The sequence below is a fragment of the Pseudomonas sp. LAP_36 genome, from assembly GCF_019456785.1.
GTDB lineage: Bacteria > Pseudomonadota > Gammaproteobacteria > Pseudomonadales > Pseudomonadaceae > Aquipseudomonas > Aquipseudomonas tritici.
In genome coordinates this window covers 484958-600300 of sequence record NZ_JAHZMS010000003.1, presented here as the reverse complement: position 1 = coordinate 600300, position 115343 = coordinate 484958, and the positions used below count along the sequence as shown (strand labels likewise).

The window sequence follows — 115343 nt, the reverse complement described above, 5'->3', positions numbered from 1 at the left end:
TGTTCGATCACGGTCTGAGTCATCAGGTGCAGCGGCATTTCCGCGCATTTGGCCGACAGGTTCTCGATCAGCTCGACGAACACGCCCAGTGCGCCCGCCGCGCGGCCGGTCAGGCCTTTATTGGCGATCAGCAAGCGCATGGCTTCCCACATCGACACATCTGCATGGCGAGCGTGCTCGCGAATCGCCTCGACGGTTTTCTCGCCGATGCCCCGCGCCGGGATATTGATGACGCGCTCCAGCGCCGCATCGTTGCCACGGCCTTCCAGCAAACGCAGGTAGGCCATGGCGTTCTTGATTTCGGCGCGCTCGAAGAAGCGCTGGCCGCCATAGATGCGGTACGGGATGCGCTCGCGCAGCAAGGCTTCTTCCAATACCCGCGATTGGGCGTTGGAACGGTAAAGAATCGCGATGTCGCTGCGCGCCAGCCCAGTTTTCAGCGCGCTTTCGATGGTTTCCACCACATAGCGCGCTTCATCGTGCTCGTTGAACGCGGCGTAGAGGTTGATCGCTTCGCCTTCGCCGCCGTCGGTCCACAGCTCCTTGCCCAGCCGCCCGGTATTGTTGGCGATCAGGGCGTTGGCGGCCTTGAGAATCCCGGCGGTGGAGCGGTAGTTCTGCTCCAGGCGGATAGTGACCGCGTCCGGGAAGTCTTCGGAGTACTGGTAGATGTTTTCGATTTTCGCGCCACGCCAGCCGTAGATCGACTGGTCGTCGTCACCCACCACCATCAGGCTGTCGCCGCCTTTGGCCAGCAGGTGCAACCAGGCGTACTGAACGGCGTTGGTGTCCTGGAACTCGTCCACCAGAATGTGTCGGAAGCGTTTCTGGTAATGGGCCAGCAAGCCTGGGTTGTCGCGCCACAGGTCGAGGGCGCGCAGCAGCAGCTCGGAGAAGTCGATGACCCCGGCGCGCGCGCAGGCGGCCTCGTAGGCTTCATAAATGCTGCGCATGGTGGCCAGGAACAAGTCGCCGCTGGCCTGGATATGTTGCGGGCGCAGGCCTTCGTCTTTCTGGCCGTTGATAAACCATTGCGCCTGGCGCGCCGGCCAACGCTGTTCGTCCAGGCCCAGTTCGCGAATCACCCGTTTGACCAAGCGTTGCTGGTCATCGCTGTCGAGGATCTGGAAGGTCTGGGCCAGGCCCGCTTCCTGCCAGTGCGCGCGCAACAGGCGGTGCGCCAGGCCGTGGAAGGTGCCTACCCACATGCCGGCCGGGCTGATGCCCATCAACTGCTCGATGCGGTGGCGCATCTCGGCAGCGGCCTTGTTGGTGAAGGTCACCGACAGGATGGAATGCGGGGACGCGTTCTCGACCTGGATCAACCAGGCGATACGGTGCACCAGCACTCGGGTTTTACCGGAGCCAGCACCGGCCAGGACCAACTGACGGCCAACGGGGGCTGCTACGGCCTGGCGTTGGGCATCGTTGAGGGAGTTAAGCAAAAGAGAGAGATCATCGCGCATCGGCGCATTCTATGGCCCACGGGGAAGTGGGGCAAATACCAATGCCGGGTGGTCGACGGAAAACAATCAGGGTGATGACCGGTTGGTCAATGGCCACAGCCCGCGCAGCGTCTCGCTCAAGCCGTCTGGCCCCGAAGTTTGCGGCGCATGACCGTGCCGTTTTTATGACGTAGAGCAGTTTGGCCCAAGCGTTTGCTTGTGTATGCTCCGTCGACGTTTCGGGCTCACCATTATAAGAACACTGCCTATGACCCTCAGCACCGACCTGTTTGGCCCCTCGGCGGCGCCTGCGCAGGTTCTTCGCAAACACTACGCCACGGAGATGGCGGTCGAGCGCACACGCCTGCTGTATCAGGGCTCGCTGCTGCCGACCCTGTTGATGTTGGTCAATGGCCTGGTCTGCGCCTGGCTGCTCTGGAACCCCAAGCAATACCTGTTGGACAGCATCTGGCTGGTCTGGCTGCTGGCCCTGGTGGCCATGCGCGTGATCCAGGTGGCGGCGTTTGATTCAGCCATGCCCAGCCGCCAGGCCCAGCCGGTATGGCGGCGCATGTTCATGCTCGGTTCGGCGGTCAGCGGCCTGACCCTGGCCACCGCCGCCATCGCGCTGGTGCCGGCGGACAGCTTTATGCAGCAGGCCTGGGTGTTCGGCCTGATCGGTGCCGCGACGCTGTCGGCCAGCGTGGCCTATGCCGTGAGCCTGCCGGCGTTTTTGTCATTCGCCTTGCCGTGCCTGGTGCCGGCGATCATCTACCTGTTCTGGAGCGGCGACCCGCGGCAGCGCGGTTGGGGTGTACTGGGCCTGATCCTGCTGGCGTCCTTGAGCCTGGTGGCGTGGCAGGTCAATCGCCTGATCCAGCGCGGGCTGCTGCGACGCTTTCAGAACCAGGCGCTGATCGAGCACCTGCAACAGGCGCAGCAGCGCAGCGAACAACTCAATCAGGACTTGGTGCGCGAAGTCGAACAGCGCCGCCAGGTCGAGCAGGAGCTGCGTGACGCGCAAATCGGCCTGCAGGACCGCGTGGCGCAACGTAGCCAGGAGCTGGACGCCGCCAGCCTGGCCCTGAATAAAAGCGAAGCGCGCCTGGCCATGGCCCTGCAAGCCAGTGAACTTGGCCTGTGGGACTGGAACCTGCAAACCGACGAAGTCCACCACACCCAGCTCAAGGAATTGTTCGGTCTGGAGCCGGAGTACGTCACGGCGATGCTCGGCCATCTCAAGCCGCGCCTGCATCCCGAAGACCTGCCGCTGCTCAAGCGCGCCCTGGTGGAACACCTTAAGGGTCGCAGCGAGGACTACCAGGTGGAATACCGCGTGCGCCACGGCGATGGGCACTGGGTATGGATCGAAGACCGTGGCCGTGCCGTGGAGCGCACGGCCAGCGGGCGGGTCACGCGCATGCTTGGCACGCGCCGCGATATCAGCGCCGGCAAGGCCCTGGAGGAGCAACAGCGCTTGGCGTCGACCGTGTTCGAGGCGGCCAGCGAAGGGATCGTGATTCTTGACCCAGACTACAAGCTGGTCGCCGTCAACCAGGCATTCAGTCGTGTGACCGGTTTTGAAACCGACGACATGATCGGTCGCAATGTCGTGGAGCTGCCCAGCAGCCGCGATGCCCGCCGCCACTTCCCGGTGATCCGCCAGGCGCTGCTCAGCCACGGCACCTGGCAGGGCGAGCTGGTGGAAACGCGCAAGAACGGCGAGCTGTACCCGCAGTGGCTGCAATTGAACGTGGTGCGCGATGTCCGGGGGAAAGTCAGCCATATCGTGGGCTTCTTCGCCGATCTCTCGGCCAGGCGTGAGTCCGAAGAGCGCATGCGCTACCTCACCCACTATGACGAATTGACCGGCCTGGCCAACCGCTCGCTGTTCCGCGAACGGCTGCGCGAGGCTCATCAGCGCGTGCGTCAGGGCGGGCGCAGCCTGGCGCTGCTGCATATCAACCTGGACCGCTTCAAACTGCTCAATGACAGTTTGGGCCATGAAGTCGCCGACCAATTGCTGCAGAAAATGGCGCGCCGCCTGATCAACGCCTTGCCCGAGGCCGACACCATCGCACGCCTGTCCGGGGACGAGTTCGCCGTGTTGTTCGACGCTTATGGCAACCTGTCGAGCCTGGCGCGAGTCGCCACACGACTGCTGGCCAAGCTGCGCGTGCCGGTGACGGTGGACGGGCATGAGCTGGTAGTGAGTGCTTCGATGGGTGTCAGCCTGTTGCCGGACAATGCGCGTGAAATTTCCGCGCTGGTCAGCCAATCGAACATGGCGATGCAGCACGCCAAGCATCTGGGCGGTAATAATTTCCAGTTCTACACCGACAGCCTGCAAGCCAGCACCCTGGAGCGCTTACAGCTGGAAAACCACCTGCGCAAGGCCATCGAGGAGCGCCAGCTCACGGTGTTCTACCAACCGAAACTGTGCCTGGCCACCGGTAAGCTGAATGCTGCCGAAGCGTTGATCCGCTGGGAGCATCCGCAGTGGGGCATGGTGCCGCCGGGGGACTTTATCGGCCTGGCCGAAGAAACCGGCCTGATCGTGCCACTGGGTGAATTCGTGCTGCGCGAGGCCTGCTGGCAAGCCTGTGAATGGCAGCGTCAGGGTCTGGCGCCGATCCGCGTGTCGGTGAACCTGTCGGTGCATCAGTTGCGCCAGGGCAAGGTGGTCAGCCTGGTGCGCCAGGTGCTTGAAGAAACCGGGCTGGACCCGCAATACCTCGAGCTGGAGCTGACCGAAAGCCAGTTGCTCGACAGCGTTGAACACATCATCGCGACCTTCCAGCAACTGCGCGACCTGGGCGTGAAGTTGGCCATTGATGATTTCGGCACCGGTTATTCGTCCCTCAGCTACCTCAAGCGCATCCCGGTGGACTACGTGAAGATCGACCAGAGCTTTATCCGTGGGCTTGGCCAGGGGCGTGAGGACGCGGCCATCACCCGGGCAATCATTGCGATGGCCCACGGGTTGGCGCTCAAAGTGGTGGCCGAAGGTGTGGAAGATCAACAGCAGCTGGATTTTCTGCGCGGGGAGCGTTGTGACGAAGTGCAGGGCTATTTGATCAGCCGGCCGATGCAGGCCGAAGGGTTGGCAGATTTGTTACGGAAAAATGCAGATTTTCCTGAGTGACGCCAAGGCCGCCCCTGTGGCTACAACTTGGCCGCCCTTAGATTCAAAGGGGAGCAGGGCGATTTAGTGATGCTTCGGACGGGCAAAACGACAATTCTTGTAGTATAACTACAAGCTTGCTACATCCTTGGCCCTGCCCATAACAAGAGTCCTGCCCTTTGAACCTGTTGCAACATATCGCTCAGTCGCGCCACCTGTTACGCAAATCGGAACTCAAGGTTGCCGATCACGTGCTGCTTGACCCTGCGGCTGTGATGCACAGTTCCATGGCTGACCTGGCCCACAGCGTGGGCATCAGCGAGCCGACCATCGTGCGCTTCTGCCGCGCCATCGGTTGCTCCGGGTTCCAGGACTTGAAACTCAAGCTGGCCCAAAGTTTGGCCGCCGGTGCCAGCTTCGGGCAATTTGCGATTCACGAAGACGATTCCGTCGCCGACTACAGCCTGAAAATCTTCGACACCACCCTGCACACCCTGATGGAAGTGCGCGAGAAGCTTGACCCGGTGGAGTTGCAAAAGGCCGTGACCGCTATGTCCCAGGCCCAGCGTGTCGAGTTCTACGGTTTTGGTGCTTCGGGCGCAGTGGCCGCTGACGCCCAACACAAATTCTTCCGCCTGCTGCTCACCGCCGCCGCCTACAGTGACCCGCATATGCAGGCGATGTCGGCGGTGACCTTGAAGCCTACCGACGTCGCCATCTGTATTTCCCAGTCAGGCCGCTCCAAAGACCTGCTGATCACCGCCAACCTGGTGCGTGAAAGCGGTGCGACCCTGATCACCCTGTGCCCGAGCCAGACGCCGTTGGCGGAACTGTCTACGGTCAACCTGGCAATCGACGTGCATGAAGACACTGAGATTTATACGCCGCTGACCTCACGTATCGCCCACTTGGTGGTGATTGATGTGTTGGCAATGGGCGTGGCCATGGCGCGTGGGCCGAGCCTGGTCAACCACCTCAAGAGTGTTAAGCGCAGCTTGCGTAGCCTTCGCCTGTCGCCTAAGTCGGTCAAAGCCCTCGACGATTGATTCAAAGTCACACTCGGTCAAATGTGGGAGCTGGCTTGCCTGCTCCCACAGTGGATTTGCGTCAGCTTTAGAAGATTCATCGTCCTGTAACCCCCGCGCCGCCAAACCGTCATCCCCTGCGCCCATCCTGTACTCCCCGCACTCGCATTGGGAGACTCCAAATGGCCCGGCCCTACGAAGACAGCAACAGCACCGTAAAGACCCGTCGTCAGCAGGAAGACCAACGCCGCATGGCGTTCCGTCGCGCAATCGAAGACCGTTGCGAGGAGCGCCAATTGCTCCAGAGCATCAGTGACTACCCGGAACTCCACTGGCAGGCACCCGCGGCTGCCCAGCGAAGCGCTCAGCCAGCGCGCTGATCTGCACCCGTTCGCTGCGGATAAAGCCCAGGAACGCATGGGCCACCGGTGACAGGCGCTTGGCTTTGGCTTGCACCAGGCACCAACTGCGGTACAGCGGCAGCTCTTCCACCGGCAGCTCCTTGAGCCCGCCGGTGGCCAGTTCCATGTTGACCGCGTGGCGCGTCAGCAAGGCCACGCCCAATCCCGCGCATACACACTCGCGCTGCGCCTCGGCCGAGGCTACTTCCACCGTCTGGGTGAAGTGCACGCGTTTCTCCTTGAAGTACTCTTCGCAAGCCATCCGCGTGCCGGAACCCGGTTCACGCAGCAGCAGCGTGTAAGGTTCCAGATCTTGCAGGCGCAATGGGCCTTGCAGGCTCAATGGATGGTCGAGGGGTGCCACGGCGACAATCGGGTTGTTGAGGAAGGGCAGGAATTCCAGGCCCATGTCCTGGGGCACCATGGACATGATCACCAGATCGTCGCGGTTGTCCGACAGCCGGCGGATCACCTGGGCACGGTTGACCACCGTCAGGTGCAACTGCACCTCAGGGTGCTGGCGCTTAAAGGCAGCAAACAAATGCGGCACAAAGTATTTGGCGCTGGATTCCACGGCCAGCTTCAGTTGGCCCTGCAGCGAGCCCTGCATGTCCGACAGCTGCATATCGAGGTTCTCCAGCCGTCCGAAGATATCGCGACTGGCCCGTTGCAGCGCTTCAGCGGCCTCGGTCATGTAGAGTTTTTTGCCGACATAATCGAACAGCGGCTGGCCGATCAGCTCTTCCAGCTGACGAATTTGTAGGCTCACGGCGGGCTGTGTGAGGGACATTTCCTCGGCGGCGCGGCTGTAAGAGCGCAAATCACACACTTCATGAAAGATCTGCAGCTGACGCAATGTCAGTCGCATCAATGACTTACGCATGTTTCGCTCTCCTCATCCCAAGCCGGCGGCACAACTATAAGTCTTTACTTATGCGTGACCCAATAATTATTGATTTTTGTTAATCCCTCCACGGGCTTAGTGTGTGTCTCGCGACTGTCATGAAACATTTGGTCACGCGCCGACCCAGCTTCAGTGGGTCGAAGAACGCAGCAATCGGCTCAAGGGAATTTCCAAGTGATAAAAAAGATCCTGATCGCCAACCGTGGTGAAATTGCCGTACGAATCGTGCGTGCCTGCGCCGAGATGGGCATTCGCTCGGTCGCGGTCTACTCCGACGCCGACCGCCATGCGTTGCACGTCAAGCGTGCCGACGAAGCCCACAGCATTGGTGCCGAGCCACTGGCCGGTTACCTGAACCCGCGCAAGCTGGTGAACCTGGCGGTGGAAACCGGTTGTGATGCGCTGCATCCCGGCTATGGCTTCCTGTCGGAGAACGCCGAACTGGCGGATATCTGTGCCGAACGCGGGATCAAATTCATCGGCCCGTCCGCTGAAGTGATCCGCCGCATGGGCGACAAGACCGAAGCGCGCCGCAGCATGATCAAGGCTGGCGTACCGGTCACGCCCGGCACCGAAGGCAACGTCGCCGACATCGCCGAAGCCCTGACTGAAGGCGACCGTATTGGTTACCCGGTGATGCTCAAGGCCACCTCCGGTGGTGGCGGTCGTGGTATCCGTCGTTGCAACAGCCGCGAAGAACTTGAACAGGCCTTCCCCCGTGTCATCTCCGAAGCCACCAAGGCGTTCGGCTCGGCGGAAGTGTTCCTGGAAAAATGCATCGTCAATCCCAAGCACATCGAAGCGCAGATCCTCGGTGACAGCTTTGGCAACGTGGTGCACCTGTTCGAGCGCGATTGCTCGATCCAGCGTCGCAACCAGAAGCTCATCGAAATCGCCCCAAGCCCTCAGTTGACCCCGGAACAGCGCGCCTACATCGGCGACCTGTCGGTGCGCGCGGCCAAGGCCGTGGGTTACGAGAACGCCGGCACCGTGGAGTTCCTGCTCGCCGAGGGCGAGGTGTACTTCATGGAGATGAACACCCGGGTGCAGGTGGAACACACCATCACCGAAGAAATCACCGGGATCGACATCGTCCGCGAACAAATCCGTATCGCCTCGGGCCTGCCGCTGTCGGTGAAACAGGAAGACATCCAGCACCGGGGTTTCGCGTTGCAGTTCCGCATCAACGCCGAAGACCCGAAGAACAACTTCCTCCCAAGCTTCGGCAAGATCACCCGTTACTACGCCCCCGGCGGTCCTGGCGTGCGCACCGACACGGCGATCTACACCGGCTACACCATCCCACCGTTCTACGACTCCATGTGCCTGAAACTGGTGGTGTGGGCGTTGACCTGGGAAGAAGCCATGGACCGCGGCCTGCGTGCCCTGGACGACATGCGCCTGCAAGGCGTGAAGACCACCGCCGCCTACTACCAGGAAATCCTGCGCAACCCGGAATTCCGCAGCGGCCAGTTCAATACCAGCTTCGTTGAAGCCCACCCTGAACTGACCAACTACTCGATCAAGCGCAAACCCGAAGAGCTGGCCCTGGCCATCGCTGCCGCCATCGCCGCCCACGCAGGCCTGTGAGGAATATAAGAATGAGCAAGAAAATCTTTGTCACCGACACCATCCTGCGCGACGCCCACCAATCGTTGCTGGCGACCCGCATGCGCACCGATGACATGCTGCCGATCTGCGACAAGCTCGACAAAGTCGGCTACTGGTCCCTGGAAGTCTGGGGCGGCGCGACCTTCGACGCTTGCGTACGTTTCCTCAAAGAAGACCCGTGGGAGCGCCTGCGCAAACTGCGTGCCGCGTTGCCCAACACACGCCTGCAAATGCTGCTGCGTGGCCAGAACCTACTGGGCTATCGCCATTACAGCGATGACGTTGTAAGAGCGTTCGTGGCCAAGGCCGCCGTAAATGGCATCGACGTGTTCCGTATTTTCGACGCCATGAACGACGTGCGTAACCTGCGCGTGGCCATCGAAGCGGTGAAGGCCGCCGGCAAACATGCCCAGGGCACTATCGCCTACACCACCAGCCCGGTGCACACTGTCGAAGCGTTTGTGGCCCAGGCCAAACAGCTCGAATCCATGGGCTGCGACTCGATTGCGATCAAGGACATGGCCGGCCTGTTGACCCCGTACGCCACCGGCGAACTGGTCAAGGCGCTGAAAGCCGAACAGAACCTGCCGATCTTTATCCACTCCCACGACACGGCTGGTTTGGCCGCGATGTGCCAACTCAAGGCCATCGAGAACGGTGCCGACCACATCGACACCGCCATTTCCAGCTTTGCCTGGGGCACCAGCCATCCGGGCACTGAGTCGATGGTCGCCGCCCTTAAAGGCAGTGAGTTCGACACCGGCTTGAGCCTGGAACTGCTGCAAGAGATCGGCCTGTACTTCTACGCCGTGCGCAAGAAATACCACCAGTTCGAAAGCGAATTCACCGCCGTCGACACCCGTGTGCAAGTCAACCAAGTGCCAGGCGGTATGATTTCCAACCTGGCCAACCAGTTGAAAGAGCAGGGCGCCCTCAACCGCATGAGCGAAGTGCTGGCCGAAATCCCGCGTGTGCGTGAAGACCTTGGCTTCCCGCCGCTGGTGACCCCGACTTCGCAGATCGTCGGCACCCAGGCGTTCTTCAACGTGTTGGCCGGCGAGCGCTACAAGACCATCACCAACGAAGTGAAGCTCTACCTGCAAGGCGGCTACGGCAAGGCGCCGGGCACCGTGAATGAGAAACTGCGCCGCCAGGCCATCGGCAGCGAAGAGGTGATCGACGTACGCCCGGCCGATTTGCTCAAGCCGGAAATGACCAAGCTGCGTGGCGAAATCGGCGCGCTGGCCAAGTCCGAAGAAGACGTGCTGACCTACGCCATGTTCCCGGACATCGGCCGCAAGTTCCTCGAAGAGCGCGACGCCGGCACCCTGGCGCCGGAAGTACTGTTGCCGATTCCTGAAGCGGGCGGCGTGGCCCGTGCCGGTGGCGAAGGCGTACCGACCGAGTTCGTCATCGACGTGCACGGCGAGAGCTACCGCGTCGACATCACCGGTGTCGGCGTGAAGGCCGAAGGCAAGCGCCACTTCTACCTGTCCATCGACGGCATGCCCGAAGAAGTGGTGTTCGAACCGCTCAACGAGTTTGTCAGCGGAGGCAGCAGCAAGCGCAAGCAGGCCACCGAGCCAGGCCATGTCAGCACCGCGATGCCGGGCAATATCGTCGACGTGCTGGTCAAGGAAGGCGACGTGGTCAAGGCCGGCCAGGCTGTACTGATTACCGAAGCCATGAAGATGGAAACCGAAGTGCAGGCAGCGATTGCCGGCAAGGTGACCGCCGTTCATGTCGCCAAGGGCGACCGGGTCAACCCTGGCGAAATCCTGATTGAAATCGAAGGCTGACACAGCCTTCGACACGACCGTTTAATCCTCGGGGGGGGCAGGTGCTCCCCTTTTTTTTCGCCTGTAGTTTGCTTAGAAACGTATCCGCCACTGGCCTATCAAGCCTTGGCTGCTGCTTTGAGTGCCGTTTTCCGCGCTGTAGGCCAGGCCGACGGTGTGGTTGGCTGAGAGTGCCAGATCGAGCCCAGCCTGCAGGTTCAGGCTGTTGCGGTCGAGGGACGTGCCCTGAAGGGTGAAACCGTCAATGCCGCCGTGGCGAAAGGACTGGCGCACCTGGCTGTCGACGTCGCCATAGAGGTGTTTCCAGTGCGTACTCAGATGGGGTGTGAGGGTCATCTGGTTGTCGAACCGGAACAGTTTGGCCAGGCGCAGACCAAAGGTGCTGCTCAGGTTCTGTTGGGTTTGCGCATCGACGTTCAGCGCGGCCGGACCGCCGTGTTCCTTGAAACTGTCACGGCTGTAGCGCTGGTAGCCAAGGCCAGCAAACGGCTCGATGCTGATGTCGCCACTGCCCAGTTGGTAGCCCATTTCGCCGAAGACATTCTGGCTGTTGGCGGTGTAGCTGCCCTTGAGCGTGTCCTTGTAACCCAGGATATCCACGCCACGTTTGTTCTGCCCCGCATGGCTGCTGTAGATCGCCCCCAAGCGTAACGCCAACGGGCCGTCCTGGCGCACGGCGTAACCGCCCAGATGCCAGCTGTCCAGGTCTGCGTTAAAGCGCTGCGTATCGAAATGGCTGCTGGACTTTGCCCCTAGCACACCGACGCGCCACGCAGGGTCGACCGACCAATCTGCGCCCATTAAAACGCCTTGGTTGGCCGTATTCAGACCGGCAGTACCGCGCTGGCTGTCGAGACTGCCTTCGCTGCCAAGGTTTTTTACCCAGAAGTGGCCGTCAGAGTCGGTGGGCAATTCGCGCAGGGTCGAGAGCACTCGGCTGCTGAGTTGCTGGGTGGTGTTCTGGGTTGCTGCCGCCAGGTTCGCGTTTTGACTGCCGGCCAGTTGCTCAAGCGCCGCGCCGAACGCACCGGGTTTCTGCGCGAGTTCGGCGTTGAGTTTTTCCAGGGCCTTGATTTGCTCGGAGCTCAGCTCGCCGGACTCCAGCAGGCGAGTCAGTGCAGGCTCGAGCACCTTCGCCACCTGCCGGCCATTGTGGGTGGTCGCTTGTCCAGTTAGATAGCCGTCGATGGGCGCCGCTTCAACTTCGGGAAGGCCGAACGACTCAAAAGCCGGTGCGTCGTAGGGTTGATACCAGTACGGCATGTATTCGATATCGCCGCGCGCCTGTGCATGCTGAAGGTTGGCCGTAGCGATAAGGCTGAAGGCAAGTACGATTCTGCGGAGTGTAGTGGGCATGAATTCCCAACCTCTTGGTGAATGAGGCGGGGAATTTAGCGACGTGAAGGAGGGATAACTGTCAGGCCACGGAGTCGCGGTGCGCGGGAGTTGTCGCTATCGGTCGGCGATAAGAGACGTCTGCATTTTATTGCGTAATCACGCTCCTAAAAGCACACCAATATGCATGTTAATGCAGCTTTTGGAGCTTAACTACGGCGCACATACCCCTTGCCATAATGCCGTTCCATCCGCGCCTGGATCAGCTCCAGGCCCAGCGACAGCACCCAGTAAATAATCGCCGCCGTGGTCAGCATCTCGATATAGCGATAGCTCGAGCGGCCATAGGACTGCGCCAGGAACATGACCTCCCACACGCCCATCACCGAGATCAGGGACGAGTCCTTGAGCATCGAGATGAACTGGTTGGTGGTCGGCGGAATGATGGTGCGCATGGCCTGGGGCAGGGTGACGTGCCAGAAGATCACGCTGTCACGCATGCCCAGGGCGAGTGCCGCTTCACGCTGACCGTGGGCGACACCGAGGATGCCGGCGCGGAAGATTTCGCTCAAGTAAGCGCCGTAGTTCAGCGACAACGCGATGATCCCGGCGACGATGGCGCCCGGCACCAGGCCCAGTTGCGGCAGGCCGAGGTAGATCAGCAGGATCTGGATCAGCAGCGGCGTGCCGCGAAAGAACGATGCATAAAAACTGGCGATGCCAAAGGCCACGGCGCTTTTCGACAAGCGTCCCAGTGCGGTGACAAACCCCAGCACCGACGATATCCCGATCGAGCACAGGCACAAGAACAGCGTCAGCGCCGCGCCTTGCAGGAAGCCGTTGGGCGCCAGGTGCACGCCCACCAGGTTGGGCAGCTTGTCGAGGATGATCGAGAACTTCAGGTCAAAGCTCAGGAAGAAACTGGCGAACAGGCAGAACAGCGCGGCCCAGGTCAGGTAAAGCCGCGTGCGAAAGCCGAAGAGCCGCTGCAGCCGCGACTCCTTGAGCTTGGGAGGTGTGGGAAACGCAGTCATTGGCTGATGTCGGCGCCGATCCATTTTTGCGACAGCTTGCTCAGGGTGCCGTCCTGTTTCAACTGGGCAAAGACTTCACGCACCTTGGCGTCCCATTCAGCGTCGCCTTTTTCGATGGCGACCGAGTTGGGCTCGGAGTACAGCGGCTCGCCGGCCAGCTTGAAGCGCTTGTCCTCGGTCAGGCGCGGTTGAGCGGTGACCAGGTTGGTGAGGATTGCATCCAGGCGCACGCCGGCGCCCAGGCCGAGGTCTTGGAAGGCTACGTTGTCGGTGTCGTAGGGCGCGATCTGTACGTTGTCGAATGGATACTGCAACTGTGTGTCTTCGGCGCCTTCAATCACCAGGTTTTTGTTCAGGTAGCTTTCATAGCTGGAGGCGCTGGTCAGGCCGACTTTCTTGCCGCTCAGGTCCTTGGCGCTGTGGATGCGATCATCCTTGGCGTTGACCACGATCACCGCCGGCGAGGCGTAGTACTCCACCGGGAAGTCGAACACTTCGGCGCGGGCCTTGCTCGGGGTCATGGAGCAGATGCAGATGTCGTAGCGGCCACTCCAGCGGCCGGCCGCGATCACGTCCCAGGAGGGCGTCTCCAGGCGCAGCTTCACACCGAGTTTTTGCGCCACGGCCTTGGCCACGTCGACGTCGAAGCCATCGAGTTGGTTTTGCTCATTCAGGAACGAGAACGGCGGGTAGCTTTCCATCAGCACGCCCACCAGTTCTTTTTTCTTCTCAATACGGTCCAGCGTGGCACCGCCAAAGGCTTGCGTTGAAGCGGCCAGCATCGTCAGGCCCAAGGCCAGCAGCGGTTTCAATTTCATGGATCGGTACCTGAATGAAAAAAGAGTTGTTATGAAACGGATTGGACGTATTAAATAGTTATAAGAACGACTCTCATAGTGAGTTATTTTCATAAGCTTATGAGTAAAAAGCATATGGCCACAGCAACAGTAATTCTTGATGGCGGCATGGGCCGTGAACTGCAACGCCGTGGCGCGCCGTTCCGGCAGCCGGAGTGGTCAGCGTTGGCCTTGAGCGAAGCGCCCCAAGCGGTGGAGGCGGTGCATGCGGCGTACATTCAGAGTGGTGCCAACGTGATCACCAGCAACAGCTACGCGGTGGTGCCGTTCCATATCGGCGAGGCGCGGTTTGCCGAGGAGGGCGAAGCCCTGGCGGCGCTTGCCGGTGAGCTGGCAAGGCGAGCCGTAGACGCATCCGGCAAGGCCGTGCGCGTGGCAGGTTCGCTGCCGCCGCTGTTTGGTTCGTATCGCCCCGACCTGTTCGAGCCCCAGCGCGTATCCGAATTGCTGACACCGTTGGTGCGAGGTCTCGCGCCTTTTGTTGACGTGTGGCTGGCGGAAACCCAGAGCTCGATCGTTGAAGCCCGTGCGATCCACGCCGGTTTACCCGAGGACGGCAAACCGTTCTGGCTGTCGTTTACCCTCAAGGACGAAGACACCGACGACGTACCGCGCCTGCGCTCCGGCGAACCGGTGGCGGATGCGGCCGAAGCCGCGGCGCAGTTGGGTGTGCAAGTGCTGTTGTTCAACTGCAGCCAGCCGGAAGTGATCGGTGATGCCATTGACGCAGCGCGCCAGACGTTCGAGCGCCTGGGCGTGCAGATTGAGGTGGGCGCCTACGCCAATGCCTTCCCGCCGCAGCCCAAGGAAGCTACGGCCAACGATGGTCTTGACCCATTGCGTGAGGACCTGGACCCGCCGGGTTACCTGCATTGGGCAGCGGACTGGCAGGCTCGCGGTGCCAGCCATTTGGGCGGATGCTGCGGGATCGGGCCTGAGCACATTGCGGTGTTGGCCCAGAAGCTGGGGTAGTTAAGACAACACAGATCAAAAGTGTGGGAGCTGGCTTGCCTGCGATAGCCATAGGTATCTACATATCTTTAGTCATACCCTGGCGTAGCAGCTGTCGAGCCCCGGCGAGGCTGCGTCCGCGGTGTGTCAGACAGGCCGCAAACGCAGCCTCGCTGGGGCTCGACAGCTGCTACGCACTATCACAGTGAAAATGTGTAGACACTTATGCTGCGATAGCGGTGTTTCAGCAATGGATGTGTCCATTGATCCACCGCCATCGCAGGCAAGCCAGCTCCCACCTTTATCTTGTAGTGCCTGTAGGTATTAAGCCCGGCACTGCGCCAGGCTTTTCACCTGGCCTGAATCTGTCTGGTTAGTCTCGGACAACCAGGCCTCAAACCCCGCCCCAATCGCCGGCCATTCGGTATCGATGATCGAATACCATGCGGTATCCCGGTTCTGCCCCTTGACCACCATGTGCTGGCGGAACACCCCTTCAAAACTGAACCCCAAGCGCTCTGCGGCGTACTTGGAGCGGGCGTTGCCGTTATTGCACTTCCATTCCAGCCGACGATAGCCCTGCTCGAACGCATACTTGGCCAGCAGGTATACCGCTTCGGTGCTTCTCGGTGAGCGCTGCATCGGCGCGCCAAAGGTGACGTGGCCGATTTCGATACGGCCCTGGGCCGGGACGATGGACATCAGGCTGAGGATGCCTTGCACCTGACCCGTCTTGAGGTCGACCACGCTGAAGAAGTACGGCTCGTTGTGTTGAGCGTGGTTGTTCAACCAGTCATTGAACGCACTGCGCTCAGGAAAAGGCCCGTAGGGTAAATAGTCCCACAGCTTGGGATCGGCACCGGGGCCTTCAAGGGCTTGCCACACGTCATCGCCATGGCGCGCCGGGTCGAGTTTTTCCAGGCGGATAAAACGCCCTTCAAGCAGTTGCACGGTAGGCGCCGGGACGCCTTTCCAGTCGGCGAGGGAAGTGGACATGCTGCGCTCCTTAAAGACCTTTGCGAAATTGGATGAAACCAGGGCGTTCGGCGATGCGTTCGTACAGCTGGATCGCGGTGGCGTTGGTCTCGTGGGTGAGCCAGTGAACCTTACAGCAGCCGTCAGCCTTGGCGGTGGCGTAGACAAACTCGATCAGCTTGCGGCCCACGCCGGTGCCCCGTTGAGCGGGGTCTACGAGCAGGTCTTGCAGGTAGCAGGCGTTTTCGATGCTCCAATTGGAGCGGTGGTAGATGAAGTTGACCATGCCCACCGCCTTGCCGTCCTGCCAGGCCAGTGCGGAATAGGTCGGCTCGTTGGCGTCGATCAGGCGCTGCCAGGTGCTTTGGCTGACGGCGTCCGGCAGTTCGGTGTTGTAGAACTTCAGGTACGCCTGCCACAGTGGCAGCCAGGCGCCATGGTCAGCGGCGGTGACCTGGCGGATGTCGATCTGACTCATTCTGGGACTCCTTGGGGGATAAAGCGGGCGAGGGTCTGGTCGCGTACGTCGACGCTGGCGGCCAGACCCTCGCGCACGCCGGCGATGTCGGCGGCGCTGCGGTTCTGGCTGAGTTTGCGTTTACCGATCAGGCGCTCGATCGGCAACGCAAAGCCGACAATGGCCTTGAGCATGCCTTCAATGTAGTCGGCCGGGGCGTCGCTGACTTTCCACGGCTGAGCGCGGCTGCCTTCATGGCGATCGGTCAATGCACTGACCACCCCAAGCAAACGCTCGGCATCGGTAAACACCTCGGCCCTGCCGTAGGCATGCACGGCGATGTAATTCCAGGTGGGCACGACTTTGCCGTGCTCGGCCTTGGCCGGGTAAAACGACGGGCTGATATACGCCTCGGCGCCGGCGAAGATCACCAGGGCTTCGCTGCCGTTTTGCAGGTCCTTCCATTGCGGGTTGGCCTTAGCCAGGTGCCCGTAGAGTGTGCCATCAGGGCCTTCATCGGGGTTGAGCAGCAGCGGCAAATGGCTGGCTTGCAGGCCTTGCTCGCCTACGGTCACCAACTGCGCCAAGCGGGTGTGCTGGATCAATTGCTGCAATTCGGACAAGTCTTCGAGGGCAAAGGCACGGGGCGTATACATAGAAATTTTCCTTGGCGAATGCCTGCATCCTAGGCAGGCTAATGGTTCGTTGTAAGAGCCATCTAGCGCTAATTTCATAGGTCCAATATGCCGCCCATTACGCCGCCGTTGTCGTTCAACCCTGCCGGTATCGAGCTGGATCGCCGTCAAGGGCTGACGCGCCAGCTGTATGAAGCGCTGCGTCAACGCGTGCTGGACGGGCGATTGGTCAGCGGCACGCGCCTTCCCGCCAGTCGTGACTTGGCGGCTGCACTGTCGATCTCGCGCAATAGCGTGGTGCGCGCCTACGATCAGCTGTACGCAGAAGGGTTTATTGAAAGCCGAGTAGGCGATGGCACTTACGTCGCTCAATTGCCTACGGCAAAAAAACTATCCACAAAAGTATCCACAGGGTTTTCAACAGGCTTATCCCCAGCCTTATCCACAAATTGGTTGGATTTGCCGGTTAATTCCGCCAGTGAAGTTATCCACAGGCCCGCTTTGGGGCGTGTGCAAACTCACCATTTACCGGCGCCGCCTCCCGGGCCGCCACGGGCGTTTCGGGTCGGTGTTCCAGCATTCGATCTGTTTCCATTTGAGGTATGGGCCAAGCTGAATGGGGCTTTCTGGCGCAAGCCCGACTTGGCAAAACTCTGTTATGGCGATCCGGCGGGAGACGACCGCTTGCGTGGCCTGATCGCCGCGTACCTGCGCAGTTCACGGGGCATGCAGTGTTCAGCTGAACAAATTGTGATCACCAGTGGCGCGCAGCAGGCAATCAGCCTTTGTGCACAGCTGCTGGTGGAGCCCGGCGATGGCGTGGCGGTGGAAAACCCCGGCTACCGCGCCGCAGGGCATGCGTTCGCCCTGGCCGGCGGGAAGCTGCACGGTGTGCCCGTGGACGGCGAGGGCATCGATTGCCAGGTGCTCAACCGCTTGCAGGATTGCCGTGTGGCCTATGTCACGCCTTCACATCAGTATCCGTTGGGCGTGGTAATGAGCCTGGCGCGGCGCCTGGAATTGCTGGCCTGGGCCGAACGCACGGATGGCTGGATCATCGAAGACGATTACGACGGAGAGTATCGCTACAGTGGCGCGCCGCTCTCGCCGTTGGCCGCCTTGGACCGCAACGGGCGGGTGCTCTACGTCGGCACCTTTGGCAAAGTGGCCTTTCCGGCGTTGCGCCTCGGTTACCTCGTATTGCCACCGGCGTTGGTAGACGCCTTCGCCCGGCGCCGCGCCGTCGACATGCGCCACTCCGAGGTCAGCACCAGGCGGTGATGGCTGAATTCATGGCGGCCGGGCATTTCCAGCGGCACATTCGCCGCATGCGCCGGGCCGCGTTGAGCCGGCGCAATGTGTTGTTGGCGGGTTGGCCCAGCGGCCTGCCCGGTGTGGGAGAACTGCCCAGCGTTGCGGCGGGGCTGCATATGACGGTGCGTGTCGACAGCTTGGCCCGCGAGCAGCAATTGCTGGCGCAGGCACACGCGGTGGATGTCGAGGTCAACGGCTTGAGCAGCTACTGGCTGGCGCAGTCGACCACGCCTGCGGACCAACGCGCTGGTCTGGTGTTGGGGTTTGCCGCGGTGTCCGAAGCCGATATCGCCGCGGCACTGGCGCGGTTGCGCCAGGCCTGGCGATGCTGATCAGGTGCCCGATTTGATCTTGGTCCAGGCCCGCGTCCGCGCGCGTTCGGCATCACGCCCCAGCGGTTTGAGGGTGTACAGCGTGGCCATCGCCGCCTCGGTGGGGTACAGGTTTGCGTTGTTGCGAATCGCCGGGTCGACCAACTCGGTCGCATCCTTGTTCGGGTTGGGGTAGCCCACGAAATCGCTCACCGGCGCGATCACCTGGGGTTGCAGCAGGTAGTTGATAAAGGTGTAGGCGTCCTGCGGGTTTTGCGCGCCCTTGGGGATAGCGAGCATGTCGAACCAGATCGGCGCGCCTTCTTTAGGCAGGCGCATGTCCACCGTCACACCATTCTTGGCTTCCTTGGCGCGGTTGGCGGCCTGGGAGAAGCTGCCCGAGTAACCCACGGCCACGCAGATGTCGCCGTTGGCGATATCGGCCATGTACTTGGAGGAGTGGAAGTAGGTGATGTAGGGGCGGATCTTCATCAGCAGCGCTTCAGCCTTGACGTAGTCCTTGGGGTTGCTGCTGTTGGGGTCCAGGCCCAGGTGCTGCAAGGCCAGTGGCAGGATCTCCGAGGGCGAATCGAGAAAGGCTACGCCGCATTGCTTGAGCTTGCTGAGGTTTTCTTCCTTGAAGATCAGGTCCCAACTGTCTACCGGTGCGTTCGGCCCCAATGCGGCCTTGACCTTGTCGGGGTTGAAGCCGATCAGGATGGTGCCGTACATATAGGGCACGGCGAATTTGTTGCCGGGGTCGTTGGCTTCGATCAGCTTCATCAGCTTGGGGTCGAGGTGGTTCCAGTTGGGTAACTGGCTGCGGTCGAGGGGCTGGAACACACCGGCTTCGATCTGCTTGGCCAGGAACACGTTGGACGGCACTACCACGTCATAGCCGGAGTTGCCGGTGAGCAGCTTGGCTTCCAGGGCTTCGTTGGTGTCGAAGATGTCGTAGACCAGTTTGATGGTCGGGTTCTGCGCCTTGAAATCCTCAAGCGCCTTGGGGGTGATGTAGTCGAACCAGTTGTAGACCTTGAGGGTTTTTTCTTCGGCCAGGGCCGCGCCGCTCAAGAGCGTGGCGCATAAGGCGAGGGTAGTGAGCAGCTTCATCGGGTAGCTCCTTGTTCGAAACCTTCGAGCACGTTGACGGCGTTGATGCCGATTTCTTCCACCGCGTAGCCGCCTTCCATCACGAACAGCGTGGGTTTGCCAAGGCGAGCCAGGCGCCGGCCCATGGCCAAATAGTCTGGGCTGTCGAGTTTGAACTGGGAGATCGGATCGTCCTTGAACGTGTCTACGCCCAGAGACACCACGATGACGTCGGCGTCATAGCGTTCGGTTTCCTTACAGGCCTCGTCCAGCGCCGCGCTCCATTGATCCCAACCCGAACCGGCAGGCAGCGGATAGTTGAAGTTGAAGCCTTCTCCCGCGCCTTCGCCCAGCTCGTCGGCATAGCCGAGGAAGAACGGAAATTCCGCTTCCGGGTGGCCGTGGATCGAGGTGAACAGCACGTCGCTGCGCTCATAGAAAATCGATTGGGTGCCGTTGCCGTGATGGTAGTCCACGTCAATGATTGCGACCTTCTTGTGGCCCTGGTCGAGAAATGCCTGGGCCGCGATGGCGGCGTTGTTGAGGTAGCAATAACCGCCCATCAAATCGCTGGCGGCGTGATGCCCCGGCGGGCGGCACAGCGCAAAGGCACTGTGTGCGCCTTGCTGGATTGCCTGTTGCGCGGTCAGCGCCACCTGCGCCGCGCTGTACGCCGCTTGCCAGGTGCCGGCGGTGATCGGTGCGCCGCCGTCGAAGCTGTAGTAACCCAGTTGGCCGTGCAGGCTGGTCGGCAATACCCGGCGCAACGTACGGGCTGGCCAGGTATACGGCAGCAGATCGCCGTCGGTGGCGAATTCAGTCCAGCGCGCCCAGGCACCTTTGAAAAATTCCAGGTAGTCGCGGCTGTGGATACGTTGCAGCGGCGCCAGGCCGAAATCCTGCGGCGCCTGCACCGGGCCGAGTTCGCGGTCCTTGACCCGTTGTAACACGTGGTCGGCACGCGACGGCATCTCGAAACAGGGCATCAGTTGCCCATCCATCAGTTCACAGCGGCCGTGGTGCAAATGGTGATCGTCGGAATAGATCGTCAGCATTGTTGTTGTTCTCCGCAGGCTCAGTGGGATGCTGGCAGTGTTGCGGGGCGCGGGCTTCCAGAGAACGGCAGGAGCGGCCAAAAGGGGATCGAAGTGGCCAACGGGTGTGTCCGTTATTCGCCCCTTGCTTGTGCGCCCGTGCGCTGATCAAGGGCGGAAGTGACTCGGGGCCACGCCGCTCCAGCGCACGAAGGCGTGGCGAAAGCTTGCGGTCTCACTGAAACCCAGTTGCTCGGCGATGCGCCAGATCGGCAGTTGATCCTCCCCCAGCCATTGCTTGGCGCGCTCGAAGCGCAGTTCGTCGAGCAGTTCCTGGTAGCTGCACCCGAGGGCGTGCAAGTGTCGGCGCAGGGTGCGTGGTGAGCAGTTCATCTGCCCGGCCAGCCCTTCCAGGCCCGGCGCCGCATGCAGTTGCGCGCCGAGTAGGTGGCGCACGCGCCCGAGCCAGGCTTGGCGCCCGGTGAATTCGGTGTTCTGTTTACGGCAACGCTCAGCCATGGCGCGATGGGTGACGGTGTCGGCCAGGGGCAGCGGTTGATTGAGCCAGCTTCGGTTGAAGGCAAAGGCATTGGACGGCCCATTGAACTGCAGCCGGCAATCGAATGATTCGGCGTAACGGGCCTGGTAGTTCGGCGCCGCATACTCAAAACGTGCGCCCAGCAACGGCAGGGGCCTTCCTAGCAGGTCATCGCAGATCACCTTGAGCGACACCAGGCACAGTTCCACGTTGAACGCGGTCAGGGCCGGGTTTTCCCGGTAGTCGCTGGCGGTCAGCCAGATACATTCCCCATCCGCCTCCAGGCTCAGTTCGAAAAGTGTTCCCAACAGCGCCGGGTAGCGTAGCGCCAACCTCAAAGCGTCACCGAAGGTGGCACAGGTGAGCAGGGCGTAACCGAGCATGCCGTAGGCTGACACATGCATGCGCCGGCCCAGATCCAGGCCAATGTCACGTTTGCGCGCCACGGCGTTGGCGCACACCTGCATCTCCTGGAAGGTGGTGATGCGCGTGTCGGCGTGGCTCAAGTCTGCGGTGCCTATGCCGCTGCCGGCGAGCAGAGCCTCGCTGGGCAAGCCCAGGTCCTTGAAGGTCGCCAGCACCAGCGAGACGGCATTGAGGGTGGTCAGGTGTGAATGCAGCATAGGAACTCGGCGCCGGGGTATAGGGGGCAATGGAGCAAGTTGTGTGCCGCGTGCCCTGACGCGGGTTGCCGGTCAGGGTTGAGTCGCCAGCTCGGTGTTCTCGAAAAACAGCTGGCGTGCCTGTTCCAGGCTGATCTCGCTGCGGTAGAACGCGGTTTTCTGTGCATTGTTCAGGCGCGTTGGACTGTCGGCAGCGAGGCCCACGCGGTGTTCCTCCACGGTTTTGAGGCGCGCACTGAGGTATGCCTTGGCCGGAATCCAGCTGGTGCTGTAGTGAAAGTGTGCATACCAAAGCACTTGCTGGGTGCCGCGTTCGCTGATGGTGTACTCGTCCAGGTAGTCCGGACGCAGGCTTTTCACGCGGCGACGAGTCTGGGTTTTCTTGATGCTGATCGCGTTATGGCTTTTGAGCCATTGCACCGCCGCCACCGTCGGCGGGCGCTGCTTGAGCAGTTTTTCCACGTGCACGTTGCTTTGCCGGTAGAGATTTTCAGCCGCCGCATTCAGCGCTTTGTTAACCGTGCTGGCCGACAGGTTCGAGCTGCCTGTCGCATTGCTGCGGGTCAACGCCGTGTCGATGGCGGCCATGGCCTTTTCCAGTTGCAGGGCGCGGTGGTGATACAGGTGTTCGATGCCGATGGGTGTGCGGTCTGCCTGGGCGGCATGGGTTTCGGCGCGTTGCAGGAAAGCGGGCAGCGTGTCGAGCAGGTCCTGGCCGTTGACGATGCTCTGTAGCAAATCCACCACCGGTGGACTGTGGGGGGGTGTTTTCAGGCGCTCGACCCATATGCCCTGGTTTTTTTCATGGTAGGTCGCGACCACTTTATGCGTCAGCGGCGAGCGAATATCCACCAGGCCGGTTTCCTGCCCGACATCCGATAGGCGCGGTTCACCGATCAGCAAGCCACTGTAGCGGGTGCGGATGAACTTTTTCTGCGGCCGGGGCGGGGTCGGGAGCGGCGTGGGGCGGTTTTTCAGGATAGTGCGTTCGGCACTGAGCAAGGCCAGGTTGCTGATCGCACGCCGGTTGAACGCGGCAAATTGCTCGCGCAGGCCTTGGACGGGGGCCTGGATGGCGTGATCGGCGTATTGCTCGGTGAAGTCCGTCAGGCGCTCATCAAGCAACTGGAACTGTTCCACCAGGCTGCTCAAGGTGTCGATGCGTTCATCGAGGCGGCTGTCGCTGTGTTCGCGCAAGGTGTCGCGCAGGCATTGCAGGGCCACATCGGCGCTGTCGACAATCTGGTCGATGGTCTGCCAGGCTTCCGGCAGGCTGGCAAGGGTATCTTTGGGCAGGCACAGGTTGCGCGCCATGGTCACTTGCAGGGCTTTTAGATCATCGACACTGTAGGCCGGCAAAGTGCCCTGGGTCGTACTGATCAGCCGGGTGCCGTCCTTGGCCAGTTTCTGCAGTTCAGTGAAGCGGGTCTGCATGTATTCCAAGTGCGTGAGCATTTCCTGGCTCAGGGTATTCATGCGCTGGGCTTCTTCAATGTAGCGATCCTGAGGCTCGTCGGCCTGGCGTTCAATCAGGTCCAGCACCGACCGCAGCGCGGGGGTGAACTCGGTCATGGTTTCGCGGATGCCGGCGCTGGTCAGTTCGGTCTGGGCCTTGACGTAGTTGAGGGCTTTTTGCGGGTAGTCCGGTAATGGCGCATGCAGGTTCAGCTCTTTGAGGTTCTGCAAGGCACTTTCGTAGTCTTCGCTCTGGGTGTGCAGTTTTTGCAGGTATTGGCGCCGCTTGGCGGCGGTCGATGTGGAAGGGCCGGGCTCTGACATGGCCCTGTGTGCCTGCTGCAATTCATCCTGGGCCTTTTTCTTCTCGGCCTCGAAATCGCTCAACTGTTTGCGCAACATCTCGGCGCGCTTTTGCGCGAGGGTCTGGGCTTTGCTGATCAAGCGCTTGGGGCCGCCACCGCGCAGGCGCAGGCGCGTATCGACAAACCAGGCACCCAGGCGGTTGCTGATCAGCGGCGGTCCGGTGCGACCGGGGCGCTTGGGGTCGACGATAATCACGCTGTCGTTTTCATCGACGCGCACCTGGAACCAGCGCGCACCCACCAGGGCATAGTAGTCGTGACCGATCTGGCACAGATGCTGGAGGGGACCGGTGGTGCTGATGGGGTCGCCCAGGGCGGCGGGTTTTTCCACCTTGAAGCTGTCGAGTACGATGCCCAGGCGCGCAGGCGAGCGGTTCACCGCGCCGCTGGTGTGCACCGGGCGCGTATGGCTTTCGGCCAGTTGCTCGGGGGCGACAGTCGCCAGCTTGACCACCGCCGGTACGGGTTTGAGCAACGAGCGGGGTGGCGCCTGGGGCGTGCTCGCCTTACCAGTGCGGCGTGGCGCGTTACGGCTCACACAGTGCAACGCGATCGCCACGCCGAGGTTCAGCAGCAGATCGGTGAAGGCGGCCCAGGCGGCTTGTTCATCCGGTTGCTGCTGCGCATCGGCAACCGCCTGCAACTGCTCCATGATCTGCCAGATCCACGCGGCGGCGCCCACCGCACCGCCGAGAAACGGCAAGGTGCTATTGAAGATCAACCAGCCAGCGTGTTTGAAGCTGGCCCAGCGCGCCTCGACATTGGACACCGATTGCCGGTCTGCCAGCTCTACCAAGGCATTGGCGTTGGCCTTGAACAAGGCGGCGAACGGCTCGCCATTGAGCGGCGGCTCGCCTAAAACGATCGGCCCGCCCATGGTCCAGGCCTTGAGTGGGTCTACCAGGAAGTCCACCACCGCCCAAGGCGACGGCAATGCGCCGGGAAACACATAGCGGGCGTAGTCACTGCGCACGTCGTCAGGCAACCACGCCAGCACCGATTCGCGCAGGCTGGTGGATTGCTGGATGGCATACAGCAAGTTGCTGGGTGAAGGGTATTGGCTCAGGGGTTGGTCCAGCAGCGGCCGGTACAACAGGCAGGGCCCGGCTGAAGGGTCTTGCGGGGCGATCACGAACATATTCGCCACCACATCCTGCGAGTTATCCAGCCGCCGCGTGGGGGAAAACGCCAGTGGCCGTATGACGATCGGATAGCCATCCACCTGGCGGTCGGCCACCTCGTCTGCCATCACCGCGACCACGTAGCGGTAGCCACGCTCGTCGATCCCGGCTTCCCCGCGGATCTTGCATTGCAGTGCCAGCAACGGCAGTTGCACGCGCAAGTGCTGGCTGTAGAGCTGCTGGCGCTGGGCGCTGACCTGCGGGTCGTCGAGCAGTGTGGTTTTGATCAGGGCCGGGTAGGTGCGACCGATATCGACTTGGGTGATCAGGTTTTTCACATACTCAATGGTCAGCCAGTCGGGCAGGTCCTGGCCGCCTTTCGGGCGCAGTGCGCGGGAGCCCCAGGGCAGGGCGATAAGGTTTTGCAGGGCCAGGTCCACAAGGCTGAACACTGAAGTTTCAATCTGTCCAGGCACCACGAATGTGCCCCACATCACCGGGCGTTGCACCACGATGTCAAAGCGGTCGAGCATCAGGTGGGTGGCGTCGGGATGCTCCTTGAGCATCTGTGCCTGAAGCTGCTCCTGAGCGTATTGGCGGATCGGCACGATGCCATCCTGATAAGACGCCCCTGCATTGCGGTTATTGAGGGCCGCGAGGTCCTTCATATGCCGCGAATAAGCGATCAGGTCCGAGGTGGGCGCCACGCTGAGCCAAGCCGGCAAGGCCTGCTGGAACCACTGCGGACCTGGGCCCTTGCCCGCAAGCTCGGTGCTGGGCGGCGCGGCAAGCGGCGCATCGCTGGCATCGTCCAGCAGGGTGGCAAAGTCGATGGCGCCGATGGCCTTGATCTGGAGCGTCACCAGTTCGCAGGCCAGGTAGTCGAAAAAGTCCCCCTCGGGTTCGACCAGGCGCCACTGGATTTTCGTGTGGTTCTTGGACGGATCCACCCAGTCGAGGACTTGCCCGCCCAACTTGGCCAGCGAGGTGTAGCGGTGATAGCCGAGCAACGGCGAATAGGAGAGGATGATTTCCTGTTCCTGCTGTTTGCCGATCAGCACCGTGATCAAGTGATCGTCCAGGTGGTGCGCGGTGCCGTCGGGGTCCACGCCATCGATGTCCAGCACATAGGCGCGGGTGGCGTAGGAGTTTTGGCTTTTTCGATAGGCCAGGTCTGGCGCGAGGGACACCTGGCGCGCGATCAGGCAATCGTCCTTGCTCCAGCCCGGTGCCTGCTCCACGTTCCACACGCTGCGCAGCGTGTCGGCCAGCTCATACCAGTGAGCGGCGCTGCTGCCGGTGGGCTGGTTCCAGAAATCCAGTTGCCGCTGCTGATAGGCCCGCAGCATCACTGGTGCCAGCAGGTTGAGGATCCTTGCGATGTCCTGGATGCGCACCGGCAGGTGCAACGCCGGCTCGACGATGGGTTGTTGCGTGAGGAAATGTTCGCCTTCGATGTACAGGGCAGGCACCCCCGACACCGCTTGGCGCTCGAGGATATCGGTCAGTGCATGGTAGTGGGTGGGGCCGGTGAGCACCTGGTCTTCGGCGATTTTCCAGGTGGCCGTGCCGACCATGGCAATGTCGGGGTTGATGTCCAGGTGCGGGTAGCGTTCCTGCAATTGTTCGCGCAGCAGCAGGGCGGCGACTTCGCGAAAGGCGGGGCCGATGGACAGTTGGGTGAGCAGGGCGGCGGCGGCGTTGTGCCGTTGAGGGGCGGTGGAGCTGGCGGCGGGCATGGCAAGTCCTGGTGAGCGAGTGATGGCAACGCCCGAGGTCGTGCCTCGGGTGCTGCCATGCTAGAAATCGCTCGGCCAGGCTTGGCGGTGTTTATGTACGGCGGCGGGTCAGCCCAGTTCGCCGCACAGGTTGGTTTCCACCAGGCTTCGAGTCTCGTCGGACGACAAACCGCTGCCGATCAGTGCATTGAGCTTGCCGAAGGCCGCTTCGCGGGTCATGCCGCCACCGGACAGCACGCCCACGCCGCGCAAACGGCTGCCGGCTTCGTAGACATCCAGTTCCACGCCGCCTTCATGGCATTGAGTGACCGCAACCACCACCACTCCCTGGTCCTGCGCACGCTGGAGGCTGGCGAGGAACCCAGGGTTATCGCTTGGCCCGGTGCCGCTGCCGAAGCACTCCAGGATCAACGCCTGAATGCCGCTGCCGATCACTGCGTCCAGCACCGCCGCGTCGATACCCGGCACCAGCGGCAGTACGCCGACCGTGGCGAGGCCCTTGGCTTGGCGATACTCCAACGCAGCAGGCAAGGCGGTGGCGCGCGGCACACCGCCCTGGCGTTGCAAGGCGGCGAAGGGATGGCGCCCGAAGCTGCGGATCTTCGCGCAGCGCGTCGGGTCCATCAGCGCGCCATGGAAGTACAAGTGCACACCTGGCGCCAAGCCTTTGCCCAAGGCTTGCAGCGCGCCGCTGACGTTTTCCCAGGCATCACTGTCGGGCACGCCGGCGGGCAGCATCGAGCCGGTGAACACCACCGGTGCCGGCAGGCCCAGCAGTTGGAAGCTCATGGCCGCCGCACTGTAGGCCAGGGTGTCGGTACCGTGCAGGATCAATACGGCATCGTAGCCTGCGTCCACGGCCTCAACGACGGCGGTGCGCAGGCGCTGCCAGTAGGCGGGGGTCATATTGGCGCTGTCGATCAGCGGTGACATTTCCAGAAAGCGCCACGTCGGCACCTGCGCGTCGGCCAGTTGCTCGCGCATGCGCGCTTCGAAACCGGATGCCGGGGCCAGGCCGTTGGCGCTGGCCTGCATGCCGATGGTGCCGCCGGTGTAGAGCACCATCACGTTGTTGGCTGATTGCATCGAAGATTCTCCTGAACGAAAAACGCCGCCGGGCCCAGAGCATGCCCAAGGCCGGGCGGCGTGTCATCTCTCTAGGCTTAGCGTTGCGGTTGAGCGTTCAGTTCAGCCGACGCTTGAGCCGCTGGCTCGGACTTCACCGGGTTGGCCGGCCAGGCCTTGCGGTCCAGGTCCAGGTCAGGGAACTGGCTGGAATCGAACACCGGGGTCTTGATGCCCGCCGCGCGCTGGTTGTCGTAGTCATTCAAGATGCGCATGGCGATCTTGAACAGGAACGCCAGGGCGAACAGGTTAACGAACGCCAGCATCGTCATGGTGATGTCGGCGAAGGCGAACACGGTGCCGAGGTTTTCGATGGAACCCCAGAAAATCAGCACCAGCACCAGCGCGCGATAGCCCATCAACACCTTGCGGTTGTTGCCGACCAAAAAGCGCAGGTTGCTCTCGCCCAGGTAGTAGTTGTACATGATCGAGGTGAACACGAACAACGCCAGGGCCACCGAGATGAACATGCGGCCCCAATCGCCGACCACGGCGGCCAGGGAGTTCTGGGTCAGGGCAATGCCGTCGCCTTCAAAACCTGGGGTGTAGAAACCGGAAAGCAGGATCAGCAATGCCGTACAGGTGCAGATCACGAAGGTGTCGAGGAACACGCTGAACGCCTGGACCACGCCTTGGGCAATCGGGTGTTCCACGGAAGCCACCGCCGCCACGTTAGGCGCACTGCCCAAGCCGGCTTCGTTGGCGAACACGCCGCGTTTCACACCCATGATGATCGCGCTGCCTACCAGGCCACCGAAGGCTTGGTCGAGGCCGAAGGCACTCTTGACGATGGTCGCGAGCATGGCTGGCACGTGGTCGAATTGCAGCACGATCACGTACAGGGTTACCGCGATGTAGACCAAGGTCTTGACTGGCACCAGCAGGTCGGCGATCGAAGCGATGCGCTTGATCCCGCCGATGAACACCAGGCCCAGCAATACTGCCAGCGCCAGGCCGGTGTAGGTGGTGTCCAGGCCAAAGGCGTTGTTCAGCGAGTGCGTCACGGCGTGCGCTTGCAGGCCGTTGAAGGCAAAGCCGAACGTCACCAACAGCAGGAACGCCATGACCATCCCCAACCAGCGTTTTTGCAGGCCGTGCTGGATGTAGTAAGCCGGGCCGCCACGGTAGGTGCCTTCGGCGTCGGTGCGTTTGTACAGCTGGCCGAGGGAGCACTCGATGAAACTCGACGACATGCCCACCAACGCGGTGACCCACATCCAGAACACGGCGCCCGGGCCACCGAGGGTCACGGCAATGCCGACACCGGCAATGTTACCGGCACCCACACGGCCGGCCAGGCTGAGCATCAGCGCCTGGAACGAGCTGAGCTGGCCCGAGCTGCTCTTGAGGCTGTCTTTAAACACAGAAAACATGTGGAAGAAGTGACGCAATTGAACGAAACGCGAGCGAATCGTGAAATAACCGCCGAGCCCGACAATGAGCACGATCAGTACTTTCCCTGAGAGGAAGTCGTTGATGACTTCGAGCATGGAGTGTTCCTCGCTGATTTTTCTAATGGCAAACGCAGGACGGTTCAACGCCGTCGCATCGCACCAGGCAGTGCGCGACAGTTCGACCCCAATCCTTTTGCGGGTTGTTATTCATGCGGTTTCGCGCTGTTTGAGGGCCTCGTTACCGACGGCCGCAGACGCGAGAGGGGCGGCACTATACCTAGGCGAACGTGATTCGTCTGCTCGGGCTGATTAAAGGTTTCAGCCACGCAGTGGCGGTCAAGGTGGGTTTGCAGGGCGATATTGGAGTTTTTATGGGCGTCATTTCGCAACCTCAAGGCAAAAAAAAGGGCCTGAAGAACGAGCCTTCAGGCCCTCAAAAGGTGAGAGGTGTCTAGTCCCTCAACCTGGTGAGCGGTGCAACAAACGCTTAGGCCTTCAACGGGACCAAACGTGGGGCAATCATGTTTTCGGGGCGCAGGATGTCGTCGAGCATGGCGTCGTCGAGCAAGCCTTCTTCGCGCACCAGTTCCAGCACGCCACGCCCGCTTTCAAGGGCGATACGTGCGATGCGGGTAGCGTTTTCGTAGCCGATGTAAGGGTTCAGCGCGGTGACCAGGCCGATAGAATGCTCCACCAGTTCGCGACAGCGGGCTTCGTTGGCGGTGATGCCGACGATGCAGTGCTCGCGCAGCATGTCCATGGCGCGTTGCAGCAGGCGGATCGAGTCGAAGATCTTGAAGGCGATCAGCGGCTCCATCACGTTCAGTTGCAGTTGGCCGCCTTCGGCTGCCATGGTCAGCGCCAGGTCGTTGCCGATGACTTGGAACGCGACCTGGTTAACGGCTTCCGGAATGACCGGGTTGACCTTGCCGGGCATGATCGAGCTGCCTGGCTGGCGTGCCGGCAGGTTGATTTCGTTGATGCCGGTACGTGGGCCGCTGGACAGGAGGCGCAGGTCGTTGCAAATCTTCGACAGTTTTACTGCGGTACGCTTGAGCATGCCGGAGAACAGCACGAACGCGCCCATGTCGGAGGTGGCTTCGATCAGGTCGGCGGCCGGTACGACCGGCTGGCCGCTGATCACGGCCAAGCGTTGTACCGCCAGGGCCTGGTAGCGCGGGTCGGCGTTGATGCCGGTACCGATGGCGGTGCCGCCCAGGTTCACTTCGGTCAACAGCTCCGGTGCCAGGGTTTTCAGGCGTGCGAGGTCTTCACCCAGGGTGGTTGCGAAGGCGCGGAATTCCTGGCCGAGGGTCATTGGCACGGCGTCTTGCAATTGGGTGCGGCCCATTTTCAGCACGTGGCTGAACTCGACGCCCTTGGCAGCGAACGCCTGGATCAGGCTGTCGAGGCTGGCCAGCAGCGCGTCATGGCCCAGCAGCAGACCCAGGCGGATCGCGGTCGGGTAGGCGTCGTTGGTCGACTGCGCCATGTTCACGTCGTTGTTCGGGTGCAGATACTGGTATTCGCCCTTGTTGTGGCCCATGGCCTCCAACGCGATGTTGGCGATGACTTCGTTGGCATTCATGTTGGTTGAAGTGCCGGCGCCGCCTTGAATCATGTCCACCACGAACTCTTCGTGGAAATCGCCGCGGATCAGGCGGGCACAGGCTTCGCTGATGGCAGCGTGCTTGGCTTCGCTGAGCTGGCCCAACTCGCGGTTGGCGTCAGCGGCTGCTTGCTTGACCATTGCCAGGCCGACCACCAATTTCGGGTAATGCGAAATCGGAACGCCCGAGAGGCGGAAGTTATTCACCGCTCGCAGGGTCTGGATGCCGTAATACGCTTGGGCAGGTACTTCGAGTACGCCAAGCAGGTCTTTTTCTGTGCGGAATGATGCAGCGGAGGACATGACGGAAATCATCTCGATAGGGACCCGGAACAGGCCGGAACGCTGCGAATGCTAGGCGTGTAGACGTTTTTGGGCCAATGCTGTTAAACACTGGCCTATGCACAAACGGCATAATGCGCGTGTGACCCAGCTATGATGGCGGGCGTGTGTGCCAAAATGGTGCGTACCCGTGGGAGGAAGTGATGAACCTTGAGAGCAAATGGCTGGAAGACTTCAGCGCCCTGGCGGCAACGCGCAGTTTTTCCCAGGCGGCAGAACGGCGCTTCGTCACCCAGCCGGCGTTCAGCCGACGCATCCGCAGCCTGGAAGCCGCGCTGGGCCTGACCTTGGTCAACCGCTCCCGCACCCCCGTGGAGCTGACGGCGGCGGGGCAGTTGTTCCTGGTCACCGCGCGCACAGTGGTCGAGCAGCTCGGTGAAGTGCTGCGCCATTTGCATCACCTGGAAGGCGGGCAGGGAGAGGTCATGCAAGTGGCGGCCGCTCACTCCCTGGCATTGGGTTTCTTCCCACGTTGGATCGCGCAACTGCGCAACGAAGGCCTGAACATCGCCACGCGGTTAGTCGCCACTAACGTTGGTGACGCCGTGCACGCCCTTCGCGAGGGCGGCTGCGACCTGATGCTGGCGTTCTACGACCCCGATGCCGCCATGCAAATGGATGCCGAAATCTTCCCGTCGCTGCACTTGGGCAACACCGAAATGCTCCCGGTGTGCGCCGCCGATGCCGACGGCAAACCGTTGTTTGACCTGGAAGGCGAGGGCAGCGTGCCGTTGCTGGCCTACAGCGCCGGTGCGTTTCTCGGGCGTTCGGTGCACTTGCTGCTGCGCCAGCGTGCGCTGCGCTTTACCACGGTTTACGAAACCGCCATGGCGGACAGCCTCAAAAGCATGGCCTTGGAAGGGTTGGGTATCGCCTGGGTGCCGCAGCTCAGCGTGCGCGCTGAACTGGCGCGCGGGGAATTGGTGGTGTGCGGCGGGCCGCAATGGCACGTGCCGCTGGAGATTCGTTTGTATCGCTGTGCGTTGGTGCGCAAGGCGAACGTGCGGTTGTTGTGGCGCAAGTTGGAAGGTGGCGCGGCGCAAGGCACCTGAGAGCGACGAACATCAAATGTGGGAGCGGGCTTGCTCCCACATGATTCTCCAGCGCCTTGGACTGACTCATAAGTCAATAAAACCGCCACTTTGCGCCGCTAGACAGATGGTCATCCAAGGGGCTGTTTATCTTAATTATTACGGTATACTGCGCGGCCTTCGGCCGGTCCAACCGGCCCAATTTCGTACAACAAGCCACGCCGGATTTCCCGCGTGGCTTGTTGTTTTTTGACGCGCCCGCGGGCGCCCAGAGAGAAGAGGCACGACGATGAGTGCATTGGTTGGCGTGATCATGGGCTCCAAGTCCGATTGGTCCACCCTTAGCCACACCGCCGATATGCTGGAAAAACTCGGCATTCCGTACGAAGTGAAGGTGGTCTCCGCCCACCGCACCCCGGATTTGCTGTTCCAGTATGCCGATGAAGCAGAATCCCGTGGCATCGAGGTGATCATCGCCGGTGCCGGCGGTGCAGCGCACTTGCCAGGCATGTGCGCGGCCAAGACGCACCTGCCGGTACTTGGTGTGCCGGTGCAGTCGGCGATGCTCTCGGGCGTGGATTCGCTGTTGTCCATCGTGCAGATGCCAGCCGGCATTCCGGTGGCGACCCTGGCGATCGGCAAGGCCGGCGCGATCAACGCCGCTTTGCTGTCCGCCAGCATCCTGGGCGCCAAGCACCCGCAGTTCCACGCGGTGCTGAAAAAATTCCGCGCTGAGCAGACAGACAGCGTGCTGGACAATCCAGACCCACGTATCGCCTGAGGTTGTTGACGATGAAAATCGGTGTAATCGGTGGCGGCCAACTGGGCCGCATGCTGGCCTTGGCGGGCACCCCGCTGGGGATGAACTTCGCTTTCCTGGACCCGGCGCCGGACGCCTGCGCGTCCGCCTTGGGTGAACACCTGCGGGCTGACTACAGCGACCCGGACCACCTGCGTCAGCTGGCCGACGAAGTCGATCTGGTGACCTTCGAGTTCGAAAGCGTCCCGGCTGAAACCGTAGCGTTCCTGTCGCAGTTCGTGCCGGTCTATCCGAGCGCAGAAGCCTTGCGCATTGCCCGCGACCGCTGGTTCGAGAAAAGCATGTTCAAGGACCTGGGCATTCCGACCCCGGCCTTCGCCGACATCCAGTCCCAGGCAGACCTGGACGCCGCTGTCGCCAACATCGGCCTGCCGGCCGTGCTGAAAACCCGCACCCTGGGTTATGACGGCAAGGGCCAGAAAGTCCTGCGCACTGCCGCCGATGTGGTCGGTACCTTTGCCGAATTGGGCAGCGTCGCGTGCCTGTTGGAAGGCTTCGTGCCGTTCACCGGCGAAGTCTCGCTGATCGCTGTGCGTGCCCGTGATGGCGAAACCCGCTTTTACCCGTTGGTGCACAACACCCACGACAGCGGCATTCTCAAGCTGTCCGTGGCCAGCACCGATCACCCGTTGCAGGCACTGGCCGAAGATTATTCCAGCCGTGTGCTCAAGCAACTGGACTATGTGGGCGTGATGGCGTTCGAGTTCTTTGAAGTCGACGGTGGCCTGAAGGCCAACGAAATCGCCCCGCGCGTGCACAACTCCGGGCACTGGACCACCGAAGGTGCCGAGTGCAGCCAGTTCGAAAACCACCTGCGGGCGGTTGCGGGCTTGCCGCTGGGTTCCACGGCCAAGGTCGGCGAAAGCGCCATGCTCAACTTCATCGGTGTGGTACCGCCGGTTGAGCGTGTGATTGCGATCGATGACTGCCACCTGCATCACTACGGCAAAGCCTTCAAGGCCGGGCGCAAGGTCGGTCACGCCAACCTGCGCTGCAAGGACCGCGCGACGCTGCAAGCGCAGATCCTCAAGGTCGAAGCGCTGATCGCCGAGCAATAAGCCGAGGGGCGGCGGGAACCATTGGTCACCGTCGTCTCTCTGATTGCAGGATGCTAAAGCCTGGCTAGGCTTTGGCATGACTCACATTCAATCAGAGGGAAATGCCATGGGTATCATCGGAACCATCTTCATCGGCTTGATCGTCGGTCTGCTCGCGCGTTTCCTCAAGCCTGGCGACGACAGCATGGGCTGGATCATGACCATCCTGTTGGGTATCGCCGGCTCCCTGGCCGCTACCTACGGTGGTCAGGCACTGGGTATCTACCAGGCGGGTCAAGGCGCAGGCTTCCTCGGTGCCTTGGTCGGCGCCATCGTGCTGCTGGTGATCTACGGCCTGATCAAAAGAAAGTAATCAGCCGACAAAGTCCTCTGCGCTGCGCAGGCGCAGAGGGCTAGAATGCTCGGCACTTGTACTTGCCGAGCTTCTCCATGCGCCGTCTTCTATTGACTCTCCTCTTGCTGGGCCCTGGCCTGGCACACGCCGGCGAACTGCCGGAAACCGACTGGCTCGACCTGATGCCGCTGTCGGATCAAAAAGCCCTCGAAGCCATGCCCGAGATCGACCACAACTCGCCCGAAGCCCAAGGCACCTTTACCGACAAAGGCGGCTTGAAACAAAGCAAAGGCTTGCCGGCGGTGATGTATTCCACCAAGACCGTGGCGGCCATGAACGGCAAGAACATCCGCATCGGCGGTTACCCGGTGCCGTTGGAAACCGACGCCAAGGGCCGCAGCACGCTGTTCTTCCTGGTGCCGTACCCGGGCGCATGCATCCACGTGCCGCCACCGCCGCCTAACCAATTAGTGTTGGTGCGTTATCCCAAAGGGCTGAAGCTGGACGATATCTACACGCCGCTGTGGGTCACGGGCACGTTGAAGGTGGAGAAGGTCAACAACGATTTGGCCGACGCCGCCTATGCCCTGGATGCGGGGAAGGTGCGGGTGGTGAAGGAATCTGATCTCTAGGGCTCAACACCAATCAGTGTGGGAGCTGGCTTGCCTGCGATAGCATCGGCTCGGTGCCACTGACCCACCGAGTCGTCTGCATCGCAGGCAAGCCAGCTCCCACATTTTGATCGGCGTTTACAGGGCTATCCCGGCGATGCTCACGCCCAGAATATGGCTTTCACCAGGTGCCAGGCTTACCACGTCATCCAGCACATTCGCCGTCTCGATGCAGAGCATGCCTTGCCAGCCATCGTCAGCCATGTCATCAAAGGCCTTGGCGCGCTCGGTCCAGGGGTTCCAGATCACGGTCGACTTCGAACCCTGGCTGGTGAGCTGGATACGGCGCTGCCAGTCGCTATCGATGATGTTCAACTGCGCCGGCGTGTCCAGGTAGATGCGGTCGGTCTCGCCGGTGAAGTGCAGCAGCCCGGATTGCTGCTGTGTGCTCCAGCCGTCGGCGGTATCGATATACGCCGCTCCGTCCAGCCCATCGACCTGCACATTTCGCACATCACTCACGGCAAAGTAGGTGTGCAGCGCCTGGCTGAAGGTCACGGTGTCGGTGCCACGGTTGTGGCTGGTGAGGCGGATATGCAGCTGGTCGTCGAGCAGCAGGCTCAGTGTCAGGTCGACCTGATGCGGCCAGCCAGGGAAGCCGCCAGCGGGTACCGGCAGCACCAGGTCAACACGCAGTGCATCGCCTTCAAGCTCGGTGCCGGCCAATTCCCAGCGTGCCGTGCGCGCAAAACCGTGCGCGCCAGCAGGCTGATCGCTTTGACGCATCGCCTTGACGCTCTGGGGGTTGCGGTCGAATACGCCAAACCACGGCCAGCACACCGGCACTCCGGTACGAATGCCTTTGCCTTGCTTGAACACCGCATCAGGGTTCGGCCAGATCAGCGGCTGCTCGCCGTCGCGCCCGTAACTGAAGATATGCGCGCCCTGTTGGGCCACCATCAGTTCGGCGCCGTTGTGGCGGATGCGCCAGCAATCCAGCTCGTCGATTTTCACGGTCTCAACGTGGGGCGTAGGCATAGCAACACTCTTCAATGGCAGGCAATGGGGCAATTGACCGTCAAAACCGCGTGAGGTTTAACGCGCGCGTGACGGTACCGAGCGCGTACGGCCGCTGCCATCGATGGCGACGAACACGAATACGGCCTCGGTGACCTTGCGCCATTCGCTGGACAGCGGGTCGTCGCTCCACACTTCGACCATCATCTGGATCGAGCTGCGGCCGATTTCCAGGGCCTGGGTATAAAAGGAAAGCTGTGCGCCCACCGCGACCGGCACAAGGAACGCCATGCGATCAATCGCCACGGTGGCGACACGCCCGCCTGCGACCTTGCTGGCCATGGCGGTGCCGGCGAGGTCCATCTGCGCGACCAGCCAGCCGCCGAAGATATCGCCGAAACCGTTGGTTTCACGTGGAAGCGCGGTGATTTGCAGGGCGAGATCGCCTTGCGGGATTGGATCTTCTTGTTCGAGTTCGATCATGCCGAGGGCCTCTGACCCGTGACGCTTCATGGGTATTTCAAGTGGATAGCCGTCTTCTGGAAAAACGTTTCAGCACCAACATACACCGCGTGATGCGTTTCTCGTAAGGCGTACTAAAGGGAAACTCTGCCAAATCGGCTGGATGGCACCCAACGACGTTTTGGCACAGCAGCCCCTCAAGACTGCGGTTCTGGCGCTTGCAGGGGCCGAGTATATCGAGACCCTGGCGCCACGACGACCTCTGGGGGTTCATTTGGTCGGCAATTCGCGGCTGTATGGGGGCTTTTTGTGGCAACTGTGCTTCTGGTGTGCTTTTCCGGGCGATTTGCTATCTTGCCGAACCTGCTCCGGCCCTGCCAACACCTCGGGCTTGCCGTTCTGACTAATAAGAGAAGCCTTGCCATGTCCTCCGTGCCCGCAAGCAGTGCGCAACCTTCGCGCCCGCTGACCCGCAACGACTACAAAACCCTGTCGCTGTCTGCCTTGGGCGGGGCGCTGGAATTTTATGATTTCATCATTTTCGTGTTTTTCGCCACCGTGGTCGGAAAACTCTTCTTCCCCGTCGACATGCCCGAATGGCTGCGCATGATGCAGACCTTCGGCATCTTTGCCGCGGGCTACCTGGCACGCCCGTTGGGCGGCATCATCATGGCGCACTTCGGTGACCTGCTGGGCCGCAAGAAGATGTTCACCCTGAGCATCTTCATGATGGCCGTGCCGACCCTGATCATGGGCTTGCTGCCGACTTACGCGCAGATCGGCCTGTGGGCGCCGGTCCTGCTGCTGCTGATGCGCATCATCCAGGGCGCAGCCATTGGTGGCGAAGTACCAGGCGCTTGGGTGTTTGTCTCCGAGCACGTACCACCACGCCATATCGGCTATGCCTGCGGCACCCTGACCAGCGGCCTGACCGCCGGCATTTTGCTGGGTTCGCTGGTGGCCACCGCCATCAACACGCTTTATAGCCCGGAGCAGGTCTCGGATTACGCCTGGCGGATCCCGTTCCTGCTCGGCGGTGTGTTCGGCCTGCTGTCGGTGTACCTGCGCCGGTGGCTGCATGAAACACCGATTTTCGCGGAGATGCAGCAACGCAAGACCCTGGCCGCCGAGCTGCCATTGCGCGCCGTGCTGCGCGACCACCGTGGCGCCATCGTGCTGTCGATGCTGCTGACCTGGCTGCTGTCCGCCGGCGTCGTGGTGGTCATCCTGATGACCCCGACCGTGCTGCAAACCGTCTATCACTTCAGCCCGACCGTGGCCCTGCAGGCCAACAGCCTGGCCATCGTCACCCTGAGCCTGGGCTGCATCGCCTCGGGCGCCCTGGCCGACCGCTTCGGCGCTGGCCGCGTGCTGATCAGCGGATGTGCGCTGTTACTGGCGACTTCCTGGACGCTGTATCACAGCCTGATGGCCCACCCGGACTGGCTGTTCCCGCTGTACGCCTTGACCGGCCTGTTCGTAGGCACCATCGGCGTGGTGCCATACGTGATGGTCAAAGCCTTCCCGCCCGTGGTGCGCTTCAGCGGGTTGTCGTTCTCCTATAACGTGGCCTACGCCGTGTTCGGCGGGCTGACGCCGCTGGCCGTGTCGCTGTTGATGAAAGAAAGCCCGATGGGCCCTGCCTACTACGTTGCCGCGCTGTGTGTGATGGGGATGGTAGTGGGTGGGTATCTGTGGAAGCGCGCCCGCTGATTGTTTGATAACGATCGCTCCCACGGCCTGCGTGGGAGTGATGGCCGTTCCTCGCTTTATCCCCTCCCTTGCCAATAGTGGCCTTTCATCTAACTGTCACATTCCCGACATAGAGTGTTCACACGGCCTCCTGATACTTGGCCCCGATCCAATTATCCCTATCTGCTAGGAGCAAGGCATGAAACTGAAACGTTTGATGGCGGCAATGACTTTTGTCGCTGCTGGCGTTGCGACCGCCAACGCGGTGGCCGCTGGTGTTGATCCGGCAATCCCGGCTTACGTTAAGACCACTGGTGTGTCGGGCAACTTGTCCAGCGTTGGTTCCGATACCCTGGCTAACCTGATGACCCTGTGGGCCGAGGGTTACAAGAAGGAATACCCGAACGTCAACATTCAGATTCAAGCTGCCGGCTCCGCTACTGCGCCACCTGCGCTGACTGAAGGCACCTCCAACCTGGGCCCGATGAGCCGCAAGATGAAGGACACCGAACTGGCCGCCTTCGAGCAGAAGTACGGCTACAAGCCAACCGCTATCCCGGTTGCCGTGGATGCCTTGGCTGTATTCGTGCACAAGGACAACCCGATCCAGCACCTGACCATGGAACAAGTCGACGCCATCTTCTCCTCGACTCGCCTGTGCGGTGGCAAAGCCGACGTGAAAACCTGGGGTGACCTGGGCGTGACCGGCGACCTGGCCAACAAGCCAGTACAACTGTTCGGTCGTAACTCGGTGTCCGGCACCTACGGCTACTTCAAAGAAGAAGCCCTGTGCAAAGGCGACTACAAGCCAAACGTGAACGAACAACCTGGCTCGGCTTCGGTCGTGCAGTCGATCAGCTCCTCGCTGAACGGCATCGGTTACTCGGGCATCGGCTACAAGACCGCCAGCGTGAAAACAGTGGCCCTGGCCAAGAAAGGCAGCACTGAGTTCATCGAAGACAGCGAAGAAAACGCCCTGAACGGCAAATACCCGCTGTCGCGCTTCCTCTACGTTTACGTCAACAAAGCCCCGAACAAGCCTCTGGCTCCGCTGGAAGCTGAGTTCGTGAAGCTGGTGCTGTCCAAACAGGGCCAGGAAGTTGTAGTGAAAGACGGCTACATCCCACTGCCAGCCAAAGTCGCCGCCAAGGCACTGGCTGACCTGGGTCTGAAAGAAGGCAACTGATTGCCTCTGCGGGGCCGGCCTGCCGGCTCCGCATCCGAATTTTCCAATCCGCTGCCAGCTATGCTTCGCGGCGGATTTGTTGCGTCACTGCACTGTCATCTTTCTGTCATACAGGATCGCTAGGGTGTGCGCATGAATGATCTGGCCAATTCCACCATGACGACGACTTCTCCCCCCAAGCGCATTGATTTCAATACGCCTGAGCTGCAACGCAAACGCCGCATTCGCGCGCTCAAGGACCGACTGACCCGTTGGTATGTACTGGTCGGCGGCCTCGCTGTTCTCGGCGCCATCACCCTGATTTTCTTCTTTCTTGCTTATGTCGTCGCGCCCTTGTTCCAGGGCGCCTCATTGACCAAGGAAGACGCACTGACCCCGGCCTGGATCCAGGACGCCGGCAAGCCGCTGATGATCTCCCTCGAAGAACAGAACCAAGTTGCCATGCGGGTTTCCGACAAGGGCCAGGCGCTGTTCTTTGATGTGGCGACGGGCGCCGAACTCAAGCGTGTCGACCTGCCCCTGCCCGCCGGCACCAGCGTTGCGTCCATCGGTGAAGACCAACCCGGCAGCCCGCTGGTGATCCTGGGTTTGTCCAACGGCCAGTCCCTGGTGTTCCGCCACACCTATAAGGTGTCCTACCCGGACGGCAACAAAACCATTTCGCCTGCAATCGAATACCCCTACGGTGAAACCCCGATCGTGCTGGATGACGCCGGCCGTCCGTTGGAGCACGTCGCCCTCAATGCCACGGACTCCACCTTGGTAGTCGCCGGTTCGGCCGGTTCGCACTTGAACGTGCTGTCCCTGAGCCGCGAAGAAAACATGATGACCGGCGAAGTCACCAGTGAGCAGAAGCGTATCGAGCTGCCGCAAATGACTGAGCCCGTGAAGGCGATCTTCATCGACCCACGCCAGCAGTGGCTCTATGTGATTAACGGCCGTGCCCTCGCCGATGTATTCAGCCTGCGCGACAACAGCCTCAACGGTCGCTACAAGCTGCTGGAAGACGGCAACGCTGAAGTCACCGCCAGCACTCAGTTGGTGGGTGGTATCTCGCTGATCATCGGTAACTCCAAGGGCGGCCTGGCCCAGTGGTTCATGGCCCGTGACCCGGATGGCGAGCAGCACCTCAAGCAGATCCGCACCTTCCAGATGGGCACCACGCCTATCGTTGAAATTTCCGCTGAAGAGCGTCGCAAAGGCTTCACTGCCCTCGATGCCTCCGGCAAGTTTGGCGTGTTCCACAGCACCGCGCACCGCACGCTGCTGGTTGACCCGGTCGTCGACGGACAAGGCGTGTATGGCCTGTCGCCCCGCGCCAACCGCGTGATCGTGGAAGCCGGCGGTAAGTTGCAGCCGTTGATGCTGGACAACCCGCACCCGGAAGTCTCCTGGAGCGCGTTGTGGAGCAAGGTCTGGTACGAAAACTACGACGAGCCTAAATACGTCTGGCAATCGACCGCCGCCAACACCGACTTCGAACCCAAGATGAGCCTGGCCCCGCTGACCTTCGGCACCTTGAAGGCTGCGTTCTACGCCATGCTGCTGGCTGCGCCGCTCGCCGTTGCCGCGGCGATCTACACCGCTTACTTCATGGCTCCGAGCCTGCGCCGCAAGGTCAAGCCGGTGATCGAGCTGATGGAAGCCATGCCGACGGTGATCCTCGGCTTCTTCGCCGGCCTGTTCCTGGCGCCGTATGTGGAAGGGCATCTACCGGGGATTTTCAGCCTGCTGATGCTGTTGCCGATTGGCATCCTGGTCGCCGGCTTCGTGTTCAGCCGCCTGCCTGAGTCGATCCGCCTGCGCGTTCCCGATGGTTGGGAAAGTGCGATCCTGATCCCGGTGATCCTGTTTGTGGGTTGGCTCTCGCTGTACATGAGCCCCTACCTGGAGACCTGGTTCTTTGGCGGTGACATGCGTATGTGGATCTCTCACGACCTAGGCATCACCTACGACCAGCGCAACGCCCTGGTGGTCGGTTTGGCCATGGGCTTCGCGGTGATCCCGAACATTTACTCCATCGCCGAAGACGCTGTGTTCAGCGTGCCGCGCGGCCTGACCCTGGGCTCCCTGGCCCTGGGCGCCACCCCGTGGCAGACCATGACGCGCGTGGTGATTCTGACCGCCAGCCCGGGCATCTTCTCGGCGCTGATGATCGGCATGGGCCGCGCTGTCGGCGAGACCATGATCGTGTTGATGGCCACCGGTAACACCCCGGTGATGGAAATGAACCTGTTCGAAGGCCTGCGCACGCTCGCGGCCAACGTCGCGGTGGAAATGCCCGAGTCGGAAGTCGGCGGCAGTCACTACCGCGTGCTGTTCCTCTCGGCGCTGGTGCTGCTGTTGTTCACCTTCATCATGAACACCCTCGCCGAGCTGATCCGTCAGCGTCTGCGCAAGAAATACTCGTCGCTTTAAGAAAGGTAGAAGTCTGTGAAACAGAACTCCCTGAATGGATGGTTCAAGAGCGGCGCCCCGGGCGTCTGGATCAGCGGTGGCGCGGTGTCCATCGCGGTCATCATGACCATTGGTTTGCTGGCTGTGATTGCGGTGCGTGGTTTGGGCCACTTCTGGCCAGCCGACCTGATCCAGGCCAACTACACCGTACCGGGCCAGGCCAATCACATCGTCATCGGCGAAGTGGTGCAGAAAGAAGAAGTACCGCGTGAGCGCCTGAAAAGCGCTGGCCTGCCCGTGCCGGACCAAGGCCCGGAATTCATGACCCGCGAGCTGATCAAGGTCGGCAACCGCGACCTGAACGGCAACGACTTCACCTGGATCGTCGGCGAGTGGCTCAAGGACCAGACCACGCCTGCGAACCTGATGACCATCGAGCGGCGTGAGTGGGGCAACTTCTACGGCACGCTGGTCAACGTCAAACAGGATGGCAAGGTCATCGCCGAAGGCGAAGCTGCGTGGCCAGAGCTGCAGGCCCGTGTCGACCGCGTCAACAAGCTGGCTGCCCAGCTCAAGACCCTGGAGAAGTCCGACATTGGCGCGATCAACGCCGGCCTTGAACGCATCCGCCTGCACGGTCGCAAACTGGAGCTGGAAGGCAAGCTCGACGCCGCCGCCCAAGCCGACATGGACGCTGACCGCGCCGAACTGAATGCCCGTTACCAAGACATCGAAGCACGCTTGGCCGACCTGCATGCCCAGTTCAACCGCGACTCGCTGACCGCCCGTGACGGCAACGGCAAGGAAGTGGAAATCGGCATCGGCAAAGTGGTGCACGCCTACCAGCCTAACGCCATGGGCACGATGACCAAGATCGGCTTCTACTTCAGCAAGGTCTGGGAATTCCTCAGCGATGACCCGCGGGAGGCCAACACCGAAGGCGGGATCTTCCCGGCCATCTTCGGCACCGTGATGATGACCCTGATCATGGCAATGATCGTGACGCCGTTCGGCGTGCTGGCGGCGGTGTACCTGCGTGAATACGCCAAGCAGAACACGTTGACGCGCATCATCCGTATCGCCGTGAACAACCTGGCCGGCGTACCGGCCATCGTCTACGGCGTGTTCGGCCTGGGCTTCTTCGTGTATGTATTGGGTGGCTCGGTTGACCGCCTGTTCTTCGCCGAAGCCCTGCCGGCGCCGACCTTCGGTACGCCGGGCCTGCTTTGGGCTTCGTTGACCCTCGCGCTGCTGGCGGTGCCGGTGGTGATCGTGGCCACCGAAGAAGGCCTTGCGCGGATTCCTCGCACCGTACGTGAAGGTTCCTTGGCACTCGGCGCGACCAAGGCGGAAACGCTGTGGAAGATCGTGCTGCCGATGGCCAGCCCGGCGATGATGACCGGCATGATCCTCGCCGTGGCCCGCGCCGCCGGTGAAGTGGCGCCGCTGATGTTGGTCGGTGTAGTGAAGCTGGCCCCGTCGCTGCCGCTGGACGGCAACTATCCGTACCTGCACCTGGACCAGAAGATCATGCACCTGGGCTTCCATATTTATGACGTCGGCTTCCAGAGCCCTAACGTCGAGGCGGCACGGCCACTGGTGTACGCCACCGCCTTGTTGCTGGTGCTGGTGATCGCCACGCTCAACTTGTCGGCGGTGTGGATCCGTAACCACCTGCGCGAAAAATACAAGGCGTTGGACAGCTAAGCGGGCCGGACACGGTCAATGTGGGGGCTGGCTTGCCTGCGATGCAGACGACTGGGTTTAGCAGGTACACCGCGGTGATGCCATCGCAGGCAAGCCAGCTCCCACAGGGGCCAGCGCCAGACACAGATTTTTGAGTAAACCGCCCCGGCGGTTCAACGAAACGAATTGGTAGCACAGGGAGCATCCCATGCAACAAGACACCCATTCCCACGGCATCAACATGTCTGCCCTGGGTCGCGACAAGCAGAGCCTGAGCCTGGCCCAGGAAACCGTGGCCATCGAAGTGCCGGGCCTGAGCCTGTACTACGGTGAAAAGCAGGCGCTGTTCGACGTCAGCATGAACATCCCCAAGCAGCGTGTGACCGCCTTCATCGGCCCGTCGGGCTGCGGCAAGTCGACGCTGCTGCGCACCTTCAACCGCATGAACGACTTGGTCGACGGTTGCCGCGTGGAAGGTGCCATCAACCTCTACGGCACCAACATCTACCGCAAGGGCGAAGACGTGGCCGAGCTGCGTCGTCGCGTGGGCATGGTGTTCCAGAAGCCCAACCCGTTCCCCAAGACCATCTACGAAAATGTGGTCTACGGCCTGCGCATCCAGGGCATCAACAAGAAGCGCATTCTCGACGAAGCGGTTGAGTGGGCACTCAAGGGCGCGGCGCTGTGGGACGAGGTCAAAGACCGCCTGCACGAGTCGGCACTCGGCTTGTCCGGCGGCCAGCAGCAACGTTTGGTGATCGCGCGCACCATCGCGGTGGAACCGGAAGTGCTGCTGCTCGACGAACCTTGCTCGGCACTCGACCCGATTTCGACGCTGAAGGTTGAAGAGCTGATCTACGAGCTCAAGTCCAAGTTCACCATCGTCATCGTGACCCACAACATGCAACAGGCGGCGCGGGTTTCCGACTACACCGCGTTCATGTACATGGGCAAGTTGGTGGAATTCGGCGATACCGATACCCTGTTCACCAATCCGGCGAAGAAGCAGACCGAAGACTACATCACCGGTCGCTACGGCTAGGACGCTGTGGTTCTCATCGCACTGACGCTGCGGTTCTCCGCACCTTACCGGACGCTCCAAGGACGCCAACATGATTAGCAAAGAAGGCCTTACCCACCACATCTCCGCGCAGTTCAACGCCGAGCTCGAGGAAGTGCGCAGCCACCTCCTGGCGATGGGCGGGCTGGTGGAAAAGCAAGTCAACGACGCCGTCACTGCGCTGATCGAGGCCGACTCGGGCCTGGCCCAGCAAGTGCGGGAGATCGATGACCAGATCAACCAGATGGAACGCAACATCGACGAAGAATGCCTGCGCATTCTCGCCCGTCGCCAACCGGCAGCGTCCGACCTGCGTTTGATCATCAGCATCTCCAAGTCGGTGATCGACCTGGAGCGCATCGGCGACGAAGCCACCAAGATCGCCCGCCGTGCCATCCAGCTGTGCGAAGAAGGCGAAGCACCGCGTGGTTACGTGGAAGTGCGTCATATCGGCGACCAGGTGCGCAACATGGTGCGTGATGCACTCGACGCGTTTGCGCGCTTCGACGCTGACCTGGCCCTGTCGGTGGCCCAGTACGACAAGGTCATTGACCGCGAATACAAGACCGCGCTGCGCGAGCTGGCGACCTACATGATGGAAGATCCGCGCTCTATCTCGCGGGTCTTGAGCATTATCTGGGTACTGCGCTCCCTGGAGCGGATCGGCGACCACGCGCGCAATATCTCGGAATTGGTGATCTACCTGGTGCGCGGCACCGACGTACGGCACATGGGCCTCAAGCGCATGAAGGCCGAAGTTGAAGGTTCAGTCGATCAAATCCCTAATGTTCCGGGCGTAACTGACGATAAGTAAGGTTGCCCGAGAAATTAACGCCCGGCCTTTGGTCGGGCGTTTTCGTTTGCGGCAGCTGAATTTATTACGTCTCGGATGAAAGATAGTCCGAACGTGACTGCAGAGTTTTGGCAAAATGCCATCAGTCAGGCGTCTTGCGTGCCGAAGTTTTTATAGGATGAAGGGTCGATGAGTAAAGTCAGTGTATTGGTGGTGGATGACGCCTCGTTTATCCGCGACCTGGTGAAGAAGTGCCTGCGCAACTACTTCCCCGGGATCAAGCTTGAAGACGCGGTGAACGGTAAAAAGGCCCAGGCCATCCTGATGCGCGAATCCTTCGACCTGGTGCTGTGCGACTGGGAAATGCCGGAGATGTCCGGGCTTGAGCTGTTGACCTGGTGCCGTGAGCAACCTCACCTCAAGGCCATGCCATTTGTGATGGTGACCAGCCGTGGCGACAAGGAAAACGTGGTCCAGGCCATCCAGGCCGGGGTTTCCGGCTACGTCAGCAAGCCGTTCACCAACGAACAGCTGCTGAGCAAGGTCAAGCAGGCGCTGCATAAGGTTGGCCGCCTCGACGCCCTGGTCGCCAGCGCACCCACCAAGATGAACTCGGCCTTCGGCAACGACTCCCTGAGCGCCCTGACCGGCGGCAAACCCGAAGCGGTCAAGTCGGCACCAGTGGCTGCTGCTCCTGCTCCGAGCCGAGGCCTGCTCAACAGCCCAGCGGCTCAAGCGCCTGCCGCGGCATCCCCGGCCGGCGGTCGTGGTCAAGGTCAGTTGCGCCTGTCCAGTGGCACCCAACAATGCGTGATCAAGGCGTTGAGCATAAAGGAAGCGCTGTTGGTGGTCCGTCGCGGCGAAGTCCTGCCTCAGGTACTGGAAAGCGCCGTGCTCGACCTGGAACAAGGCGACAACGCTGAAGTGGCGCGCCTCAACGGCTACCTGCATGCCATCGTCGCCTTCGAACCCAAGCCTGATAGCGACTGGCTGCAACTGACCTTCCGGTTTATCGACCAGGACGCGCAGAAGCTCGACTACATCTCCCGCCTGATTGCACGCGGTACGGCGCAGAAGCATTTTGTGCCGGGTGCGTGATTTGTAGTGAGCGGGCTTGTCCCGCGCTGGGTGGCGAAGCCGCCCCAAAACCAGACGACGCGTTTCATCTGAAAAAATGCGGTGGCTGCATTAGGGCGGCTTCGCCACCCAGCGCGGGACAAGCCCGCTCACTACAGACTGTAACGATCGCTAGCTAATCTCCCGTGCAGTCATATCGGCAGGTTCACGCCATGCTCATGCGCTTACTACTGTGCTGCGGGCTGGCAGCGGTCGTCACTTCGACCCAGGCCATGACCCTCTACAAATCCACCGATGCCAATGGCGAGGTGTTTTTCAGTGACCGGCAAACCCCGGGTGCCCAGGCGTTTGTGATCCAGGAGCGTAGGGTCGAACGCGTGAAACCGCTGATGCCCCTGGCGCCCCAACCGCGTTATTCACAACAAGCCTACCGCTATCCCTTGCCCTGGCGCGGCGGCCCGTTCCGCCTGAGCCAAGGCCCCAACGGTAGCTTCAGCCACACCGACGCCAAGAGCCGCTACGCCATGGACATCGCCATGCCGGAAGGCACGCCGATCATTGCGGCGCGCAGCGGTGTGGTGGTGAAGACCGAGACTGAGCAGGAGGGGCGTGGCAGTGATGCCTCAGGCAATTTCGTGCGGGTGCGTCACGATGACGGCACCGAGGGCGTGTACCTGCACCTCAAGCAAGGTTCGGTGAGTGTCAGGGCAGGGCAGCGTGTAGCGGTGGGAAGCCCGCTGGCGTTGTCGGGCAATACCGGCAACAGCAGCGGGCCGCATCTGCATTTTGTGGTGCAGCGCGCCAGCGAGGCGGGGCTGGTGTCGATCCCGTACGAGTTCAACCAGCCAGTGGGTGCATTGCCCAACTTCGCGTTGGGCAATTGAGGGTTCAATCCAGCAGCAGCACCTTGGCCAACACGATTTTCGGCCCTTTCATCTTCTTGATGATGATGCGCAAGCCTTCCACCTCCAGCACTTCTTCCTCTTCCGGCACCCGCTTGAGGGTGTCGTAGATCAGCCCGGCCAGGGTTTCGGCTTCGATGTGGTCCAGGTCGACACCCAGCAGGCGCTCCACCTTGAACAGCGGGGTATCGCCGCGTACCAGTAGCTTGCCCGGTTGATAGGCCAGGATGCCGCGCTCGGCCTTACGGTGTTCGTCCTGGATATCGCCAACCAGTACTTCCAGCACGTCCTCCATGGTGAGGTAGCCGATGATGTTGCCATCGGCTTCCTCCACCAGGGCGAAGTGCGCGCCGCCTTTGCGGAACTGCTCCAGCAACTGCGACAACGGCATATGCCGCGACACACGCTCCAGCGGGCGGGTCAGCTCGGCCAGGTTGAAGGATTCGGGGATGTGGTCCAGGGCGGCCAGCTCCAGCAGCAAATCCTTGATGTGCAACAGGCCCACGAACTCGTTGCGCACCGCGTCATATACCGGGTAACGGCTGAATTTGTGACGACGGAACAGCGCGAGGATTTCCTTGAGCGGGGCGTTGAAGTCCAGGGTCACCAGGTCTTCCCGGGAGTTGGCCCAGTCCACCACTTCCAGCTCGCCCATTTCCACGGCGGAGGCGAGTACGCGCATGCCTTGGTCGCTCGGGTCCTGGCCACGGCTGGAGTGCAGGATCAGTTTGAGTTCTTCGCGGCTGTAATGGTGTTCGTGGTGCGGGCCAGGCTCGCCTTGGCCGGCGATGCGCAGGATGGCGTTGGCGCTGGCGTTGAGCAGGTAAATCGCCGGGTACATGGCCCAGTAGAACAGGTACAGCGGCACCGCAGTCCACAGCGACAGCAGCTCGGGCTTGCGAATTGCCCAGGACTTGGGCGCCAGCTCGCCAACCACGATGTGCAGGTAGGAAATCACGAAGAAGGCGGCAAAGAACGACACGCCTTTGATGACTTCCGGGGACTCGACGCCCATCGCGCCCAGCAGCGGCTCGAGGATGTGTGCGAAGGCCGGCTCACCGACCCAGCCCAGGCCCAGGGAGGCGAGGGTGATACCCAGCTGGCAGGCCGACAAGTAGGCGTCGAGCTGGCTGTGTACGGTGCGCAGGATCTGCCCGCGCCAGCCGTTGGTGTGGGCGATGGCCTCGACCCGAGTGGAGCGCAGTTTGACCATGGCAAATTCCGCCGCAACGAAGAAACCGTTGAGCAGTACCAGGACCAGTGCAAAAAGAATCATGCCGAAGTCGGCGAAGAGCGTAGCGAGGGTGATACCAGGGGAAGGGTCCATGATGGGGTTTTGCAGGTTCCGTGTTCAATAAAGGGTGGCAGGTGAGCCTGAAGGGCAGGCGCAAGTCGGCCAATGTAGCGGCTGACGGGGCGCTTGCCTAGTGCCCACTGCCGGGCGGGGCAAGGAAGACAATCTCCAAAACAACTCATATCCCTGTGGGAGCGGGCTTGCTCGCGAAAGCGGTGGCTCAGTCAACTCATTCGTAGCTGACCCACCGCATTTGCGAGCAAGCCCGCTCCCACAGTTAGTCCAGCGTCGTTTTCGAGTTACTCGTCTGTGCCAACCACCCGCGAACGCGTCATCTGCGCCGGCGGAAAATGGCAGGTAAACGTACTGCCATGCCCCAGCACGCTACTGATTTCCAGGCGGGCGCGGTGGCGCAAGAGCACGTGCTTGACGATCGCCAGGCCGAGCCCGGTGCCGCCGGTGTTGGAGTTGCGGCTGGAGTCGACGCGGTAGAAACGCTCAGTCAGGCGCGGCAGGTGTTTGGCGTCGATGCCGATGCCGGAGTCCTGCACGCTCAAGTGTGCACCCTGTTCGTCGGCCCACCAGCGGATGCGGATATTGCCTTTGTCCTGGGTGTACTTCACGGCGTTGAACACCAGGTTGGAAAACGCGCTGCGCAACTCGCCTTCGCTGCCTTTGAGCAGCACGGTGGGGTCGGCTTCCAGGGTGATCTGCTGCCCGCGTTGACCGGAGAGGGCCTGGGCGTCGTTCTTGATGGTCTGCAACAGGCTTTGCACCGCCACCGGATGGTTATCCGACGGGTAGTCCGTTGCCTCAAGCTTAGCCAGCAAGAGCAGGTCGTTGAGCAGCGTCTGCATGCGCGAACCTTGCTGCTGCATCTGCTGCAGGGCCCGGCTCCAGCGCGGGTTGATCTCGTCGACGTTGTCCAGCAGCGTCTCCAGGTAACCGCAGATCACGGTCAGAGGCGTGCGCAGCTCGTGGGAGACGTTGGCGACGAAGTCTTTGCGCATCTGTTCCAACTGGTGAATGCGGGTCACGTCGCGCACCAGCATCAGGTGTTCGTTGTTGCCGTAGCGCGTCAGGTATAGCTGGATGCGCACGCGGTCATTGGTGGGCGAGGGGATTTCCAGGGCTTCTTCGTAGTTCTCCTGTTCGAAGTACTCCTTGAAGCGCGGGTGGCGCACCAGGTTGGTGACCGGCTGGCCGCTGTCCTGGGGCGTCTTGAGGCCCAGCAGGGTTTCGGCCGCGCGGTTCCACCATTCCAGGTTGCCGTCGCTGTCGAGCATGATCACCGCGTCTTTGAGCGCGGCGGTGGATTCCTGCACCCGGTCGATCACCGCCTGCAGGCGCCCGCGCACCCGTTGGTCGCGGCGTTGCAGGTGGTAGATGCTGTCGAACACCTCACCCCATAGACCGTAGCCATCGGGTGGTGCTTCGTCGGGTTTGTGCTGGCGCAGCCATTCGTGCAGACGCAGCAATTGCTTGAGGGTCCAGCCCAGGTACAAGGCGATGCCGACGGCCAGGCTCCAGCCGTAATAACCACTGACCAGGCCCACCAACAGGCAGCCGGTGATCAGCAAAAGCATGTGGCGGATCAGGGTGCCATGCCAGTTTTGATTCACTTGAACATGCGTCCTTGTCAGCTGTTAAGTCGGGCTCTTAAAAAAGATGGCAGGCTCAGCCCTTGGTGGAAAACCGATAGCCAGTGCCGCGCACGGTTTGTACCAGATTCTCGTAGGCTTCGCCCAAGGCCTTGCGCAGGCGGCGGATATGCACATCCACGGTGCGCTCCTCCACATACACGTTGCCGCCCCACACTTGGTCGAGCAACTGGCCACGGGTATAGGCGCGCTCCTGGTGGGTCATGAAAAACTGCAGCAGGCGATATTCGGTAGGGCCCATCTCGGCCGGCGTACCGTCGATGGTCACGCGGTGGCTGATCGGGTCCAGCAACAGGCCGCCGACTTCAATCGGCGCTTCGCCATCGGTGGGGCCGGCGCGGCGCAATACGGCTTTCAGACGAGCGACCAGTTCGCGTGGGGAAAACGGCTTGGTGATGTAGTCATCCGCGCCGACTTCCAGGCCCTGAATCTTGTTGTCCTCTTCGCCCTTGGCGGTGAGCATGATGATCGGGATGTCTCCGGTCAGCTCGTCACGCTTGAGACGGCGGGCCAGCTCGATGCCGGAGGTGCCGGGCAGCATCCAGTCCAGCAGGATCAAGTCCGGCTTGCGGTCGACGATAATGGCATGGGCCTGCTGGGAGTTCTCCGCCTCCAGGCAGTCATAGCCGGCCATTTCCAACGCAACGGCGATCATCTCGCGGATGGGCGCTTCGTCGTCAACAATCAGAATGCTCCTGCCAACCATGCTCAAAAATCCTCTTGTCATTTAACTGTCTTGCGCCGCATTAGATAACGGAATTATTGCAGTCGTGTGACAGTAATTTAGTCGCTCGGGCAATTCTCGCCTCTGTGGACTACGCTGTGGGTCCGAATCCTGACAACCAAAATAGGAAGGTTCCGATGACTTACAGCACGATTTCCTGGAAAGCCCTGCTGGTAACGGCCGTGTTAACGCTGCCGACCCTGGCGTTCGCGGCGGAGCCGGCGATGACTAAAGATGGGATGCTGGTCGACCACAAGGGCATGACCCTCTACACCTTCGACAAGGATGCTGACGGCAAGTCAGTGTGCAAGGACCAGTGCGCGACCAACTGGCCGCCGCTGAAGGCTGAGTCCACCGATACCTCCATGGGCAAATGGACCGTGATCACCCGCGACGACCAGACCAGCCAGTGGGCTTATGACGGCAAGCCGGTCTACACCTACAAGGATGATAAAAAGGCCGGTGACAAGACCGGTGATGGCAAGGGTGGGGCATGGCATGTGATCAAGCCCTGACCACGCGGTGCTTCTGACGCCTTCGCGAGCAAGTCGAGGGCGTCAGTTCGATCACCACGAAAAACGGCGCTCAGCGAAACGCGTAGTCCGCCACAATTCCGACAAAAATCGCCAACCCCGCCCAGTGGTTGTGCAAAAACGCCTTGAAGCACTTCATCCGATCCTTGTCGCGGGTGTACCAGAACTCCCAGGCAAAACATCCAGCCGCCGCCAGCAACCCCAGGTGGAACCAGCCGCCCAGCTCAAACCGTGTACCGGCCAGCAACAGGCACACCAACGCCAGGCCCTGCAGGGTAAGGATAATCACGCGATCGGCATCACCGAACAGAATGGCGGTGGATTTCACGCCGATCTTCAAGTCGTCGTCACGGTCGGTCATCGCGTAATAAGTGTCATAGCCCACCGTCCAGAGCAGGTTCGCGATGTACAGCAGCCAGGCAGCGGCGGGCAAGCTGCCGGTCTCGGCGGTAAACGCCATCGGCATGCCCCACGAAAACGCCGCGCCCAGCACCACTTGAGGGTAATAGGTGTAACGCTTCATGAACGGGTAGCTCGCCGCCAACGCCAAACCACCGAGGGACAGCAGGATAGTGGTGGCGTTAGTCAACAGCACCAGCAGGAAACTGATGCCCATCAGCACTGCAAAAAACACCAGCGCTTCCTTGGAACTGATCTTGCCGCTCACCAGCGGGCGCTGCTCGGTGCGCTTCACATGGCCGTCGACCTTGCGGTCGGCCCAATCATTGATCACGCAGCCGCCTGCCCGGGTCAGCACCACGCCCAACACGAAAATCACGATGTTGATAAAGGACGGCGAACCCTTGCCGGCAATCCACAGCGCCCACAGCGTTGGCCACAGCAGCAGGTAGATGCCAATGGGTTTGTCCATCCGGGTCAACTGAATGAAATCCCAGGCCCTCGGGTTAAGGCGGTTCAGGGATTTGAGCAGGCGTTGATACATCAGCAGTTCTCCGGATGGGCATGCAGCGCGTGCCAGAAGCTCGGCAAAAAGATCTCCGCCACCAGCACGCTCAGCGCACCGCGATCAAAGCGTGAGCGGCGTGCCCACAGCCCGTCGGCCTGGTCCGCCGTGGGCAACCACTGCCGCGGGTAATGGCACACCTCGATCGCCTGGCGGGTGAAGGCCTGGTCGCAAAACAGCAATTCGCCCAGTGATCGGCTGCCCAACTCATCCATGTGCAAGCCGTCGCCCTGCAAGGCACTGCGCGCCGCCACACTGCGCGCGAACACCCACGGCTGGCCCTGCCCACGCAAATACACTTCACGCACCCAGCCGATACTGGCCGGCGCCAGCGCCAGGGCAGCACATTCATCATCGCGCAGTGGCTGCCAGCCTTCGAACAGTGGCGTCACGCTGAAGCCGTCGTCCGACAGCCATGTCAGCCGCCGGGTGAGCGAGTCTTCGTTGAACAGCCAGTTGAGGGTCAAGGGCGCGGGCGCAGGGATCAAACGGCTCTGGGTCAGCCACTGGCAAGCATCGGGAAGGTCGATTGAGTGCGGCACGGTGAGTCAGTATTGGCAGCAAAAGAGGCGGCGAGCTTACCATGGCACCTTGGACTTTTGCCGCGCTGAACCGGTGCCTTGCGTCGATCGTGCTTGCATCTGCCGGCCCCGATCAGTACAAAACGCCCTGAGCCGCACGGCAACGCTGGATCCATCGACCGTCGGCCAAACTGCCTGGACCCTGAGGAAGCAAGTAATGAAGAAGTGGCAATGTGTAGTCTGCGGCCTGATCTATGACGAGAAAGACGGCTGGCCGGATGACGGAATCGCTCCGGGCACCCTGTGGCAGGACGTCCCGGAAGACTGGCTGTGCCCGGACTGCGGCGTGGGCAAAATGGATTTCGAAATGATCGAAATCGGCTGATCTGCAAATTTAAGAACCGTACTACAAGGAGAAAGGAATGAACGCACCTGTCGTGATCATCGGCACAGGATTGGCCGGTTACAACGTGGCCCGGGAGTTTCGCAAGCTCGACAGCGAGACCCCATTGCTGCTGATCACCGCGGATGACGGGCGCTCCTACTCCAAACCCATGCTCTCCACCGGCTTTGGCAAGAACAAGGAAGCCGATGGCCTGAGCATGGCCGAACCGGGCGCCATGGCCGAGCAACTCAAGGCCGAAGTGCGCACCCACACCCGCGTCAGCGGCATCGACCCCGGCCACAAGCGCCTGTGGATCGGCGAGGAAGCGGTGGCCTACCGCGACCTGATCCTGGCTTGGGGCGCAGAAACCGTGCGCGTACCGGTTGAAGGCGATGCGGCTGAACTGATTTTCCCGATCAACGACCTCGAAGACTACGCACGCTTCCGCGCTGCCGCTGCCGGCAAACGCCGCGTGCTGCTGCTCGGCGCAGGCCTGATCGGCTGCGAATTCGCCAACGACCTGATCCTTGGCGGTTATGAAATCGACTTGGTGGCGCCGTGCGAACAAGTCATGCCGACCCTGCTGCACCCGGCAGCGGCCGCGGCGGTGCAAGCCGGGCTGGAAGGCCTTGGTGCACGCTTCCACCTGGGCCCGGTGCTCAATCGCCTGCTGCGTACCGCAGGCGGCCTGGAAGCGCACCTCTCGGACGGTGAAGTGATCGCCTGCGACCTGGTGGTCTCCGCCATCGGCCTGCGCCCACGTGTCGACTTGGCCGCTGCTGCCGGCTTGCAGACCAATCGCGGGATCATGGTGGACCGCCACCTCAAGACCTCCCACGCCAACATCTACGCTCTGGGCGACTGCGCCGAAGTCGACGGCTTGAACCTGCTGTACGTGATGCCGCTGATGAGTTGCGCCCGCGCCCTGGCCCAGACCTTGGCCGGCAATGCCACGGCCGTCAGCTACGGCCCGATGCCAGTGACCGTCAAGACGCCGGTCTGCCCGCTGGTGGTTTCACCCCCACCACGGGGCACCGAAGGCGTGTGGAGCGTTGACGGCGAGGGTGCCGACATCAAGGCCCTGTGCCGCGACGCCAGCGGTCGCCTGCTGGGTTACGCACTGACCGGCACCGCCGTGATGGAAAAACTTGCCCTCAACAAAGAACTTCCGCCACTGCTGGCGTAAATACCGGTCGTTCTGTCGGAATAAGCACGTTTTTCACCCTAGAAAGGTCGCCGCGAGACTGGCGGAGCGTGCGAGGGCATGCCATCCTCACTCCCGTCTGCCGCAGAGTAGAGCCTGCGGCGCTTTGGGCGTTGCTCCAACGATGAGCAGCACGGACATAACAACAAAAAACCGTCAAAGAGGCTTCACTTATGCGTAAACCAGAACTCGCAGCCGCCATCGCTGAAAAAGCGGATCTCACCAAAGAACAGGCCAACCGCGTCCTCAACGCCGTTCTCGAAGAAATCACTGGCGCCCTGCACCGCAAGGACAGCGTCACCCTGGTTGGCTTCGGCACCTTCCTGCAACGCCATCGCGGCGCCCGCACCGGCAAAAACCCGCAAACCGGTGAGCCGGTGAAAATCAAGGCGAGCAACACTGTCGCGTTCAAGCCGGGCAAATCGCTGAAAGACACTGTTAACGCGTAATGGCGTTACCGTCTCGAAGGGGGCGGGGTGGTAGGAAAAATGGGCACGCCGACTGGATCGGGTGCCCATTTTTTGTTTAGGCTAGCAATCAATGGCTCTTTTTCTTTTCATCCAAATAAAAATTCAGATATTTCTTTGGTCTTTCTTGAAAGGCCCGTGCCTGACCGAACCCATACGCCTCATCAAAGGCTTTGTAAGCCTCGGCCTTTTTTCCCAATTCGAGAAATACCATTCCGACGTTTATCAGTGGGCCGGTATCAATATCTGACTCTCGGCCATCAAGCGTCTTTTGTGCCCATGACTCAGCTGCCTGGAAATCGCCGCTGTCGAAGTGAAGGTTGAAGAAAGAACCTGTAACCCACGACGATAAGGGCGCCCACTCAAGCTTTGGCTCAGGCAGTAAATCCCATGCCTGTTGGTACAGGACCTGCGCTTCAGTTTTTTTGTTTTGCTCATCGAGATCATTGCCCATCGCCATGACAGCCATGATTTTGTCTGCCAGTGTTGGATTTTCGTCTGCCAAGTCTTTCATACATAATCCTTACTAATATTTAGGCTTTTCTGCCGGGCCGATAAAGTCGCCGGGGTCCTTGTACCGGTCCGTCAGCAGTGCGCCTTTTGATCGGTTGTGGGAATAGTATTCCAGCTCATAGTTGTCAGGATCGCGCATCCAACCTCTCACTTCCTTGGTTTTAGCTCCGTGGTAACCACCTTTGCTGTTCCAATATTTAACAGCATCGGTTTTATGAGCCATATCAGCATCTTTGATCGAGTACCACTTTTTATCAGTGCTCTGGAACCGCATGTTTTTTCCGGAGCCAACTATTTTCCCTTCGGCTCTCATCCGCGCTATCACCGCTTTCCCTGTACGGCTGGCTTTGCCTGGTGTTCTACCCACGGAGTTCAGACGGCAGGACAAGCCGAGTGGGTCGATCCAACCGAACGGATTGGACGCGTACGCATAGAAATTCAAACCTCCGTGTAAACCTATCGGATCCGGCGTTGTAAACCGCCCCACATCCGGATCATAAAACCGGAACGTGTTGAAATGCAGCCCCGTCTCCCGGTCCAGATACTGCCCCTGAAACCGCAGGTTCTGCTCTTCAATGTAATAAGGCTCGCGCACTTCCTCCAGCGTGTTGCCCCACACCCGATAAGTCGCCTGCCAGACGCTGTGCCCATCGGCCTCGGTCAGTTGTTCGGGCAACCCGTTCAGGTCGTTGTGGTAGTAGCGAATCTTCTGCAACGGACCAGTACCGTCGACGCGGGCAAGGGGTTCATAGCCGTCATTGTCGTAAACATAAAGACTGGTCTGACTGTGCTTATGCTCCTGCAATAACCGCAGTCCGTCCCAGGTGAATCGAGTTTCTCCCAGCGGATAACCATCACTGCCATGCTCAGTTTTCTCGATGCGTCGACCCAGCGGGTCATAGGTCATCCTGACCACGCTGCCTTTTTCATTACGCACTTCGATCAGTCGGCTTTCGGCATCGTAGGCAAAACGTTGCAACCCGCGCTTGGCACTGCGCTTTTCAATCATCCGTCCAAACGCATCGTAGCGATAACGCTTGTCCTGATAAGTCAGCAGCTTGTTATGCACCACCAACCCGGCACCGGCCTGGGGACCGTCTAGCAAGTTGGCTGCGGCGTCGTAGGCGAAGGTTTCACGCTGGCCGTGCAGGCTGTCCTGGCTGGCGATGATGCGGCCGGTGGCGTCGTAGTGCAGCAACTGGCGGTGTTGCGCAGCGGGTTGTTGGTCGAGTTTGCCGATCAGGTTGTCGGCGGGGTCGTATTCAAACTGTTTTTGCACCGCAGCGGGCAGCAAGGTTGACTGACTGGCGTGACGGCGCTGGCGTGAACGCAGGCGGCCGCTGCGGTCGTATTCGCTGCGGGTGCTGAGCTGGCCCTGGGTGCGCAGCACTTCGCGGTGCAGGCGGTCACGCTCGAAGTCGCTGATGACCTGGCCGTCCAGGTTGACCTGGTGCAGGTGGCCGCTGCCGTAGTACAGGCGGTTGAGCCAGCGGCCTTCCGGCAGTTGGGTTTGGATCAGGTTGCCAAGTTCGTCGTAGTGGTGTTGCAGGTTGCCTGCCGAACTCTGCTCGCAAAGCAGTTGGCCGAGGGCGTCGTAGGCAAAGCCCAGGGCTTGGGCGTTGCCCTGCGAATCGGTGAAGGTGACAGCCGTGAGCTGGTCCACCGCATCGTAGCTGTAATCGGTACGGCCATCGTCGGTGGTTTTGGCGATGAGCCGGCCAACCGCATCACGTTCCAGCCGATGAATGATGGGTGCGGGCGGCGTTTCGGGCACCAGGGCCAGCCCGTTTCCGTAAGGCGCCGGCACAGCAGTCACCGCCGTGACATTATCCAGCGGGTCATAGCTGTAGTGCTTGGCGCTGCCGTCGAGGTCTTGCTGTTCAGTCAGCCGATCCCCGGCGTCCCACGCAAAACGATAGCGTTCGCCGTTCTCGTTGATTAGCGCTTGCAGCCGTCCATAGCTGTCATAGCCGAACTGCACCTGCCGCCCATGTGCGTCGGTGCGTTGGCGCACTTGGCCACGGCGGTTGTGTTGGTAAAGCGTGGTGTGTCCGGCCGGGTCGGTGTAACCCACCAGCTGACCGCTGACATCGCGCTGATAGTGCTCGGTGCGGCCGTCCGGCAGTTGGGTACTGAGCAAGCGCCCCTGAGCGTCGTAGATAAATTGAGTGCGCTCGCCAAGGGCGTCGGTGATGACCTGCAAATACCCCCGCTCGTCGTAGCTGAAGCGCGTTGGATAACCTGAGCAGTCGATGTGCTCGGCCAGTTGCCCGAACGGATTCCAGCGCAGTTTTTTGCTTTTGCCGGTGGCGTCAATAATTTCCACGGGCTGGCCATGAGCGTCATAGCGGTAGCGCGTGACGTTGCCCAGCGGATCGGTTTCGGCAATGCAATTGCCGCGCGGGTCGTAGCGATACTGCCAACTGTTATCGGCGGCGTCGGTTTCTACCAGCGGCAGCGCCCAGTGTTCCAGCCACAAAGTCGAGTCGCTGCGGCCCAGCGGGTCGGTCTCGCCTATCAGGTTGCCGCTTTCATCGTAGCTGTACTCATAGCGCCCACCCAGGGGGTCGGTGGCGCTGAGCAATTGGCGTTCGTCGTTCCACTCGAACAGCCAGGTCTGACCGAGATTATCGCGGTACTGAATGATCTGGTGCTGAGTGTTCCAATGGCGAGTGCTGACGCGCTGCAAACCATCGGTGATGCGAGTGAGGCCAGCCTTCAAGTCATAGTCGAACTGGTAAGTGTCACCCTCATCGGTCCAGTGCCGAACCACGCGCCATTCCAAATCCTCAATCAAGGCCCATTCATAGAAGCAGCGCAACCCGGTGGGCAATTGATGCTCCACCATTCGCTGACCGATGTCGTAGGCAAAACGCCGTTGCACCTGGCCGGTTGCGTCACGCACCTCAGCCAGATTGCCGGCCGTGTCGTAGCCGTAACTAACGAGCACTTCGCGGCGTTGGTCGGGGTACAGGCGCTCAATCTGGGTCAGATGGTCTTGGTCACGTATCAGCTCAACCTGCACCAAGTCGAAAGTATCGCGCAGACGTACCAGGCGCCCTACTTCGTCATAGTCAATATGGATGCGGTTGTCGTTGCGATCGCCCAGTTGGCTCAGACGCAGCAGTGAGGGATTGGCCGGAGTGGGTTCGAACAAGCGGTAGAGGCCGTCGTCGCTTTCAATCAACAACTGCCCATTGAGGTGTCGCCGCACGGCGAGCCCTTCACCGGGGCTGAATACCGCGCCGCCCAACGGGATCGAACCCATGTCAATCGGGCGTCCCTGCTCGTCGGTATAGATCAGCGTCTCGCCGCCTTCGGGATGCGGGCGGATCTCTACGCACACTTCATAGGGCACGCTCCAGCCAGCGCCAAACAGGCTGCCCGAGCGTTCGTCGCGGCTGTTGTAGAAGCGTTGCCAGTCGATCGGCAGGATGCCGGGTAAGACGAAGTCCAGCTCTTCGACGTCGCCCAGTACCTTCGCGCCTGTCGCCGCATGTACCGGATTCGACGAACCCATCGCTGCGTTGGCCATCGCCCCCATCGCACTGCTGACCGCCATCGAAGTGGCTCCGCCGATCAGCATGCACGGCAACTTGCTGAAGAACTTGCCCTTGCCACCCTTGAGCATCAACAACGCCGTGACCGCCAACCCCACACCCGGGGTCTTGCCGCTGCGTATTTCACGCACCACCACCGAACCACCGCCAATGGTCACGTTGGAAGAAATCAGGCCCGACGACACCACGGTTGCATCGCAGGTACTGCGATCACCGCTGCGCACCGCCGGCTGGCCGTTGACCGTGACCTTGTCCGACCCTTCGGCAAGAAACTGCGGCGGCATCGGTGGGTGCTTCATGCACACCACCAGGTCGAGCGGCTTGGGCACGGCGCCGGGCGCGGGAGTCGCAACCGTAGGGCGCCACATCTGCGAGAAGAAGCTCCCGGCCATGTCCAGGTAACTGGCTTCTGGCTCGGGCGCGGGCTCTTCTAACTCGGTCCCAGCTGGCGCGACATGGGAACTGATCGCCCCGGCGGCGCGGGCGGCGGGGATGTTGTTGGTCAGGGTGTTGGTGGAGCCGGTAAGAATATTGGCCTGCACCGTGGGCGGAAACAGCGCGTTGGCGAACGTGTCGCATAAATTCGTCAGGCCTTTGTCGGCCCCGGTCTTGCTCATGGCCAGGCCGACAATCGTGCCCACCACGGCACCCAGCAGGAAACAGCCAAGCCCACCGGTCGCAACGGTAATGCCAGTGGCGGCAACCACCGCAGCGGTTGCCACGGCGGTGATCGCGATATTGGCCGCCACCTCCAGCACCCCGCCAAGGATGTCCGCCATCATCGAGGTGTGGGAGAGCGCATCGCCCATCCGGGCAGCCCAGAGTGCATCAGACAAGGACTGCACTTCCGTGCCTGATTGAATTGAACGCACAACTTTCCATAGTCGCCGTGTCCTTGAGTGTCATGGCATACGCATCAGTGCTGTCTTCAACCGTTTTATCAGCGTGGGACTTTCCAGGCATGCCAGTGGGGTGATGTTGTCCAGTGCCGGAACCTTTTGCCCGATCCACCACAACCCCTCCTCAAGGCCCCGTTTCCCGCGCAGTATCACTGCCATGTCGAGATGGCCGCCCAAGGCCTTGGCCAGTTCACGCGCATCGTCGTCAAGGTAGTCTTCTTCATACAAGGCCACTGTGCTCTGCCAGTCCGCGTCACCCGGGTATTCGTTTTCCAGTCGTTCCATGTTCAAAAACCTGCAAAGGAGATCAAGTTGCTGCCGGTCGGGTTGCGTGCCGATGGCGCCAGGATTCCATCATAGCCGTTGGCCTTGGCCCAGTTGCCGATCTGATGGGTCTCGGTGTACTTCGAGCCGGTGATGCTTTTAAGGCTGACCCCTAGCTGTTTGCGCACATCGGCGCGGGTCAGGTCCAAGACATTATTGAGCTGCACTTTCTTGCTGACCAACACCCGTTTGGACAGGTCGACCTTCCAGTGCGTGACCTCGCCCAGCGCGGTTTTCCGTGAGTTCGCGCCATACACCCCGCCGACGCCTTTGGTGGTGTAGCGGTGTGTGGACTCCACATTCCACTTGTGCGCCTGCCAAGTGGTCCCGATGCGCCCCGGTTCCTCGAACCGATACACGGTGCGACTGACCTTGCGCCCCTTGGGTGGGCTGGAGCATTTCATCAGGCCCAGCGGGTCAATCCAGCTCAGCGGGTTGGGCGCATATTGATAGAGATTCAGGCCGCCGGCCAGACCGATGGGGTCGGGTGTGGTGAAGCGCCCGATATCCGGGTCATAAAAGCGCAGAGTGTTGTAGTGCAGCCCCGTTTCCCGGTCCAGATACTGGCCCTGGAAGCGCAGGTTCTGTTCTTCGATGAAATAGGGTTCTCGGCTTTCCTCGACGGTATTGCCCCAGACTTCATAGCGCGCTTGCCACACCGTATGGCCGTCGCTCTCGGTGAGGCGTTCGGGCAAACCGTTGAGGTCGTTGTGGTAGTAGCGGATTTTTTGAAAGTCACCTGTGCCATCGATACGGGCCAGTGGTTCGTAGCCCTCGTCGGCATAGATATAGAGGCTGGTCTGCTGATTGCAGTGCTCCTGCACGAGTTGCAGCGCGTCCCAAGTGAAACGTGTCTGGCTCCGCTGCACACCGTTGCGGTCGTAGGTGGTCTTGGCGGTGCGCCGGCCCAGCGGGTCATAGGTCATGATGACCCAGGAACCGTCATCGTTGTGCACCTGTGCCAGCCGTTGCTCCGCGTCGTAGCTGAAGCGTTGGGTGCCGCGCCGAAGGCTGCGCTTTTCAACCATCCGGCCAAAACCGTCATAGCGGTAATGTTTGTCCTGGTAGGTCAGCAATCGGTTGTTGGCGACCTGTCCTGAGCCGTCCAGCAGGTTAGCCGCCGGGTCGTAGCGGAAGGCTTCCCGTTGGCCCAAGAGGTTGTCCTGGCTAGCCAGAATGCGGCCGGTAGCGTCGTAATGCAGCAATTGGCGGTGTGCCGCGCCGGGCTGGCTGTCGTAGCGTTCGACCAGTTGGTCGCTGTCGTCATAGCCCAAGCGTGTCTGCGCCGGTGGATGTAACAGCGAGTGGTCCGGTTGGCGGCGCTGGCGGGCACGCAGACGTCCACTGCGGTCATATTCGCTACGCGTACTGATACGGCCCTGGGTGCGCAGCACTTCGCGGTGCAGACGGTCCCGCTCGAAGTCACTGATGACCTGCCCATCCAGGTTGACCTGATGCAAGTGCCCGCTACCGTAGCGCAGGCGGTTGAGCCAGCGGCCGTCGGGAAGTCGGGTCTGGGTCAGGTTGCCCAATTCGTCGTAGAGATGCTCCAGGCAACCGGCGGCGCTTTGTTCGAGGGTCAGCTGACCGAGGGCGTCATAACCGAAGCCCAGGGTTTGCTGCTCGCCATCGTGCCCTGTAAAGGTGATGGCTGTGACTTGGTCGAGTTCATCGTAGCGGTACGTCGTGCAACCATCTACGGTGCGCTTGGCGATCAGCCGGCCTGCTGCATCCCGCTCCAGATCATGAATGATGGCGGGCTCGGCGTCGGACGATGCGAGGGTTTCTACCTGTGTGACATTGTCCAGCGGGTCGTACGTGTACCGTTTTCGACAGCCGTCCAGGCGCTGTTCGAGGGTCAGGCGATCACCGTCGTCCCAGTCGAATCGGTAGTGCTCACCATTTTCGTTGGTCAGGCTGTGCAGGCGGCCATAGACGTCATGGCTCAACTCCACACGGCGGCCATGGGCGTCGATGCGCTGGCGCAACTGGCCGTTCGACGAATGCTCGAAGCGCGTGGTGTGGCCGGCAGGGTCGCTGTAGCCGATCAACTGGCCGCTGGCGTCACGCTGATAGTGCTCGCTGCGCCCATCGGGCAACTGCTTGCTGATCAGTCGGCCCTGATCGTCATAATTGAAGGTGGTGCGTTCCCCGAGCGCGTCGGTACTGGCCAGCAGCAAGCCTCGCTTGCAGTAGCTCAAACGGGTGGTAAGGCCCGTACAGTCGGTGTGCTCGCTCAATTGACCCAGTGGGGACCAGCGCAAGGTCTTGCGCTTGCCGCTGGCGTCGATGATCTCCCTGACTTGGCCGTGTCCGTCATAGTGATAGACCGTGCGGTTGCCCAGTGGGTCGGTTTCGCGAATGCAGTTGCCCCGCGAGTCGTAATCGTACTGCCAGGTATTGCCAGCGGCATCGGTCTCCGCCAGTGGCAGCGCCCAGTGCTCCAGCCACAAGGTCGATTCACTGCGCCCCAGGGGGTCGAGGGTCTCAGTCAGGTTGCCGGCATCGTCGTAGCTGAACTGATAATGCCCACCGAGAGGGTCGGTTGCGCCCAGCAGTTGGCTATCATCATTCCACCGGAAGGCCCAGGTTCGCCCCAGTGCATCGGTGGACGCGATGATCTGGTGTCGCTCATCCCAGTGTCGACTGCTGACGCGCGCCAGCCCGTCGGTGATACGGGTGATGCCTGTATCCAACGCATAGTCGAATGTGTAGGTGTCCCCGGCCTCCGTCCAATGCCGGACAACACGCCATTCAAGGTCGTCAACCTTGGCCCACTGATAGAAGCAACGAAGGCCGGTGGGCAATTGATGCTCGACCATGCGCTGCCCGGCATCATAGGCAAAACGGCGCTTCACGTGCCCGTCGGACTGGCGTACAGAGGCCAGGTCGCCACGGGCGTCGTAGGCGTAATGCATCAGTACTTCACGGTGTTGGTCGGGATACAGGCGTTCGATTCGGCTGACGCGATGGGGCCAAGTGTTGTCGTACGTCAGCTCGACCCTCACCAGGCCAAAGGTGTCACGCAGGCCCTGCAGGCGACCATCGTCGTCATAGTCGAGGTGGATTCGGTTGTCGTTGCGATCTCCCAGTTGGCTCAGGCGTAGCAACGATGCGTCCTGTGGCGCCGGATCGAATAGCCGGTACAAGCCGTCTGCGCTTTCGATCAGCCACTGGCCGCTCAAGTGACGCTTGACGCTGAGGCCTTCGCCAGCGCTGAACACGGCACCCCCCAAAGGGATCGAACCCATGTCGATACGTCGACCCTGCTCGTCGATGTACAACGCGTAGTCGCCCCCTTCAAGGTGAGGCAGCAGCTGCACGCTGACTTCATAGGGCACACTCCAGCCGGCACCAAACAAGCCATCGCGGCGTTCATCCCGGCTGTTGTAGAAGCGCTGCCAGTCGATGGGCATGATCCCGGGCAAGGCGAAATCCAGCTCCTCGGGGCCGCCCAGCACTTTGGCCCCCGTGCTCGCGTGCACCGGATTGGAAGAGCCCATGGCGGCGTTGGCCAGCGCGCCCATGGCCTGACTGACCACAAACGAGTTGACGCCTGCCAGCAGCATGCAGGGAAGATTGCTGAGGAACTTGCCTTTACCCCCCTTGAGCATCATCAGCGCGGTGACGGCCAGGCCAACGCCCGGCGTCTTGCCGCTGCGGATCTCGCGCACCACCACTGAGCCCCCGCCGATCGTCACATTGGGCGAAATCAGCCCCGACGACACCACGGTGGCGTCGCAGGTGCTCCGGTCACCGCTGCGTACCGCCGGTTGACCGTTGACCGTGACCTTTTCCGAGCCTTCGGCCAGAAACTGCGGCGGCATCGGCGGGTGTTTTGTGCAGGTCACCACGTCCAGCGGTTTAGGGACTGCACCGGGCGCTGGCGTGGCGACGGTGGGGCGCCACATTTGCGCAAAGAACCCTTTGGCCATGTCCAGGTAGCCGGGCTCTTCGCTGTGTTCCAGTGCTGGCGGCGTTGTTTCGGTTTCGGTGCCCGCAGGTGCAACGTGGGAGGGCACGACGCCGGCCGCGCGCGCAGCGGGCAAGGCGTTGATCAGTGTGTCGGTGGACCCGCTGAGGATTGTGGCCATGACCGAGGGAGGGAACAGCGCGTTGCCGATTCCCTCGCACATGGCGCTCAACCCCTTGTCGGCCCCGGTCTTGCTCATGGCGATGCCGACGATGACGCCGACTACCGCCCCCAGCACGCAGGCTCCCAGTCCACCGGTCGCGACGGTAATGCCGGTAGCCGCCACTACCGCAGCGGTTGCCAGCGCGGTAATCGCCACGTTAGCCGCCACTTCCAGCACGCCGCCGAGGATGTCCGCCATGACAGAGGTGTGGGACAGCCCATCGCCCAGGCGCGCAGCCCAGAGCAGTGCGTCAGACATGCAAAGGCCGCTTCACTGGGGGACGTCGAACACGAGCGAGCTCTTGATCGTCGACCAGTGCGCCGCCTCGGCGTCCCCAAGCTTGTCAGCCTTCACATAACTCAACGCAAGCATCTTGCGCGTACCCGGCAACACCAGCGCCAGTTGGTACTGGAACACCTTGTCATTGCCCTTATTGAACTGGCTGCGCAGCTCAATGCCTTCCACTTCTTGAGCCGCGCCCAGGCGCACGTCCACACCCGGTTGATAGCGCAAATCCTGCACCTGTTTTTCCAGGCGCTGGAGTTGGTCATTGAAGTTGCTGTGCAGGGTTTCACCCTCGGCGAGCAGGCTGCGGCTGACGATCAGGGACGTGCCCAATTCAGGGAACTTGAGGATATTGATCGTCGCGTCCTGCAACTCACTGGCGGGCAGCTGAAACTGAAATTCGTTGATCCGGTACGTCATGGCAAACAGGTCTCGTCAGGAACTTTTAGGCGCGGGGAACGCGGCTTTGATGTTGGCATCGATAGCGCCTTTCTGGCCTTGGCCATCGGGCGTGGCACCGGGGCCGCCGCCGTTGTTCAGGTGCAGCACGCCGCCGGTGTTGAACTCGGCGTCGCCGCTGGCGTAGAAGCTGATTTGCACGCCGGTGAGGTTGATCTGCCCGCTCGCATTCAACTCCAGGATGCTTTCACCGCAGACCAGGCGCAGGTTCTCGCCCACTTCGATGACGTAGCTCTGGCTGATGCTGTCGGTCTTCCTCTGGCCCACCGAGAGGATGTCTTCCTGCTTGACGATGCGCAGGCGGTTGTTGCCGATGGTCACCGTCTCGTTGTGGCCGATACTTTTGTTACGGTCATGCCCCACGGAATGGCTTTCGTCGACTTCGACGACAATGTCCTGATTCCTCTCGGCATGGATATACAACTGCTCCAACCCCTTCTTGTCCTCCATGCGGATTTCATTGAAGTTGGCCGGCGTGCCGCCTTTGCTGGATCGACTCTTCATGCCGCTCTGAGTCGCGTTTTCCGGCAGGTCGTAGGGCACCGTCTGCTCGGCGTTGTACACGCGGCCGGTGATGATCGGCCGGTCGGGGTCGCCTTCGAGGAAGCTCACAATCACTTCCTGGCCGATCCGGGGAATCTGCATCGAGCCCCAGTTCTTGCCGGCCCAGGATTGCGACACACGAATCCAGCACGAGCTGTTTTCGTTGGATTGGTCGTGACGGTCCCAGTAGAAGTGCACCTTCACGCGGCCGTATTGGTCGGTCCAGATTTCTTCGCCTTTGGGGCCGACCACCAGGGCGGTCTGCGGGCCTTTGACGATAGGGCGGTGGGTGTTGGCCAGTGGGCGGAAGCTCTGCTGGGCGTCGATGCAGGTGAGGCTGCTTTCGAATTGCGCCGACCCCGAGCCGCCGCCGCTTTCCAGGCTTTCCTGGACGATGTAGTAGCGGCAGCCGACGATCAGGTATTCGCGGTTCTGGTCCTGGCGGCTGAAGCCGGTGAGGCTGAACAGATGCCCCGAACCCAGGCCCCGTGCATTGCCGCTGAACTCGATCTGTTCGTGCAGGGTTTGCAGGGCTTCGATGCGGGTGCGCGCATAGTGCTCGCCGTCTTCGCTTTGCACGTAGGTGCCGGGGTAGTCGTACAGCGGATAGTCGCCGGCGGTGTGCGGGCGCGGCATGGCCGAGCGCACGTCGATGCTGGCGCTGGGTCGCTGGAAGTCGTAGTCGTTGAGCTCCAGCGAGCCTGGCTGCACTTCCTGCGCCAGGTGCCAGTTGTGCATGTGGTCGCGTTCGCGCTGCTGCTCGTCCTTGGGGTAGTACGGGATCGACGCGTAGCCGGGCACGGTGGTGTGGGCGCCATAGGCGTCGGCCAGCACCAGCACATGGCGGTCCTGTTCGTGGCGGAAGAAGTAGTAGATGCCTTCCTGTTCCATCAAGCGGCTGACGAAATCGAAGCTGGTCTCGCGGTACTGCACGCAGTATTCCCACTCGCGGTACGGCCGGCTCAGGGCGTCTTCGAAGTCGGAAAAACCCAGGTCGCGAAACACCTGCTTGATGATCTGCGGAATGCTCAGGTTCTGGAAAATCCGGCAGTCCGACGTGCGGCTGAGCAGCCACAGCCACGGGCGCAGCGTCACCTGGTAACTGGCGAACTGGCCCTGATCGATGTTCTGGCTGCACCGCGCAACGATGCCGTGGAAATGCCGCTCGCCGCCGTCCGCCAGTTGCAGGCCCACGCTCATGGGTTTGCCGAGCAACTGGTTGAGGTCGATGTTGGCGTCCAGGGACGTCAGTTGCAGTTCGTAGTTGAACAGCCTGCCCAGCTCTTCACCGCCGCCCATTTCATTGAGCAACAGCACATCCGGCCCGAGGGGGCTGGTGATCTTGGCCAGGCGTGAGGCTTGGTTGAATAGCATTGGGCGTCCTGTAAAGGTCTTGATTACTGAAGGAACCGAATCCAATGTGGGAGCTGGCTTGCCTGCGATAGCAATTGAACATTCAACATTTATGTTGACTGATACACCGCTATCGCAGGCAAGCCAGCTCCCACATTTTGACCGTGTTCCGTCAGGTCAATCTGCGTCGCTGAAGTCGTAGTGCAATTCATTATCCCGACTGCTGATCCGCACCCCCGCCAACGCCTTGCCTTCGAGCATGCGCGTGAGGAATTCACGGCTCATGTCCGGCAGCAGGCTGTTGGTCAGGATGGTGTCGATCATGCGCCCGCCGCTTTCGGTTTCGGTGCAACGCGAGACGATCAGGTCGACCACCTCGTCGTCGTAGACGAAGGCGACTTTATGGGTGTTCTCCACGCGCTTCTTGATGCGGTCGAGTTGCAGGCGGGTGATCGCCTTGAGCATTTCGTCGCTCAGCGGGTAGTACGGAATCGTCACCAGTCGGCCGAGCAGCGCCGGCGGGAAAATCTCCAGCAGCGGCTGGCGCAGGGCCTTGGCGATTTCTTCCGGCTCCGGCACGTTCGCCGGGTCTTTGCACACCCGGGAAATCAGCTCGGTACCGGCGTTGGTGGTCAGCAGGATCAGGGTGTTCTTGAAGTCGATCACCCGGCCTTCGCCGTCTTCCATCACGCCCTTGTCGAACACTTGGAAGAAGATTTCATGCACGTCCGGGTGGGCTTTTTCCACCTCATCCAGCAGGACCACGCTGTAGGGTTTACGCCGTACCGCTTCGGTCAGCACGCCGCCTTCGCCATAGCCGATATAGCCCGGTGGCGCGCCCTTGAGGGTCGACACGGTGTGGGCTTCCTGGAATTCGCTCATGTTGATGGTGATGACGTTCTGCTCACCGCCATACATGGCTTCGGCCAGGGCCAGGGCAGTTTCGGTCTTGCCCACGCCGGAGGTACCGGCCAGCATGAACACGCCAATCGGCTTGCTCGGGTTGTCGAGGCCGGCGCGCGAAGTCTGGATCCGCTTGGCGATCATCTGCAGGGCATGGTCCTGGCCGATGATGCGTTTTTTCAGGTGCTGGTCGAGGTTGAGCACCGTTTCCAGTTCGTTGCGCGCCATGCGGCCGACCGGGATGCCAGTCCAGTCGGCGACCACCGAGGCCACGGCCTGGTAGTCCACGGTCGGCAGGATCAGCGGGGTTTCGCCTTGCAGTGCGCTGAGGCGCTGTTGCAGGTCGACCAGTTGCTCGCGCAAGGCGTCGTCGCCACTGTCTACGGCGCCGGCTTTCTCGCGCAAAGTCGCGCGGGTAGCGAGCAGTTCGTCCACCAGGGTTTTCTCTTCGGCCCAGCGGCTTTCCAGCGTGGCGAGGCGCTCACGTTCAGCGCTCAGCAGCGCTTCGCTGTTGGTCTGGCGCGCACCAATCGCAATACCGATGGCATGCTCGCGGGCGATGATTTGCAGCTCGGTTTCCAGCGCTTCGATGCGACGGCGGCTGTCGTCCACTTCCGCCGGCACCGCGTGCAGGCTGATGGCGACGCGTGCGCAGGCGGTGTCCAGCAGGCTCACGGATTTGTCCGGCAACTGACGCGCCGGGATGTAGCGGTGGGACAGCTTGACCGAGGCTTCCAGCGCCTCATCGAGGATCTGCACCTGATGGTGTTTCTCCATGGTCGAAGCCACGCCGCGCATCATCAGCAGCGCCTTGTCTTCCGACGGCTCGGCAACCTGCACTACCTGGAAGCGGCGGGTCAGGGCCGGGTCTTTCTCGATGTGCTTCTTGTACTCGGCCCAAGTTGTGGCGGCCACGGTACGCAAGGTGCCGCGCGCCAATGCAGGCTTGAGCAGATTGGCCGCATCGCCAGTGCCTGCAGCACCACCGGCACCCACCAACGTGTGGGCTTCGTCGATAAACAGGATGATCGGCTTGGGCGACGCCTGCACGTCCTCGATGACCTGGCGCAGGCGCTGTTCGAACTCGCCTTTCATGCTGGCGCCGGCTTGCAGCAGGCCCACGTCGAGGCTGCGCAGTTCCACGTCTTTGAGTGCAGGCGGCACGTCGCCGGCGACGATGCGCAGGGCGAAACCTTCGACCACGGCGGTCTTGCCCACGCCAGCTTCGCCAGTAAGGATTGGGTTGTTCTGGCGGCGGCGCATCAGGATGTCGACCAGTTGGCGGATCTCTTCGTCACGCCCCACGATAGGGTCAAGCTTGCCGCTGCGTGCCTGCTCGGTCAGGTCGACGGTGAAGCGTTTGAGCGCTTCCTGCTTGCCCATCGCACTCGGCGCCATGGCACCGCTGGCTTCGCCCGGCACGGCGCCAGCATTGAAGCCATCGCTGGCGCTCAGGGCATTTTCCGGTGAGTCACCGACGTATTCGTCAAAGCGTTCGCTCAGGGCTTCGGCCTTGATCTTGTCGAACTCCGACGACAGGCCCAGCAACGCATGGCGCAGGCTCGGCGTCTTCAAAATACCCAGCACCAGGTAACCGGTACGCACCTGGCTTTCGCCAAACATCAGGCTGCCGTAGACCCAGCCGCGCTCCACGGCTTCTTCCACATGGGACGACAAGTCAGTGATCGAAGTCGAGCCGCGCGGCAGGCGGTCCAGGGCTTCGGTCAGGTCACGGGCCAGGCGTGCCGGTTCCAGGTTGAACTGGCGGATGATGCGATGCAGGTCCGAGTCCTGCAGTTGCAGCAATTGATGAAACCAGTGAGCCAGTTCCACATACGGGTTGCCCCGCAGCTTGCAGAACACGGTGGCGGCTTCGATGGCCTTGTAGGCCACGCTGTTGAGTTTGCCGAACAGTGCGGCGCGACTGATTTCACCCATGCTCTGGATTCCTTGAGGTGGTGGCCTGATCGGCGTAATGCCGGGCCAGGATTAGGTCGTTGGCGTCGTGCGCAGGGCTACCGAGCCAGGTGTTGAAGCCCAGGCGGAACTGGCCGTTGAGTTGCAGCGCCGGGACTTCGGGTTGTTGCAAAACCAGGTTCAGGTCCCAGTCCAATTCATGGCCCAGGTACTCGGCCACCCACGCCACCAGCTCGTTGAACGGCTGATGGCCGGGCAGCATGCCCATGTAGTCATCCAGCTTGAGCGGACCCAGGCGGATACGGAATTTGTGCTGGCGGTCCCACACGAAGCTGCCCAGGCAAAAGTCCACACCCAGCCTGTTGGCGCTCACGCCCACGCGGCTGCGTTCGGGCAATTCCAGCCATTGGCCGACGTATTCTTCTATCTCCACCGGCAGGCCGAAATACTCGCCGAGGATCGCCTTCAAACCGTCCGGGTAACGGGTTTGCGCCGATAGGTGGCCGCTGTAATGCAGCTTCGCGGTATCAGGGATGAGTCCCTGATTGAGCAGGCTCGGCATCCCACGACCGCTCAAGGCCGCCAGGCGTGCAGACCAGTAATCATCGTCCGGGCGGTCGTGGCTGACCGTCGGCCGTGCCTCGGCCCAGGCCCGGTAAAACAGGCTCAGCAGGCGATGGTGGAACACATCCAAAAACTGCTTGCTGGTGCTGTCAGCGTTGTTGCGCTGGCGTTCGCGTACGTATTCGGTGATATGCAGCGGCAACGGGCCGTTGGGGCCGCCGAGGCCAAAGAAGAATTGCTCCAGTCGCGCCGGCTTGCCATCGCCACCCGGATCGACCGAGGCCAGTGTGGCCGGGGCGAAGGTGCAATCAGCCTGCTGGCCCAGGCGCAACGGGTCATCCGCCAGGCGCAGGGAATGGCCCAGGCGCGGCAGCTCGGGCGATTCACACTCGATACGCCGCAGCGCCTGGAAGAAATCGTATTCCCAGGGCGCCTGATGCATCGCATCAAGGGTACTCACAGGGTCGGACGACGTCCGGGCTTGGCTTTCCATCGCATGATCTCGCCGCGTTCGGTGGTACGGATCACCGTCTCGGTAAAACTGTTGATCGACACGTAGCGTGCCAGGAAGCGTTCCAGTACTGCACCCAGCAGGAACACGCCGGTGCCGCGAAACGCGTTTTCATCAAATTCCAGAGTGATTTCCAGGCCACGCCCAAACACAATCGGGCCGGGCATGGGCAGGCGTCGGGTCACGGCTTTGCTGCTGACTTCGCGCAGGCCTTCGATCTGCAATTGCAGGGCTGCGTCGTTGCTGTCGCCATACAGGCGCAGCAGTTCGCGCAAGGCTGCCGCGCCTTGGCCCTGTTCGCTCAGGGACAGGTAGTTGAGCGAGAGTTGGCTGATCAGGCGCCAGGCCTTGGCGTCATGGGCGTGGCTGGCGCGAGGGCGGCTTGGGCCTGCCACACACCGCACGGACAACACCGGGGCGCTGTCGGCCAGGGTGAAGTCGGTCTTGCCGTTGCCCACGCTCATGAACAACGGCAAATCGCGGTTGGTGCACAGCGCCGTCACGCCGAGTTGGCGCAGGTCATGGCGGTACGGCGACTGCCGGCTGTCCACCAGGCTGACAAAGGTTTCGCTGCCCACGTACGTGGAGCGCGGGCCGTTGCGGCGCTGGTCGCTGGACAGCACGCGCGGCTCACGGCGCACCGTGTAATAGGCCTGGTCGCGGCCGTAGCGGGATGGATCGCGTACCGCGTAGAACGGCAAAAACGGCTGTTCCGGCCCGGTGCCGTGGCCGGTGATGCCGCTCAAGGAGTGAATCTCGAAATCCATCGGACGCGTGCGGTCAGCGATCACATGGTGTTCGTTGACGCGGTCAGACAGGTGAATACGGTCCACCCGTTTCGGGAACAGGTTGATCGCCGGGGTGCAAAACGGCAGGAACTGCGCCGCGCCGACGCTGCCTTCCAGGCTCGGTTCGTGGCGGTCAAACAGTACGATCAGTTCCAGCTCCTGGCCGTCGCAGCGCTTGACCGCACGGCTCAGTTCGGCGAATTCGACGAACAGGAAGCGATGGGGCAGGGCGAAGTATTCCTGCAACAGGCGATAGCCCTGGAACGCGCGGGCAACCACCGGCATGGCCGCGTCGGCATCGTCAAAACCACGGGAACGCAGCGCGTCTGGCGGCAGGCGCTCGACCCAATCGCCACCGGGTTTGCGCGCGAACACCGCGCAGGCGTTGCCCAGCAACTGTTCGTAAAGGCGAAACGGTTGCTCATCGGCACCGCTGAGGTACAGCGGCAGGTTATCTAGGTCCAGGCTGTTGAACGGCAACTCGGCGCCGGTGCGCAGGGTCAGGCGTAAGCCCGCTTTGGCCTTCGGCTCGCTCGCAGCCAGGCGCCCGAGCACGGCGGCGGGGTTGCCGAAGTACTCGGCGTTGCTCACCTGCAACGGCCACAACGTCACCGGGTGGGCGGTGCGGTACTCGCAGCAAGTCTGGGTTTCACGGCCCAGCGCGGCACGCAATACCGTGTCGCGGGGCAGGGGGAAACCGCTGGCCAGCGAGCCTTCGTCCGGGTCGGTCTGCAATTGCACCACGGTCATCGACGGCGTCGGTGCCAGGTAGTGCGGGTAGGCGATTTCCAGCAGGTTATGCGTGAAGGTCGGGTACTCGGCGTCGAGCTTGAGCTGCACGCGGGCCGTGAGGTAGGCAAAGCCTTCGAGCAAGCGTTCGACGTACGGGTCGGCGCAGTCCATACCGGACAGGGTCAGCCGACTGGCGATCTTCGGGTATTCCTTGGCGAACTCGGCGGCGCTTTCGCGCACGTGGTGCAGTTCCTGGTTGTACAGCTCCAGCAGGCGCGGGTTCATGGGCGTCTCCGCTGGTCGGCGTTGACCACACGTACATGGCCGGACTCCAGGTCCAGGTCGGTTTGCAGCAACAGGCGCAACGGCACCGGCTGCGCCCACAGGTCGCCTTCGATCTCGAAACTCAGCGCGTTGTGGTTCATCTCGCCATGGCCGACGCGGGCTTTGACGCGCAGGGTGTGGCGCAGAATGCGTGGCTCAAAAGTGGCAATAGCCTGGTAGATCAAGGCTTCAAGCGCCTTGATGTCCACGCTGGAAACGCTGTTGCCCGCGAGCGCCGGCAGGCCGTAATTGACCACCGAGGTACCGGCCGGGGTATGCAGCGTGGCGTCGGCATCCAGCAACGACGTGGTGTTGAGCAGCCACGCCAGGTCGCGCAGCACCGAGGCTTTTAATTGGGTCAGGGACAGCACGCGTTTGTCGGCGCTTTCCTTGGGGTTGGTTGGGTCGTCGTCAGTCAGCCGGTCCAGCAGGGACGGTTGCAGACGGTCGCGGGAAGCGATTTCAGTTACCACCAAAGCAGCTCCACGGACGGGTTGTGAGGGGACGGTTTTTCAGCGGGGCGGATGCTTGTGGCCATGGCGCGAAGCCATGGCCACAAGGGCTATCAGCGCTTGGTGTTGGAACGGATGTTCCAGCCAAACTTGATCGCGCCGCCGTCTTTGGTGCCGTCGGCTTTCTGCGGCTGGTAATCAACCATCACTTGGGCGAAGTTCAGGGTGACGTTCTCGGTCAAGCGGTCATCGGTGCCCGAACCGCCGGTGCTCAGCGAGGTGACCAGCACTTCTTCCAGGTTGATCACCATGTACTCGACCTGGCTTTCGCCACCGGCCTTGCGCACGGTCAGCTTGACCTTGTCGATGTGCTTGCCGCTGGCGCAGTGCATCATCAGGTTCGGCGAAGCCTTGTCGACGTATTTGGTCAGCGACAGGTCCTGGATATTCACCTTACCCGCGCCGCCGCCACCGCCAACGTGCATGTTGCCGGACTGGGCCATGCCCCAGCTCCAGTTCAGTACGTCGATTTCGTCCTTGTGGGCTTTGTCCATGGACTCGCCCTTGATGTCGCCGATCTTGATGAAAATATCAACAGCCATGTTTTCTCCCTGTGTGGCCCAAGCCACGAAATTTGGTTAAGCCCAATGGGGCTTTGCTTTTCTGTGGGAGCTGGCTTGCCTGCGATTGCATCACCGCGGTCTGACTGGCAGACCGCGTCGCCTGCATCGCGGGCAAGCCCGGCTCCCACAGAGGAGCCGGTTCATGAGTCAGTTAGGCGCTTTTAGCGGAAGGCAGCTTCGATACCAGGCGCAGCGACACGGTCAGCCCTTCGAGCTGGTAGTGCGGGCGCAGATAGAACTTGGAGTTGTAGTACCCCGGGTTGCCTTCCACTTCTTCCACGATCACTTCGGCGGCAGCCAATGGGTGCTGGGCCTTGGTGGTTTCGGTGGAGTGCGCCGGGTCACCGTCCACGTAGTTGAGGATCCAGTCCTGCAACCAGCGTTGCATCTCGTCCTTCTCTTTGAAGGAGCCGATCTTGTCGCGCACGATGCACTTCAAGTAGTGAGCGAAACGGCAGGTGGCGAACAGGTACGGCAGGCGCGCGGCCAGGTTGGCGTTGGCGGTGGCGTCCGGATCGTCGTATTCGGCCGGTTTCTGCAACGATTGCGCGCCAATGAACGCGGCGAAGTCGGTGTTTTTCTTGTGCAGCAGCGGCATGAAGCCGTTCTTCGCCAGTTCCGCTTCACGGCGGTCGCTGATCGCGATTTCGGTTGGGCACTTCATGTCCACGCCACCGTCATCGGTCGGGAACGTGTGGGCCGGCAGGTTTTCCACTTCGCCGCCGGACTCGATGCCACGGATGCGCGAGCACCAGCCGTAATGTTTGAACGAACGGTTGATGTTCACCGCCATCGCGTACGCGGCGTTGGCCCAGGTGTACTTGGAGCTGTCGGCACCGTCGGTGTTTTCTTCGAAAGCGAAGGCTTCTACCGGGTCGGTCTTGGCGCCGTACGGCAGGCGTGCCAGGAAGCGCGGCATGGTCAGGCCGATGTAGCGCGAGTCTTCCGATTCACGCAGCGAGCGCCAGCCCGCGTATTCCGGGGTGGTGAAGATCTTGGTCAGGTCGCGCGGGTTCGACAGTTCCTGCCACGAGCCCATGCCCATCACGGTCGGCGAAGCCGCAGCGATGAAAGGGGAGTGCATGGCGGCGCAGACTTTCGACAGCTCGCCCAGCAGCTCTACGTCGGGAGGCGACTGGTCGAAGTAGTAGTCGCCCACCAGGCAACCGTACGGTTCGCCGCCGAACTGGCCGTATTCTTCTTCGTACATCTTCTTGAAGATCGGGCTCTGGTCCCACGCGGTGCCCTTGAATTTCTTCAGGGTCTTGTGCAATTCGGGCTTGGAGATGTTGAGCACGCGGATCTTGAGCTGCTCATCGCTCTCGGTGTTGTTGACCAGGTAGTGCAGGCCACGCCAGGCGCTTTCCAGCTGCTGGAAATCCTGATGGTGGATGATCTGGTTGACCTGGGCGGTCAGCTTGGCGTCGATGGCGGCGATGATCGATTCGATCGACTTGATCGCGTCATTGGACACCAGGTCGGTTTGCGCCAGGGCCTGTTCGGCCAAGGTGCGCACAGCGGTTTCGACGGCTTCGCGGGCACGCTCGGTCTTGGGCTTGAATTCCTGCAGCAGCAGGTTCGCGAACTCGCTGGCTTCTTCGGTCTGGGTACCCAGGATCTGGGAGCCTTCGCGGGCGGTATTGTCAGTCATGATTACTGGTCCCCTGCAGGCTTAGGCGCGCTGGCAAGTGCCTGAAGCAATGCCGGGTCCTTGATCGCCTTCATGATGATTTCTTCAGCGCCGGTCTTGCCGTCCATGTAGGTCAGCAGGTTGGCCAGCTGGGTGCGGGCTTCGAGCAGTTGGTTCAGCGAGTCGACCTTGCGTGCCACGGCGGCCGGGCTGAAGTCGTCCATGCTTTCGAAGGTGATGTCCAGGCTCAGGTTGCCTTCGCCGGTCAGCTCGTTCGGTACGTGGAAGGCCACGCGCGGCTGCATGGCCTTGAGGCGTGAGTCGAAGTTGTCGACGTCCACTTCAAGGAACTTGCGGTCAGCCACCGCCGCCAAAGGCTCGGCAGGCTTGCCGGCGAGGTCGGCCATCACACCCATCACGAAGGGCAGCTGGACCTTTTTCTCGGCGCCGTAAAGCTCGACGTCGTACTCGATCTGCACTCGAGGCGCGCGGTTGCGCGCGATGAATTTCTGAGAACTTTGCTTCGCCACGTTGCTGCTCCTGGTCGCTTGAGCGACGGTGTTGTTACTGGACTGCCGGGCGGCTTACTCGCCGTCCGGGCCGCGCAGGTTTTCAAATTGGGACATGCCGTCGGGAATCAGATTGCGCACGATGGCCGCGAAGTCGGCGTGCACCAGATGCTTCGCCCGGTTCAACAGCACCGGCAACGGGCTCGAAGGCTCGTGCCGGGTGTAGTACGCAAGGATCTTGTCGAGGCTGCGCAACACATCGTCGCGGTTGGCGATATCGCCAGCGGGGCGCGGTGCTGCGGGGGCGGCGGCGAAGTCGACCGAGGGGGCATTGTCGTCACTGACGGCCTCGGGTTCGCTGCTGCTGTCGGTGCCAGGCACCGCTTGATTGAGTATCTGCAACGCCTGTTTAAGCGGCTGCTTCAAGGCACTGAGGTCCACGCCCTGGGCGGAACCGACCTGATCATTGACTTGCTGTTCGATGGCTTCGCACGCCGCACGCGCTGCAATCAGGGCGTCACGGGTGGCTTGCAGTTGCTCGGGGTCGCTGTCGAGGAACGCGGCGGTGAGTTGCTGGGCGCCGAGTTGTTCATCGGGGAAACTCAGCAGGCCGCTGGCGTTGAGCGCAGCGCGCAGGCTCACGGGGCCGAAAGTGCGTGAACGCGTGAGGATGCTTTCGCGCAGCAGGCGAATGTTGGTGTCGCAGGTCAAGCCGGTGAGGGCGTTGATGCGCACAGTGGGGTCGTTATCGTCGTCGGCATCCAGACGCGGGTGCAGGTCGGCCCAGTAGTCGCGCAGCAACGCGTTGATCAGTGTCAGGGCTTCGGCTAAGCCAGCCACGCCCTGCAGGGCGAGGGAGCTTTGCAGCAGGAAATGGGTGATGCGCAGGTCTTTGCTGCGCGCCAGCAAGTCGAGGCTTTGCTGCTGGATGCTGCGCCATTCCGGCGGTTCAGCGGGCAGGGTGGAGTCGCCCATGCTGCGCTCGGGTTGGCCCTTGGCATCACGCTCCAATTGCAAAAATTGCGCGTCATATTCCATGTCTTCGCCACACGGCGAAGTCGTAGAAACGGCGGTGAGCAGCAACGGCACATCCACTGAAATCGATCTCCCTATCAGCCCGTTAGATGACGGGCAATTCATGCGTTAGTTGCGCGAGGAACTTTGCATGTTTTCTTGGTCATATAGGCGCACTGCTATTAATGTGCCATTACTGGTATTCAAGAAGTTGTGCATTTTTGGTGTAGTACTTATGCCTTGTCAAGGTAAGCTATTCGCCCTCTGTGACAGATGTGCGGTGCTTAACAACCTGGGCGACTGGTGGGTCGAACGACGCACCGGGGCAGGATTTTTGTCACAGAGCCCAGTTAAGATCAGCGATCATGCTGGCATTGGCAGGTTATAGGGTCGGTTGCTCGACCTGATGAGGATATCCCGGAGGCGCAGTTCCGGGAATCGACCGCGCGCGAAGTATCAGCAAGGAGGCAAGATGTCGCTGTGTTTGACTATCACTAGTTATCACAAGATTACCCCTGGGCAATGCTCCGAAAAGTCCATGAACCAGGGCGCGATTGCTATCGGCCGCAGCTCGGAAAATGACTGGATCCTGCCTGACCCTGAGCGCCTGGTTTCCTCGCAACACTGTGTTATTCAATACAAAGACGGCCGTTATTACCTAACCGATAACAGCACTAATGGTGTGGAGTTGGTTAAAGCGGGTGTTCGTATGCGCCGGGGTAACAGCGAGCCGCTGCAAGATGGTGAGTTGATCCGTATCGGCGATTACGAGATCCAGGCACGTATCGATTTCAACGTGCAGGCCGTCGAGAGCCAGCCGTTTGCCGGTGATTCGCCGAACAGCTTTGAAGCGCTGCTGGGCGCCGTGGTGAGCACGCCCACGCCAATCCCAGCACCGGTTATCGCGCCCCAGTTCCAGGGCGCTTCGTCGATGGACACCCTGCCGGACCTGTTTGACTTCCTCAGCCCCACCGCCGTGCCGCCGCCGACCGTGGCGGATCACGTGCCCTCTGAACAGCATGACTTCCGCCCGCCGACGCCCGTCACCGTGCCAGTGTTCGAGAAACCTGTGGTGTCAGGTTCGGTGATTCCTGAGGATTGGGACCTGCTTGGCGATGCGCCGGCGCCGGTGGTCAGCGCACCACCCACTCCACCGCCCGCGCCGGCGATCCAGCCGCCACCCCTGGTCGAGCCTGTGCGCCCAGTGGCAGACAGCCAACAACCCGATCTCCTGCAAGCCTTCCTGCGCGGTGCTGGTCTCGATCAACTGAGCCTCGATAAAACCCAGGCGCAAGCCCAGATGGAAAGCATCGGCCGCAGCTACCGCCTGATGGTCGAAGGCCTGATCGACGTGTTGCGTGCCCGTGCCAGCCTGAAGGGCGAGTTCCGCATGCAGCAGACGATGATCCAGCCTGCAGAAAACAATCCGTTGAAATTCGCCCCGAATGCCGACGAAGCGTTGCTGCTTTTGCTGCGCCACGGTAACCAGGCGTTCATGGCACCGGACCTCGCCGTACGCGACAGTTTCAACGACCTGCGTGCCCACCAACTGGCGGTGATGGCCGGCGTGGAGGCGGCGATCAAGCACCTGCTCAGCCGTTTTGAACCCGCGCAATTGGAAGAACGCATGGGCAAGCCCGGCGGGCTGTCGAGCATTTTCAACGGCTCGCGCCAGGCCCAGTACTGGCAGCAGTTCACCGAGCTCTACAGCAATATTTCCCGCGAGGCCCAGGAAGATTTCCAGGACCTGTTCGGCCGCGAATTCAGCCGGGCCTACGAAGAACACAGCGCACGACAGCGTCGCTAAACCCGCGCCGCAACACATGGATTAACGGATAGCTAAGTACGTCATTGAGGACGCAGGATGATTCCCAGGTTTTTACTCGCAGTCGCCACCTTGCTACTGCTGACGGCGTGTGCCAAAGACGCCGCGAAACCCGAAGCGGTGGCAGAAGCAGAGGCCGATACAGCTGCTGTCGAGCTGCACTTCCACGCGATCAACGGGCTTAACCCCGGCGCCAACGGCCAGGCCGCCCCGGTGCGGGTGCGTATTTTCGAGCTGAAAAACGCCGCCACCTTCGCACGCGCCGATTACTTCGCCCTGGCGGATCGCGCGCAATCCACCCTCGGCCTGGACCTGCTGGACCAGGACGAAGTGATGGTGCAGCCCGGCGAGCAACTGAGCATCCAGCGCGACCTCGACCCGTCCACGCGCCAGATCGGGCTGTTGGTGGGCTATCGAGAGTTGGACCGCGCGCAATGGCGCACGGTGATCAACGTGCCCGCGCGCCAGTACACCGAATACCAGATCAGCCTCGATGTACGTGCCGTGCGCGCCGACGTCGTGGTCTCCCCATCCAGCCCTGCCCAATAAGAAGCAATCGGAGCCCCCATGTCCTGGAACAATCGCGTGGTCTGGTCGGAAGGCATGTTCATTGGAACGCAGCACTTCCAACAGCATGACCGTTACCTGGAAAACCTGATCGACGCCCGCAGCCGCCCGTTGTCCGCAGGCGCCTGGGGGTTTTCCGAGTTGCTGATCGATCAGGGCCTGCTGGCCCAGGGCAAACTGGCAATCGTCTCGGCGCGCGGCCTGTTGCCCGACGGTACGCCCTTCAACATCCCCCATGATGACCTCGCGCCGAGCCCGCTGAATATCGACGACAACCTGCGCGACGGCCTGGTGTACCTGGCCTTGCCGCTCAAGCGCGCCGGCGCCCGCGATACCGTGGACGAAGGCGAGGCCCTGGAAGCCGCGCGTTATGTGAGCCAGGTGCGGGAAGTACGTGACGACAACGCCCCCTTCGAAAACCGTGCGCCAGTGGCTGTCGGCTCTCGCGCCCTGCGCCTGTTGACCGCCCAGGATGGCGTCAGCGATTACGCCGCTATCGGCCTGGTGCGCATCAAGGAAAAACGCGTCGACCGTGCGCTGGTGCTCGACGACACTTACATCCCGCCCGTACTGGACGTGGCCGCAAGCAAACCGCTGACGGCGTTTCGCAGCGAGCTGCTCGGCCTGCTGCACCAGCGCGGCGAAGCCCTGGCCGGCCGCGTAGTTGCCTCGGGCGCGGGTGGTGCTTCGGAGATTGCCGATTTCATGCTGCTGCAATTGGTCAACCGGGCCCAACCGCTGATCCAGCATTTGAGCCAGTTGAGCCCGCTGCATCCTGAACGCTTCTTCAGTGAATTGGTCAGCCTGGCCGGCGAGTTTTCGACGTTCTCGACCTCGGGCCGGCGCCCTCAGGAATACCCGCACTATCAGCACGACGACCTGGTACTGAGCTTCGCCCCGGTCATGGCCGCGCTGCGTGAAGCGCTGTCGATGCTGATCGACAGCAAAGCCACGCCGATCCCGATTGTGGAGAAAGCCTATGGCATCCACGTGGCGATGCTGGCCGACAAAACCCTGATCGACAGCGCCAGCTTCATCCTGGTGGTGCGCGCCGATGTGCCCGGTGAAACCCTGCGCGCGCGCTTCGGCCAGCAGAGCAAAGTCGGTTCGGTGGAGCACATCCGCGACATGGTTAACCTGCAACTGCCGGGGATCGGCCTGTTGCCGTTGCCGGTGGCGCCACGCCAACTGCCGTACCACGCAGGCTCGACGTATTACGAGCTGGATCGTGGCAGCGAGCATTGGCAACAGCTGAGCAATTCCGGCGGCTTCGCTTTCCACATCGCCGGGCAGTTCCCGGGCTTGAACCTGGCCTTCTGGGCGATCCGAGGATAATCCGCGATGCATCCCAATGATGATGACCGCACCCAGTTCATGCCGCGCCCCGGTGGCCGCGCGCCGGAGCCTGTGCGTGCTGAACCCTCGCCGCTGGCGATGCCGGCTGCGCCGATGCTCACTGGCAAGAGCCAGGGCCTCAACCCGCTGGAAAGCGCCGCCGGCCCTTTGCTCGCCTTGCTGACGCGCCTGCGCAACACCATCGCCCACCCGGCGCCGGCCAGCCTGCGCGCGCAGTTGCTGGCCTACCTGCGCCAGTTCGAAGAGCGCGCAGAGGCGGCCGGCATCGCCCGCAACGAAGTGCTGTTGGCGCGTTACGCGTTGTGCACCGCCCTTGATGAAGCGGTGTTGAGCACGCCTTGGGGCAGCACCAGTGATTGGGGCAAGCAAAGCCTGTTGATCACCGTGCATAACGAAGCCTGGGGCGGGGAAAAAGTCTTCCAGTTGCTTGATCACTGCCTGCAAAGCCCACGGGAGCGCCTGTATCTGCTGGAGCTGTTATACCTGTGCATGTGCCTGGGTTTCGAAGGCCGCTACCGCGTGATGAACGACGGTCGCAGCCATTTGGAAACCCTGCGTGAACGCACCGCCGCCGCTATCCGCAGCGCCCGTGGCGAACATGAGCGCGAGCTGTCGCCGCACTGGCGCGGCGTGACCGTGGCACGGGATCGCCTGGCGCAATTCATGCCGCCGTGGATCGCCGTGGCCATCGGCGTCGCGCTGTTGCTGGCGTTGCTGTTTGGCCTGCGCCTCAAGCTCGCTTCGGATGCCGAGCCGGTGTTCAAGAATATCCATGCACTGGGCGAAATCCCGGTGCAGGCCATCGACCGTCCCGTGGCACAGCCGAAAGTGATCGAACGCCCGCGCCTGGCTGGCTTCCTGGTGGAAGACATCAAGGCCGGCCGCGTTGCCGTTGAAGATGCCGTTGACCGTTCCGTGGTGACCATCCGTGGCGATGAACTGTTTGCGTCCGCCAGCTCAAGCATCGTGGATGACTACCAGCCGCTGATGCTGCGCATCGCCGACGCCATCCGCAAGGTCAAGGGCCAGGTGCGCGTTACCGGGCACAGCGACAACCGCCCGATTGCCACGCTGCGCTTCCCGTCCAACTGGGCGTTGTCCGAAGCACGGGCCAAGTCAGTGCTGGAGATCCTCGCGGCCAAGACCGGCCAGGCGGATCGCTTCAGCGCCGAGGGCCGAAGCGACACCGAGCCGGTAGCCACCAACGCTACAGCCGAAGGCCGCGCCCGTAATCGTCGGGTTGAAATCACCGTATTGGCGGAGGGCGTCGAGTGAAGGCGTTTTTCAGTTTTATGATTCGCTGGGTGATCCCCGTGCTGGGCCTGATCGCCCTGAGTTTGATCATCTGGTTTGTCGGGCCGTTGCTCGACGTGCTGGTGCCGGAAGGGCGTCGTTGGGCGCTGATCATCCTGGTGTTTGCGCTGTGGATTGCCTACCGCGTGTTCCGCATCATCCAGGCCCGCCGCCAGGCCGCCGAAGTGATGCGCAGCCTGGCCGCCGAAACCCCGGCCGACCCCAACAGCGTCGCCACGGCCGAAGAACTCACCACCTTGCGCCAGCGCATGGACGAAGCGCTGACGCTGCTGAAAAAGGCCAAGCTCGGTGGCGATGAGCGCCGCAATCTTTACGAGCTGCCATGGTACGTAATCATCGGCCCACCGGGTTCGGGCAAGACCACCGCGCTGGTCAATTCCGGGCTGCATTTCCCATTGGCCGCGCAGTTGGGCGCGGGTGCCGTGCGTGGTGTTGGTGGTACACGTAACTGCGACTGGTGGTTTACCGACCAGGCCGTGTTGCTCGACACCGCTGGGCGCTACACCACCCAGGACAGCAACTCCACGGTGGATAAAGCCGCGTGGCTGGGCTTCCTCGACCTGCTGAAAAAGCAGCGCTCGCGTCGGCCTATCGATGGCGCTTTTATCGCCATCAGCCTGTCGGACTTGCTGCTGGGCACCGATGCGGAACGTGCCGCCCACGCCGCGGCCATCCGCCTGCGTATCCAGGAGCTGTACACCCAACTGGGCGTGCGTTTCCCGATCTACCTGATGCTCACCAAGCTCGACCTGGTGCCGGGCTTCATGGAGTTCTTCGACAACCTGAGCAAGGAAGACCGCGCCCAGGTGTGGGGCATGACCTTTGCCCTGGACGATGGCAAGAACAGTGACAGCCCGCTAGCGCACCTGCAGAGCGAATTCGCCGGCCTGGAACAGCGCCTCAACGAACGCCTGGTCGAACGCCTGCAACAAGAACGTGACCCAGCGCGGCGTGACCTGATCTACGGTTTCCCGCAGCAGTTCGGCGCGTTGAAGGATTGCCTGCAAAGCTTCCTCGAAGGCGTGTTCAAGCCCAATGCGTTTGAGGAGCGCGTGTTGCTGCGCGGTGTGTATTTCACCAGTGGTACCCAGGAGGGCAGCCCGATTGATCGCTTGATCGGCGCGATGGCCCAGAGCATGAATCTGGACCGCCAGCACCTGGCACGCCAGAGCGGCACCGGCCGCAGTTACTTCATCGAAAAACTCTTCACCGCCGTGGCGTTTGCCGAGCGCGGCCTGGTGGGGGTGAACCCCAAGGTCGAGCGGCGGCGCAAGTGGATTGCTCGTGGTGTCCTCGCCGCCACCGTTGCGTTGGTGGTGGTGGTCAGCAGCCTGTGGTGGGTGAGTTATCGCGCCAACCAGGCGTATATCGCCCAGGTCGACCAAAAGGTCGCGCCGCTGGGCCAGACCGTCCAGAACCTGAGCCCGGCGCAGCGCGAAGTGCTCGCCGTGCTGCCGTTGCTCAACGCCGTGAAGAACCTGGCAGGCGACTCGCCGAGCTGGTCCGAAGGCCTGGGGCTGTACCAAGGCGACATGCTCGAAGCCGAATCCGCCAGCGTCTACCGCAAGCTGTTGATCGCCGTGTTCGCGCCACGCCTGGTGACGCGTATCGAAGAGCAACTGCACGGCGGCGGCAATTCCGACTTCCTCTACGAAGGCCTCAAGGCCTACCTGATGCTCGCTGACACCGAGCATTACGACCCGGACTTCATCAAGGCCTGGATCGCCCTCGACTGGGACCGCAACCTGCCGCGCGACCTGCCGGCTGATCAGCGCCAAGCATTGGCCGGGCACTTGCAGTCGTTGTTCGAGCGCCATCCGCCAAGCGCGCGCCTCGACCCACGTTTGATTGATGACCTGCGCCGCCAGTTGCAACAACTGCCGGTGGCCCAGCGCGTCTACGACCGGGTCAAGCGCCAGAAACTGCCCGAAGGCATTCCGGATTTTCGTATCAACGAAGCCGCCGGCCGTGACGCGGCGCTGGTGTTCAGCCGTAAAAGCGGCAAGCCGTTGGGCGAGCCGCTGAGTGGGTTCTTCACCGCCAAAGGCTATCGCCAGGCGTTCCTGCTGAGCAGCCTGAACCAGACCGGCACCCTTGCCGAAGAGCAATGGGTGCTGGGCCATGAACAGGCCGACCAGCAGAACGTGGTGAGCCTGGCCGCCGATGTGCGCCGCTTGTATTTCCAGGACTACCAGCGCCAGTGGGATGCCTTGCTGGCGGACATCGACTTTGTGCCGATCACCAGCGTGGCCCAGGCGGCCGACGTATTGCGGGTGATATCCGGCCCGACCTCGCCGCTGAAAAAACTGCTGGTGGCGGTGGCCAAGGAAACCGACCTGCAAGCCGAAGAACGCCAGTTGGCCGCCAAAGGCGTGCCGGTAGAAGGCGGCGTCGACAAGCTCAAGGAGCGCCTGGGCAGTCTGCTCGGCCAGGAACAACCGACCCCCAATGCACCGCAAGCAGCGGATGATCCGGTGACCGCGCACTTCGCCGAACTCAACAGCATCGTCAGCAAGGGCGAAGGCGAACCGGCGGCCATCGACGGCCTGCTCACGGACATGAACGCGCTGTATGTGCAGGTCAGCGCCATGGTCGGCGCCAGCGGCGATGCGTTGCTGGGCGAGGCGAAGAACCAGGCGGCGGCTGCGGCCACGCGGGTCAGCCTGAATGCCGAGCGCCAGCCGCCGCTGGTGCAGGGCATGGTCAAGTCGGTGGTCAATTCCACCACCAACAGCATGATGGGCGGGGTGCGTAACCAACTGAACGCGGCGTGGGTCAGTGAAGTGGTCAACGTGTATCGCCAGTCCCTGGCTGGGCGTTATCCGATGTCGCCGGGCAGCGCCCGCGATGCCACCTTGGACGACTTCGGCCAATTTTTCGGCGTGGGCGGGGTGATGGACAACTACTTCCGCAAATACCTGCAGCCTTACGTCGACACCTCCGCACAAACCTGGCGCTGGCAGCCGGGCGCGGCGCAGAAACTCGGGATTGCACCGGGCGTGCTGCAAACCTTCCAACGTGCGGCGACCATTCGTGATGCGTTCTTCAGATCGGGGGGCACGCAGCCCGTCGTGCGTTTCGAACTCAAGCCCGTGTCGATGGACCCGACCATCACCCAGTTCCTGCTCGACCTCGATGGCCAGCAATTGAGCTACGACCACGGCCCAAGCCGACCGGTTGCGATGCAATGGCCGAACCCCGGCAGCATTGGTGTGGTGCGTATTTCCATCATGCCGCCGTCGGCCAGTGGCCGCTCCGGTGTGACCCTCGACGGGCCGTGGGCGTGGTTCCGTTTGCTGGAGCAATCGGACCTTACCGCCGGTAATTCGCCGGACCGTTTCAACCTGCGCCTGCGGGTCGACGGCGCGAGCATCGCCTACGAGTTGCGCGCCAACAGCGCCTTCAACCCGTTCAAGAGCCGCGTGCTCAGCGGCTTCAGCCTGCCGGAGCGGCTATGACGACGCTGGGTTTCTACGGCAAGTTGGCCAGCCGCGGCGACTTTGTCAGCCGCGCCTTGCCCCAGAGTTTTATCGGCCCGTGGGACAGCTGGCTGGCGGCAGGCTTGCTCGCCAGCCAAAACAGCCTCGGCGGTGATTGGCTCAATGTGTACCTGGTCAGCCCGTTGTGGCGTTTTGTATTGGCGCCGGGCGTATGCGGGCCGGATGCGGCGGCGGGTGTGGTGATGCCGAGCATTGACCGGGTCGGGCGGTATTTCCCGCTGGCCGTGGTGGCGCTGCTTGATCACGACACCAATCCAGCGTCCCTCGTGGGCGGGCCGGACACCTGGTTCGAGCAGGCCGAAGAACTGTTGCTCAGTACCCTGGATGCCGGCGCCACCTTTGAGCGTTTCAATGACGGCCTCGACACCCTGGGCTTGCCGGCGACTGAGCCGCGCGCAGTGGACAGCCGCTTCGCCGGCCTGCAGCGCGTGAGCGCTACCGTGCCCCATGGGCGCATGACCGCACTCGCCGAACAGGCCTGTGAAGGCGCGAGTTTGTGGTGGGGCCGTGGTTCGCAACAGATTTCCCCTGGTTTATTGCGGTGTCAGGGCCTGCCTGCCGCTGGCGATTTTGCGCAGTTTTTGCTCGGACAAGAAGGTGTGGTGTAGATGGGGTCGACGTACAAATCCGCGAGCAAAAGCCATGTGGGCATGGTCCGCCAGGTCAACGAAGACGCCTGCCTGGACCTGCCGGAAAACCGCCTGTGGGTAGTCGCCGACGGCATGGGCGGGCATGCGGCGGGGGATTATGTCAGCAGCCTGATCGTCGACAGCCTGCGCGGTGTGGCGCTGGGCCGTTCCCTTGAAGAATATTGCGCGGCCTTGCGCAATGACCTGATTCGCATCAACGCTGCCGTGCGCGAAGAAACCGCCAACCGTGGCGTGACCATGATGGGCAGCACCGTGGTGTTGCTGGCGGCGCGAGGCTTGCGTGGCGTGTGCCTGTGGGCCGGTGACAGCCGCTTGTATCGCCTGCGTGACGGCGTGCTTGAAGGCATTTCCCGCGACCACAGCTACGTGCAGGACCTGCAAGACAGCGGTCTGCTCAGCGAAGCCGATGCGCGCACGCATCCGCGCGCCAACATCGTCACCCGCGCGGTGGGCGTGGAAGCCCAGCTGGAGCTGGCGGCGGTTGACCTGCTGATCGCTCCCGGCGACAGCTACCTGCTGTGCAGCGATGGGCTGAACAAGACCGTCGAAGACCATGAAATCCGCGAAGTCCTCAGCCATGACACACCGGATGAAATCGTGCGCAGCCTGGTGCACCTCGGGCTTAGCCGGGGCGCGCCGGACAACATCACCGCCATCGTCGTGAAGGTATCGTCATGAACATCGTCATCCCGGGTTATGACATCGAAGGCGAGATCGGCGAAGGCGCCATGGCCAGCGTGTACCTGGCGACCCAGCGTTCGCTGGAACGCAAGGTGGCGTTGAAGGTGATGGCGGCGGCACTGGCGGCCGACCCGAGCTTCTGCGAGCGTTTCCTGCGCGAGGGCAAGACCCTGGCGCGCTTGTCGCACCCGCACACGGTGACCATCCATGACATCGGCAATGTCGGTGAGCTGTATTACATGGCGATGGAATACCTGCCCAACGGCACGCTCAAGGAGCGTATTGCCGCTGGCCTGACGCCGGAGCAGGGCGTGACGCTGATCCGCCAGATCGCTTCGGCGTTGGGCTATGCCCACGCTCAAGGCCTGGTGCACCGCGATGTGAAGCCGGCGAACATTCTGTTTCGCGCCGATGGCACGGCGGTGCTGTCCGACTTTGGTATCGCCAAGTCGTTGGATGACCGCACTCAATTTACCCAGGCCGGTTTTGCCGTGGGCACGCCGAGCTATATGAGCCCGGAACAGGCGCGGGGCCAGGAGATCGACGGCCGCGCCGACCTGTATGCGCTGGGCGTGGTGCTGTATGAAATCCTTGTCGGCAAGCTGCCCTACAGCGGCACCGATGCGCTTTCGACTGCGCTCGCACACCTGACCGAGCCGTTGCCGGAATTGCCGGTGCACCACGGCCGTTATCAGGGCGTGCTGCGCAAGCTGTTGGCCAAGGACCCGGCGGAACGTTTCCCGGATGCGGCGGCGTTGTTGCTGGCGCTGGACCAACTGCCGGCGGACTCACCGGAAGCCACGCTGGTGCGGCCGCTGCCGATCCCGCTGAGCTTTGATCTGGCGGGCATGACCCCGGTCACCATCGATATTCCGACCGATAAACCACAGCCGCAACCTGCAGTGCGCCAACCTGTGGTGACTCCGACGCAACACAAAGCCGTGTCCGAGCAACGCCGTGGGCCGGTGTTGGCCCTGGCCGCTGTTGCGGTAGCGGTTGCATTGGCCATTGGTGGCGCCAGTTATTGGTGGTTGAGCGGCAGCGATGAGCCGGCCAAACCGCCTGCTGCGGTGGTGCCCAAGGTGACGCCACCACCACCGCCAGTCGCTGAAGTGGATGGCGGTCAGCGCCCGCTGTTGATGGCGGGTAAGAAGACCCTGTTCCAGCGCGTGCTCAGCAAGCCCGGTGCGAAGCTTTCAACGGACGCCGGCAGCGCGCCAGGAAAGGCGCTGCCGGCGTTCTCCGTACTCTATGTTTACCAGCGCAAAGACGTCGACGGCAGCCCGTGGGTACGCGTCGGCGCGGCCACCGATGGGCGCAGCGATGGTTGGTTGCCGGCCGCGCAGGTCAGCGACTGGAAGCAGAGCCTGGTGCTGAAATTCACCGAGCGCTCGGGCCGGGCGCCGGTGATGTTCCTGCGCCAATCGGGCGAAGTGGAAAAGCTGTTGGCTGACCCGGCCGCCGCCAAAGGCGTGCTGGCCAAGGCGCAGAAAAACAGCGAAGACAATGGCCAGGTCCTCGCGTTGGAACCGACTGCCAGCGCCGTGCCGCAGAACCAGTTCTACCTGTTGCCGATCTTCGACTCCAAAGAGAGCTTTGACGAAAACGGCCAGCCGGTGCAGTTGCTCAATGTGGCTTCCATCGATCCAGGTACCAGCGCGGTTAAACCGGCCACGCCTGTGATCAAGGCGAATGCCGACGCCTTCCGCACGGCCGTTGTATTGGTGGTCGACACCACCGTGTCGATGCAGCCCTACATCGACCAGATCCGTGACGTGGTGCACGAACTGCAAACCCGCATCGGCGAGCGCGGCGAGTTAGACAGTGTCAGCTTCGGCATGGTGGGTTTTCGCAGCAGCATCAAGAAAACCCCTGGCTTGGAATACGTCGCCAAGACCCTGATCAGCCTCGATCAAGGTCGCGACCCGCAACGCTTCCTCGACATGGCGCGCCAGGTCAAGGCGTCCACCGTGTCCAGCCATTCGTTCAACGAAGATGCGTTCGCCGGGGTGATGCAGGCGGTGGACGGCATGGATTGGTCCGGTTACGGCGGGCGCATCATCCTGCTGGTCACCGATGCTGGCGCACTGCGCAAGAACGACCCGTTTGCCGCCACCCAGATGAACGAGGCGGAAGTGCGTCAGGCCGCGCTGGGCAAGCAGATCAAGATCTACGCCCTGCACCTGCGCACCGATGCCGGCAAGAAAACCCACGCCGGCGCCGAAAGCCAGTACCGCATCCTCACCGCCGACGCCAACCCGCAGATCGGCGACCTCTACACGCCGGTGCCGGGTGGCGACGTGCGCAAGCTGGGCGAGCGCGTCGACGAGATCGGTACGGTGTTCGCCAACCTGGTGCACCAGGTGCGCAGCAATACGCCGCAGCCGGTGCCGTTGCTGAGTTCTGCACCAACCTTGGCAGACAAATCCGCAGCAGTCGGCTATGCCATGCACATGGATTTCCTGGGGCGCAAAACCGCAAGCCAGGCGCCGCAACTGGTCAGCGCATGGACCGCCGACCGCGACCTTACCAACCCGGCGCTGCCGGCGTTCCAGGTGTGCGTGATGCTGACCAAATTGCAGCTCAACGACCTGCAGCAGTCGCTGAAACTGATCGTCGATGCAGCGCGCAAGACCCAGACCTCACCCAAGGATTTCTTCCAGGAAATTGCCAGCGCCTCGGCCTACATGAGCCGCGACCCGCAAGCCTTGCGCAAGGGCGGCAACCTCGCCGACGGCGGCATCCTCGGCGAATACCTCGAAGGCCTGCCGTACCGCAGCAAATCGCTGAACATGACCCAGGACCTGTGGTTGTCGTTGAGCGTGGCCGAGCAGGAAGACTTTATCGACGAGCTGGATTCGAAAATCCGCCTCTACGAGACCTTCCACAATGACGTGGCCAATTGGGTCCGTTTCGGCGATGCCGAGCCGGGTGATGCGTTGTACCGCGTGCCGTTGTCGACGCTGCCGTGATGCTGAACCTGAACGCCGTGCACAAGAGCCGGGGCGTCGGCAGCCAGCGCTATAGCCTGGTGATTCCGGCGCTGGCGCTGCGCGCGGGTGAGCAATTGGCGATCGTCGGGCCCAGCGGGTGTGGCAAAAGCACGTTGCTGGACCTGTTGGCGCTGGTCCTGGCGCCGGATCAGGTCGGGCAGTTTGAATTCAATCAGCAGGATATCCGTGGGCTGTGGCGCGGCGATCAGCAATCCACGCTGGCGGCACTGCGCAGCCAGCATTTGGGCTATGTGCTGCAAACCGGTGGCCTGCTGGGCTTTCTCGATGTGCGCAGCAATATCGCCCTGTCGCGGCAACTGCTGGGTTTGAAGGACGATGGCTGCGTGGCGCGCCTGGCCGAGCAGCTGGAAATCAGCGACCAGTTGGCCAAGAAGCCAGCCGCATTGTCGGTAGGCCAACGCCAGCGCGTCAGCTGTGCCCGTGCGCTGGCACATGCACCGCAGCTGGTGTTGGCGGACGAACCGACGGCGTCCCTCGACCCCTTGAATGCCGAGCGCGTGATGCAGGCGTTGCTGGCCCAGGCTCGCGAACACCGTGCGGCGTGTGTGATTGCCACCCATGACGAACCTCTGGCGCGCGCCAGTGGCTTGCAGGTGCGGCGCATCAGTTGCCGTCGCGACACCGACGGCGGCGTCACCGCCACTCTTGGGGAGGCGTGCTGATGCGCATCGGTCTGGTGGCGTCGCTGGCCTGGCAGGATTACCGCAACGATGCGTGGCTGTCGGCCTGTTCGGTGCTGGCGCTGGTGGCGGTGATCGCGCCGTTGCTGGTGTTATTCGGCCTGAAATTTGGACTGGTTAGCAGTTTGACCGAACGTTTGCAGACCGACCCCGCCACCCGTGAAATTATTCCGTTGGGCGGTGGTCGATTCAGCAGTGCATTTATCGAGCAGCTCGGTCAGCGCAGTGATGTGGCGTTTGCCGTGCCGCGTACGCGGCAGATTGCGGCGACGGCGCAAGTGGGCACGCTGAGTCTGGAAATGCTGCCGACCGCGGTGGCTGATCCGTTGCTGGGCGGTCTGCCGGTGCCAAAGGGCCTGGATCAGATCGTGCTGAGCCACACCGCTGCTGAGAAGCTCGCGGCGCGGCCTGGCGATTGGCTGGAGACCAGCTTTGCACGGCAAGTGGCGGGACGCGTCGAAGCCCAGCGCACGCGCTTGCGGGTGTTGGCGGTATTGCCGCTGGAAGCCTTTGCCCGTGACGGTTTGTTTGCTGAATTGAGTTTGCTGGAAGCGGTTGAAGATTACCGCGATGGCCGTGCAGTGCCGACGTTGGGTTGGGCCGGTGATGAGGCGGGCGTGAGCGAACAGCGCGTGTATCCCGCGTTTCGGCTGTATGCCCGCAACCTCACCGATGTGGAGCCGCTGCGGGTGTATTTCGCCGGGCAGAATGTGTTGGTGTCGACCCAGGCGCAGACCATTGCGCAAGTGCAGTCGTTAAGCCGCAACCTGTCGATCGTATTTTGGGTGATCTGCGGGCTGGCGTTGGCGGGAGCGTTTGCGGCGATCTTTGCCGGAGCGTTGGCCGCCGTGGCGCGCAAGCGTCGAGAGTTATCCGTGTTGCGCCTGTTGGGGTTTTCCACGGGCGGGCTGTTGGTGTTTGTGGTGGTGCAGGCGCTGTACAGCGCAGGTTTTGCGGCTGCGCTCAGTGCCGGGTTGTACGGCCTGGCCGAGGCCGCTTTGAATCAATTATTCGTGCAGGTGCCGGGCGAATACGCCAGCCATCTGCTGGCGCGTCATTACGGCCTGGCCCTGGCTGCTGTGCTCGGCGTAAGCGCCGTGGCGGCGGTGTGTGGCGGTTGGCGAGTGGCGCGTATCCAGGCTTCTGAAGGAATCAGAGATGTATAAGTTACTGGGCGCCGCCGTGGCGCTGAGCCTGGCCTCAATGGCCTGGGCTGATGAAGCGAGTGACAAACTCGACAACCCCAAGCCGTTGCCGGATGACGTGAGCCTGCCGCTGCCGTGTGAAGGCAACATGGTGTTTCGCTACGCCTACGTGCTGGCCCAAGGCACCCTGGACGATCGCGAAATCAGCCTCGGCTACCCCTTTGCCGAAGGCGAGGCGGGCTATCAGCAGTCGTTTATTTCCGGTTACCGCCGCGACTTCATCAACGGCCAGTTCACCCTCAAGGACTTGCCCAAAGACTGGAACAAAGTCATCGCGCCATTGATGCCGAAGACTGACGCCAAGACCCCGCTCAAGCCCATGCTGTATTTCATCGGCAAGTACGAAGTGACTGCACGCCAATACGCCCAAGTGATGGCCCAGGCGCAGTCACTGGCCAGTGGCGAACCGGCGCCTGCGTGCGACGCGCCCACCGGCATGGCCGGGCGCTTGCCCAAGGTGAAACTGTCGCGCTTTGAAGCCGAGCGCTTCTCGGCGGTGTACAGCGCCTGGCTGATGAAATACCACCGCGAGTTGCTGCCGGTCAGCGGGCGCGGTTCGTCAGCGGAGGATGGCGGGCTGGGCTTTGTGCGCCTGCCCACCGAAGTGGAATGGGAATATGCCGCGCGCGGTGGCCAAGCCGTGAGCCGTCAGGACCTTGAAGGGCGCCTGTTTCCGCGCCGTGTCGAGGGCAGCGAAAGCGACGGCCCGCTCGGCGATTACGCCGTGTTCAACCAGGTCGCCGGCGGCACTGGCCAGGCCGCACGCCTGATGCCCATCGGCACCAAATTGCCTAACCCGATTGGCCTGTTCGACGTGATCGGCAATGCGGCGGAAATGGTCCAGGAATCCTTCCAGCTGGTGCATGCCGGGCGCCGTCAGGGCACCTATGGCGGCTTTGTGGTCAAGGGCGGCAACTATTTGGAAGGCGAGGGCACGCTGTTCACCGGCATGCGCCGCGAGTACCCGCTGTTTGCGGCCGACGGCACCGAGCAAAGCAACGAGACCACCGGCTTTCGCGTGGCGATTGGCGCATTGTCGGCGCCGCGTTCGCGCTACAAGGAACTGTTCGCGCAGTGGCAAAAGGAGGGCCGCCTGGCTTCGCTGACTGACGCCATCGACGACGCCCAGGACCCGACCAAACGCCTGGACAGTATTATCGCTGCCAGCGTCGACCCCAAGCTGCAAGCCGAGCTTGGGCTGGTCAACGAAGAACTTAAGCGCAACGTCTCGCTGATCGCCCAGCAACGCGAAGAAGCGGCGGGCAACCTGATTCAGTCCGCCGCGTTGGTGGCCGAAACCATCAGCAACTACAACATTCGCTTGGCCAATCTGCAAAAGAGTCGTCAGCAGGCTATCGACAACAAAGACGAGGCCAGCGCGCAGCTGTTTGACATGGCGATTGCCAACGGCCGCAGCGCGCTGGATGGCGCAGTGGCGATCTATATCGACAACCTGGCCACCGGCACGCGCTATACCGATGCGGTGATCCAGGCGCAGTTTCAACGGATCAAGGAAGAGTTGGATCGCAAGCCTGTGCTCGGCAAGAGCCTGGTGACGCGCGCAACACTGTTCGTTCGTCATGTCGGCAACTACCGCAAGCAACAGCGGGCCGACCCGGCGACGATCTTGAAGGAATTGCTCGCAGCGAGCGGTCAGCGATGATCGCTGGCTGTATGGCGAGCTTGGAAGGGACTCAGGCGGCGGTGGGCCGTGCTGGGCAAGTCAAACTTAAAAGAGAACACACCTATGCTTTTTTCCCGTAAGGCGGTTTCCAAGCGTCACTTGCTGCTGATCGCGGCCGGCTTCAGCACAGTGCTGACCGGTTGTGCCACGTCGCCGGCCTCCAAGGTCGCGTCGAGCACCAAGGTCGAGTACTACCCGAACTGCTACGAGCCGGTGCAGCACCTGCGCGCGACTGATTCGGACATGACCAAGTCGGTCGTCACTGGCGCGGCCATCGGCGCGGCCGGCGGTGCACTGCTGGGTGCTTTCACTGGCGACAAGGAAAAGCGCGGCCGCAACGCCGCGATTGGCGCTGCGGGCGGCGCCCTGGCTGGCGGCGCGGCGGGTTACTACACCGAGCGTCAGAAGCAGATCAGCGATGACAACCAACGCATTGCTTCCTACTCCACCGACTTTAACAAAAGCGCGTCCGACATCGACCGCAGCACCGCTTACGCCAAAGCCTCGCAGCAGTGCTACCAGAGCGCATTCACCAAGCTGGTGGCCGACCGCAAGGCCAAGACCGTCAACGACACCGAAGGCCGCAAGCGCCTGGCGGAAATCGTTTCGGGTCTGAAGGAATCCAATGACCTGATCGTCGCGGTCAACGGCAAAGCCAGCGAAGACCTGAACAACTACACCCAGGCCTACGAGAAAGACCTGCAGCAAGTGGGCGTGCAGCGTAATGACGTGGTCACCGTGGCCCAGGCCGACGTGGCGCCGCCGGTTGTACCGGCCAAGAAAGGCAAGAATCCGCCAAAAGTCGCGAAGAAGAAGGACTTGCCGGTCGTGCCTAAAGAAGCGGTCACTACCGAGAAGAGCATCCAGACCGTGCAGGCCAAGCAAGCTGAAAGCAAGCAGGTCGCCAGCGCCGGTAAGGCTCAGATGGAAGGCGCCTGCCGCGATCCAAACCTGGTCGACTGGGCACCGGTACCTTGCCCAAACGTTTAAGTAACATGCTGCTATAAGCGTCAAACGCCAGCCGATCTTCCGCTAATGCGCAAGATCGGTGGCGTTCTCTTTGCAAATCGTTAAACTGCTGCGGCCACTCAATAATTACACCGAGGCCGTGTGCATGAAATTTCGTCTTCTGCTGTGGGTGCTTGGCCTGATGATGGGCAAAGCCAGCCGCACCAATCCTGCCTTTCAGCAGCAACTGGGTGATAAAGACCTGGCTTTCCAGCTGCAAACCCTCGACGGCAAGGTTGCCCGTCACTTCATCGTCAAAGACCAGCGCATCACCAGCCGCTCAGGTGTTCACCCTGCGCCGGCGTTTGCCATTGCCTTTAAAGATGCCGCCTACGGCTTCGCCACGATGCAGGCGAAGAACAAGCAACTGGCGTTCATGACGGGGATTCAGGACAAGTCGATCCAGATCAAGGGCAACCCGGCGCTGGTAATCTGGTTCCAGGGGTTGACCAAGTATTTGAAGCCGAAGAAAAAGAAGTAGTCTTACAGGTAGACCGAGGTGGATTCATCGCAGGCAAGCCAGCTCCCACATTCGACCGCATTCCAAAGAATGTACTCGGTCAAAATGTGGGAGCTGGCTTGCCTGCGATAGCGGAGTAACAGGCAATAGACTCAGCCCTGGCTGAACTGGGAAGCCAGTTCGCGGAGCAACACCTCGGCATCCAGCACTTTGCCGACTACCTCTTCAGCCTTGTCCCGCGTCAGCCCCAGGCGCTCAAGCAGCGCATCCGGAATCGTCTCATCCGGCCCGGAACCAATCCCCCGGCTGCGCAACAAGCGCACGGCCAAACACACCAAGTTCGGATACTCAGCGTATTGCCCGTCATAAGTCGGGTCGTGCTGGAAGCGCAGCGCGGTGGATAACTCATCCGGCATGTCCCAGTAGCGCATCAGCCAGGCACCGATCTGCTCGCGGCTGATGCCCAGCAGGTGTTGCTCGACATAGCTGTGGCACAGGTGCGGGTTGACTTCCAAGTGACGGCAGATCAGCGAGAAGTGCGGCGGGAACACGTGCGCCAGCAGCAGATAACCGAAGTTGTGCAACAGGCCGGCGAGGTAGGTCAGGCCGGCTTCCGGGCGCTGGGCGCGCGGCATGGCGCGGGTCAGGCCCTCGATCACGGCGGCGGTGTAGATCGACTGATGCCAGTACGGCGTGGCTTGGTGCGGGTTGTCCTTGGGCAGGCTCAAGGTCTTGCCCAGCGCGAGGCCCAGCGCCAGGTTGATCACCAGGTCAAAGCCGAGCACGCGCACGATGGCGTCTTCAACGGAGCGGATCTTGCCCGGCGACGCGTAGTACGGCGACGCGGCCCAGCTCACGACTTGCGCGGCCAGGGCCGGGTCGGTCTCCACTACGCCGGTGATGTCATCGATGGTGGCGTTGGGGTCGACACGCAGCTTGATAATCTTCTGCGCAGTGTCGGCCAGCGGGGGAATCTCGATGGTCGCTTCCAGGCGCTGCTGGATGCGGCGCGCGGTGAACGCCTGCATGGCCTGGGTGATTTCCTCACGGTCATCATTCGGGCGGTCAAGGTTGGGGCGGATGTTGCTCAGCGGCTCGCCGAAGTGGCCGGCGCTGGCCTTGGTGAGCATGGTCTTGAAGGCGTCGCTGGAGATCTCCAGCAACAGGCCTGCTTCACCCGAATGCACCAGCAGGCTCGGCTCGTTGAGCAGGCTGCCTTCGTACAGGCACGGCGAGCTGGTAAGCGGCGGCAGGCCCGGCAACAGGCTCAGCTCATGTTTGCCGAGCATGCGTGCGACGCGGTCCGGCGACACGGCGATAAGGCGGCGGCCAGTGAGCTCGGCGAGGCGGTTGAGGTCGAGCAGCTGGTTCTGCGGGAACAGCACCATCAGCGCGCCCACTGCATCTTCCAGCAGCACCGCCTGGACCTTTTGCGCAGGATTCAGGCCCGGTAGATCGCTGACTTCCGTGTAGGGGATGGCGAGTTTTGCGAGCAGAGCCCGAATGACCGGCGGGGCGGTCAGTGGGACTGTGGCGAGGGCGACTTCTGACATGGCCTGATCCAATTTCGTACAGTCATCGAAGTATAACCAGCTTGATACACCTGTAGGTCGGTTAAGTGCGTCGCACCTTACACTTGACCGTATTGCTGCCCGTGCCTGAGCCAGCGATCCAGCAACGGGCTGACGTGTTCCGGCCAGCGTTCCATCAACGCTTGCGCCGCATCGCGCACGGCGGGGAGCAAGTCGGCGTCGCGCATCAGGTCGGCAACCTTGAATTGCAGCAGGCCGGTCTGGCGAGTGCCGAGCATTTCGCCGGGGCCGCGCAGTTCGAGGTCTTTTTCGGCGATGATAAAACCGTCGTTGGTTTCGCGCATGATGCCCAGGCGCTGACGGCCGATCTGTGACAGTGGCGGGTGGTAGAGCAGCACGCAATGGCTGGCGGCGCTGCCCCGGCCAACACGGCCGCGTAACTGGTGCAGTTGCGCCAGGCCAAGGCGCTCGGGGTTTTCGATGATCATCAGGCTGGCGTTGGGCACGTCCACCCCCACCTCGATCACGGTAGTGGCCACCAACAGTTGCAGGTTGCCGGCCTTGAATTCGGCCATCACCGCGGCCTTTTCCACAGGTTTCATGCGCCCGTGGATCAGCCCGACCTTGAGCTCACCCAAGGCGCTGGTGAGGTCTTCAAAGGTGGTTTCGGCCGCCTGGCAGGTCAGTTCTTCGGACTCCTCGATCAGGGTGCACACCCAATACGCCTGGCGGCCTTCGGCACAGGCACCGCGTACGCGCTCGATCACTTCGACACGGCGGGTGTCGGTGACCAGCACAGTGTTGACCGGGGTACGGCCGGGCGGCAATTCGTCTAGGATCGAAGTGTCGAGGTCGGCGTAGGCGCTCATGGCCAGGGTGCGCGGGATCGGCGTCGCGGTCATGATCAACTGGTGCGGGTTCATCCGGCCACCCACGCCTTTCTGGCGCAGGGCCAGGCGCTGTTGCACGCCGAAGCGGTGCTGTTCGTCAATGATCACCAGGGCGAGGTTCTTGAACTTCACTTCGTCCTGGAACAGTGCGTGGGTGCCCACCACCATCGGTGCGCCACCGGCGATTTGCTCCAGCGCGGCCGCACGCACCTTGCCCTTGAGCTTGCCGGCCAGCCACGCGACTTCCAGGCCCAGCGGTTCGAGCCAGCGCTTGAAAGTGATGAAGTGCTGTTCGGCGAGAATCTCGGTGGGTGCCATCAGCGCTACCTGGTAACCGGCTTCCAGTGCTTGCAAGGCAGCGAGGGCGGCGACCACGGTCTTGCCCGCGCCCACGTCGCCCTGGATCAGCCGCAGCATCGGCTCTTTCTGGCTGAGGTCGTAGGCGATTTCATTGCCGACGCGCTGCTGGGCACCGGTCGGCGCGAAGCCGAGGTTGGCCAGGTATTGGGCAGGCAAACGCGTGGCCTTGGGCATCGCCGGCGCGCGCAGGGAACGCATGCTCTCGCGCAGGCGTTGCTGGGACAGTTGGTGGGTCAGCAGTTCTTCAAAGGCCAAGCGGTGCTGGGCCCAGTGATGACCCAGCGCCAGTTCATCGACATCGGCGTCGGCGGGCGGGTGATGCAGGTAGCGAATCGCATCGTCCAGCGGCGCCAGTTGATAGTCGCGGGCCAGTTCCAGGGGCAGCCAGTCGGGCAGGCTCTTCGGGCCAAGCATCGCCAGGGTCTGCATGCACAGTTGGCGCAGGCGCTGCTGGGTCAAGCCTTCGGTGAGGGGGTAGATCGGGGTGAGTGTGGTGTCGACCGGCGGCGGTTCGTCGCCAGTGATGGCGCGGTATTCCGGGTGGTAGATCTCCAGGCCCGACGCGCCGGGCCGCGCTTCGCCATAGCAACGCACGCGGGTGCCGCGTTTGAGGCCCTCCTTCTGCGCGTTGCTGAAATGGTAAAAGCGCAGGCTCAGGCCGCCGGTGCCGTCCTGCAGGCGCACGACCAGGCTGCGGCGCTTGCCCATCACCACGTCGGCGCCGCTGACGGTGCCTTCGACCACCGCATCCTGCCCAGGGCGCAGATGGCCGATGGGCACCACGCGGGTGCGATCCTGGTAGCGCAGGGGCAGGTGAAACAGCACGTCCTGGAGGTTCTCCAGGCCGACCTTGGCCAGCTTCTCGGCCATGGCCTCGCCGACACCCTTGAGTGCCGTCACCGACACCTGCGACAGCTCTGTCATACCGTTGCTCAGCTCGCGGCAGGCGGCTTGGCCACCGAACACAGGCGAATCGAGTCGGCGAGGATCTCAATCGCTTTGGGCCGTGGGAAGCTGGCGCGCCAGGCGATCGCCACGGTGCGGAACGGCACCGGCGGCGTCAGTGGGCGCACTGCGATTACGCCGGGGGCGTAGTGATGGCTGTCCACTGCCGACAGCGGCAGGATTGAAATGCCCAGGCCGGAAGCGACCATGTGGCGAATGGTTTCCAGGGAACTGGATTCCACCGTGGTGTGCTTGGCGCCGTCGTTGCCTTTGGTCAGCGTCGGGCAGGCTTCCAGCACTTGGTCGCGGAAGCAGTGGCCTTCGCCGAGCAGCAGCAGGCTCTTGTCGTTGAGCAGGCCGGCATCGATGGTGTCTTTTTGTGTCCACGGGTGTGAGGCGGGCATCAACACGTAGAACGGCTCGTCGTAGAGCGGCAGGGTCAGTACGTCTGCTTCGTTGAACGGTAAGGCGATGATGATCGCGTCCAACTCGCCGTTGCGCAGTTTGTCGCGCAATACGTGGGTGAAGTTTTCTTCGATATACAGCGGCATCTGCGGCGCGACGCGATGCAGTTGCGGGATCAGGTGCGGAAACAGGTACGGGCCGACGGTGTAGATGGCGCCGACTTTCAGCGGTGCAGTCAGCTGGTTTTTGCCGGCCTGGGCCAGTTCGCGAATGCTTTGCGCCTGCTCCAGTACCTTCTGGGCCTGGGCCACGATGCCTTCGCCCACCGGGGTGAGGCGCACGGCGCTCTTGCTGCGCTCGAAAATCAGCACACCGAGTTCGTCTTCAAGCTTTTTCACGCCCACCGACAGCGTCGGCTGGCTGACGTGGCAACGCTCGGCCGCGTGGCCGAAGTGCTGCTCTTGGGCGAGGGTAACGATGTAGCGTAATTCTGTAAGAGTCATAGCGGGCGTCCATGAAGTTGCGGGCCAAGCATACCGGCTGCAATCGATAGGCGCACGTTATCAGAACTTTGCTGGGGATTGAGCGGGGAGTGCGGAGGATTTAGCTAAAAACGGATTTTTTGAGGCAGTGAATTCAAATGTGGGGCTTGCCCGCGATGCAGGCACCTCGGTCTATCAGTTGCACCGAGGTGATGCTATCGCAGGCAAGCCAGCTCCCACACAAGCTGACTCCTGCAACCTTTAGCGACGGCGTTTCTCGATGTTGTACACGAACGGTGCAACGATCTCGATGCTGCCGCCTTTCAACATATCGGCTGGCGGCTTGGGCAGCGGCTGGGCACGACGGATCATGTCCAGGGTTGCGCGGTCCAGGTCAGCGTTGCCGGAACGGCCCACCAACTCGTAGGACAGCACGTTGCCTTCGGCATCCACCACAAATTTCAGGCGGTTCAAGCCTTCTTTGCCACGGGCCTGGGCACCTGGCGGGTACTTTTTGTACTTCTGCAAGTGCGCCAACAGTGCGCCTTCCCAGGACGCTTTGGCGGCGACCTGTTGCGGCGACGGGCCAGGTACGGGCTGGGCCGATTTTTCCGCTGGCGTGTTAGTCGGTGGAGCGTCGCTCGGCGGTTCCTCGGAGGGTTTCTCCTTGGGTGGCTCGATCTTTTTCTCCACAGGCTTGGGCGGCTGCGGTTTTGGCTTGGGCTTGACGGGCTTGGGCACCTGGATCGTCGGCTTGGGTGCCTCGGCCAGTTTCGGCAGGGGCAGCTCTTCGACCGGGGCAGGCGGTTGCGGCGGCGTGACCACCTTGGGCGGTGCCGGCGGCGGTGGGGCTGGCATCGGTGCCAGGTCGATGACCATGGCAGCCGGTGGCAACTGCACCGTACGCGGCGCTGACCAATGAAGCGCGATAGCGATCGCGACGGCATGCACGCCCAGTACGACGGCGAGGCTGGTGCCATAACGCGTCAGTTTGTGGCGCGTTGTGATCATTTCTTGGCTGCCGTCTCAAGTCCGACCAGGCCTACCTTGAGGTAGCCGGCTGCCCGCAGGGCATCCATCACGCTCATCAGGTCGCCGTAGTCCACGCCTTTGTCGGCCTGGAAGAAGATCGTCGTGTCTTTCTTGCCTTGGGTTTTGGCGTCGAGCACCGGCCCCAGGGTTTCAGTCTTGACTTCCTCTTCACCCAGGAACAGGCGTTGGTCCGCCTTGACGCTGAGGAAGATCGGCTTCTCCGGCCGCGGCGCAGGCTTGGCGCTGGACGCGGGCAGGTCGACCTTGATGTCCACGGTCGCCAACGGTGCGGCCACCATGAAGATGATCAGCAGCACCAGCATCACGTCGATAAACGGCGTGACGTTGATTTCGTGGTTCTCGACGAGTTCGTCGTCGCCTTGATTCAAATGCAGGCCCATGGCCGATTACCCCACTTTCACCATGTGCGGTTGCGAGCTGCGCTCGGTAGGCAGGTGATCGAGGTCGCGGCTGACCAGCAGCAGGACTTCTGCCGACGCGTCCGATACCTGGGCCTTGTAGCCGGCAATCGAACGGGCGAAGACGTTGTAGATCACCACCGCAGGAATCGCGGCAACCAGGCCCAGGGCAGTAGCCAGCAAGGCTTCGGCGATGCCGGGGGCAACGACGGCGAGGTTGGTGGTCTGGGTTTTAGCGATGCCGATGAAGCTGTTCATGATGCCCCACACGGTACCGAACAGGCCGACGAAGGGCGCGGTGGAACCGATGGTTGCCAGCACGCCGGTGCCGCTGCTCATGTTTCGACCGCAGGCCGCCACCAGGCGCTCCAGGCGGAAGGCCACGCGTTCCTTGATGCCTTCTTTCTCGCGGGCGTTGGCCGACAGGCGCATTTCTTCCAGCGCGTCGTGCACCAGGGTGTTGGCCAGGGTGCCTTTCTTGGTCGCGCTTTCGCTCGCTTCCTTAAGGGTGGTGGCCTTTTTCAGGTGGACGATTTCGCTACGCAGGCGACGCTTGGCGCCCAGCAGCTCGAAGCCTTTGGCGATCCAGATGGTCCAGGTGATGATCGAGGCAATGGCCAGGCCGATCATGACGGCTTTCACTACAACGTCGGCGTTCTGATACATGCCCCACGGCGACAGGTCGTGGGCCATGCCCAAGGTGTTGTCTTCTTCCAGAACTACGCCGGTTTCGTCGGTGGAGGCTGGGTCAGCAGCCTGGGCCGGGTCGGTAGCGGCTGGCGCGGCGGCCGGAGCGGCCGGTGCGGCCGGTGCGGCAGCAGCAGGCGGGGTCGTCGGCGCGGTGGCATCAGCAAAGGCGGCGGTCGGTGCCAGCATAACGCTGAACAGCAGCGCAGCAATCGCGCGCCAGGCGCGGGACGGGCTGTGAAGCTTGGTTGGCGAAGCGGGGGTTGTATTACGTGTCATGCTGGCCGGACCTGAGTAAAAAAATGAGTGATCGTCCTTCCAGACCCAAGGGGTCGAGGACAAATGGGCGGTTATTATTGCAAGTAATTCTTGTTAACAGAAGTAATACAGTAACTTTATTTGTGCTTTTTCTGGCCGTCGGTCTACCGCGACGGCTAACCTAGACCTTTCAATACGGAGTTTTGTGATGTCAGCGCCTTCTGTTGTGATTGCCGGATGTGGCGATGTGGGTAGTCGGCTGGCTAGCCAATTGCTCGCCTCGGGATGGGAGGTGCACGGCTTGCGGCGGGATATTTCGCGGCTGCCCGCCGGCGTGATTGGCATTGCCGGCGACCTGTTCAACAAGGATTGCCCTGACACCTGGCCGATCGGCGGGGTGGATTACCTGGTGTATTGCGCCGCTGCGACAGATCACGACGAAGCCGGCTATCGCGCCGCTTATGTAGAAGGGCTGAAACACGTACTGGAGTGGTTGGGCGACTACGGTCAGGAGCCGAAACACTTGCTGTTTGTTTCCAGCAGCAGCGTCTATGGGCAGCAGAATGGAGAGTGGGTCGACGAAACGTCGGAGACTCAAGCCAAGGGTTATTCCGGGCAAGTGATGCTGGAGGCTGAGCAAGTGGCGCTCAATAGTGGCATCCCGGCCAGCATCGTGCGTCTGACCGGTATTTATGGCCCAGGCCGCGAATGGCTGCTGACCCAGGTTCGCCAGGGCTACCGTGTCGCAATCGATCCGCCTTTATATGGCAACCGCATTCATGCGGATGACGCGGCGGGCTTGTTGGCGTTTTTGTTGCGGCATGTGGAGCAGGGTGGCTCGCTGGATAAGGTCTACATCGGCGTCGACGATGCGCCCGCACCGCTGGCGGAAGTGGTGGCGTGGTTGCGCGAGTATCTGGGTGTGACGGAGTGGTCCGAGGATGCGAGTGTGCGTCGTGCCGGCAGCAAGCAGTGCAGCAATGCGCGAGCGAAGACGCTGGGCTGGGCGCCGACCTACCCAACTTACCGCGAAGGCTACGCGGCGATCCTCAAAGGCTGAAACACAGTCAAAAAATGTGGGAGCTGGCAAGCCAGCTCCCACATTTGGATCTGTGTTTGGCTACTTAATTACTTTTCCAGCAACCACTGCCGCGGTCCGGGCGTAAACGAAGGCACTTCATCCGCTCGCGCAGTATTGATCGCCTGGAAGATTTCCAGCTGCTTGCCTTTGCGCACGAAAATCCACGGGTTGCCCTGGCCGTTGAGTTGCAGCCAGATGCTGTCATAGCCGCCGCTCATGGAGGCGCAATCACCGGCCAGGCACAGCGAGTACCGATCAACATTAGGCAAGCCGACAACCTTGCCGTCAGCCTGGAACTGCACGATGGCGCCGCTACCGAAGCCGTCGCTGATCTTCCAGTCGCCGCCCATGTAGGCCGCGTACAGCGCACGCTCAAAGTTGGCGCCTATGGGGGCACCTTCCGGCGCGGGGTCCTTGGCGCGGGCAAACAGCTGTTCCGGCTCGTTGTCGTTGGCCGATTGCAGCAGTTGTTTGCCTTTGCGCTTCAATTCGGTAGCTGAGCTGCCGTAGAAATCCACGCTCCAGGCGCCGGATTTTTCACCCAGCAATTTGCCTTCGGCTACTTCAAAGCCGTTGTAGTAGCGCGCCTGCGAAGCCTTGGTATTAACCTCCCATTCGAGGTTAGGGCCATAGCTTTGCAAGGCTTCACGCAAAGGGCCGCCTTTGGCTGCCGCATCGATGGCGACCTGATTGATCCAGGTGCCGCTCACGTCCAGGTCGGCAGGGTTGCTGGCGCAGCCGCCGAGCAGCAGGGCGAGCAGTGATGAGGCTACAAGCGCTTTGCGCATCATGAAATCCTTTTAAAACGAAGTCGGCGCAGCCTATGGGAGGGCCGCGCCGGGTGTTTTACTCGATGACCAGAATCGCGTCCATCTCAACCTGTGCACCCTTTGGCAGGGCAGCAACGCCGATGGCAGCGCGGGCTGGGTACGGCTGTTCGAAGTACTTGCCCATGATCTCGTTGACCTTGGCGAAGTGGCTCAGGTCGGTGAGGAAAATGTTCAGCTTGACGATGTCCTTGAACGAACCGCCAGCAGCTTCAGCAACCGACTTGAGGTTTTCGAAGACCTGCACGGTCTGTGCTTCAAAGCCTTCCACCAGTTCCATGGTCTTTGGGTCCAGCGGGATCTGGCCAGACATGTAGACGGTATTGCCCGCCTTGATCGCCTGGGAGTAAGTGCCGATCGCGGCCGGGGCTTTATCGCTGGTGATAACGGTCTTGGTCATTTATGACTCCTTGTAAGAGGTGATGACGTATTTGAAGGCCTATGCCCGCATACGGGTGATGCGGATCACACCGATCAGGGCGCGCAGTTTCTTGATCACGCGGGCGAGGTGCACACGGTCGTGCACGCTGACCACCAGCTGGACCACGCTGATGCGACCATCGCGCTCGTCCATGCTGATTTTCTCGATATTGCCGTCGGCCGCGTTGACGCTGCTGGCCAGCAGGGCGATCAGGCCGCGTTGGTGTTCCAGCTCGACGCGCAACTCGACGTTGAATTCGCCGGTGACATCCTTGGCCCACGAGAGCTGGATGCATTTTTCCGGATTGTGACGGACTTCGGTGATGTTGCGGCAGTTGTCCAGGTGCACCACCATACCTTTGCCCGCCGACAAGTGGCCGACAATCGGGTCGCCCGGGATCGGCGTGCAACACTTGGCGTAGCTGAGCACCAAGCCTTCGGTGCCGCGAATCGCCAGTGGGCCTTCCGGGCTTGGTAGCTGCTCACCTTCGCCGAGCAAGCGGCGGGCGACGACGTAGGCCATGCGGTTGCCCAGGCCGATATCTTCCAGCAGATCTTCGATGGTTTCCTGGCGATACTCGTGAAGCATCGCTTGCACACGCTCTGTAGGAACTTTGTCTAGGGCACTGTCGAAACCATTAAGTACCTTGTTCAGCAGGCGTTCGCCGAGGCTGATGGATTCGGAGCGGCGCTGTAGCTTCAGGGCGTGACGGATATGTGTGCGCGCTTTGCCGGTGACCACAAAGTTGAGCCAGGCTGGGTTCGGGCGTGCGCCCGGCGCGCTGACGATCTCGACCGTGGAGCCGCTTTGCAGCGGTTCGGACAGCGGCGCGAGGCGGCGATTGATCCGACAGGCAATGCAGCTGTTGCCCACGTCGGTGTGCACCGCGTAGGCAAAGTCGACCGCCGTGGAGCCTTTGGGCAGCTCCATGATCCGGCCTTTGGGCGTGAACACGTAGACCTCGTCCGGGAACAGGTCGATCTTCACGCTTTCGATAAATTCGAGGGAGTTGCCGGCACGTTGCTGCATTTCCAGCACGCCCTTGACCCACTGGCGGGCGCGGGCATGGGTGCCTTTGGGCTGCTCGTCGCCGCTGGATTTGTACAGCCAATGGGCGGCGATGCCGTTGTTGGCCATCTCTTCCATTTCGCGGGTGCGGATCTGGATCTCGATCGGCACACCATGCATACCGAACAGCGTGGTATGCAGCGATTGGTAGCCGTTGGCCTTGGGAATCGCGATGTAGTCCTTGAAGCGGCCGGGCAGGGGCTTGTACAAATTATGTACAGCGCCGAGCACGCGGTAGCAGGTGTCAACCTTGTCGACGATGATCCGGAACGCGTACACGTCCATGATCTCGTTGAAGGCCCGACGCTTGCCGCGCATCTTCTTGTAGATGCCGTAGATGTGCTTCTGCCGCCCGCTGACTTCGCCTTCGATCTCGTCGATCGCCAGGCAATGGCTCAGCGACTCTTCGATCTTGTTGACGATTTCCTTGCGGTTGCCCCGGGCGCGTTTCACCGCCTGGTAGATGCGCGCCGAACGCATCGGGTGCATGGCCTTGAAACCGAGGTCTTCAAACTCGATACGGATGGCATGCATGCCCAGCCGGTTGGCGATGGGCGCGTAGATTTCCAGGGTTTCCTTGGCGATGCGCCGGCGTTTTTCGCCGGACAGCACTTCCAGCGTGCGCATGTTGTGCAGCCGGTCGGCCAGCTTGACCAGAATCACCCGAATGTCGCGGGCCATGGCCATGGCCATCTTCTGGAAGTTTTCCGCCTGGGCTTCGGCCTTGGTCTCGAAGTTCATCTGGGTCAGTTTGCTGACCCCGTCGACCAGTTCGGCCACGGTTTCACCGAACTGCGCTTGCAGCGCTTCTTTGGCGATACCGGTGTCTTCGATCACGTCATGCAGCATTGCGGCCATCAGGCTTTGATGGTCCATGTGCATGTCGGCAAGAATATTTGCCACCGCAAGGGGATGCGTGACATACGCCTCGCCACTACGGCGGCGTTGGCCGTCGTGGGCTTGTTCGGCGTAGAAATACGCTCGGCGGACCAGGTTGACCTGGTCTGGGCCGAGGTAGGCCGATAAGCGATCGGCGAGGGCGTCTATGCTCGGCAAAGTGTGAACTCCTGCCGTTGGCTGTGACCCCGCGCCGTGCTACGTCGACCAGGCATAGGCTTAGACGGCCTCGTTGGACTCGTCCTCGAACGCTGCAAACAGCGGTTCGTCTTCAACGATTTCGGCGTTGGCGATGAACTCGTAGCTCATCAGGCCTTCAGCGATTTCACGCAGGGCTACAACGGTAGGCTTGTCGTTTTCCCACTGGACCAGGGGCTCTTTGCCGCCAGTGGCCAGTTGACGGGCACGCTTGGTAGAGAGCATGACCAGCTCAAAGCGGTTATCCACGTGTTCTAGGCAGTCTTCAACGGTTACGCGGGCCATGGTATTCCTCGGAGCGAATGCAAGATGCGCGCTGCCCGGTTGGGCGAGCGGACTAAACAGTTTAAAAAATCACCAGCGTTTAGGGAAGCGCTGATTTTTCGCAGGCCCTCGCAAAACCGCTACAAGCGCCAATGTAAAGCCCTTGCAGCGGTTTTGGGAAGAGCCAATCAGCCGAGCAGTTCGGCCAGTAATTTGCCGAAACGCTGTTGTTGGCGCTTTTGCTGGAGCTGGTTGGTGCGAAAAATCGCCTTCAAATCGTCCAACGCGTGGGCAAAATCGTCGTTAATGATCAGGTAGTCATAGTCGACGTAATGGCTCATTTCGCTGACGGCCTCACGCATACGGCCTTCGATGATCTCGTCGCTGTCCTGGCCGCGATTTTTCAAGCGCTGGTGCAAGGCTTCAAGCGACGGCGGCAGGATGAAGATCGAACGCGCCTTGGGCATCAGTTGGCGCACTTGCTCGGCGCCCTGCCAGTCGATTTCCAGAATCAGGTCGTGGCCTTCGTCCAGGGTCTGCTGCAAGTGGCTTTGCGACGTGCCGTAGAGGTTGCCGAAGACTTCGGCGCGCTCGAGGAAGTCGCCGTGCTCGATCATCTTGACGAACTCGGTGCGTTCGACGAAGTGATAGTGCACGCCGTTCACCTCACCCGGGCGCATGGCGCGGGTGGTGTGGGAAACCGAGATGCGGATCTGCTCGTCAGCGTCGGTCAGGGCCTTGACCAGGCTGCTTTTGCCCGCGCCCGAGGGGGCGGAAATGATGTAAAGGGTGCCGGTGCTGTGGGTCATGGAGGTTGCCTTACTCAATATTCTGTACTTGTTCGCGCATCTGCTCGATCAACACTTTGAGGTTGACCGCAGCCGTGGTACTACGCGGATCGAACGCCTTGGAGCCCAGTGTATTGGCTTCGCGGTTGAGTTCCTGCATCAGGAAGTCCAGGCGCCGACCGGCGGCACCGCCCGATTTGAGCACGCGGCGCACTTCAAGGATGTGGGTGCTCAGGCGGTCGAGTTCTTCGGCGACGTCGCTCTTCTGCGCCAGCAACACCATTTCCTGTTCCAGGCGCACCGGGTCGAGGTCGGCCTTCATGTCGGTAAAGCGGTCGAGCACCTTCTGGCGCTGGGTGGCGAGCATCTGCGGCACCAGCTCGCGCAGGGTGACCACGTCTTCTTCGATGGAGGTAAGACGCTCGCTGATCAGGCGTGCCAGCTCGGCGCCTTCGCGCTCGCGGCCGGCCTTGAGCTCCTTCAAGCCCTGGTTGAACAGGGCGAGGGCTTCGGCGTTGAGGGCTTGCGGGTCGGTGGCGTCGGCCACCAATACGCCAGGCCAAGCCAGCACTTCCAGTGGGTTGAGCGCGGCAGGCTGCTTGATCAGGCCGGCGATGGTCTCGGCGGCGGCCACCAATTGTGCCGCGCGGTCGCGATCAACCTGCAGCGGCTTGCCGGTGGTTTCTTCGGTAAAGCGCAGGGTGCATTCCAGCTTGCCTCGGGAGATGCCCTGGCGCAGCGCCTCACGCACGGCGCCTTCGAGGTCGCGGAATGACTCCGGCAGACGCAGGTGCGGTTCCAGGTAGCGGCTGTTGACCGAGCGCAGCTCCCAGCTCAGGGTGCCTTGTACGCCGGCTTTTTCGACGCGGGCGAAGGCGGTCATGCTGTGCACCATGGAGGTACCTCGCGTTGCAGTCCCGCAAACACGGGCTGATGGTTAAGAAGGCGCAGGATTGTAGCGCAGTGGGCGAGCACGCCCAAACTCGACCATTCGTAACCGGATTTTTTAGCAGTGCCCCGAATCGGCTCGCGGCTCTATAATGCTCGGCAGTTTTTCGTCCTCAGTACAGGTGTCTCCCTATGAAACGTCCAAGTGGTCGCGCTGCCGATCAGCTCCGCTCGATCCGCATCACCCGCAGCTACACCAAACACGCCGAGGGGTCTGTACTGGTCGAGTTTGGCGATACCAAGGTGATCTGCACCGTCAGCGTCGAAAACGGCGTACCGCGTTTCCTTAAAGGCCAGGGCCAGGGTTGGTTGACCGCCGAGTACGGCATGCTGCCGCGCGCCACCGGTGAGCGTAACCAGCGTGAAGCCAGCCGTGGCAAGCAAGGCGGCCGCACCCTGGAAATCCAGCGCCTGATCGGTCGTTCCCTGCGCGCAGCCCTGGATATGTCCAAGCTGGGCGACGTGACCCTGTACGTCGACTGCGACGTGATCCAGGCCGACGGCGGCACCCGCACCGCGTCCATCACCGGCGCCATGGTCGCCCTGGTTGATGCACTCAAAGTGATCAAGAAGCGTGGCGGCCTGAAAGGCGGTGACCCGCTCAAGCAAATGATCGCTGCCGTATCGGTAGGCATGTACCAAGGCGAGCCTGTGCTGGACCTGGACTACCTGGAAGACTCGGCCGCCGAGACCGACCTGAACGTGGTGATGACCAGCACTGGTGGCTTCATCGAAGTGCAAGGCACTGCCGAAGGCGCGCCATTCCAGCCGGCTGATCTGAACGCCATGCTGGCCCTGGCCCAGAAAGGCATGACCGAGATTTTCGAACTGCAGAACGCCGCACTGGCTGACTGAGTCGGCCTCAAGGAGAAACGCCATGAATGACAGCCAAATGCCGGTGCCTACGCCTTCCTACGAAGTGCGTCAGGGGGCAATGTTGTGCCATCTCGCGGCGTTTCTGGGGTTTGTGTTCCCTTTCGGCAGTGTCGTAGGGCCGCTGATCCTGTGGCAGATGAAGAAAGAAGTGGACCCGTTCATTGATGATCAGGGCAAGGAAGCCCTGAACTTCCAGATCACCGTGGCCATCGCCTGGATGGTTTGCATCGTGCTGGCCTTTGCGGTGGTTGGGTTTTTCCTGATGTTTGCGCTGGCGATTGCCACTGTGGTGCTGACGATCATCGGCAGTATCAAGGCCAACAAGGGCATTGCCTATCGCTACCCCTTGACCTGGCGCGTGATCAAATAATGAGCAGGCACAAAAAAACCGACAGCGATGTCGGTTTTTTTGTGCCTGGAAAAAGACCTCAGATGGTCAGTGTCCAGTCGTAGTCCACGATCAGCGGCGCGTGCTGCGAGAAGCGCGGCTGGCGCGGCAGGCGTGCGCTGCGAACGAACCGGCGCAGGCCTGGGGTCAGCAACTGGTAGTCGAAACGCCAGCCCAGGTTGAGCATCTCAGCCTGTTCGTTGTCCGGCCACCAGCTGTACTGGTCGCCTTCGCGGCTGACTTCGCGCAGGGCATCCACGTAGCCCATGTTGCCGACAATCTCGTCCATCCAGGCGCGTTCTGGCGCCAGGAAACCCGGGGATTGCTGGCTGTCGCGCCAGTTCTTGATATCCAGCTTCTGTTGCGCCACGTACAGCGAGCCACAATAAATGTACTCGCGACGTTTGCGCCGCTGTTTATCCAGATAACGGGCGAAATCGTCCATTAGCTTGAACTTCTGGTTCAAGTCTTCATCGCCGTTCTGCCCCGAAGGAAGCAGCAAGGTCGCGATGCTGACCTTATCGAAATCGGCTTGCAGGTAGCGCCCGTAGCGGTCGGCTGTCTCGAAGCCGAGGCCGCTGATGACCGCCTTGGGTTGCAACCGCGAATACAAAGCCACGCCACCTTGGGTGGGCACTTCGGCATCGCAGGCATAAAGGAAGTAGCCATCCAGTTGGAAGGCTGGGTCGTCCAGTTCAAAGGCGGAGGCGCGGGTATCCTGCAGGCAGATGACGTCGGCATTCTGGGCTTGCAGCCAACTGAGCAAACCACGCTCGACTGCAGCCTGAATACCATTAACGTTCACACTGATGATCCGCATAAATGGCCCCAAAAATCGCGTGCGTGTATGATACACGCCGTCTACCTAATTAGCTAAATCCGTGGTATCTGAGGCTTTTTTCATGCAGGCGTATCAACGCGATTTCATTCGTTTTGCCATCGATCGCGGCGTTTTGCGCTTCGGTGAGTTCACTCTAAAGTCCGGGCGCACCAGCCCGTACTTTTTCAATGCGGGCTTGTTCAACTCGGGTTCGGCCCTGGCTCAGCTGGGTCGTTTCTACGCGGCAGCCATCGTCGAAAGCGGTATTTCCTTCGACGTTTTGTTCGGCCCGGCCTACAAAGGCATTCCCCTGGCGGCTGCAACTGCCGTGGCCCTGGCTGAACATCACGGGCAGGACCTGCCGTGGTGCTTCAACCGCAAAGAGGCCAAGGCCCATGGCGAAGGCGGTAGCCTGGTGGGCGCGCCGCTGACTGGCGATGTGTTGATCATCGATGACGTGATCACGGCCGGTACTGCTATCCGCGAAGTGATGCAGATCATCGCGTCCCAGGACGGCGCCAAGGCCGCCGGCGTGCTGATCGCGCTGAACCGCCAGGAACGTGGCAACGGTGAATTGTCGGCGATCCAGGAAGTGGAGCGCGACTTCGGTATTCCGGTGGTGAGCATCGTGTCGTTGAACCAGGTGCTGCAGTTTCTGGAAGATGATCCGCAGCTCAAGCAGCACTTGCCGGCTGTGCGTGCGTACCGCGAACAATTCGGCGTCTGACACAGATCTCCTGTGGGAGCGGGCTTGCCCGCGATAGCGGTGTATCAGGCAATAGAATTGTTGAATGTGTCGCCGCCATCGCAGGCAAGCCAGCTCCCACAGTGGGACTGCGTACAAACACGAAGGCCCCCGCTCAATTGAGTTAAGCGGGGGCCTTTTTGTTTGCAGCTACGGACGCTTGCGGTTACTGATCAGCGTGCCCACACCCGTGTCGGTGAAGATTTCCAGCAGGATCGCATTCGGTACCCGGCCATCCAGGATCAACGAGCTGCCCACACCGCCTTGCACCGCTTCCAGCGCGCAACGGATTTTAGGCAGCATGCCGCCGTAGATGGTGCCGTCGGCGATCAACTCGTCCACTTGTTGAGTGGTCAGGCCAGTCAGCACCTTGCCTTCCTTGTCCATCAGGCCAGCGATGTTGGTCAGCAGCATCAGCTTTTCAGCCTTCAGTGCTTCAGCCACCTTGCCGGCCACCAGGTCGGCGTTGATGTTGTAGGACTCGCCGTTTGCACCCACGCCGATCGGCGCGATCACCGGGATGAAGTCACCTTTCACCAGCAGGTTCAGCAGGTCGGTGTTGATGCCGATGACTTCACCCACTTGGCCGATGTCGATGATTTCCGGCTGGGTCATCTCTGGCGTCTGGCGGGTCACCGTCAGTTTTTTTGCGCGGATCAGCTCTGCGTCCTTGCCGGTCAGGCCGATGGCGCTGCCGCCGTGGCGGTTGATCAGGTTGACGATGTCCTTGTTGACCTGGCCGCCGAGGACCATCTCCACCACGTCCATGGTTTGCGCGTCAGTGACGCGCATGCCATCGATGAAGTGACTCTCGATCGACAAGCGCTTGAGCAGATCGCCGATTTGCGGGCCGCCACCGTGGACTACCACCGGGTTGATCCCCACGGCTTTCATCAACACGATGTCGCGGGCAAAGCCGGTTTTCAGCTCTTCGCTTTCCATGGCATTGCCGCCGTACTTGATCACCAGCGTCTTGCCGACGTAGCGTCGGATGTAAGGCAACGCTTCGGAAAGGACCTTGGCAGTGTTGGCAGCGGCTTCGCGTTCGAGGGTCATTCAGGGCTCCGGTTAAAAATCAGAACGGTAATTGGAGATCAGGGGCAACACGTTTCAACTGGGCGTGGAACACGTCCTTGATGCGCTGCAACTCAGCCTCGGTATCCGCCTCGAAACGCAGGACCAGCACCGGTGTGGTGTTGGACGCGCGAACCAGGCCCCAGCCTTTGGCGTAATCGACTCGCACACCATCAATGGTGGTCAGGTTGGCGCCTTCGCCCCATTGCGCATCGTGCAGTGCGTCAATGATGCTGAATTTGCTCTCCTCGGTCACATGGATATTGATCTCTGGCGTAGAAATATCATTCGGGAAGGTCTGAAACAGCTCTTCGGCCGTGGATTTTTCCTTGCTGAGGATCTCCAGCAGGCGTGCGGCACTGTAAATCCCATCGTCAAACCCGAACCAGCGTTCCTTGAAGAACACATGGCCGCTCATTTCGCCGGCCAACAGCGCGCCGGTTTCCTTCATTTTCTTTTTGATCAACGAGTGACCGGTCTTCCACATTAGCGGGCGACCGCCATATTCCTTGATCAGCGGCGTGAGGCGGCGGGTGCACTTCACGTCGAAGATGATCTCGGCGTTGGGGTTGCGCGCGACCACGTCGCGGGCGAACAGCATCAGCAGGCGATCCGGGAACACGATTTCACCGGTTTCGGTCACCACGCCCACGCGATCGCCGTCGCCGTCGAAGGCCAAGCCCACATCAGCCCCGGTTTCCTTGACCTTGGCGATCAGGTCCACCAGGTTTTCAGGCTTGCCCGGGTCCGGGTGATGGTTCGGAAAGTTGCCGTCAACGTCGCAGAACAATGGGATCACTTCGCAGTTCAGGGCTTCGAGCAGCTGCGGCGCGATCACGCCGGCCGCGCCGTTGCCACAGTCCACCACCACTTTCAGGCGGCGCGCGAGTTTGACGTCGCGGGTGATTTCATCAGAGTAGCGTTGCAGGATGTCGACTTTGGTGACGGTGCCCTGGCCGCTGGTCAGGTCGTTGGTCTTCAGGCGGTTGTGCAGGGCCTGGATCTGTTCGTTGGCCAGGGTGTCGCCAGCGATGACGATCTTGAAACCGTTGTAGTCCGACGGGTTATGGCTGCCGGTGAGCATCACCCCGGACTTGCCGGCCAGTACGTTGGCTGCGTAGTACAGCGCAGGCGTCGGCACCAGGCCCACGTCGCTGACATGGCAACCGCTGTCGGCCAGGCCCTGGATCAGTTGTTCCACCAGCTCCGGGCCGGACAGGCGACCGTCACGGCCAACCGAGACGTTGGGCTCGCCCTGGGCCAGGCTCTGGGAGCCGATGGCGCGACCAATCCAGTAGGCCGTTTCGGCAGTCAGGGTCTTGGGCACCACGCCACGAATGTCATAGGCGCGAAAGATGCTGTCGGGGAATGTCGGGGCTACGCGGGCTGCGGTACTCATCGCGGGGGGAAACTCCATCTGAAGGGGGCAAGGCTGGCCTTAATGTGACTGACCGGCAGGCTCAAACTGAAGGGTATGACGGTGTTTTCGGCAGAGAGTTCGTGGTGCAAAAATGCCATCGGAGTGCTGGCCCCGACTTGTTGTCTGCGTAATGCGTTGATTTTTATGGAGAAATCTCGCTGATAAAATCCGCGCATTCTTCGTCCTGAAAGCCCAGCGGTGGCGTCGGGCCGGGCAACGGCGCCCGGCCAGATTCAGCCTAGTCAGTGGCTGCCGGAATGCCCGAACCCGCCCGCGCCGCGCTGGGTTTCGTCGAATTCCTCTACCAGTTCGAAATGTGCCTGTACGACCGGCACCAGTACCAACTGGGCAATGCGCTCGCCGACGGCGATGTTGAACGCGGTCTGGCCACGGTTCCAGCATGACACCATCAGCTCGCCCTGATAGTCCGAGTCGATCAGGCCCACCAGGTTGCCCAGCACGATGCCGTGTTTATGACCCAGGCCGGAGCGCGGCAAGATCAGCGCAGCGAGGCCAGGGTCGCCGACGTAGATCGACAGGCCCGTGGGAATCAGAATGGTCTGGCCCGGCTCAAGCACTGTGTCTTGCTTGAGCATGGCGCGCAGGTCGAGGCCGGCGGAGCCCGGGGTGGCATAGGCTGGCAGCGGGAATTCGTTGCCGATGCGTGGGTCGAGGATCTTGGCTTGCAAAGTGTGCATGGACATTAAACCTGGTTCAGCCGTTGGGCGATAAAAGAGATCAGTTGGCGGGCAATCTTGCCTTTGCTGGTCTGGGCGAAAAGGGTGGCGTGCAGCTCGCGGTCGATCACGCTGCAGGCGTTTTCCTCACTGTTGAAGCCGATGCTCGGGTTGGCGACATCATTGGCAACGATCAGGTCGAGGTTTTTGTCTTTCAATTTGCGTGCTGCGTAGTCCAGCAAATGCTCGGTCTCGGCGGCGAAGCCGACACTGAACGGACGGTCCGGGCGCGTGGCGATGGTGGCCAGAATGTCCGGGTTGCGCACCATTTGCAGGAGCAGGCCGTCACCGCTCGTAGGGTCTTTCTTGAGCTTTTGCGGGGCGACGACTTCCGGGCGGTAGTCCGCAACCGCTGCCGAGGCGATAAACAGGTCGCACGGAATGGCCGCCTCACAGGCCGCGAGCATGTCGCGGGCGCTGACTACGTCGATTCGCGTGACCCGATCCGGGGTCGGCAAATGCACCGGGCCGGTGATCAAGGTAACGCGTGCGCCTGCCTCGACCGCCGCTTCGGCCAGCGCAAAGCCCATTTTTCCTGAGCTATGGTTGGTGATGTAGCGCACCGGGTCGATGTTTTCCTGGGTTGGGCCAGCCGTGATCAGCACATGCTTGCCAGTGAGTGCCAAGTGCTGGAAGCACTCGGCGGCGCACTGGGCCAGGTCGGTGGCTTCAAGCATGCGACCCATGCCGACGTCGCCGCAGGCCTGGCTGCCGGAGGCCGGGCCGAATACCTTGAGGCCACGGCTTTGCAGGAGTTGGGTGTTGGCCTGGGTGGCCGGGTCGCGCCACATGGCCTGGTTCATGGCCGGGGCGATGGCGACGGTGGCGTCGGTGGCCAGTACCAGGGTGGTCAGCAGGTCATCGGCGATGCCTTGGGCCAGGCGCGCGATCAGGTCGGCGGTGGCCGGGGCGATCAGCACCAGGTCGGCCCATTTGGCCAGCTCGATATGGCCCATGGCGGCTTCGGCCGCCGGGTCCAGCAGATCCAGGTGAACCGGGTGCCCGGACAAGGCCTGCATGGTCAACGGCGTGATGAACTCACTGCCGCCGCGAGTCATGACCACGCGCACTTCGGCGCCTTGGTCCAGGAGCCTGCGGACCAGCTCTGCGCTCTTGTAGGCGGCAATGCCGCCGCCAACGCCGAGAACGATGCGTTTCCGATACAGACGCTGCATTGGTTTGCCTTTCCAGTTCAGTGATGCCAGTTCAGTGGCGCCTGCGATGCCCCCTCCCCAGGGGAAATCGCGGCAAAAAAGAGGGCCTACGATAACACAGCGTCCGCGAGGCAACAGCGGTGCACGTGG

The 115343-nt window shown here is 61.7% G+C and carries 92 protein-coding genes and 2 pseudogenes (1 of these 94 cut by a window edge); 41 read left to right on the top strand and 53 right to left on the bottom strand.

Annotation, left to right across the window (positions count from 1 at the left end; translation table 11 throughout):
- A protein-coding gene (gene uvrD, locus JBO08_RS13830) for a DNA helicase II (RefSeq protein WP_220074656.1) crosses the window boundary here: on the bottom strand, positions 1–1466 show its 5' portion. The gene continues 718 nt to the left of window position 1, outside the view; the window shows 1466 of its 2184 coding nt (coding positions 1–1466); its start codon is at positions 1464–1466; its stop codon lies beyond the left edge, outside the window.
- 247 nt (positions 1467–1713) lie between these two features.
- Between uvrD and JBO08_RS13825 the strand changes: the two genes are divergently transcribed.
- The 3 genes from JBO08_RS13825 (at position 1714) to JBO08_RS28175 (ending at position 5974) form a co-directional block, all read left to right on the top strand.
- Positions 1714–4590 carry an EAL domain-containing protein gene (locus JBO08_RS13825; protein ID WP_065880316.1) on the top strand — a complete coding sequence of 959 codons (2877 nt, stop codon included), beginning with the start codon at positions 1714–1716 and terminating at the stop codon, positions 4588–4590.
- A 158-nt stretch (positions 4591–4748) separates the two neighbouring features.
- A complete protein-coding gene (gene hexR, locus JBO08_RS13820) occupies positions 4749–5615 on the top strand; it encodes a transcriptional regulator HexR (protein ID WP_010168370.1) in 867 nt (288 codons plus the stop codon).
- A gap of 161 nt (positions 5616–5776) precedes the next feature.
- Positions 5777–5974: a PA3496 family putative envelope integrity protein gene (locus tag JBO08_RS28175; RefSeq protein ID WP_082224397.1), complete on the top strand. Its 198-nt coding sequence runs from the start codon at positions 5777–5779 to the stop codon at positions 5972–5974.
- Here the strand turns inward: JBO08_RS28175 and JBO08_RS13815 are convergent.
- Positions 5904–6878: a LysR family transcriptional regulator gene (locus tag JBO08_RS13815; RefSeq protein WP_065875535.1), complete on the bottom strand. Its 975-nt coding sequence runs from the start codon at positions 6876–6878 to the stop codon at positions 5904–5906. The genes JBO08_RS28175 and JBO08_RS13815 overlap by 71 nt on opposite strands.
- Before the next feature lie 195 nt (positions 6879–7073).
- Between JBO08_RS13815 and JBO08_RS13810 the strand changes: the two genes are divergently transcribed.
- Both JBO08_RS13810 and oadA read left to right on the top strand, forming a co-directional pair.
- The gene (locus JBO08_RS13810; protein ID WP_049710865.1) at positions 7074–8489 is read left to right on the top strand and encodes an acetyl-CoA carboxylase biotin carboxylase subunit; all 1416 of its coding nucleotides are present in this window, start codon (positions 7074–7076) and stop codon (positions 8487–8489) included.
- Between the two features lie 11 nt (positions 8490–8500).
- Entirely contained in the window at positions 8501–10309 is a 1809-nt protein-coding gene (gene oadA, locus JBO08_RS13805) for a sodium-extruding oxaloacetate decarboxylase subunit alpha (protein ID WP_065875534.1), read from the top strand.
- Between the two features lie 72 nt (positions 10310–10381).
- On the opposite strand, the gene JBO08_RS13800 is transcribed toward oadA, so the two are convergent.
- From JBO08_RS13800 to JBO08_RS13790, 3 genes are all read right to left on the bottom strand, one after another.
- Positions 10382–11665: an autotransporter domain-containing protein gene (locus tag JBO08_RS13800; protein ID WP_065875533.1), complete on the bottom strand. Its 1284-nt coding sequence runs from the start codon at positions 11663–11665 to the stop codon at positions 10382–10384.
- A gap of 188 nt (positions 11666–11853) precedes the next feature.
- A complete protein-coding gene (locus JBO08_RS13795; RefSeq protein ID WP_065875532.1) occupies positions 11854–12678 on the bottom strand; it encodes an amino acid ABC transporter permease in 825 nt (274 codons plus the stop codon).
- Positions 12675–13496, bottom strand: a complete 822-nt coding sequence (locus tag JBO08_RS13790; protein ID WP_065880313.1) for an ABC transporter substrate-binding protein — start codon at positions 13494–13496, stop codon at positions 12675–12677. Before JBO08_RS13790 ends, JBO08_RS13795 begins: the two co-directional genes overlap by 4 nt.
- A 114-nt stretch (positions 13497–13610) precedes the next feature.
- Here JBO08_RS13790 and JBO08_RS13785 point away from each other — a divergent pair, with 114 nt between their 5' ends.
- Positions 13611–14507 (top strand): homocysteine S-methyltransferase family protein, encoded by an 897-nt coding sequence (locus JBO08_RS13785; RefSeq protein WP_065880312.1) that lies wholly within the window; start codon positions 13611–13613, stop codon positions 14505–14507.
- A gap of 303 nt (positions 14508–14810) precedes the next feature.
- On the opposite strand, the gene JBO08_RS13780 is transcribed toward JBO08_RS13785, so the two are convergent.
- The 3 genes from JBO08_RS13780 to JBO08_RS13770 are packed head-to-tail and all read right to left on the bottom strand — an operon-like array spanning position 14811 to position 16574.
- A complete protein-coding gene (locus JBO08_RS13780; RefSeq protein ID WP_065880311.1) occupies positions 14811–15482 on the bottom strand; it encodes a GNAT family N-acetyltransferase in 672 nt (223 codons plus the stop codon).
- Positions 15483–15492: 10 nt separating this feature from the next.
- Positions 15493–15939, bottom strand: coding sequence for a GNAT family N-acetyltransferase (locus tag JBO08_RS13775; RefSeq protein ID WP_065875528.1), 447 nt, complete (start codon positions 15937–15939; stop codon positions 15493–15495).
- Entirely contained in the window at positions 15936–16574 is a 639-nt protein-coding gene (locus JBO08_RS13770) for an FMN-binding negative transcriptional regulator (protein ID WP_065875527.1), read from the bottom strand. Before JBO08_RS13770 ends, JBO08_RS13775 begins: the two co-directional genes overlap by 4 nt.
- 87 nt (positions 16575–16661) lie before the next feature.
- On the opposite strand from JBO08_RS13770, the pseudogene JBO08_RS13765 reads away from it, so the two are divergent.
- Positions 16662–18199, top strand: a pseudogene (locus JBO08_RS13765) (PLP-dependent aminotransferase family protein).
- Here JBO08_RS13765 and JBO08_RS13760 read toward each other — a convergent pair.
- The 7 genes from JBO08_RS13760 to aspA form a co-directional block, all read right to left on the bottom strand.
- Positions 18200–19291 (bottom strand): polyamine ABC transporter substrate-binding protein, encoded by a 1092-nt coding sequence (locus JBO08_RS13760; RefSeq protein ID WP_065880309.1) that lies wholly within the window; start codon positions 19289–19291, stop codon positions 18200–18202. It abuts the pseudogene before it with no gap.
- The gene (locus JBO08_RS13755; RefSeq protein WP_065880308.1) at positions 19288–20325 is read right to left on the bottom strand and encodes a histone deacetylase family protein; all 1038 of its coding nucleotides are present in this window, start codon (positions 20323–20325) and stop codon (positions 19288–19290) included. The genes JBO08_RS13760 and JBO08_RS13755 overlap by 4 nt, the downstream gene beginning before the upstream one ends.
- A 147-nt stretch (positions 20326–20472) precedes the next feature.
- Positions 20473–21465: an AraC family transcriptional regulator gene (locus JBO08_RS13750; protein ID WP_065880307.1), complete on the bottom strand. Its 993-nt coding sequence runs from the start codon at positions 21463–21465 to the stop codon at positions 20473–20475.
- Positions 21466–21537: 72 nt separating this feature from the next.
- Positions 21538–26145 carry a hypothetical protein gene (locus tag JBO08_RS13745; protein WP_065880306.1) on the bottom strand — a complete coding sequence of 1536 codons (4608 nt, stop codon included), beginning with the start codon at positions 26143–26145 and terminating at the stop codon, positions 21538–21540.
- A 108-nt stretch (positions 26146–26253) separates the two neighbouring features.
- Complete coding sequence (locus tag JBO08_RS13740; protein ID WP_065880305.1) at positions 26254–27231, bottom strand: asparaginase; 978 nt, start codon at positions 27229–27231, stop codon at positions 26254–26256.
- A gap of 77 nt (positions 27232–27308) precedes the next feature.
- Positions 27309–28760 (bottom strand): sodium:alanine symporter family protein, encoded by a 1452-nt coding sequence (locus tag JBO08_RS13735; RefSeq protein WP_065875520.1) that lies wholly within the window; start codon positions 28758–28760, stop codon positions 27309–27311.
- 391 nt (positions 28761–29151) lie between these two features.
- Entirely contained in the window at positions 29152–30576 is a 1425-nt protein-coding gene (aspA, locus tag JBO08_RS13730; RefSeq protein ID WP_025854459.1) for an aspartate ammonia-lyase, read from the bottom strand.
- 182 nt (positions 30577–30758) lie between these two features.
- Between aspA and JBO08_RS13725 the strand changes: the two genes are divergently transcribed.
- The 5 genes from JBO08_RS13725 (at position 30759) to JBO08_RS13705 (ending at position 34490) form a co-directional block, all read left to right on the top strand.
- Positions 30759–31667, top strand: coding sequence for a LysR substrate-binding domain-containing protein (locus JBO08_RS13725; RefSeq protein WP_065875519.1), 909 nt, complete (start codon positions 30759–30761; stop codon positions 31665–31667).
- Between the two features lie 268 nt (positions 31668–31935).
- A complete protein-coding gene (gene purE, locus JBO08_RS13720) occupies positions 31936–32427 on the top strand; it encodes a 5-(carboxyamino)imidazole ribonucleotide mutase (protein WP_003176980.1) in 492 nt (163 codons plus the stop codon).
- Between the two features lie 11 nt (positions 32428–32438).
- Entirely contained in the window at positions 32439–33524 is a 1086-nt protein-coding gene (locus JBO08_RS13715; RefSeq protein ID WP_065946070.1) for a 5-(carboxyamino)imidazole ribonucleotide synthase, read from the top strand.
- 106 nt (positions 33525–33630) lie between these two features.
- Positions 33631–33876: a GlsB/YeaQ/YmgE family stress response membrane protein gene (locus tag JBO08_RS13710; RefSeq protein ID WP_003231726.1), complete on the top strand. Its 246-nt coding sequence runs from the start codon at positions 33631–33633 to the stop codon at positions 33874–33876.
- Between the two features lie 77 nt (positions 33877–33953).
- Positions 33954–34490 (top strand): DUF3299 domain-containing protein, encoded by a 537-nt coding sequence (locus tag JBO08_RS13705; protein WP_010207590.1) that lies wholly within the window; start codon positions 33954–33956, stop codon positions 34488–34490.
- Positions 34491–34607: 117 nt separating this feature from the next.
- Here the strand turns inward: JBO08_RS13705 and JBO08_RS13700 are convergent, their stop codons facing one another.
- Together JBO08_RS13700 and JBO08_RS13695 are read right to left on the bottom strand one after the other, a co-directional pair.
- Positions 34608–35507 carry a D-hexose-6-phosphate mutarotase gene (locus JBO08_RS13700; protein WP_220074657.1) on the bottom strand — a complete coding sequence of 300 codons (900 nt, stop codon included), beginning with the start codon at positions 35505–35507 and terminating at the stop codon, positions 34608–34610.
- A 57-nt stretch (positions 35508–35564) separates the two neighbouring features.
- Positions 35565–35969 (bottom strand): acyl-CoA thioesterase, encoded by a 405-nt coding sequence (locus JBO08_RS13695; RefSeq protein ID WP_003176975.1) that lies wholly within the window; start codon positions 35967–35969, stop codon positions 35565–35567.
- 402 nt (positions 35970–36371) lie between these two features.
- Between JBO08_RS13695 and JBO08_RS13690 the strand changes: the two genes are divergently transcribed.
- The 8 genes from JBO08_RS13690 (at position 36372) to JBO08_RS13655 (ending at position 46723) form a co-directional block, all read left to right on the top strand.
- Entirely contained in the window at positions 36372–37661 is a 1290-nt protein-coding gene (locus JBO08_RS13690) for an MFS transporter (protein ID WP_065875515.1), read from the top strand.
- Positions 37662–37839: 178 nt separating this feature from the next.
- A complete protein-coding gene (locus JBO08_RS13685; protein WP_049710887.1) occupies positions 37840–38826 on the top strand; it encodes a phosphate ABC transporter substrate-binding protein PstS in 987 nt (328 codons plus the stop codon).
- Positions 38827–39210: 384 nt separating this feature from the next.
- Positions 39211–41244: an ABC transporter permease subunit gene (locus JBO08_RS13680; protein ID WP_175403037.1), complete on the top strand. Its 2034-nt coding sequence runs from the start codon at positions 39211–39213 to the stop codon at positions 41242–41244.
- Positions 41245–41259: 15 nt separating this feature from the next.
- Complete coding sequence (gene pstA, locus JBO08_RS13675) at positions 41260–42930, top strand: phosphate ABC transporter permease PstA (RefSeq protein ID WP_065880302.1); 1671 nt, start codon at positions 41260–41262, stop codon at positions 42928–42930.
- 187 nt (positions 42931–43117) lie between these two features.
- Positions 43118–43951 (top strand): phosphate ABC transporter ATP-binding protein PstB, encoded by an 834-nt coding sequence (pstB, locus tag JBO08_RS13670; RefSeq protein ID WP_049710890.1) that lies wholly within the window; start codon positions 43118–43120, stop codon positions 43949–43951.
- A 70-nt stretch (positions 43952–44021) separates the two neighbouring features.
- Positions 44022–44783, top strand: a complete 762-nt coding sequence (gene phoU, locus JBO08_RS13665; protein WP_049710891.1) for a phosphate signaling complex protein PhoU — start codon at positions 44022–44024, stop codon at positions 44781–44783.
- Positions 44784–44951: 168 nt separating this feature from the next.
- Positions 44952–45860: a response regulator gene (locus JBO08_RS13660; RefSeq protein ID WP_065875512.1), complete on the top strand. Its 909-nt coding sequence runs from the start codon at positions 44952–44954 to the stop codon at positions 45858–45860.
- A gap of 191 nt (positions 45861–46051) precedes the next feature.
- Positions 46052–46723, top strand: coding sequence for a M23 family metallopeptidase (locus JBO08_RS13655; protein ID WP_065875511.1), 672 nt, complete (start codon positions 46052–46054; stop codon positions 46721–46723).
- A gap of 4 nt (positions 46724–46727) precedes the next feature.
- Here JBO08_RS13655 and JBO08_RS13650 read toward each other — a convergent pair whose 3' ends face one another.
- The 3 genes from JBO08_RS13650 to phoB form a co-directional block, all read right to left on the bottom strand.
- Complete coding sequence (locus JBO08_RS13650; protein ID WP_065875510.1) at positions 46728–48068, bottom strand: hemolysin family protein; 1341 nt, start codon at positions 48066–48068, stop codon at positions 46728–46730.
- Positions 48069–48334: 266 nt separating this feature from the next.
- Entirely contained in the window at positions 48335–49657 is a 1323-nt protein-coding gene (gene phoR / locus JBO08_RS13645) for a phosphate regulon sensor histidine kinase PhoR (RefSeq protein ID WP_065946069.1), read from the bottom strand.
- Between the two features lie 55 nt (positions 49658–49712).
- On the bottom strand, positions 49713–50402 hold the full coding sequence (phoB, locus tag JBO08_RS13640; RefSeq protein WP_010207570.1) for a phosphate regulon transcriptional regulator PhoB: 690 nt from the start codon (positions 50400–50402) through the stop codon (positions 49713–49715).
- A gap of 155 nt (positions 50403–50557) precedes the next feature.
- On the opposite strand from phoB, the gene JBO08_RS13635 reads away from it, so the two are divergent.
- On the top strand, positions 50558–50935 hold the full coding sequence (locus JBO08_RS13635; RefSeq protein WP_065875508.1) for a hypothetical protein: 378 nt from the start codon (positions 50558–50560) through the stop codon (positions 50933–50935).
- 70 nt (positions 50936–51005) lie between these two features.
- On the opposite strand, the gene ubiA is transcribed toward JBO08_RS13635, so the two are convergent.
- A complete protein-coding gene (ubiA, locus tag JBO08_RS13630) occupies positions 51006–51896 on the bottom strand; it encodes a 4-hydroxybenzoate octaprenyltransferase (RefSeq protein WP_065875507.1) in 891 nt (296 codons plus the stop codon).
- Entirely contained in the window at positions 51896–52459 is a 564-nt protein-coding gene (locus tag JBO08_RS13625) for a chorismate lyase (protein WP_065875506.1), read from the bottom strand. The genes ubiA and JBO08_RS13625 overlap by 1 nt, the downstream gene beginning before the upstream one ends.
- A 196-nt stretch (positions 52460–52655) precedes the next feature.
- Here JBO08_RS13625 and JBO08_RS13620 point away from each other — a divergent pair, with 196 nt between their 5' ends.
- The 3 genes from JBO08_RS13620 to JBO08_RS13610 all read left to right on the top strand — a co-directional run bounded on the left by JBO08_RS13620 (position 52656) and on the right by JBO08_RS13610 (position 54476).
- Positions 52656–52823, top strand: coding sequence for a rubredoxin (locus JBO08_RS13620; RefSeq protein WP_003213373.1), 168 nt, complete (start codon positions 52656–52658; stop codon positions 52821–52823).
- Between the two features lie 37 nt (positions 52824–52860).
- Positions 52861–54009, top strand: coding sequence for an NAD(P)/FAD-dependent oxidoreductase (locus JBO08_RS13615; RefSeq protein WP_065875505.1), 1149 nt, complete (start codon positions 52861–52863; stop codon positions 54007–54009).
- A 191-nt stretch (positions 54010–54200) separates the two neighbouring features.
- Positions 54201–54476 (top strand): HU family DNA-binding protein, encoded by a 276-nt coding sequence (locus tag JBO08_RS13610; RefSeq protein ID WP_003176958.1) that lies wholly within the window; start codon positions 54201–54203, stop codon positions 54474–54476.
- An 88-nt stretch (positions 54477–54564) separates the two neighbouring features.
- Here JBO08_RS13610 and JBO08_RS13605 read toward each other — a convergent pair whose 3' ends face one another.
- The 14 genes from JBO08_RS13605 to tssA all read right to left on the bottom strand — a co-directional run bounded on the left by JBO08_RS13605 (position 54565) and on the right by tssA (position 76614).
- Positions 54565–55008, bottom strand: a complete 444-nt coding sequence (locus JBO08_RS13605) for a hypothetical protein (protein ID WP_065875504.1) — start codon at positions 55006–55008, stop codon at positions 54565–54567.
- A 12-nt stretch (positions 55009–55020) separates the two neighbouring features.
- Entirely contained in the window at positions 55021–59403 is a 4383-nt protein-coding gene (locus JBO08_RS13600; protein ID WP_220074658.1) for an RHS repeat-associated core domain-containing protein, read from the bottom strand.
- Positions 59404–59469: 66 nt separating this feature from the next.
- Positions 59470–59751: a hypothetical protein gene (locus JBO08_RS13595; protein ID WP_065875503.1), complete on the bottom strand. Its 282-nt coding sequence runs from the start codon at positions 59749–59751 to the stop codon at positions 59470–59472.
- 2 nt (positions 59752–59753) lie between these two features.
- Entirely contained in the window at positions 59754–64184 is a 4431-nt protein-coding gene (locus tag JBO08_RS13590) for an RHS repeat-associated core domain-containing protein (RefSeq protein ID WP_220074659.1), read from the bottom strand.
- Between the two features lie 12 nt (positions 64185–64196).
- Positions 64197–64631, bottom strand: a complete 435-nt coding sequence (locus tag JBO08_RS13585) for a DcrB-related protein (protein ID WP_065880297.1) — start codon at positions 64629–64631, stop codon at positions 64197–64199.
- 15 nt (positions 64632–64646) lie between these two features.
- On the bottom strand, positions 64647–66587 hold the full coding sequence (locus tag JBO08_RS13580; RefSeq protein WP_065875500.1) for a type VI secretion system Vgr family protein: 1941 nt from the start codon (positions 66585–66587) through the stop codon (positions 64647–64649).
- 156 nt (positions 66588–66743) lie between these two features.
- Positions 66744–69407 carry a type VI secretion system ATPase TssH gene (gene tssH, locus JBO08_RS13575; RefSeq protein ID WP_220074660.1) on the bottom strand — a complete coding sequence of 888 codons (2664 nt, stop codon included), beginning with the start codon at positions 69405–69407 and terminating at the stop codon, positions 66744–66746.
- Positions 69400–70443, bottom strand: coding sequence for a type VI secretion system baseplate subunit TssG (tssG, locus tag JBO08_RS13570; protein WP_065875498.1), 1044 nt, complete (start codon positions 70441–70443; stop codon positions 69400–69402). Before tssG ends, tssH begins: the two co-directional genes overlap by 8 nt.
- Positions 70407–72266, bottom strand: a complete 1860-nt coding sequence (gene tssF / locus JBO08_RS13565; protein ID WP_049710907.1) for a type VI secretion system baseplate subunit TssF — start codon at positions 72264–72266, stop codon at positions 70407–70409. Before tssF ends, tssG begins: the two co-directional genes overlap by 37 nt.
- Positions 72263–72778: a type VI secretion system baseplate subunit TssE gene (gene tssE / locus JBO08_RS13560; protein WP_005792513.1), complete on the bottom strand. Its 516-nt coding sequence runs from the start codon at positions 72776–72778 to the stop codon at positions 72263–72265. Before tssE ends, tssF begins: the two co-directional genes overlap by 4 nt.
- A gap of 92 nt (positions 72779–72870) precedes the next feature.
- On the bottom strand, positions 72871–73359 hold the full coding sequence (locus tag JBO08_RS13555; RefSeq protein WP_005792512.1) for a type VI secretion system tube protein Hcp: 489 nt from the start codon (positions 73357–73359) through the stop codon (positions 72871–72873).
- 172 nt (positions 73360–73531) lie between these two features.
- Positions 73532–75031, bottom strand: a complete 1500-nt coding sequence (gene tssC, locus JBO08_RS13550) for a type VI secretion system contractile sheath large subunit (RefSeq protein WP_065875497.1) — start codon at positions 75029–75031, stop codon at positions 73532–73534.
- A gap of 2 nt (positions 75032–75033) precedes the next feature.
- The gene (gene tssB / locus JBO08_RS13545; RefSeq protein ID WP_003231688.1) at positions 75034–75540 is read right to left on the bottom strand and encodes a type VI secretion system contractile sheath small subunit; all 507 of its coding nucleotides are present in this window, start codon (positions 75538–75540) and stop codon (positions 75034–75036) included.
- 54 nt (positions 75541–75594) lie between these two features.
- A complete protein-coding gene (gene tssA, locus JBO08_RS13540) occupies positions 75595–76614 on the bottom strand; it encodes a type VI secretion system protein TssA (RefSeq protein ID WP_065875496.1) in 1020 nt (339 codons plus the stop codon).
- A 391-nt stretch (positions 76615–77005) separates the two neighbouring features.
- On the opposite strand from tssA, the gene tagH reads away from it, so the two are divergent.
- The 13 genes from tagH to JBO08_RS13475 all read left to right on the top strand — a co-directional run bounded on the left by tagH (position 77006) and on the right by JBO08_RS13475 (position 94498).
- On the top strand, positions 77006–78340 hold the full coding sequence (gene tagH, locus JBO08_RS13535; protein ID WP_220074661.1) for a type VI secretion system-associated FHA domain protein TagH: 1335 nt from the start codon (positions 77006–77008) through the stop codon (positions 78338–78340).
- 57 nt (positions 78341–78397) lie between these two features.
- A complete protein-coding gene (gene tssJ, locus JBO08_RS13530; RefSeq protein ID WP_065875494.1) occupies positions 78398–78907 on the top strand; it encodes a type VI secretion system lipoprotein TssJ in 510 nt (169 codons plus the stop codon).
- Between the two features lie 18 nt (positions 78908–78925).
- Positions 78926–80260 carry a type VI secretion system baseplate subunit TssK gene (gene tssK / locus JBO08_RS13525; protein WP_065875493.1) on the top strand — a complete coding sequence of 445 codons (1335 nt, stop codon included), beginning with the start codon at positions 78926–78928 and terminating at the stop codon, positions 80258–80260.
- A 6-nt stretch (positions 80261–80266) separates the two neighbouring features.
- Complete coding sequence (locus tag JBO08_RS13520; protein ID WP_065875492.1) at positions 80267–81556, top strand: DotU family type VI secretion system protein; 1290 nt, start codon at positions 80267–80269, stop codon at positions 81554–81556.
- A complete protein-coding gene (gene tssM, locus JBO08_RS13515; protein ID WP_220074662.1) occupies positions 81553–85053 on the top strand; it encodes a type VI secretion system membrane subunit TssM in 3501 nt (1166 codons plus the stop codon). Before JBO08_RS13520 ends, tssM begins: the two co-directional genes overlap by 4 nt.
- Positions 85050–85703 carry a type VI secretion system-associated protein TagF gene (gene tagF / locus JBO08_RS13510; protein ID WP_065875490.1) on the top strand — a complete coding sequence of 218 codons (654 nt, stop codon included), beginning with the start codon at positions 85050–85052 and terminating at the stop codon, positions 85701–85703. The genes tssM and tagF overlap by 4 nt, the downstream gene beginning before the upstream one ends.
- A complete protein-coding gene (locus tag JBO08_RS13505) occupies positions 85704–86423 on the top strand; it encodes a PP2C family serine/threonine-protein phosphatase (RefSeq protein WP_065875489.1) in 720 nt (239 codons plus the stop codon).
- Entirely contained in the window at positions 86420–89398 is a 2979-nt protein-coding gene (locus tag JBO08_RS13500; RefSeq protein ID WP_065875488.1) for a serine/threonine-protein kinase, read from the top strand. Before JBO08_RS13505 ends, JBO08_RS13500 begins: the two co-directional genes overlap by 4 nt.
- Positions 89398–90102, top strand: coding sequence for an ABC transporter ATP-binding protein (locus JBO08_RS13495; protein WP_220074663.1), 705 nt, complete (start codon positions 89398–89400; stop codon positions 90100–90102). The genes JBO08_RS13500 and JBO08_RS13495 overlap by 1 nt, the downstream gene beginning before the upstream one ends.
- Positions 90102–91286, top strand: a complete 1185-nt coding sequence (locus JBO08_RS13490; RefSeq protein WP_220074664.1) for an ABC transporter permease — start codon at positions 90102–90104, stop codon at positions 91284–91286. The genes JBO08_RS13495 and JBO08_RS13490 overlap by 1 nt, the downstream gene beginning before the upstream one ends.
- A complete protein-coding gene (locus tag JBO08_RS13485) occupies positions 91279–92988 on the top strand; it encodes an SUMF1/EgtB/PvdO family nonheme iron enzyme (RefSeq protein ID WP_065891311.1) in 1710 nt (569 codons plus the stop codon). The genes JBO08_RS13490 and JBO08_RS13485 overlap by 8 nt, the downstream gene beginning before the upstream one ends.
- A gap of 84 nt (positions 92989–93072) precedes the next feature.
- The gene (tagQ, locus tag JBO08_RS13480; RefSeq protein ID WP_049710921.1) at positions 93073–93999 is read left to right on the top strand and encodes a type VI secretion system-associated lipoprotein TagQ; all 927 of its coding nucleotides are present in this window, start codon (positions 93073–93075) and stop codon (positions 93997–93999) included.
- A 124-nt stretch (positions 94000–94123) separates the two neighbouring features.
- Entirely contained in the window at positions 94124–94498 is a 375-nt protein-coding gene (locus tag JBO08_RS13475) for a hypothetical protein (RefSeq protein WP_003195530.1), read from the top strand.
- A 131-nt stretch (positions 94499–94629) separates the two neighbouring features.
- On the opposite strand, the gene JBO08_RS13470 is transcribed toward JBO08_RS13475, so the two are convergent.
- The 6 genes from JBO08_RS13470 to exbB form a co-directional block, all read right to left on the bottom strand.
- Positions 94630–96030: an aminoacyl-tRNA deacylase and HDOD domain-containing protein gene (locus JBO08_RS13470; protein ID WP_220074665.1), complete on the bottom strand. Its 1401-nt coding sequence runs from the start codon at positions 96028–96030 to the stop codon at positions 94630–94632.
- 77 nt (positions 96031–96107) lie between these two features.
- On the bottom strand, positions 96108–98183 hold the full coding sequence (gene recG, locus JBO08_RS13465) for an ATP-dependent DNA helicase RecG (RefSeq protein ID WP_065880385.1): 2076 nt from the start codon (positions 98181–98183) through the stop codon (positions 96108–96110).
- An 8-nt stretch (positions 98184–98191) separates the two neighbouring features.
- Complete coding sequence (locus tag JBO08_RS13460) at positions 98192–99112, bottom strand: hydrogen peroxide-inducible genes activator (RefSeq protein WP_003213305.1); 921 nt, start codon at positions 99110–99112, stop codon at positions 98192–98194.
- A 240-nt stretch (positions 99113–99352) separates the two neighbouring features.
- Positions 99353–100102, bottom strand: a complete 750-nt coding sequence (locus JBO08_RS13455) for an energy transducer TonB (protein ID WP_065880286.1) — start codon at positions 100100–100102, stop codon at positions 99353–99355.
- Positions 100099–100524: a TonB system transport protein ExbD gene (gene exbD, locus JBO08_RS13450; protein ID WP_017526806.1), complete on the bottom strand. Its 426-nt coding sequence runs from the start codon at positions 100522–100524 to the stop codon at positions 100099–100101. The genes JBO08_RS13455 and exbD overlap by 4 nt, the downstream gene beginning before the upstream one ends.
- Positions 100525–100530: 6 nt before the next feature.
- Entirely contained in the window at positions 100531–101508 is a 978-nt protein-coding gene (gene exbB, locus JBO08_RS13445) for a tonB-system energizer ExbB (RefSeq protein ID WP_220074666.1), read from the bottom strand.
- Between the two features lie 187 nt (positions 101509–101695).
- On the opposite strand from exbB, the gene JBO08_RS13440 reads away from it, so the two are divergent.
- Positions 101696–102547 carry an SDR family oxidoreductase gene (locus tag JBO08_RS13440; protein ID WP_065875481.1) on the top strand — a complete coding sequence of 284 codons (852 nt, stop codon included), beginning with the start codon at positions 101696–101698 and terminating at the stop codon, positions 102545–102547.
- A 68-nt stretch (positions 102548–102615) separates the two neighbouring features.
- Here the strand turns inward: JBO08_RS13440 and JBO08_RS13435 are convergent, their stop codons facing one another.
- The 6 genes from JBO08_RS13435 to JBO08_RS13410 all read right to left on the bottom strand — a co-directional run bounded on the left by JBO08_RS13435 (position 102616) and on the right by JBO08_RS13410 (position 107926).
- Positions 102616–103356 carry a hypothetical protein gene (locus JBO08_RS13435; RefSeq protein ID WP_065875480.1) on the bottom strand — a complete coding sequence of 247 codons (741 nt, stop codon included), beginning with the start codon at positions 103354–103356 and terminating at the stop codon, positions 102616–102618.
- 58 nt (positions 103357–103414) lie between these two features.
- Complete coding sequence (locus tag JBO08_RS13430) at positions 103415–103795, bottom strand: RidA family protein (RefSeq protein WP_003176922.1); 381 nt, start codon at positions 103793–103795, stop codon at positions 103415–103417.
- Positions 103796–103834: 39 nt separating this feature from the next.
- Entirely contained in the window at positions 103835–105940 is a 2106-nt protein-coding gene (spoT, locus tag JBO08_RS13425) for a bifunctional GTP diphosphokinase/guanosine-3',5'-bis pyrophosphate 3'-pyrophosphohydrolase (protein ID WP_065875478.1), read from the bottom strand.
- Between the two features lie 60 nt (positions 105941–106000).
- Complete coding sequence (gene rpoZ, locus JBO08_RS13420; RefSeq protein WP_003176920.1) at positions 106001–106264, bottom strand: DNA-directed RNA polymerase subunit omega; 264 nt, start codon at positions 106262–106264, stop codon at positions 106001–106003.
- Positions 106265–106431: 167 nt separating this feature from the next.
- Entirely contained in the window at positions 106432–107052 is a 621-nt protein-coding gene (gmk, locus tag JBO08_RS13415) for a guanylate kinase (protein ID WP_065875477.1), read from the bottom strand.
- 10 nt (positions 107053–107062) lie between these two features.
- Positions 107063–107926: a YicC/YloC family endoribonuclease gene (locus tag JBO08_RS13410; RefSeq protein WP_049710930.1), complete on the bottom strand. Its 864-nt coding sequence runs from the start codon at positions 107924–107926 to the stop codon at positions 107063–107065.
- 185 nt (positions 107927–108111) lie between these two features.
- Between JBO08_RS13410 and rph the strand changes: the two genes are divergently transcribed.
- Together rph and JBO08_RS13400 are read left to right on the top strand one after the other, a co-directional pair.
- Positions 108112–108834: a ribonuclease PH gene (gene rph / locus JBO08_RS13405; protein WP_220074667.1), complete on the top strand. Its 723-nt coding sequence runs from the start codon at positions 108112–108114 to the stop codon at positions 108832–108834.
- Between the two features lie 22 nt (positions 108835–108856).
- The gene (locus JBO08_RS13400; protein WP_065875476.1) at positions 108857–109225 is read left to right on the top strand and encodes a DUF4870 domain-containing protein; all 369 of its coding nucleotides are present in this window, start codon (positions 108857–108859) and stop codon (positions 109223–109225) included.
- Positions 109226–109283: 58 nt separating this feature from the next.
- On the opposite strand, the gene JBO08_RS13395 is transcribed toward JBO08_RS13400, so the two are convergent.
- Positions 109284–110063, bottom strand: coding sequence for an exodeoxyribonuclease III (locus JBO08_RS13395; RefSeq protein ID WP_003195493.1), 780 nt, complete (start codon positions 110061–110063; stop codon positions 109284–109286).
- Positions 110064–110145: 82 nt separating this feature from the next.
- Here JBO08_RS13395 and pyrE point away from each other — a divergent pair, with 82 nt between their 5' ends.
- Complete coding sequence (gene pyrE, locus JBO08_RS13390) at positions 110146–110790, top strand: orotate phosphoribosyltransferase (RefSeq protein WP_003195489.1); 645 nt, start codon at positions 110146–110148, stop codon at positions 110788–110790.
- 168 nt (positions 110791–110958) lie between these two features.
- On the opposite strand, the gene argB is transcribed toward pyrE, so the two are convergent.
- The 4 genes and pseudogenes from argB to coaBC form a co-directional block, all read right to left on the bottom strand.
- Positions 110959–111864: an acetylglutamate kinase gene (argB, locus tag JBO08_RS13385; RefSeq protein ID WP_017735763.1), complete on the bottom strand. Its 906-nt coding sequence runs from the start codon at positions 111862–111864 to the stop codon at positions 110959–110961.
- A 19-nt stretch (positions 111865–111883) separates the two neighbouring features.
- Positions 111884–113290: pseudogene (locus tag JBO08_RS13380) on the bottom strand (phosphomannomutase/phosphoglucomutase); the annotation flags it as partial.
- A gap of 254 nt (positions 113291–113544) precedes the next feature.
- A complete protein-coding gene (gene dut / locus JBO08_RS13375; protein ID WP_220074668.1) occupies positions 113545–114000 on the bottom strand; it encodes a dUTP diphosphatase in 456 nt (151 codons plus the stop codon).
- Between the two features lie 5 nt (positions 114001–114005).
- Complete coding sequence (gene coaBC / locus JBO08_RS13370) at positions 114006–115214, bottom strand: bifunctional phosphopantothenoylcysteine decarboxylase/phosphopantothenate--cysteine ligase CoaBC (protein WP_043048060.1); 1209 nt, start codon at positions 115212–115214, stop codon at positions 114006–114008.
- Positions 115215–115343: the final 129 nt, after the last annotated feature.

Coding starts and splice junctions, on each gene's coding strand:
- JBO08_RS13505 (WP_065875489.1), top strand. CDS start 85,704: ATGGGGTCGACGTACAAATCCGCGAGCAAAAGCCATGTGGGCATGGTC.
- JBO08_RS13460 (WP_003213305.1), bottom strand. CDS start 99,112: ATGACTCTTACAGAATTACGCTACATCGTTACCCTCGCCCAAGAGCAG.
- coaBC (WP_043048060.1), bottom strand. CDS start 115,214: ATGCAGCGTCTGTATCGGAAACGCATCGTTCTCGGCGTTGGCGGCGGC.
- rpoZ (WP_003176920.1), bottom strand. CDS start 106,264: ATGGCCCGCGTAACCGTTGAAGACTGCCTAGAACACGTGGATAACCGC.
- JBO08_RS13695 (WP_003176975.1), bottom strand. CDS start 35,969: ATGATCGAACTCGAACAAGAAGATCCAATCCCGCAAGGCGATCTCGCC.
- JBO08_RS13770 (WP_065875527.1), bottom strand. CDS start 16,574: ATGTATACGCCCCGTGCCTTTGCCCTCGAAGACTTGTCCGAATTGCAG.
- JBO08_RS13815 (WP_065875535.1), bottom strand. CDS start 6,878: ATGCGTAAGTCATTGATGCGACTGACATTGCGTCAGCTGCAGATCTTT.
- JBO08_RS13605 (WP_065875504.1), bottom strand. CDS start 55,008: ATGAAAGACTTGGCAGACGAAAATCCAACACTGGCAGACAAAATCATG.
- JBO08_RS13790 (WP_065880313.1), bottom strand. CDS start 13,496: ATGAAATTGAAACCGCTGCTGGCCTTGGGCCTGACGATGCTGGCCGCT.
- JBO08_RS13705 (WP_010207590.1), top strand. CDS start 33,954: ATGCGCCGTCTTCTATTGACTCTCCTCTTGCTGGGCCCTGGCCTGGCA.
- JBO08_RS13555 (WP_005792512.1), bottom strand. CDS start 73,359: ATGGCTGTTGATATTTTCATCAAGATCGGCGACATCAAGGGCGAGTCC.
- tssK (WP_065875493.1), top strand. CDS start 78,926: ATGTCCTGGAACAATCGCGTGGTCTGGTCGGAAGGCATGTTCATTGGA.
- JBO08_RS13635 (WP_065875508.1), top strand. CDS start 50,558: ATGACTTACAGCACGATTTCCTGGAAAGCCCTGCTGGTAACGGCCGTG.
- JBO08_RS13760 (WP_065880309.1), bottom strand. CDS start 19,291: ATGAAGCTGCTCACTACCCTCGCCTTATGCGCCACGCTCTTGAGCGGC.
- purE (WP_003176980.1), top strand. CDS start 31,936: ATGAGTGCATTGGTTGGCGTGATCATGGGCTCCAAGTCCGATTGGTCC.
- JBO08_RS13780 (WP_065880311.1), bottom strand. CDS start 15,482: ATGTCCACTTCCCTCGCCGACTGGAAAGGCGTCCCGGCGCCTACCGTG.
- JBO08_RS13710 (WP_003231726.1), top strand. CDS start 33,631: ATGGGTATCATCGGAACCATCTTCATCGGCTTGATCGTCGGTCTGCTC.
- JBO08_RS13785 (WP_065880312.1), top strand. CDS start 13,611: ATGGCCACAGCAACAGTAATTCTTGATGGCGGCATGGGCCGTGAACTG.
- argB (WP_017735763.1), bottom strand. CDS start 111,864: ATGACCCTCGAACGCGAAGCCGCTGCCAACACTGCCAAGGTCCTTTCC.
- recG (WP_065880385.1), bottom strand. CDS start 98,183: ATGACAGAGCTGTCGCAGGTGTCGGTGACGGCACTCAAGGGTGTCGGC.
- tssF (WP_049710907.1), bottom strand. CDS start 72,266: ATGAACCCGCGCCTGCTGGAGCTGTACAACCAGGAACTGCACCACGTG.
- JBO08_RS13755 (WP_065880308.1), bottom strand. CDS start 20,325: ATGCTGACGATCTATTCCGACGATCACCATTTGCACCACGGCCGCTGT.
- JBO08_RS13520 (WP_065875492.1), top strand. CDS start 80,267: ATGCATCCCAATGATGATGACCGCACCCAGTTCATGCCGCGCCCCGGT.
- JBO08_RS13650 (WP_065875510.1), bottom strand. CDS start 48,068: ATGGACCCTTCCCCTGGTATCACCCTCGCTACGCTCTTCGCCGACTTC.
- JBO08_RS13620 (WP_003213373.1), top strand. CDS start 52,656: ATGAAGAAGTGGCAATGTGTAGTCTGCGGCCTGATCTATGACGAGAAA.
- JBO08_RS13430 (WP_003176922.1), bottom strand. CDS start 103,795: ATGACCAAGACCGTTATCACCAGCGATAAAGCCCCGGCCGCGATCGGC.
- pyrE (WP_003195489.1), top strand. CDS start 110,146: ATGCAGGCGTATCAACGCGATTTCATTCGTTTTGCCATCGATCGCGGC.
- JBO08_RS13475 (WP_003195530.1), top strand. CDS start 94,124: ATGAAATTTCGTCTTCTGCTGTGGGTGCTTGGCCTGATGATGGGCAAA.
- JBO08_RS13725 (WP_065875519.1), top strand. CDS start 30,759: ATGAACCTTGAGAGCAAATGGCTGGAAGACTTCAGCGCCCTGGCGGCA.
- JBO08_RS13580 (WP_065875500.1), bottom strand. CDS start 66,587: ATGCTATTCAACCAAGCCTCACGCCTGGCCAAGATCACCAGCCCCCTC.
- aspA (WP_025854459.1), bottom strand. CDS start 30,576: ATGTCCTCCGCTGCATCATTCCGCACAGAAAAAGACCTGCTTGGCGTA.
- tssC (WP_065875497.1), bottom strand. CDS start 75,031: ATGACTGACAATACCGCCCGCGAAGGCTCCCAGATCCTGGGTACCCAG.
- JBO08_RS13750 (WP_065880307.1), bottom strand. CDS start 21,465: ATGCTGCATTCACACCTGACCACCCTCAATGCCGTCTCGCTGGTGCTG.
- JBO08_RS13685 (WP_049710887.1), top strand. CDS start 37,840: ATGAAACTGAAACGTTTGATGGCGGCAATGACTTTTGTCGCTGCTGGC.
- JBO08_RS13615 (WP_065875505.1), top strand. CDS start 52,861: ATGAACGCACCTGTCGTGATCATCGGCACAGGATTGGCCGGTTACAAC.
- phoB (WP_010207570.1), bottom strand. CDS start 50,402: ATGGTTGGCAGGAGCATTCTGATTGTTGACGACGAAGCGCCCATCCGC.
- JBO08_RS13825 (WP_065880316.1), top strand. CDS start 1,714: ATGACCCTCAGCACCGACCTGTTTGGCCCCTCGGCGGCGCCTGCGCAG.
- phoU (WP_049710891.1), top strand. CDS start 44,022: ATGATTAGCAAAGAAGGCCTTACCCACCACATCTCCGCGCAGTTCAAC.
- JBO08_RS13800 (WP_065875533.1), bottom strand. CDS start 11,665: ATGCCCACTACACTCCGCAGAATCGTACTTGCCTTCAGCCTTATCGCT.
- JBO08_RS28175 (WP_082224397.1), top strand. CDS start 5,777: ATGGCCCGGCCCTACGAAGACAGCAACAGCACCGTAAAGACCCGTCGT.
- oadA (WP_065875534.1), top strand. CDS start 8,501: ATGAGCAAGAAAATCTTTGTCACCGACACCATCCTGCGCGACGCCCAC.
- JBO08_RS13745 (WP_065880306.1), bottom strand. CDS start 26,145: ATGCCCGCCGCCAGCTCCACCGCCCCTCAACGGCACAACGCCGCCGCC.
- JBO08_RS13700 (WP_220074657.1), bottom strand. CDS start 35,507: ATGCCTACGCCCCACGTTGAGACCGTGAAAATCGACGAGCTGGATTGC.
- JBO08_RS13495 (WP_220074663.1), top strand. CDS start 89,398: ATGCTGAACCTGAACGCCGTGCACAAGAGCCGGGGCGTCGGCAGCCAG.
- tssJ (WP_065875494.1), top strand. CDS start 78,398: ATGATTCCCAGGTTTTTACTCGCAGTCGCCACCTTGCTACTGCTGACG.
- JBO08_RS13655 (WP_065875511.1), top strand. CDS start 46,052: ATGCTCATGCGCTTACTACTGTGCTGCGGGCTGGCAGCGGTCGTCACT.
- JBO08_RS13775 (WP_065875528.1), bottom strand. CDS start 15,939: ATGAGTCAGATCGACATCCGCCAGGTCACCGCCGCTGACCATGGCGCC.
- tagQ (WP_049710921.1), top strand. CDS start 93,073: ATGCTTTTTTCCCGTAAGGCGGTTTCCAAGCGTCACTTGCTGCTGATC.
- JBO08_RS13595 (WP_065875503.1), bottom strand. CDS start 59,751: ATGGAACGACTGGAAAACGAATACCCGGGTGACGCGGACTGGCAGAGC.
- JBO08_RS13590 (WP_220074659.1), bottom strand. CDS start 64,184: ATGTCTGACGCACTGCTCTGGGCTGCGCGCCTGGGCGATGGGCTGTCC.
- JBO08_RS13795 (WP_065875532.1), bottom strand. CDS start 12,678: ATGACTGCGTTTCCCACACCTCCCAAGCTCAAGGAGTCGCGGCTGCAG.
- rph (WP_220074667.1), top strand. CDS start 108,112: ATGAAACGTCCAAGTGGTCGCGCTGCCGATCAGCTCCGCTCGATCCGC.
- JBO08_RS13690 (WP_065875515.1), top strand. CDS start 36,372: ATGTCCTCCGTGCCCGCAAGCAGTGCGCAACCTTCGCGCCCGCTGACC.
- JBO08_RS13715 (WP_065946070.1), top strand. CDS start 32,439: ATGAAAATCGGTGTAATCGGTGGCGGCCAACTGGGCCGCATGCTGGCC.
- tssH (WP_220074660.1), bottom strand. CDS start 69,407: ATGGGTGAAATCAGTCGCGCCGCACTGTTCGGCAAACTCAACAGCGTG.
- JBO08_RS13440 (WP_065875481.1), top strand. CDS start 101,696: ATGTCAGCGCCTTCTGTTGTGATTGCCGGATGTGGCGATGTGGGTAGT.
- ubiA (WP_065875507.1), bottom strand. CDS start 51,896: ATGTATCAACGCCTGCTCAAATCCCTGAACCGCCTTAACCCGAGGGCC.
- exbB (WP_220074666.1), bottom strand. CDS start 101,508: ATGACACGTAATACAACCCCCGCTTCGCCAACCAAGCTTCACAGCCCG.
- tagF (WP_065875490.1), top strand. CDS start 85,050: ATGACGACGCTGGGTTTCTACGGCAAGTTGGCCAGCCGCGGCGACTTT.
- gmk (WP_065875477.1), bottom strand. CDS start 107,052: ATGACCCACAGCACCGGCACCCTTTACATCATTTCCGCCCCCTCGGGC.
- JBO08_RS13435 (WP_065875480.1), bottom strand. CDS start 103,356: ATGCGCAAAGCGCTTGTAGCCTCATCACTGCTCGCCCTGCTGCTCGGC.
- JBO08_RS13455 (WP_065880286.1), bottom strand. CDS start 100,102: ATGATCACAACGCGCCACAAACTGACGCGTTATGGCACCAGCCTCGCC.
- JBO08_RS13395 (WP_003195493.1), bottom strand. CDS start 110,063: ATGCGGATCATCAGTGTGAACGTTAATGGTATTCAGGCTGCAGTCGAG.
- JBO08_RS13500 (WP_065875488.1), top strand. CDS start 86,420: ATGAACATCGTCATCCCGGGTTATGACATCGAAGGCGAGATCGGCGAA.
- tagH (WP_220074661.1), top strand. CDS start 77,006: ATGTCGCTGTGTTTGACTATCACTAGTTATCACAAGATTACCCCTGGG.
- tssG (WP_065875498.1), bottom strand. CDS start 70,443: ATGGAAAGCCAAGCCCGGACGTCGTCCGACCCTGTGAGTACCCTTGAT.
- JBO08_RS13470 (WP_220074665.1), bottom strand. CDS start 96,030: ATGTCAGAAGTCGCCCTCGCCACAGTCCCACTGACCGCCCCGCCGGTC.
- exbD (WP_017526806.1), bottom strand. CDS start 100,524: ATGGGCCTGCATTTGAATCAAGGCGACGACGAACTCGTCGAGAACCAC.
- JBO08_RS13490 (WP_220074664.1), top strand. CDS start 90,102: ATGCGCATCGGTCTGGTGGCGTCGCTGGCCTGGCAGGATTACCGCAAC.
- JBO08_RS13740 (WP_065880305.1), bottom strand. CDS start 27,231: ATGCAATCAGCCAACAACGTGATGGTGCTCTACACCGGCGGCACCATC.
- JBO08_RS13660 (WP_065875512.1), top strand. CDS start 44,952: ATGAGTAAAGTCAGTGTATTGGTGGTGGATGACGCCTCGTTTATCCGC.
- pstB (WP_049710890.1), top strand. CDS start 43,118: ATGCAACAAGACACCCATTCCCACGGCATCAACATGTCTGCCCTGGGT.
- JBO08_RS13585 (WP_065880297.1), bottom strand. CDS start 64,631: ATGACGTACCGGATCAACGAATTTCAGTTTCAGCTGCCCGCCAGTGAG.
- JBO08_RS13735 (WP_065875520.1), bottom strand. CDS start 28,760: ATGCTCGAAGTCATCAACGACTTCCTCTCAGGGAAAGTACTGATCGTG.
- JBO08_RS13400 (WP_065875476.1), top strand. CDS start 108,857: ATGAATGACAGCCAAATGCCGGTGCCTACGCCTTCCTACGAAGTGCGT.
- dut (WP_220074668.1), bottom strand. CDS start 114,000: ATGCACACTTTGCAAGCCAAGATCCTCGACCCACGCATCGGCAACGAA.
- JBO08_RS13410 (WP_049710930.1), bottom strand. CDS start 107,926: ATGGTGCACAGCATGACCGCCTTCGCCCGCGTCGAAAAAGCCGGCGTA.
- JBO08_RS13485 (WP_065891311.1), top strand. CDS start 91,279: ATGTATAAGTTACTGGGCGCCGCCGTGGCGCTGAGCCTGGCCTCAATG.
- JBO08_RS13610 (WP_003176958.1), top strand. CDS start 54,201: ATGCGTAAACCAGAACTCGCAGCCGCCATCGCTGAAAAAGCGGATCTC.